This window comes from Rhodanobacter sp. GW835-FHT13D09 (genome assembly GCF_058793995.1).
Genome location: NZ_JBXAGL010000003.1, coordinates 1 through 110,044 on the forward strand (window position 1 = coordinate 1; position 110,044 = coordinate 110,044).

The 110,044-nt window shown below is 68.0% G+C and carries 110 protein-coding genes and 1 tRNA gene (1 of these 111 cut by a window edge); 70 read left to right on the forward strand and 41 right to left on the reverse strand.

From position 1 onward, the window contains the following. Nucleotides 1–177 precede the first annotated feature (177 nt). Nucleotides 178–2,010: a 3'-5' exonuclease gene (locus AC1Q5A_RS05425; RefSeq protein WP_492699691.1), complete on the reverse strand. Its 1,833-nt coding sequence runs from the start codon at nucleotides 2,008–2,010 to the stop codon at nucleotides 178–180. A 118-nt stretch (nucleotides 2,011–2,128) separates the two neighbouring features. Next, nucleotides 2,129–3,052, reverse strand: a complete 924-nt coding sequence (locus AC1Q5A_RS05430) for an oxygenase MpaB family protein (protein WP_492699081.1) — start codon at nucleotides 3,050–3,052, stop codon at nucleotides 2,129–2,131. Nucleotides 3,053–3,286: 234 nt separating this feature from the next. Here AC1Q5A_RS05430 and AC1Q5A_RS05435 point away from each other — a divergent pair, with 234 nt between their 5' ends. Then, entirely contained in the window at nucleotides 3,287–4,381 is a 1,095-nt protein-coding gene (locus AC1Q5A_RS05435; RefSeq protein ID WP_492699083.1) for a 3-deoxy-7-phosphoheptulonate synthase, read from the forward strand. Nucleotide 4,382: 1 nt separating this feature from the next. Here the strand turns inward: AC1Q5A_RS05435 and AC1Q5A_RS05440 are convergent, their stop codons facing one another. Then, nucleotides 4,383–4,808, reverse strand: a complete 426-nt coding sequence (locus AC1Q5A_RS05440) for an OsmC family protein (protein ID WP_492699085.1) — start codon at nucleotides 4,806–4,808, stop codon at nucleotides 4,383–4,385. 149 nt (nucleotides 4,809–4,957) lie between these two features. Between AC1Q5A_RS05440 and AC1Q5A_RS05445 the strand changes: the two genes are divergently transcribed. The 8 genes from AC1Q5A_RS05445 to AC1Q5A_RS05480 all read left to right on the forward strand — a co-directional run bounded on the left by AC1Q5A_RS05445 (nucleotide 4,958) and on the right by AC1Q5A_RS05480 (nucleotide 9,494). Next, entirely contained in the window at nucleotides 4,958–5,233 is a 276-nt protein-coding gene (locus AC1Q5A_RS05445) for a GNAT family N-acetyltransferase (protein ID WP_492699087.1), read from the forward strand. A gap of 21 nt (nucleotides 5,234–5,254) precedes the next feature. Then, a complete protein-coding gene (locus AC1Q5A_RS05450) occupies nucleotides 5,255–5,947 on the forward strand; it encodes a DUF1345 domain-containing protein (RefSeq protein WP_492699089.1) in 693 nt (230 codons plus the stop codon). Between the two features lie 89 nt (nucleotides 5,948–6,036). After that, nucleotides 6,037–6,294 carry a pentapeptide MXKDX repeat protein gene (locus tag AC1Q5A_RS05455; protein ID WP_492699090.1) on the forward strand — a complete coding sequence of 86 codons (258 nt, stop codon included), beginning with the start codon at nucleotides 6,037–6,039 and terminating at the stop codon, nucleotides 6,292–6,294. Between the two features lie 100 nt (nucleotides 6,295–6,394). Continuing rightward, nucleotides 6,395–7,462, forward strand: a complete 1,068-nt coding sequence (locus AC1Q5A_RS05460; protein ID WP_492699091.1) for an NAD(P)H-dependent flavin oxidoreductase — start codon at nucleotides 6,395–6,397, stop codon at nucleotides 7,460–7,462. A gap of 107 nt (nucleotides 7,463–7,569) precedes the next feature. Next, nucleotides 7,570–7,956: a ribosome silencing factor gene (gene rsfS, locus AC1Q5A_RS05465; protein ID WP_082823587.1), complete on the forward strand. Its 387-nt coding sequence runs from the start codon at nucleotides 7,570–7,572 to the stop codon at nucleotides 7,954–7,956. A gap of 14 nt (nucleotides 7,957–7,970) precedes the next feature. Continuing rightward, nucleotides 7,971–8,441 (forward strand): 23S rRNA (pseudouridine(1915)-N(3))-methyltransferase RlmH, encoded by a 471-nt coding sequence (gene rlmH, locus AC1Q5A_RS05470; RefSeq protein WP_492699092.1) that lies wholly within the window; start codon nucleotides 7,971–7,973, stop codon nucleotides 8,439–8,441. A 22-nt stretch (nucleotides 8,442–8,463) separates the two neighbouring features. Then, complete coding sequence (locus tag AC1Q5A_RS05475; RefSeq protein ID WP_492699094.1) at nucleotides 8,464–8,913, forward strand: GNAT family N-acetyltransferase; 450 nt, start codon at nucleotides 8,464–8,466, stop codon at nucleotides 8,911–8,913. A 5-nt stretch (nucleotides 8,914–8,918) separates the two neighbouring features. Then, nucleotides 8,919–9,494 (forward strand): Maf family protein, encoded by a 576-nt coding sequence (locus tag AC1Q5A_RS05480; RefSeq protein WP_492699095.1) that lies wholly within the window; start codon nucleotides 8,919–8,921, stop codon nucleotides 9,492–9,494. Here the strand turns inward: AC1Q5A_RS05480 and AC1Q5A_RS05485 are convergent. Continuing rightward, the gene (locus AC1Q5A_RS05485) at nucleotides 9,478–10,281 is read right to left on the reverse strand and encodes a CPBP family intramembrane glutamic endopeptidase (RefSeq protein ID WP_492699097.1); all 804 of its coding nucleotides are present in this window, start codon (nucleotides 10,279–10,281) and stop codon (nucleotides 9,478–9,480) included. The two genes, AC1Q5A_RS05480 and AC1Q5A_RS05485, sit on opposite strands and share 17 nt — an antisense overlap. A 185-nt stretch (nucleotides 10,282–10,466) precedes the next feature. Further along, a complete protein-coding gene (locus AC1Q5A_RS05490; protein WP_492699099.1) occupies nucleotides 10,467–10,859 on the reverse strand; it encodes an MAPEG family protein in 393 nt (130 codons plus the stop codon). A gap of 122 nt (nucleotides 10,860–10,981) precedes the next feature. On the opposite strand from AC1Q5A_RS05490, the gene ypfJ reads away from it, so the two are divergent. Together ypfJ and AC1Q5A_RS05500 are read left to right on the forward strand one after the other, a co-directional pair. Continuing rightward, entirely contained in the window at nucleotides 10,982–11,842 is an 861-nt protein-coding gene (gene ypfJ / locus AC1Q5A_RS05495; protein ID WP_492699100.1) for a KPN_02809 family neutral zinc metallopeptidase, read from the forward strand. Between the two features lie 163 nt (nucleotides 11,843–12,005). Then, on the forward strand, nucleotides 12,006–12,392 hold the full coding sequence (locus tag AC1Q5A_RS05500) for a YkgJ family cysteine cluster protein (protein WP_492699102.1): 387 nt from the start codon (nucleotides 12,006–12,008) through the stop codon (nucleotides 12,390–12,392). 100 nt (nucleotides 12,393–12,492) lie between these two features. Here AC1Q5A_RS05500 and AC1Q5A_RS05505 read toward each other — a convergent pair whose 3' ends face one another. Together AC1Q5A_RS05505 and AC1Q5A_RS05510 are read right to left on the reverse strand one after the other, a co-directional pair. Continuing rightward, a complete protein-coding gene (locus AC1Q5A_RS05505; RefSeq protein ID WP_492699104.1) occupies nucleotides 12,493–13,275 on the reverse strand; it encodes a dioxygenase family protein in 783 nt (260 codons plus the stop codon). Between the two features lie 258 nt (nucleotides 13,276–13,533). Continuing rightward, entirely contained in the window at nucleotides 13,534–15,375 is a 1,842-nt protein-coding gene (locus AC1Q5A_RS05510) for a DEAD/DEAH box helicase (RefSeq protein WP_492699106.1), read from the reverse strand. Nucleotides 15,376–15,491: 116 nt separating this feature from the next. Between AC1Q5A_RS05510 and AC1Q5A_RS05515 the strand changes: the two genes are divergently transcribed. Continuing rightward, the gene (locus AC1Q5A_RS05515) at nucleotides 15,492–16,241 is read left to right on the forward strand and encodes an SDR family oxidoreductase (protein ID WP_492699108.1); all 750 of its coding nucleotides are present in this window, start codon (nucleotides 15,492–15,494) and stop codon (nucleotides 16,239–16,241) included. Nucleotides 16,242–16,313: 72 nt separating this feature from the next. After that, entirely contained in the window at nucleotides 16,314–17,162 is an 849-nt protein-coding gene (fghA, locus tag AC1Q5A_RS05520) for an S-formylglutathione hydrolase (RefSeq protein ID WP_492699110.1), read from the forward strand. Nucleotides 17,163–17,201: 39 nt separating this feature from the next. On the opposite strand, the gene AC1Q5A_RS05525 is transcribed toward fghA, so the two are convergent. Beyond that, nucleotides 17,202–18,530, reverse strand: coding sequence for a DEAD/DEAH box helicase (locus tag AC1Q5A_RS05525; RefSeq protein WP_492699112.1), 1,329 nt, complete (start codon nucleotides 18,528–18,530; stop codon nucleotides 17,202–17,204). A gap of 319 nt (nucleotides 18,531–18,849) precedes the next feature. On the opposite strand from AC1Q5A_RS05525, the gene AC1Q5A_RS05530 reads away from it, so the two are divergent. Then, the gene (locus tag AC1Q5A_RS05530; protein WP_492699114.1) at nucleotides 18,850–20,085 is read left to right on the forward strand and encodes an MFS transporter; all 1,236 of its coding nucleotides are present in this window, start codon (nucleotides 18,850–18,852) and stop codon (nucleotides 20,083–20,085) included. A gap of 5 nt (nucleotides 20,086–20,090) precedes the next feature. Here the strand turns inward: AC1Q5A_RS05530 and AC1Q5A_RS05535 are convergent, their stop codons facing one another. Beyond that, nucleotides 20,091–20,768 carry a class I SAM-dependent methyltransferase gene (locus AC1Q5A_RS05535; RefSeq protein WP_492699115.1) on the reverse strand — a complete coding sequence of 226 codons (678 nt, stop codon included), beginning with the start codon at nucleotides 20,766–20,768 and terminating at the stop codon, nucleotides 20,091–20,093. Nucleotides 20,769–21,262: 494 nt separating this feature from the next. Between AC1Q5A_RS05535 and AC1Q5A_RS05540 the strand changes: the two genes are divergently transcribed. Beyond that, nucleotides 21,263–21,748: an FKBP-type peptidyl-prolyl cis-trans isomerase gene (locus AC1Q5A_RS05540; RefSeq protein WP_492699117.1), complete on the forward strand. Its 486-nt coding sequence runs from the start codon at nucleotides 21,263–21,265 to the stop codon at nucleotides 21,746–21,748. A gap of 170 nt (nucleotides 21,749–21,918) precedes the next feature. On the opposite strand, the gene AC1Q5A_RS05545 is transcribed toward AC1Q5A_RS05540, so the two are convergent. Further along, entirely contained in the window at nucleotides 21,919–22,452 is a 534-nt protein-coding gene (locus AC1Q5A_RS05545) for a C40 family peptidase (protein WP_492699693.1), read from the reverse strand. 261 nt (nucleotides 22,453–22,713) lie between these two features. After that, entirely contained in the window at nucleotides 22,714–24,060 is a 1,347-nt protein-coding gene (locus AC1Q5A_RS05550) for a hypothetical protein (RefSeq protein ID WP_492699118.1), read from the reverse strand. 199 nt (nucleotides 24,061–24,259) lie between these two features. On the opposite strand from AC1Q5A_RS05550, the gene AC1Q5A_RS05555 reads away from it, so the two are divergent. From AC1Q5A_RS05555 to AC1Q5A_RS05565, 3 genes are all read left to right on the forward strand, one after another. Further along, on the forward strand, nucleotides 24,260–25,519 hold the full coding sequence (locus AC1Q5A_RS05555; RefSeq protein WP_492699120.1) for an NAD(P)/FAD-dependent oxidoreductase: 1,260 nt from the start codon (nucleotides 24,260–24,262) through the stop codon (nucleotides 25,517–25,519). 152 nt (nucleotides 25,520–25,671) lie between these two features. Continuing rightward, on the forward strand, nucleotides 25,672–26,460 hold the full coding sequence (gene hutG / locus AC1Q5A_RS05560) for an N-formylglutamate deformylase (RefSeq protein ID WP_492699695.1): 789 nt from the start codon (nucleotides 25,672–25,674) through the stop codon (nucleotides 26,458–26,460). Between the two features lie 180 nt (nucleotides 26,461–26,640). Continuing rightward, nucleotides 26,641–26,904, forward strand: coding sequence for a hypothetical protein (locus AC1Q5A_RS05565; RefSeq protein ID WP_492699122.1), 264 nt, complete (start codon nucleotides 26,641–26,643; stop codon nucleotides 26,902–26,904). Nucleotides 26,905–26,956: 52 nt separating this feature from the next. Here the strand turns inward: AC1Q5A_RS05565 and AC1Q5A_RS05570 are convergent, their stop codons facing one another. The 7 genes from AC1Q5A_RS05570 to asnS all read right to left on the reverse strand — a co-directional run bounded on the left by AC1Q5A_RS05570 (nucleotide 26,957) and on the right by asnS (nucleotide 33,020). Next, complete coding sequence (locus AC1Q5A_RS05570; protein ID WP_492699124.1) at nucleotides 26,957–27,394, reverse strand: RidA family protein; 438 nt, start codon at nucleotides 27,392–27,394, stop codon at nucleotides 26,957–26,959. After that, nucleotides 27,391–28,056, reverse strand: coding sequence for a carbonate dehydratase (can, locus tag AC1Q5A_RS05575; RefSeq protein WP_492699126.1), 666 nt, complete (start codon nucleotides 28,054–28,056; stop codon nucleotides 27,391–27,393). The genes AC1Q5A_RS05570 and can overlap by 4 nt, the downstream gene beginning before the upstream one ends. Next, complete coding sequence (locus AC1Q5A_RS05580; protein WP_492699128.1) at nucleotides 28,053–29,582, reverse strand: aldehyde dehydrogenase; 1,530 nt, start codon at nucleotides 29,580–29,582, stop codon at nucleotides 28,053–28,055. Before AC1Q5A_RS05580 ends, can begins: the two co-directional genes overlap by 4 nt. A gap of 78 nt (nucleotides 29,583–29,660) precedes the next feature. Then, nucleotides 29,661–30,452, reverse strand: coding sequence for an SDR family oxidoreductase (locus AC1Q5A_RS05585; RefSeq protein ID WP_492699130.1), 792 nt, complete (start codon nucleotides 30,450–30,452; stop codon nucleotides 29,661–29,663). Between the two features lie 20 nt (nucleotides 30,453–30,472). Next, nucleotides 30,473–30,787 (reverse strand): hypothetical protein, encoded by a 315-nt coding sequence (locus AC1Q5A_RS05590; protein ID WP_492699132.1) that lies wholly within the window; start codon nucleotides 30,785–30,787, stop codon nucleotides 30,473–30,475. Further along, on the reverse strand, nucleotides 30,784–31,605 hold the full coding sequence (locus AC1Q5A_RS05595; RefSeq protein ID WP_492699134.1) for a MalM family protein: 822 nt from the start codon (nucleotides 31,603–31,605) through the stop codon (nucleotides 30,784–30,786). Before AC1Q5A_RS05595 ends, AC1Q5A_RS05590 begins: the two co-directional genes overlap by 4 nt. Before the next feature lie 14 nt (nucleotides 31,606–31,619). Continuing rightward, nucleotides 31,620–33,020 (reverse strand): asparagine--tRNA ligase, encoded by a 1,401-nt coding sequence (asnS, locus tag AC1Q5A_RS05600; protein ID WP_492699136.1) that lies wholly within the window; start codon nucleotides 33,018–33,020, stop codon nucleotides 31,620–31,622. 155 nt (nucleotides 33,021–33,175) lie between these two features. Here asnS and AC1Q5A_RS05605 point away from each other — a divergent pair, with 155 nt between their 5' ends. The 6 genes from AC1Q5A_RS05605 to radA all read left to right on the forward strand — a co-directional run bounded on the left by AC1Q5A_RS05605 (nucleotide 33,176) and on the right by radA (nucleotide 38,195). Then, nucleotides 33,176–33,502 (forward strand): HesB/IscA family protein, encoded by a 327-nt coding sequence (locus tag AC1Q5A_RS05605; RefSeq protein WP_492699138.1) that lies wholly within the window; start codon nucleotides 33,176–33,178, stop codon nucleotides 33,500–33,502. 295 nt (nucleotides 33,503–33,797) lie between these two features. Continuing rightward, nucleotides 33,798–34,226 (forward strand): 30S ribosomal protein S6, encoded by a 429-nt coding sequence (gene rpsF, locus AC1Q5A_RS05610; protein WP_492699140.1) that lies wholly within the window; start codon nucleotides 33,798–33,800, stop codon nucleotides 34,224–34,226. A 14-nt stretch (nucleotides 34,227–34,240) separates the two neighbouring features. Further along, entirely contained in the window at nucleotides 34,241–34,471 is a 231-nt protein-coding gene (gene rpsR, locus AC1Q5A_RS05615) for a 30S ribosomal protein S18 (RefSeq protein WP_007081973.1), read from the forward strand. Between the two features lie 142 nt (nucleotides 34,472–34,613). Next, nucleotides 34,614–35,063, forward strand: a complete 450-nt coding sequence (gene rplI / locus AC1Q5A_RS05620) for a 50S ribosomal protein L9 (protein ID WP_492699141.1) — start codon at nucleotides 34,614–34,616, stop codon at nucleotides 35,061–35,063. 235 nt (nucleotides 35,064–35,298) lie between these two features. Next, on the forward strand, nucleotides 35,299–36,693 hold the full coding sequence (locus AC1Q5A_RS05625) for a replicative DNA helicase (RefSeq protein ID WP_492699142.1): 1,395 nt from the start codon (nucleotides 35,299–35,301) through the stop codon (nucleotides 36,691–36,693). Between the two features lie 116 nt (nucleotides 36,694–36,809). Next, nucleotides 36,810–38,195, forward strand: a complete 1,386-nt coding sequence (gene radA / locus AC1Q5A_RS05630; RefSeq protein WP_492699144.1) for a DNA repair protein RadA — start codon at nucleotides 36,810–36,812, stop codon at nucleotides 38,193–38,195. A gap of 35 nt (nucleotides 38,196–38,230) precedes the next feature. Here the strand turns inward: radA and AC1Q5A_RS05635 are convergent, their stop codons facing one another. After that, entirely contained in the window at nucleotides 38,231–39,031 is an 801-nt protein-coding gene (locus tag AC1Q5A_RS05635) for a cytochrome C assembly family protein (RefSeq protein WP_492699146.1), read from the reverse strand. 96 nt (nucleotides 39,032–39,127) lie between these two features. On the opposite strand from AC1Q5A_RS05635, the gene ffh reads away from it, so the two are divergent. From ffh to rplS, 5 genes are all read left to right on the forward strand, one after another. After that, nucleotides 39,128–40,507: a signal recognition particle protein gene (gene ffh / locus AC1Q5A_RS05640; RefSeq protein ID WP_492699148.1), complete on the forward strand. Its 1,380-nt coding sequence runs from the start codon at nucleotides 39,128–39,130 to the stop codon at nucleotides 40,505–40,507. A gap of 144 nt (nucleotides 40,508–40,651) precedes the next feature. Then, nucleotides 40,652–40,906: a 30S ribosomal protein S16 gene (gene rpsP, locus AC1Q5A_RS05645; protein ID WP_108472511.1), complete on the forward strand. Its 255-nt coding sequence runs from the start codon at nucleotides 40,652–40,654 to the stop codon at nucleotides 40,904–40,906. Between the two features lie 2 nt (nucleotides 40,907–40,908). Further along, entirely contained in the window at nucleotides 40,909–41,424 is a 516-nt protein-coding gene (rimM, locus tag AC1Q5A_RS05650) for a ribosome maturation factor RimM (protein ID WP_492699150.1), read from the forward strand. Nucleotides 41,425–41,458: 34 nt separating this feature from the next. Next, a complete protein-coding gene (gene trmD, locus AC1Q5A_RS05655) occupies nucleotides 41,459–42,232 on the forward strand; it encodes a tRNA (guanosine(37)-N1)-methyltransferase TrmD (RefSeq protein ID WP_492699152.1) in 774 nt (257 codons plus the stop codon). Nucleotides 42,233–42,277: 45 nt separating this feature from the next. Continuing rightward, nucleotides 42,278–42,682, forward strand: a complete 405-nt coding sequence (gene rplS, locus AC1Q5A_RS05660; RefSeq protein ID WP_492699154.1) for a 50S ribosomal protein L19 — start codon at nucleotides 42,278–42,280, stop codon at nucleotides 42,680–42,682. Nucleotides 42,683–42,868: 186 nt separating this feature from the next. On the opposite strand, the gene AC1Q5A_RS05665 is transcribed toward rplS, so the two are convergent. Further along, the gene (locus AC1Q5A_RS05665) at nucleotides 42,869–44,911 is read right to left on the reverse strand and encodes an EAL domain-containing response regulator (RefSeq protein ID WP_492699155.1); all 2,043 of its coding nucleotides are present in this window, start codon (nucleotides 44,909–44,911) and stop codon (nucleotides 42,869–42,871) included. A 134-nt stretch (nucleotides 44,912–45,045) separates the two neighbouring features. After that, nucleotides 45,046–46,062, reverse strand: coding sequence for an EF-P beta-lysylation protein EpmB (gene epmB / locus AC1Q5A_RS05670; RefSeq protein ID WP_492699157.1), 1,017 nt, complete (start codon nucleotides 46,060–46,062; stop codon nucleotides 45,046–45,048). A 118-nt stretch (nucleotides 46,063–46,180) separates the two neighbouring features. On the opposite strand from epmB, the gene efp reads away from it, so the two are divergent. From efp to folE2, 7 genes are all read left to right on the forward strand, one after another. After that, nucleotides 46,181–46,747: an elongation factor P gene (gene efp / locus AC1Q5A_RS05675; protein WP_492699158.1), complete on the forward strand. Its 567-nt coding sequence runs from the start codon at nucleotides 46,181–46,183 to the stop codon at nucleotides 46,745–46,747. Between the two features lie 231 nt (nucleotides 46,748–46,978). Then, nucleotides 46,979–48,310, forward strand: a complete 1,332-nt coding sequence (locus AC1Q5A_RS05680; protein ID WP_492699160.1) for a TRZ/ATZ family hydrolase — start codon at nucleotides 46,979–46,981, stop codon at nucleotides 48,308–48,310. A 13-nt stretch (nucleotides 48,311–48,323) separates the two neighbouring features. Next, nucleotides 48,324–48,578 (forward strand): YciI family protein, encoded by a 255-nt coding sequence (locus AC1Q5A_RS05685; protein ID WP_492699162.1) that lies wholly within the window; start codon nucleotides 48,324–48,326, stop codon nucleotides 48,576–48,578. 92 nt (nucleotides 48,579–48,670) lie between these two features. Beyond that, on the forward strand, nucleotides 48,671–49,399 hold the full coding sequence (ubiG, locus tag AC1Q5A_RS05690; RefSeq protein WP_492699164.1) for a bifunctional 2-polyprenyl-6-hydroxyphenol methylase/3-demethylubiquinol 3-O-methyltransferase UbiG: 729 nt from the start codon (nucleotides 48,671–48,673) through the stop codon (nucleotides 49,397–49,399). Further along, nucleotides 49,396–50,076, forward strand: a complete 681-nt coding sequence (gene gph / locus AC1Q5A_RS05695; protein ID WP_492699165.1) for a phosphoglycolate phosphatase — start codon at nucleotides 49,396–49,398, stop codon at nucleotides 50,074–50,076. The genes ubiG and gph overlap by 4 nt, the downstream gene beginning before the upstream one ends. Beyond that, nucleotides 50,073–50,927 (forward strand): isoprenoid biosynthesis enzyme family protein, encoded by an 855-nt coding sequence (locus AC1Q5A_RS05700; RefSeq protein WP_492699167.1) that lies wholly within the window; start codon nucleotides 50,073–50,075, stop codon nucleotides 50,925–50,927. The genes gph and AC1Q5A_RS05700 overlap by 4 nt, the downstream gene beginning before the upstream one ends. Nucleotides 50,928–51,036: 109 nt before the next feature. Then, entirely contained in the window at nucleotides 51,037–51,984 is a 948-nt protein-coding gene (gene folE2 / locus AC1Q5A_RS05705) for a GTP cyclohydrolase FolE2 (RefSeq protein ID WP_492699169.1), read from the forward strand. Between the two features lie 184 nt (nucleotides 51,985–52,168). On the opposite strand, the gene yidD is transcribed toward folE2, so the two are convergent. Further along, nucleotides 52,169–52,411 (reverse strand): membrane protein insertion efficiency factor YidD, encoded by a 243-nt coding sequence (gene yidD / locus AC1Q5A_RS05710; protein WP_492699172.1) that lies wholly within the window; start codon nucleotides 52,409–52,411, stop codon nucleotides 52,169–52,171. Between the two features lie 145 nt (nucleotides 52,412–52,556). Between yidD and dksA the strand changes: the two genes are divergently transcribed. Next, nucleotides 52,557–53,726, forward strand: a complete 1,170-nt coding sequence (dksA, locus tag AC1Q5A_RS05715) for an RNA polymerase-binding protein DksA (RefSeq protein WP_492699174.1) — start codon at nucleotides 52,557–52,559, stop codon at nucleotides 53,724–53,726. A gap of 357 nt (nucleotides 53,727–54,083) precedes the next feature. Here the strand turns inward: dksA and AC1Q5A_RS05720 are convergent, their stop codons facing one another. From AC1Q5A_RS05720 to cysS, 3 genes are all read right to left on the reverse strand, one after another. Further along, complete coding sequence (locus tag AC1Q5A_RS05720; protein WP_492699176.1) at nucleotides 54,084–56,183, reverse strand: TonB-dependent receptor; 2,100 nt, start codon at nucleotides 56,181–56,183, stop codon at nucleotides 54,084–54,086. A gap of 337 nt (nucleotides 56,184–56,520) precedes the next feature. Next, entirely contained in the window at nucleotides 56,521–56,958 is a 438-nt protein-coding gene (locus AC1Q5A_RS05725) for a SufE family protein (protein WP_492699178.1), read from the reverse strand. Nucleotides 56,959–57,033: 75 nt separating this feature from the next. Beyond that, nucleotides 57,034–58,404 carry a cysteine--tRNA ligase gene (gene cysS / locus AC1Q5A_RS05730; RefSeq protein WP_492699179.1) on the reverse strand — a complete coding sequence of 457 codons (1,371 nt, stop codon included), beginning with the start codon at nucleotides 58,402–58,404 and terminating at the stop codon, nucleotides 57,034–57,036. 194 nt (nucleotides 58,405–58,598) lie between these two features. Here cysS and AC1Q5A_RS05735 point away from each other — a divergent pair, with 194 nt between their 5' ends. The 11 genes from AC1Q5A_RS05735 (at nucleotide 58,599) to AC1Q5A_RS05785 (ending at nucleotide 70,282) form a co-directional block, all read left to right on the forward strand. Beyond that, nucleotides 58,599–59,126, forward strand: a complete 528-nt coding sequence (locus tag AC1Q5A_RS05735; protein ID WP_492699181.1) for a glycine zipper 2TM domain-containing protein — start codon at nucleotides 58,599–58,601, stop codon at nucleotides 59,124–59,126. Nucleotides 59,127–59,494: 368 nt separating this feature from the next. After that, the gene (locus tag AC1Q5A_RS05740; protein ID WP_492699183.1) at nucleotides 59,495–60,502 is read left to right on the forward strand and encodes an N-acetylornithine carbamoyltransferase; all 1,008 of its coding nucleotides are present in this window, start codon (nucleotides 59,495–59,497) and stop codon (nucleotides 60,500–60,502) included. A gap of 6 nt (nucleotides 60,503–60,508) precedes the next feature. Continuing rightward, nucleotides 60,509–61,132 (forward strand): FMN-binding negative transcriptional regulator, encoded by a 624-nt coding sequence (locus AC1Q5A_RS05745; RefSeq protein WP_492699185.1) that lies wholly within the window; start codon nucleotides 60,509–60,511, stop codon nucleotides 61,130–61,132. Then, a complete protein-coding gene (locus tag AC1Q5A_RS05750; protein ID WP_492699187.1) occupies nucleotides 61,129–61,602 on the forward strand; it encodes an OsmC family protein in 474 nt (157 codons plus the stop codon). The genes AC1Q5A_RS05745 and AC1Q5A_RS05750 overlap by 4 nt, the downstream gene beginning before the upstream one ends. Nucleotides 61,603–61,630: 28 nt before the next feature. Beyond that, entirely contained in the window at nucleotides 61,631–62,824 is a 1,194-nt protein-coding gene (locus AC1Q5A_RS05755; RefSeq protein ID WP_492699189.1) for an argininosuccinate synthase, read from the forward strand. Then, nucleotides 62,821–63,954, forward strand: a complete 1,134-nt coding sequence (locus AC1Q5A_RS05760; protein WP_492699190.1) for an acetylornithine deacetylase — start codon at nucleotides 62,821–62,823, stop codon at nucleotides 63,952–63,954. The genes AC1Q5A_RS05755 and AC1Q5A_RS05760 overlap by 4 nt, the downstream gene beginning before the upstream one ends. Before the next feature lie 16 nt (nucleotides 63,955–63,970). Further along, the gene (locus AC1Q5A_RS05765; RefSeq protein ID WP_492699191.1) at nucleotides 63,971–65,308 is read left to right on the forward strand and encodes an acetylglutamate kinase; all 1,338 of its coding nucleotides are present in this window, start codon (nucleotides 63,971–63,973) and stop codon (nucleotides 65,306–65,308) included. 145 nt (nucleotides 65,309–65,453) lie between these two features. Then, a complete protein-coding gene (argC, locus tag AC1Q5A_RS05770; protein WP_492699193.1) occupies nucleotides 65,454–66,407 on the forward strand; it encodes an N-acetyl-gamma-glutamyl-phosphate reductase in 954 nt (317 codons plus the stop codon). Nucleotides 66,408–66,519: 112 nt separating this feature from the next. After that, nucleotides 66,520–67,815, forward strand: a complete 1,296-nt coding sequence (locus tag AC1Q5A_RS05775; RefSeq protein WP_492699195.1) for an argininosuccinate lyase — start codon at nucleotides 66,520–66,522, stop codon at nucleotides 67,813–67,815. A gap of 14 nt (nucleotides 67,816–67,829) precedes the next feature. Continuing rightward, on the forward strand, nucleotides 67,830–69,017 hold the full coding sequence (gene proB, locus AC1Q5A_RS05780; RefSeq protein WP_492699197.1) for a glutamate 5-kinase: 1,188 nt from the start codon (nucleotides 67,830–67,832) through the stop codon (nucleotides 69,015–69,017). After that, nucleotides 69,014–70,282 carry a glutamate-5-semialdehyde dehydrogenase gene (locus AC1Q5A_RS05785; RefSeq protein ID WP_492699199.1) on the forward strand — a complete coding sequence of 423 codons (1,269 nt, stop codon included), beginning with the start codon at nucleotides 69,014–69,016 and terminating at the stop codon, nucleotides 70,280–70,282. Before proB ends, AC1Q5A_RS05785 begins: the two co-directional genes overlap by 4 nt. 125 nt (nucleotides 70,283–70,407) lie before the next feature. Here AC1Q5A_RS05785 and AC1Q5A_RS05790 read toward each other — a convergent pair whose 3' ends face one another. Together AC1Q5A_RS05790 and AC1Q5A_RS05795 are read right to left on the reverse strand one after the other, a co-directional pair. Further along, nucleotides 70,408–71,367 carry a DUF2971 domain-containing protein gene (locus AC1Q5A_RS05790; RefSeq protein ID WP_492699201.1) on the reverse strand — a complete coding sequence of 320 codons (960 nt, stop codon included), beginning with the start codon at nucleotides 71,365–71,367 and terminating at the stop codon, nucleotides 70,408–70,410. Nucleotides 71,368–71,571: 204 nt separating this feature from the next. Further along, complete coding sequence (locus tag AC1Q5A_RS05795; RefSeq protein WP_492699203.1) at nucleotides 71,572–71,757, reverse strand: hypothetical protein; 186 nt, start codon at nucleotides 71,755–71,757, stop codon at nucleotides 71,572–71,574. A 118-nt stretch (nucleotides 71,758–71,875) separates the two neighbouring features. On the opposite strand from AC1Q5A_RS05795, the gene AC1Q5A_RS05800 reads away from it, so the two are divergent. The 3 genes from AC1Q5A_RS05800 to AC1Q5A_RS05810 are packed head-to-tail and all read left to right on the forward strand — an operon-like array spanning nucleotide 71,876 to nucleotide 74,726. Next, entirely contained in the window at nucleotides 71,876–72,598 is a 723-nt protein-coding gene (locus AC1Q5A_RS05800; protein WP_492699205.1) for an ABC transporter ATP-binding protein, read from the forward strand. Next, entirely contained in the window at nucleotides 72,598–73,536 is a 939-nt protein-coding gene (locus AC1Q5A_RS05805; RefSeq protein ID WP_492699207.1) for an efflux RND transporter periplasmic adaptor subunit, read from the forward strand. The genes AC1Q5A_RS05800 and AC1Q5A_RS05805 overlap by 1 nt, the downstream gene beginning before the upstream one ends. After that, nucleotides 73,536–74,726, forward strand: a complete 1,191-nt coding sequence (locus AC1Q5A_RS05810; RefSeq protein ID WP_492699209.1) for an ABC transporter permease — start codon at nucleotides 73,536–73,538, stop codon at nucleotides 74,724–74,726. The genes AC1Q5A_RS05805 and AC1Q5A_RS05810 overlap by 1 nt, the downstream gene beginning before the upstream one ends. A 33-nt stretch (nucleotides 74,727–74,759) precedes the next feature. On the opposite strand, the gene kynU is transcribed toward AC1Q5A_RS05810, so the two are convergent. The 6 genes from kynU to AC1Q5A_RS05840 form a co-directional block, all read right to left on the reverse strand. Next, the gene (gene kynU / locus AC1Q5A_RS05815) at nucleotides 74,760–76,040 is read right to left on the reverse strand and encodes a kynureninase (RefSeq protein WP_492699211.1); all 1,281 of its coding nucleotides are present in this window, start codon (nucleotides 76,038–76,040) and stop codon (nucleotides 74,760–74,762) included. Nucleotides 76,041–76,163: 123 nt separating this feature from the next. Continuing rightward, a complete protein-coding gene (locus AC1Q5A_RS05820) occupies nucleotides 76,164–76,682 on the reverse strand; it encodes a hypothetical protein (RefSeq protein WP_492699213.1) in 519 nt (172 codons plus the stop codon). Beyond that, the gene (locus AC1Q5A_RS05825) at nucleotides 76,679–77,713 is read right to left on the reverse strand and encodes an amidohydrolase family protein (RefSeq protein ID WP_492699214.1); all 1,035 of its coding nucleotides are present in this window, start codon (nucleotides 77,711–77,713) and stop codon (nucleotides 76,679–76,681) included. Before AC1Q5A_RS05825 ends, AC1Q5A_RS05820 begins: the two co-directional genes overlap by 4 nt. Nucleotides 77,714–77,810: 97 nt before the next feature. Then, nucleotides 77,811–79,910 carry an FUSC family protein gene (locus tag AC1Q5A_RS05830; RefSeq protein WP_492699215.1) on the reverse strand — a complete coding sequence of 700 codons (2,100 nt, stop codon included), beginning with the start codon at nucleotides 79,908–79,910 and terminating at the stop codon, nucleotides 77,811–77,813. A 171-nt stretch (nucleotides 79,911–80,081) separates the two neighbouring features. Further along, nucleotides 80,082–80,645: an elongation factor P-like protein EfpL gene (gene efpL, locus AC1Q5A_RS05835; protein WP_492699217.1), complete on the reverse strand. Its 564-nt coding sequence runs from the start codon at nucleotides 80,643–80,645 to the stop codon at nucleotides 80,082–80,084. A 119-nt stretch (nucleotides 80,646–80,764) separates the two neighbouring features. Then, nucleotides 80,765–81,532, reverse strand: coding sequence for an SDR family NAD(P)-dependent oxidoreductase (locus AC1Q5A_RS05840; protein WP_492699219.1), 768 nt, complete (start codon nucleotides 81,530–81,532; stop codon nucleotides 80,765–80,767). 211 nt (nucleotides 81,533–81,743) lie between these two features. On the opposite strand from AC1Q5A_RS05840, the gene AC1Q5A_RS05845 reads away from it, so the two are divergent. Next, nucleotides 81,744–82,202, forward strand: a complete 459-nt coding sequence (locus AC1Q5A_RS05845) for an RcnB family protein (protein WP_492699221.1) — start codon at nucleotides 81,744–81,746, stop codon at nucleotides 82,200–82,202. A gap of 170 nt (nucleotides 82,203–82,372) precedes the next feature. On the opposite strand, the gene AC1Q5A_RS05850 is transcribed toward AC1Q5A_RS05845, so the two are convergent. Continuing rightward, complete coding sequence (locus tag AC1Q5A_RS05850) at nucleotides 82,373–82,948, reverse strand: GNAT family N-acetyltransferase (RefSeq protein ID WP_492699223.1); 576 nt, start codon at nucleotides 82,946–82,948, stop codon at nucleotides 82,373–82,375. A gap of 5 nt (nucleotides 82,949–82,953) precedes the next feature. Beyond that, on the reverse strand, nucleotides 82,954–83,442 hold the full coding sequence (locus AC1Q5A_RS05855; RefSeq protein WP_492699224.1) for a GNAT family N-acetyltransferase: 489 nt from the start codon (nucleotides 83,440–83,442) through the stop codon (nucleotides 82,954–82,956). Nucleotides 83,443–83,591: 149 nt separating this feature from the next. On the opposite strand from AC1Q5A_RS05855, the gene AC1Q5A_RS05860 reads away from it, so the two are divergent. Next, entirely contained in the window at nucleotides 83,592–84,068 is a 477-nt protein-coding gene (locus AC1Q5A_RS05860; RefSeq protein ID WP_492699226.1) for an NUDIX hydrolase, read from the forward strand. 21 nt (nucleotides 84,069–84,089) lie between these two features. Here the strand turns inward: AC1Q5A_RS05860 and AC1Q5A_RS05865 are convergent, their stop codons facing one another. The 4 genes from AC1Q5A_RS05865 to AC1Q5A_RS05880 all read right to left on the reverse strand — a co-directional run bounded on the left by AC1Q5A_RS05865 (nucleotide 84,090) and on the right by AC1Q5A_RS05880 (nucleotide 89,418). Continuing rightward, entirely contained in the window at nucleotides 84,090–85,406 is a 1,317-nt protein-coding gene (locus AC1Q5A_RS05865) for a metal-dependent hydrolase family protein (RefSeq protein WP_492699228.1), read from the reverse strand. Between the two features lie 63 nt (nucleotides 85,407–85,469). After that, nucleotides 85,470–86,372, reverse strand: coding sequence for a hydroxymethylglutaryl-CoA lyase (locus AC1Q5A_RS05870; protein ID WP_492699230.1), 903 nt, complete (start codon nucleotides 86,370–86,372; stop codon nucleotides 85,470–85,472). Nucleotides 86,373–86,438: 66 nt separating this feature from the next. Continuing rightward, nucleotides 86,439–88,433 (reverse strand): acetyl/propionyl/methylcrotonyl-CoA carboxylase subunit alpha, encoded by a 1,995-nt coding sequence (locus AC1Q5A_RS05875; RefSeq protein ID WP_492699232.1) that lies wholly within the window; start codon nucleotides 88,431–88,433, stop codon nucleotides 86,439–86,441. A gap of 172 nt (nucleotides 88,434–88,605) precedes the next feature. Beyond that, nucleotides 88,606–89,418 carry an enoyl-CoA hydratase-related protein gene (locus AC1Q5A_RS05880; protein ID WP_492699234.1) on the reverse strand — a complete coding sequence of 271 codons (813 nt, stop codon included), beginning with the start codon at nucleotides 89,416–89,418 and terminating at the stop codon, nucleotides 88,606–88,608. Nucleotides 89,419–89,539: 121 nt separating this feature from the next. Between AC1Q5A_RS05880 and AC1Q5A_RS05885 the strand changes: the two genes are divergently transcribed. Genes AC1Q5A_RS05885 through AC1Q5A_RS05895 form a run of 3 tightly spaced genes read left to right on the forward strand, consistent with a single transcriptional unit; the run spans nucleotide 89,540 to nucleotide 91,916 of the window. Further along, entirely contained in the window at nucleotides 89,540–89,785 is a 246-nt protein-coding gene (locus tag AC1Q5A_RS05885; RefSeq protein ID WP_492699236.1) for a FeoA family protein, read from the forward strand. Beyond that, nucleotides 89,782–91,617: a ferrous iron transporter B gene (gene feoB, locus AC1Q5A_RS05890; protein WP_492699238.1), complete on the forward strand. Its 1,836-nt coding sequence runs from the start codon at nucleotides 89,782–89,784 to the stop codon at nucleotides 91,615–91,617. The genes AC1Q5A_RS05885 and feoB overlap by 4 nt, the downstream gene beginning before the upstream one ends. Beyond that, nucleotides 91,614–91,916 (forward strand): DUF6587 family protein, encoded by a 303-nt coding sequence (locus AC1Q5A_RS05895; RefSeq protein ID WP_492699240.1) that lies wholly within the window; start codon nucleotides 91,614–91,616, stop codon nucleotides 91,914–91,916. Before feoB ends, AC1Q5A_RS05895 begins: the two co-directional genes overlap by 4 nt. A gap of 202 nt (nucleotides 91,917–92,118) precedes the next feature. Here AC1Q5A_RS05895 and rpsT read toward each other — a convergent pair whose 3' ends face one another. After that, complete coding sequence (gene rpsT, locus AC1Q5A_RS05900; protein ID WP_068097791.1) at nucleotides 92,119–92,382, reverse strand: 30S ribosomal protein S20; 264 nt, start codon at nucleotides 92,380–92,382, stop codon at nucleotides 92,119–92,121. Between the two features lie 235 nt (nucleotides 92,383–92,617). Here rpsT and murJ point away from each other — a divergent pair, with 235 nt between their 5' ends. From murJ to ispH, 7 genes are all read left to right on the forward strand, one after another. After that, complete coding sequence (murJ, locus tag AC1Q5A_RS05905; RefSeq protein WP_492699242.1) at nucleotides 92,618–94,228, forward strand: murein biosynthesis integral membrane protein MurJ; 1,611 nt, start codon at nucleotides 92,618–92,620, stop codon at nucleotides 94,226–94,228. 30 nt (nucleotides 94,229–94,258) lie between these two features. Continuing rightward, nucleotides 94,259–95,212: a bifunctional riboflavin kinase/FAD synthetase gene (locus tag AC1Q5A_RS05910; protein WP_492699244.1), complete on the forward strand. Its 954-nt coding sequence runs from the start codon at nucleotides 94,259–94,261 to the stop codon at nucleotides 95,210–95,212. 81 nt (nucleotides 95,213–95,293) lie between these two features. After that, nucleotides 95,294–95,524, forward strand: coding sequence for an AbrB/MazE/SpoVT family DNA-binding domain-containing protein (locus AC1Q5A_RS05915; protein WP_027493004.1), 231 nt, complete (start codon nucleotides 95,294–95,296; stop codon nucleotides 95,522–95,524). Next, nucleotides 95,514–95,924 (forward strand): PIN domain-containing protein, encoded by a 411-nt coding sequence (locus AC1Q5A_RS05920; RefSeq protein WP_492699247.1) that lies wholly within the window; start codon nucleotides 95,514–95,516, stop codon nucleotides 95,922–95,924. Before AC1Q5A_RS05915 ends, AC1Q5A_RS05920 begins: the two co-directional genes overlap by 11 nt. Before the next feature lie 94 nt (nucleotides 95,925–96,018). Continuing rightward, nucleotides 96,019–98,880 (forward strand): isoleucine--tRNA ligase, encoded by a 2,862-nt coding sequence (gene ileS / locus AC1Q5A_RS05925; protein ID WP_492699249.1) that lies wholly within the window; start codon nucleotides 96,019–96,021, stop codon nucleotides 98,878–98,880. Between the two features lie 214 nt (nucleotides 98,881–99,094). Next, complete coding sequence (lspA, locus tag AC1Q5A_RS05930) at nucleotides 99,095–99,595, forward strand: signal peptidase II (protein WP_492699250.1); 501 nt, start codon at nucleotides 99,095–99,097, stop codon at nucleotides 99,593–99,595. A gap of 90 nt (nucleotides 99,596–99,685) precedes the next feature. Next, on the forward strand, nucleotides 99,686–100,648 hold the full coding sequence (ispH, locus tag AC1Q5A_RS05935) for a 4-hydroxy-3-methylbut-2-enyl diphosphate reductase (RefSeq protein ID WP_492699252.1): 963 nt from the start codon (nucleotides 99,686–99,688) through the stop codon (nucleotides 100,646–100,648). A 222-nt stretch (nucleotides 100,649–100,870) separates the two neighbouring features. On the opposite strand, the gene AC1Q5A_RS05940 is transcribed toward ispH, so the two are convergent. After that, a tRNA-Thr gene (locus AC1Q5A_RS05940) sits at nucleotides 100,871–100,946 on the reverse strand. Between the two features lie 294 nt (nucleotides 100,947–101,240). Between AC1Q5A_RS05940 and AC1Q5A_RS05945 the strand changes: the two genes are divergently transcribed. The 7 genes from AC1Q5A_RS05945 to AC1Q5A_RS05975 form a co-directional block, all read left to right on the forward strand. Continuing rightward, nucleotides 101,241–103,082: a diguanylate cyclase gene (locus tag AC1Q5A_RS05945; protein ID WP_492699254.1), complete on the forward strand. Its 1,842-nt coding sequence runs from the start codon at nucleotides 101,241–101,243 to the stop codon at nucleotides 103,080–103,082. Nucleotides 103,083–103,314: 232 nt separating this feature from the next. Continuing rightward, on the forward strand, nucleotides 103,315–103,890 hold the full coding sequence (locus AC1Q5A_RS05950; protein WP_492699256.1) for a GspH/FimT family pseudopilin: 576 nt from the start codon (nucleotides 103,315–103,317) through the stop codon (nucleotides 103,888–103,890). Next, a complete protein-coding gene (gene pilV / locus AC1Q5A_RS05955; RefSeq protein ID WP_492699258.1) occupies nucleotides 103,887–104,417 on the forward strand; it encodes a type IV pilus modification protein PilV in 531 nt (176 codons plus the stop codon). The genes AC1Q5A_RS05950 and pilV overlap by 4 nt, the downstream gene beginning before the upstream one ends. 38 nt (nucleotides 104,418–104,455) lie before the next feature. Continuing rightward, nucleotides 104,456–105,460 (forward strand): PilW family protein, encoded by a 1,005-nt coding sequence (locus AC1Q5A_RS05960; RefSeq protein ID WP_492699260.1) that lies wholly within the window; start codon nucleotides 104,456–104,458, stop codon nucleotides 105,458–105,460. 1 nt (nucleotide 105,461) lies between these two features. Next, nucleotides 105,462–106,094, forward strand: coding sequence for a pilus assembly PilX family protein (locus AC1Q5A_RS05965; RefSeq protein WP_492699262.1), 633 nt, complete (start codon nucleotides 105,462–105,464; stop codon nucleotides 106,092–106,094). A 67-nt stretch (nucleotides 106,095–106,161) separates the two neighbouring features. Further along, complete coding sequence (locus tag AC1Q5A_RS05970; RefSeq protein ID WP_492699264.1) at nucleotides 106,162–109,956, forward strand: pilus assembly protein; 3,795 nt, start codon at nucleotides 106,162–106,164, stop codon at nucleotides 109,954–109,956. A 12-nt stretch (nucleotides 109,957–109,968) separates the two neighbouring features. Then, nucleotides 109,969–110,044, forward strand: partial view of a type IV pilin protein gene (locus tag AC1Q5A_RS05975; protein WP_492699266.1) — the 5' portion only. Its footprint extends 392 nt past the window's final position; only the first 76 of its 468 coding nucleotides appear in the window; the start codon lies at nucleotides 109,969–109,971; its stop codon lies off the right edge, out of view.

Consider the following 110,044-nt stretch of genomic DNA (forward strand, 5'->3'; position numbering starts at 1 on the left):
TCCTTGGCCAAATCGATGGCTATGGCAGTAAGCTTTTTCATGGGCTCGCCCTCGCGTGACTGTGCTGGTAGCACTAGCTCACCACCACTGGCACCTCGATGCCTGAATGCGCGGGGGCGAGTCCACGCGATTACGAAGCTGGCACCGTACCGGACTCCGGTTGCGTAGACACCGGGATCAGGCGCCGGCCAGTTGCGCCTGCACTTCGTTGATCGAATCGCGGATGCGCCTGCTGAAGATCGAATCGTCATGGTGGATCAGCAGCAGGTGTTCGGTGGCGCGGGTCATCGCCACGTAAAGCAGGCGTGCTTCATCGGCCTCGCTCTGGCCTTCCTTGGGCAGGCCGCCGATGCCGGGGACGATCACGAACGGGAATTCCAGGCCCTTGCTGGAATGCATGGTCACCAGCTTCACGCTGTCGCCGACCACGAACAGGGCCTGCTTGCCGGCGTTGTCGGCGAGGCGGCTGGGAATGTCCAGGCGCTGGAGCACCTCGTGCAGTTTTTCGCCCTCCCACTGGTTGCGGTAGATCACCGCCATGTCGGACCAGGGGCGGCCGTGGGCGTGCTCGTCGCGCAGCCGGGCGATCAGCACATCCATCTGCGCACGGGCGGTATCGGTGCGCACCAGCTCGGGCACGGCGCCGCGGCGGCCGGCGCTTTGCGGCTCGACCAGCGGCACGCCATCGCCGTCGGCGTCGTCGCTGCGCGAGGCGAGCAGGTCCTGCGCGAAGGCGCGCGCGACCGAGAGGATTTCCAGCGTGTTGCGATAGTTGAGCTTGAGAATGGTGGTGCGGCCCTGCGCCTGCACGCCGAGGCTTTTCCAGCTGATCCTGCGCCGGTTCGGATTGCCGTAGATGTTCTGCGCGTCGTCGTACAGCACCAGCAGCGAGTTGGTATGCGGATCGATCATCTGCACGATCAGCTTGTACCAGTCCGGCTCGAAGTCGTGACCTTCGTCGACCAGCACGGCGCCGTACTGGGCCCGCGGAATCTGGCCGCGATCCACGCCGGCGATCACCGCCGGCGGCAGCGCGTCGATGAAGGCCTTGCCGCTGCCCGGCGGCAGCGGCTCGTGGTAGGCCACCAGCATCTTGCGGCACCACTTGTGGAAGTTGTAGACCTGCACCTTCTCGCCGAGGCCGCGTTCGCCGATCAGCTGTTCCAGCCGGGCCGCCAGCGTCTTGTTGTAGCAGAGCACCAGGATCGGCTTCGACATTTCGCGCGCCAGCTGCATCGCGCGAAAACCCAGGATCATCGTCTTGCCGGAACCGGCGACGCCGTGGATGATCCGGTGCTCGCCGCCGATCGAGCGCGCCAGCTGCTCCTGCTGCGCGTCCATCACCTTGACCAGGTCGGGAATTTCCAGTGGCCGCACCGCGGCATCGGTGGGCCCGAACAGGCCGAACTGGCCGCTGCCGGCCTCCACCCGCAGCTCGGGGAACAGGTGCCAGCGCACGCGATCGATCTGCGGCAGGGTCAGCGCCACCGGATACACCTGCGGAAACATCGCCCACAGCCGCTGCTGGAACGCCTCGGCCTCGACCGTCTCGTACAGCTCGTCGCGGCAGATCACCAGATGCTCGGGCAGCACTTCGCCCAGGCTGCCCTCGTCGAACTGCTTGCGGGTGATGTTGGCCAGCACCACGCCCCAGCCCCACGGCATGATCAGCTTGCCGGCATAGCGCGAGCTTTCCGGATGACGCAGCGCGGGGTCGCGTTCCAGCACCACGCCGATTTCCAGTGCGTAGGCGCGTGCCTGCAGCAGCGGATTGTTCTCCCTGGCCAGGCCGCGCTCGGTGACCAGGGTGAACTGGGTGCTGTCGGCGTGGCGGATGGTGTCGGCCTTCCAGTCCTTCACCTCCAGCACCAGCAGGCCGCGGCGCGGGTGGAACACCACGAAATCCGGATGGCGCTGTTTCAGCCCGACCGGCACGTCGTACCACAGCAGGTAGTCGTCCTCGAGCTTCTGTTCCAGCCGTTCGGAGACGCGTTTCTCGCCGCCGGTCATGCGCGGCAGACAGCTGTTGCGGGTCGGGATGAGTGTTGCCACAGGCGCCCCTGGCTGACGTTACCGGGTGACGTTAGCCGATAGGGTGACGCTGTCAATGCTGGTTGACGGCGCGCAGCTACGCCCAGCGCGACAACTGCTCCGGCGCCACGTCCATGCGCCGGCAGGCACGGGCGGCGATGCCGTCCTTCAGGGCGGCACGGAATACCGGCGCAATCGACCACAGCGCGTGCGCCGCCAGCTGCGCCTGCCGGTGTTGCCATGGCGTGTGGCCCAGCAGCGCGGCCGCCCAATCTGGCAGCAGGGCGTGGCCGGCGTACAGGAACAGGTCGCGCGACAGCCCGGCCGCCGGCACCGGCAGGTGCACCTGCGCCAGCAGGCCGAGCACCACGCGTGAGCGTGAGGTGTACATCAGCTCGGGCCGGATGCGCCGGAAGTAGTTGGCGACGTCGCGCTCGGATGCGGGTACGTCGCGTGCACCCAGCGCTTCGGCGATCCGCCGCACCTCGCCGTAGTAGCGGTCGCCCGCACCGGCCGGCAGCGCCGCGTGGCCGTAGCGGCGGTAGCCCTGCAGGAAGCAGTAAGCCTCGCTGACGTGCACCCAGGTCAGCAGGTCGGGATCGTCCGCCGCGTAGGGGCGCCCGTCCTCGCCATGCCCGGTGATCTGCAGGTGGATCTGCCGCACGTGCTCGATCAGTGCCTCGGCCTGCGCCCGCGGCGCGTAGGTGGTGCCGCCCACGAACGCGGTGGTACGGCGCAGCCGTCCGACCAGGTCGCCGCGGAAGTTGGAGTGATCCCACACCCCGGCCAGCGCCAGCGGGTGCAGGGTCTGCAGGGTCAGCGCGGCGAGGCCGCCGGCCAGCATGCCGGGGAAATCCGCGTGCACGCGCCAGGTCGCGCTGTGCGGCCCGAACAGGCCGGGGTCGCCGCGCGGATGGTCGTAGTCGGGGCCGCCGTTTTCGGTGCGCGGGAAGGCCTTGAGCACCCAGCGACGGATCGGTTCGCGGGCGGGCCGGGTCAGCAGGTCGAGGGGCGAAGGCATGCCGCCAGTCTAGCGTTCCGCCAGTTGGGAGTTTGATTTGGACGTCCATTGTGTTACAAATGGCGCCATGCACTCCGCCACCACCCGCCTGTATTTCTGGTTTTACGGCTATCCGAAGCCAACGGCGGCGGCGCGGGCGCGATCGTTTTGAACTGATCGACACAACCACACCGAACCGCCACCACCGGCGGTTTTTTTATGGCCGCCACCTGAAAAATCTCCAGGAGAGCCGCCATGCACGCCACCGACGACCTGCGCATCCGCGCCATCACCCGCCTCAGCACGCCGGCCGAGGTCATGCGCGACTGCGCGACCAGCGAAACCGCGATGGCCACCGTGGATGCCTCGCGCCAGGCGCTGCACGGCATCCTCGCCGGCAGCGACGACCGTCTCGCGGTGGTGATCGGACCCTGCTCGATCCACGACACCCGCGCTGCGCTGGAATACGCCGGCCGGCTGGCGCCGCTGCGCCGCGAGCTGGGCGACGCGCTGGAGATCGTGATGCGGGTGTACTTCGAGAAGCCGCGCACCACGGTGGGCTGGAAGGGGCTGATCAACGATCCCGACCTGGACGGCAGCTTCCAGATCGACAAGGGCCTGCGCATCGCCCGCGGCCTGCTGCGTGACATCAACGCATTGGGCGTGCCGGCCGGTTGCGAGTTCCTCGACATGATCACGCCGCAGTACATTGCCGACCTGGTGGCATGGGGCGCGATCGGTGCGCGCACCACCGAGAGCCAGGTGCATCGCGAGCTGGCCTCGGGATTGTCCTGCCCGGTCGGTTTCAAGAACGGCACCGACGGCAACGTGAAGATCGCGGTGGATGCGGTGCAGGCCGCGTCGCAGCCGCACCATTTCATGGCGGTGACCAAGGACGGCCAGGCCGCCATCGCTGCTACCAGCGGCAACGGCGACTGCCACGTGATCCTGCGCGGGGGCAAGGTGCCGAACTACGACGCGGCCAGCGTCGATGCCGCCTGCGCCGTGATCGGCAAGGCCGGCCTGGCCGGGCGGGTGATGATCGACGTCAGCCATGCCAACAGCGGCAAGAAGCCGGAGAACCAGCCGCGGGTGGCCGAAGAGATCGCCGCGCGGATCGCTGTCGGCGAGCGGCGCATCCTCGGCGTGATGGTGGAGAGTCACCTGCTCGGCGGCCGCCAGGAACTGCAGCCGGGCCAGCCGCTGCGCTACGGCCAGAGCATCACCGACGGCTGCATCGACTGGGACAGCTCGGTGCAGATGCTGCAGCAGCTGGCACAGGCGGTGCGCCAGCGCCGGCAGGCCGATGCCGACGCGCCCCTGCCTTCCGCGGAGGAGATCGCCGCCTGAGTCAGCCTTCCAGCCGTGCGTCCAGGGTGATTTCGGCCTTCAGCACCTTGGATACCGGGCAGGCCAGCTTGGTCGCCTGCGCGATGCGGTCGAAGGTGGCTGCGTCGATGCGCGGCACCTTGGCCCGGCAGGCCAGTTCCACCGTGGTGATGCTGAAGCCGTCGCCGTCCTTGAGCAGGGTCACCACCGCGTCGGTGTCGATGCTGACGGGGGTGAAGCCCGCGCTGCCCAGCCCCAGCGACAGCGCCATCGAGTAGCAGCCGGCGTGCGCCGCGCCGATCAGCTCCTCCGGACTGGTGCCGGGGCCGTCGGCGAAGCGTGACTTGAAGCCATAGGGCGCCTCGCGCAGTACACCGGACTGGGACGACATCGTGCCCTGGCCTTCGGTGATGCTGCCGGACCAGTGGGCGGACGAGTATTTCTTCATGGGGTACTCCTGTGCGGTGGCTGGTGGACGGGTGCGCAGCATGCCGGGTGGTCCATGCAGTCCGCGCGAACGAACCGGTACCGGGGCTTCACGCGTGGCCGCCCGCTCTGGCCGTATGCTTGTCCCTCGCCTTTCGACCCGGAGCCCGTATGCCCTTTGCCATCCAGCACGATCGCAACGCCCACCGTTTCCACACTGAGGTGGATGGCGTGCAATCCGTACTCGACTACACGCTGGCGTCCAACGTCATGACGATCGTCCATACTGGCGTACCAGCTGAAGTGGGCGGCCGCGGCATTGCCTCGGCCCTGGTGGAGGCGGCATTGACTGCGGCCCGCGCCGAGGGCTGGAAGGTGGTGCCAGCCTGTTCGTACGTGGCGGCATGGATGCCGCGGCATCCGGCATACCACGACCTGCTCGGCTGAGCCGCTGACGCGGAGACGCGCATGGACAAATCCTCGGCAGTGACGGCATCGGGCGCAACGAAGCCGCGTGGCTGGCGGCCATGGCGTTTCGTGAAGGGCCGGCCATGGATGGTCGCGGCGCTGGCCATCCTCGTCATCAGCATGGTGGCGTTGTCGGGCTTTGGCATGCGCCTGACCACGGCGTTGCTGCTCGGCTTCGACCTGGCCGCGGTGGTCTACCTCGGCAGCCTGGCGCGCCTGTTCAATCGGGCCACGCCGGACCACATGCGCAGCCGGGCGCAGATGCTGGATATCGGGCGCTGGGGCGTGCTGTGGAGTGGCGTGCTGTTGTCCGCGGTGGTGCTGGCCGCGCTGGGCAACGAATTGCATGCGGCCAAGGGTGGCGGCATGCCGGCGCTGGCGATCGGCGTGTTCAGCGTGGTCCTCAGCTGGCTGTTCCTCAACATGATGTTCGCGCTGCACTATGCGCATGGCTACTACGGCGATCTCGGCGGCAAGCATGCCGGTCTGGAATTTCCCGATACACCCAGGCCCGACTACTGGGATTTCGCCTACTTCTCGATCGTGATCGGCATGACCTTCCAGGTCTCCGACGTGCAGATCACCAGCAAGTACCTGCGCCGCGTGGTGCTGCTGCACAGCGTGATCTCGTTCTTCTTCAACGTGTTCATCATCGCGATCACGGTGAACATCGTGGCCGGGCAGGGCGGTTGAGCTGCGGCAGGTAACCGGCGACCGGCTGGCGGCGAAGGAAGCGAGGGGCGGCGTGGCCGTTTCCTTTTCCTTCTCCCGAGGAGCTACCGATGAACGCACGACTTGCCGCTCTCCTCGCCGCCGCCATCGCCTGCGGCCTTGCCACTGCGTCCGCGTTCGCGCAGGACGCGATGGCTGCCAGTTCCAGCACGGCGATGGCGCACGACGCCATGCAGAAAACCTCCATGAAGCACGACGGCATGAAGCCTGACGCGATGAAGAAGGGCGCCATGAAACACGACGCCATGAAGCCTGCTGCGATGAAGGGCGACGCCATGAAAGGCGAGGCGATGAAGTCCGGCGGCTGAGCGCCCGCCGCCGGCAGGCGGAGCTGGGAGCTGCCGGCGGCTTTTGCCGCGTGCCACGGTGGCGGATACTTGGCCGGTTTCCGCTGCAGGTCGCCACGCCATGGATACGTCATTCGCCAGCCGGCTCGGCATCGAGCATCCGCTGATCCAGGCTCCGATGTCCGGTTCGACGCCGCCGGCGCTGGTGGCTGCCGTATCGAACGCGGGTGCGCTGGGTGCGCTTGGCGCCGGCTACCTCGAGCCGCAGGCGATCCTTGACCAGGCAGCGCAGATCCGCATGCTCGGCGACCGGCCCTATGCGATCGGCCTGTTCGTGCTGCCGGACGAGTTCGAGGCCGACATGGCCGCGGTGGCGAAGGCGCGCGGGCAGCTCGATGCGCTGATGGCGCGCGAAGGCCTCGACGTGCGTACCAGCCTGCCGTCGCGGTGGGCGCCGCGTTTCTCCGAGCAGTTCGCCGCGCTGAGCGAGGCGCGTCCGGCGGTGGCGATATTCGCGTTCGGGGTGATCAGCCCGACGCAACTACGCGAGCTGCGCCGGCGCGACATCCAGGTCATCGGCACCGCCACCACGGTGGCCGAGGCGCGCGCCTGGGCCGACGCCGGCGCCGACGCGGTGTCCATGCAGGGCGCCGAGGCCGGCGGCCATCGCGGCAGCTTCCTGCACGAGGCCGAGGACGCGATGATCGGCCTGTTCGCGTTGCTGCCGCTGGCCGTGCGCGCGGTCGACATTCCGGTGATCGCCGCCGGCGGCATCATGGATGGCCGTGGCATGCTGGCGGCGGAAGTGCTTGGCGCGGCGGCCAGCCAGCTCGGCACCGCCTTCCTCACCTGCCCGGAGTGTTCGGCCGCCGAGGCATGGAAGCGGGACCTGCCGCGCACGGAGGAACACCGGGTCGTCACCATCCGCGGCTTTTCCGGCCGCGCCGCCCGCGGCCTGCGCAACCGCTTCGTCGAGGCGATGCCCGCGGCGGCGCAGGACCTGCCGTATCCGGTGCTGAATGCGCTCACCGCGCCGCTGCGGCGCGCCGCAGCGGCGGCGGGCCGGGGCGACCTGCTGTCCGAATGGTGCGGCCAGGCCGCCGCCCTGGTGCGTCCGCAACCGGCCGCCGAACTGGTGGCGCGGTTGATGCACGAGTACCGGCTGGCCAGGCGCGCGCTGGCGCATTGAACGAGCATGCCCGGGGCCGGCCGGCGTCTTGACGTGCCGTTGCGGTGGGCCGGTTATACTGCAGCCGCGCCATTTTGCGCTGCGATCCCGCATCGAGGCCCGCCCTCTTGAGCACAGCCCGTAGCAACAAGGCCGTCACCACGGCCACCCTGCGCAAGTCGGTCATCGACGCGCTCGAAGAACTGAAGGCCAAGGACGTGCGCGAGATCGACGTCCGCGGCAAGACCTCCATCGCCGACCTGCTGGTGATCGCCTCCGGCACCTCGGCTCGCCACGTCAAATCCATCGCCGACGAAGTGGGCAAGTTCGCCAAGAAGGCGGGCGTGATGCCGCTGGGCGTGGAAGGCGAGACGGAGGGCGAGTGGGTGCTGGTCGACCTGGGCGACGTGATCGTCCACGTGATGCTGCCGCGCATCCGCGAGTTCTATGGCCTGGAGCGGCTGTGGACGGTGGGTGACCACGGGCACGAAATCGACGCTGCGCAAGCCGGCTGAGTCGAACCCACGGGATGCGTGCGCGCCTGATCGCGGTCGGTGAACGCATGCCCGGCTGGGTGGCGGAAGGCTTTGCCGAATACCGCAAGCGGCTGTCGCACGAGCTGCCGCTGGAACTGATCGAGCTGAAACCCGGCAACCGCGGCAAGGGCCGCGACGATGCGCGGGCGATCCAGGACGAGGGTGCGGCGATTCTCGCGGCGCTGCCGCACGACATCCATGTCGTCGCACTCGATGGCCGGGGCAAGAGCTGGTCCAGCGAGGAACTGGCCGAACAACTGACGAAGTGGCGCATGGCCGGGCGCGACCTGGCGTTCCTTGTCGGTGGCCCGGACGGCCACGCCCCCGAGGTGCTGGCGCGTGCCGACCAGCGCTGGTCGCTGGGCCCGCTGACCCTGCCGCACATGCTGGTGCGGCTGGTGCTGGCCGAGCAGCTGTATCGCGCCACCACGATCGTGGCTGGCCATCCCTATCATCGTGCCTGACTTCCCACGGAGCCCATCCGCCATGTCCTTCCAGATCCGGCAAGCCACCCTTCTCGACCTCGACACGCTGGCACCGCTGTTCGACGGTTATCGCCAGTTCTACGGCCAGCCGGCGGACCTGGCGCGGGCGCGGGATTTCCTGGCGGAGCGCTTCCACCACCGCGAGTCACTGATCCTGCTGGCGTTGGACGGGCACGGCGCGGGGCTCGGCTTCACCCAGCTGTATCCGCTGTTCTCCTCGGTGCGCACCGTGCGCACCTGGCTGCTCAACGATTTGTTCGTGGCCGCGACGGCGCGGCGGCAAGGCGTGGCGGCGGCGTTGTTGAAGGCGGCGGCGGCGCATGCGCATGCGCTGGGCGCGGCCAGCCTGTCGCTGTCCACCGCGCTGGACAACGCGCCGGCGCAGGCGCTGTACGAGTCGCTGGGCTGGCAGCGTGACCGCCAGTTCTGCGAATACAGCCTGACCTTGTGACGGCAGTGTTCCATCTCGCCTCGCAATCGCCGCGCCGGCGCCAGTTGCTGGAACAGCTCGGCGTGGATTTCGCCGTGCTCGACGTCGACGTGCCCGAGCAGCGCGCGCCCGGCGAATCGCCGCGGGACTACGTGAGCCGGGTGGCGCGCGACAAGGCACGCGCCGGCCTCGCTGCGCTGGCGCACGCGGGCGACGCGCGGGTGCTCGGCGCGGACACCGAGGTGGTGCTGGACGACGAGGTGTTCGGCAAGCCGCGCGACGCCGCCGACGCGGCGGCGATGCTGCGCCGGCTGTCCGGCCGCACGCATGCGGTGATCTCGGCGGTGTGGCTGGTCGGCGCCGGCGGCGAACAGTGCGAGGTCTGCGTGTCGCAGGTGCGCTTCGCCGCGCTGGACGAGCCGGCCATCGCCGCCTACGTCGCTACCGGCGAGCCGTTCGGCAAGGCGGGCGCGTATGCGATCCAGGGCCGCGGCGCGGCGATGGTCGCGCACCTCGACGGCAGCTACTCAGGGGTGATGGGCTTGCCGTTGTTCGAGACCGCGCGGCTGCTGCGCCGCGGCGGGATCAGCCCGGCGGGTTGATCGCCACGAACCAGGCGGTGACGGCCAGCAGGTTGTTGACGCCATGCGCCAGCATCGCCGGCCAGATCGAGCCCGAACGCAGCCGCAACCCGGCCAGCAGAACCGCCAGCAGGATCAGGTTCGGCAGCGCGTACCACTGGTATTCCAGCCCCGGCAGATGGACCAGCGCAAACAGCACCGAGCTGCCGCCCACCGCCCAACCGACCGGCCAGCGCCTGATCAGCGCCGACAGCAGCACCCCGCGGAACAGCAGTTCCTCCACCAGCGGCCCCACGCACACCACCACCAGCACCAGCGGCAGGCGCAGGCCCAGCGGGGTATGGCCGCCCAGCTGCTGGATGTCCTGGGTCACCGTGTGACCCTGGGCCAGCCAGCGGGTCAGCCATTCGCCCAGGATCGGTGCGGACAGGCCGAGCGCCACGGCCAGCGCGAAGAACAGTGGGCGGCGTGGCGCGACGAAGCCGAAGCCCGGCGGCTGCGCCAGCGACCACAGCGACGCCCACCGGCGGTGCACCAGCCACAACGTCAGCGATGCGGCCACGCCCAGGGAGAACATCGCCAGCAACGCCTGCAGCGCCGGCTGGCGCAGCACCGAAGCGCTCGCCGCTTCCAGGTCGGCCAGCGCGACATGGCCGGAAACCAATACGTCGCCGGTCGCCAGCGTCAGCAGCGCCAGCGCACCGGCGGTCAACTGCAACGCGAAATAGCCGGCGATCGCCGCGATGCCGGCCCACGGACCGGGTGCGGACGCGTCGGCGGGCGGCGTATCGGTACGGCGGATTTCCATGCGCCTCATGCCTGACGGGTTGCGGAGGAACGGGGGACCGACGCCACGGGCAGCGCGGTTCGCGACCAAGCTAGTGTCTCGCGGGCCGCACGCGCAATCCTGCCGTTCGGCAGGGATGCCGGCCTCGCTTGCGGCGGCGGATCACCCGCCGGCACCCGCGCCCGGACGCCCGCGGGATGGGCGGATCAGCCGGCGAGCATGGCCCGGCCCACGCCGAGGCAGGCCATGACCAGCAGCGCGGCCCAGCCGAGCATGCCGACCAGGTAGCCGGGGCCGCGCGTGGCGGGATCCTTCAGGTAAGCCAGCGCGTACCACACGCGGCCGACGATCCAGACCAGCCCGGCCACGCCGGCCCAGCCGCTGAAGCCGTAGTTCGCCGCCAGCCACAGGGTCGGCAGGAACATCACCGCGCTTTCCATGGTGTTCATCTGCACCCGGTAGGCACGCTCGAACGCCGGATGGCCGCTGGTCGCCGGTGCCTTGATGCCGTACTTGCCGCGGGCGTGACCGACGGTCCACATGACGCCGAACAGCAGCAGCACGGTGAGCAGGGTGACCAGGGCGGGCAGGTGGGTCATGCTGGAATCCTCGTCGATGGATGTCCAACTTTAACCGCAGCAAGTGCGTGGCGCCGCCATGGCCGACGCGTTATCGTCGCCACGCGGCACCGGGGCGCACAGCAGTCAACGAGGGGTTCCTGATGGATTGGCAAAAAGGCGGCAGCAGCAGCAACGTCGAGATCGACAGCGGTGACGGCGGTGGCCCGCGTTTTGGTGGCGGCCGCATGGGCCTGGGCGGACTGGTCATACTGGCGCTGCTGGGCTGGATCTTCTTCAAGAATCCGCTGGCGCTGCTGGACCAGGGCGGTACCCAGCCGGGAAGTCCCGCGCAGACGAGCGGGCAGCCCATCCAGGTCGATCCCCAGCAGCAGGCCTTCGTCAGTGCGGTCCTGCATTCGACCGAGCAGACCTGGGGCGAGATCTTCCAGGCGCACGGGGCGACCTACGCGGATCCCAAGCTGCACCTGTTCAGCGGCGGCGTGAACACGGCCTGCGGCGGCGCCACCACGGCGGTAGGCCCGTTCTACTGCCCGGGCGACCAGAAGGTGTACCTGGACCTGGCGTTCTTCCAGCAGTTGCAGGACGAGTTGCATTCCTCCGGCGACTTCGCCCGCGCCTACGTGATCGCGCACGAGGTCGGCCATCACGTGCAGAAGCTGACCGGCGTGTTCGACAAGGTGGACGAAGCACGCCGCCGCGGTGCGCCGATGGACGGCGCCGACGGCCTCTCGGTGCGGCAGGAACTGCAGGCGGATTGCTACGCCGGCATCTGGGCCAACCACAGCCAGAAGGACCTGAACTGGCTGCAGCCGGGCGACATCGAATCGGCGCTCAACGCCGCCAGCCACATCGGCGACGACGCCTTGCAGCAGCAGGCGCAGGGCCGCGTGCGCCCGGACACGTTCACCCACGGCACCTCGGCGCAGCGGGTGAAATGGTTCAAGGCCGGCTTCGAGGGCGGCGACATCGCCCAGTGCAACACCTTCGCCGGCGAGCCATGAATTCTCAAGCAGGCAGCCGCAAGGCGACTGCCTGCTTTCAAAGCCCCTCCCCTGCCTGCAGGGGAGGGTAGGGAGGGGTAGCTCTTCTTGCCCGCTGCGCAACCGCTGCCCGCTGCCCTAGAATCCGTCTCCTGCGCGCCTCGGGGCGCCCCCGGTCGGTTCGATGGAACATCCCTGCCTGCGTTGCGGTGCCTGCTGCGCGTTCTTTCGCGTGGCGTTTCACTGGTCGGAGGCGGAAGCCTTCCTCGGCGGCAGCGTGCCGCCGGAGCTGACCGAAAAGCTTGATCCGCACCGCCTGGCGATGCGCGGCACCAACGCCGCGCAGCCGCGCTGCGTGGCCTTGCAAGGCACGGTGGGCGAGGCGGCGCATTGCGGCATCTATCCGCAGCGGCCGTCGGTGTGCCGCGAGGTACAACCGTCGTGGGAGTTCGGCACGGCCAGCCCGCAGTGCGACAAGGCGCGCCTCGCGCACGGCCTGCCGGTGCTGACGCCGGAGGACTGGCTCGACCCGTTCGACGCCGGCGAGCCGCCGTTGCCGCAGAGCGCCTGACCGCCGCTGCACGGTAGGGCGGGCACTGCCCGCCGGCTCTTGAACGCGGCTGCCCGGCGGAAATGCGGCGGGCACTGCCCGCCCTGCCGCACCTGTAGGTTCAATCGAAGCGGTAGATGTCCATCGCCAGGAAGCCCATGTCGATGCCGGCGTCGATCCGCCGCGCATGGGCATCCGCGCCGGCAGCGCCGAGCGCCACGAACAGCGGCAGCAGGTGCTCGTCGGTGGGGTGGGCGCGTTCGGCGAACGGTGCCTGGCGGCGGTAGTCGAGCAGGGCGGCGATGTCGCCCGCGGCGAGCTTGTGCTCGATCCACTCGATGAACGGCCGCACGTACGGTGCCTGCCGCTGGGCGCTGTAGCCGGCGGCGAAGTCGTGCAGGTTGTGCGTGATGCTGCCCGAGCCGATCACCAGCACGCCTTCCTCGCGCAGCGGCGCCAGCGCCTGGCCCAGTGCGTACTGGTGGGCGGGGCCGAGCGCGGGCTGGATCGAGACCGGCACCACCGGGATGTCGGCCGCCGGGTACAGCAGGTGCAGCGGCACCCATGCGCCGTGGTCGAGTCCGCGTTCGGAATCGATGAGAGGCGCCACGCCAGCCTGCTCCAGCAGCGCAGCGGTGCGTTCGGCCAGTGCCGGATCGCCGGGCGCCGGATAGCGCATCTGGTACAGCGGTGCGGGGAAGCCGCCGAAGTCGTGGATCGTCTGCGGCTGCGCCGCAGCGCCGACCTGCGGCCGGCGCGACAGCCAGTGTGCGCTGGCCATCACGATGGCACGCGGACGCGGCAGCGCGGCCGCCAGCTCGGCCAGCCGCTGGCCGGTGAGGCCGGGCTGCAGCGCGGTCATCGGCGAACCGTGCGAGATGTACAGGCTGGGCAGGGTGCTCACGGGCGGCGCTCCATGGAATTCCATCCCGCCATGATGGGGCCGTGCCCGGCTGTTTGCAGCCATCGCCGCGAGGAACGCAGCGTTGCGTGCGACGAACACCAACGGGGGGCCTCCTCCTGCAGGCGCTGCACGTTAGCCGGAAGAAGCTTGTCGGGCGGGGGAACCGGACGAGGTTCGATGGCAAGGCCGGACCTGCAGCGGGCCGTTGGCAGGCGATCCGGCCGGTACCACGCCGTTGCTTCGCCGCCATCGCCCGCACTACTTGCGACGTGGCGGCCTGCCGGCGCCGGGCCGCGGCTTGAAGCCGCCGGGCTTCTTGAAACCGCCCGGCCTGTGCGCGGGCGGTGCGCTGGTGCCGGTGTCGCTGCCGTCCCATTCGTGGATGCGCAACTGCTGCTGCACCACCCACACCTTCTTCAGGTGCTCGAACACTTCCTTCGGCATGCCATCGGGCAGGTCGATCAGGCTGTAATGGTCGCGGATGCTGAGGCGGCCGATGAACTGGCTGTCCAGGCCGGCCTCGTTGGCGATCGCGCCGATGATGTTGCCCGGCTTCACGCCGTGCTCGTGGCCGACCTCGATGCGGTAGGTGCGCTTGCCCTGCTCGGTGGCGTGCGCGCGCACCGGGCGGTGGGCGGCTTCGCGCGGCGGCGCATGCTCGTGCGCATGAGGCTTGTGCTCGCGCGGCGTGCGGACTGCGCTGTCGCGTTCGCGCGGCTTGTGCTCGCGCGCCGTCGTTTCGTGCTTCTCGCGCTTCGGTGGCGGCGCCAGCAGCAGCGGCTGGTCGCCCTGCGCGATCCGCGCCAGTGCGGCGGCGATCTCGACGGCCGGCACGTTGTGTTCCTGCTCGTACTGCTCGATCAGCTTCTGGAACTCGCCCAGGTCGCCCTGCGCCAGCATGTCGCTGATGCGCTGCTTGAACTTGCCGATGCGCACGTCGTTGACCACCTCGACCGACGGCAGCTGCATCTGCTCGATCGGTTGCCGGGTGGCGCGCTCGATCGCATGCAGCATGCCGCGCTCGCGCGGGCTGACGAACAGGATCGCCTCGCCGCTGCGCCCGGCGCGGCCGGTGCGGCCGATGCGGTGCACGTAGCTTTCGGTGTCGTACGGGATGTCGTAGTTCAGCACGTGGCTGATCCGCTCCACGTCGAGGCCGCGCGCGGCCACGTCGGTGGCGACCAGGATGTCGAGCTTGCCGTCCTTCAGCTGCTGGATCACCCGCTCGCGTTGCACCTGGGCGATGTCGCCGTTGATCGCCGCGGCGGCCAGGCCGCGCGCCTGCAGCTTGCCGGCCAGTTCCTCGGTGGCCTGCTTGGTGCGCGCGAAGATGATCATCGCGTCGAACGGCTCGGCTTCGAGAATGCGCGTCAGCGCATCGAGCTTGTGCATGCCGCTGACGAACCAGTAGCGCTGGTGGATGTTCGCCGCGGTGGTGGTGGAGGACTTGATGGTGACCTCGACCGGGTCCTTCAGGTGGCGCTGCGCGATCTTGCGGATCGGCGCGGGCATGGTTGCCGAGAACAACGCGACCTGGCGCCCTGGCGGGGTCGCCTGCAGCACCTTCTCGACGTCGTCGATGAAACCCATGCGCAGCATCTCGTCGGCTTCGTCGAGCACCAGGTATTTCAGTCCGGACAGGTCCAGCGTGCCCTTGTCCAGGTGGTCGATCACGCGGCCGGGCGTGCCGACCACGACGTGCACGCCGCGCTTGAGCGAGTGCAGCTGCGGGCCGTAGCTCTGGCCGCCGTAGATCGGCAGTACCTGCAGGCCGGGCAGGCAGCTGGCGTAGCGCTGGAACGCCTCGGCCACCTGGATCGCCAGTTCGCGGGTGGGCGCCAGCACCAGCGCCTGCGGTTTGCCGGGCTTGAGATCCAGCCGCGAAAGGATCGGCAGCGCGAACGCGGCGGTCTTGCCGGTGCCGGTCTGCGCCTGGCCGAGCACGTCGCGGCCTTCCATCAGCGGCGGGATGGTGGCGGCCTGGATCGGCGACGGCGACTCGTAGCCCACGTCGGCCAGCGCGCGCAGCACGTTCGGATCCAGCCCGAGCGCGGTGAAGCCGGCGGCAGCCGGGGCAGAGTCGGAAGACGGGGATGACATCGGGGGGAACCTCGGGATGGCACGCCGGCCGGCGTGCAGGAGAATGAGGGTTATTGTAGCAGTCCGCGGGCACCCGGCCCGCGGCGTAATGCGTTCAAGACACAGGAGATTCGGGCATGGCGAAGCGTCTGGTGGGCAAGGTCGCACTGGTGACGGGTGCATCCTCGGGGATCGGCGAGGCGACCGCGATCGCGCTGGCCGAGGAAGGCGCCCGCGTGGCGGTGACGGCACGCCGCCGGGACCGCCTGGAGGAGCTCGCCGTGCGGCTCGCCGGGCTGAGCGCCGAACCGCTGGTGCTGGAGGCCGACCTGCTCGACGAAACGCAGGCGCAGCGCGTGGTGCACGAGACCGAAGCGCACTTCGGACGTCTGGACGTCCTCGTCAACAACGCCGGCGTGATGTACCTGGAGCCGGTGGCCGAGGCCGACCTCGGTCGCTGGCGGCAGATGCTGGAGCTCAACGTGCTCAGCCTGATCGCCTCGACCCAGGCGGCGCTGGCGGGCATGACGGCGCGCGGCGACGGCCACATCGTCAATATTTCCTCCACCGCCGGGCGCATCGCCAACCCCAACGCGGCCGCCTACTCGGCGACCAAGTTCGGCGTCGTCGCGTTCTCCGAGGCGTTGCGGCGCGAGGTGTACCGGCACGGCATCCGCGTCAGCGTGATCGAGCCGGGCGTGGTGCAGACCGAACTGCGCGACCATATCGGCCATGCTGCGACCAGGGACGCACTCAACGCCTGGGCCGACGGCATGCGCCAGCTGCAATCGCGCGACGTGGCCGAGGCGATCGCGTTCTGCGTGACGCGTCCGCCGCACGTCAACATCAACGAGATCCTGATGCGGCCTACCGACCAGGAGCGCTGAACGTCGCCTCGCGCCGGCGCGCCCGGCCGGGCGGTTTATGATCGGCATTGGCGTTGGTCCGGGCGGGTGGCGATGAACGGCATCGAGATTCTTTCCGAGCAGGTCTGCTTCGGCGGCGTGCAGGGCTTCTATCGGCACGCGTCGATGAGTTGCGCGGGGCCGATGCGCTTCGCCGTGTACCAGCCGCCGCAGGCGGCGCGGCGCGAATGCCCCGTGCTGTACTACCTGGCGGGGCTCACCTGCACCGAGGAAACCGCCACGATCAAGGCCGGCGCGCAGCGGCTGGCCGCCGAGCTGGGCCTGGTGCTGGTGATGCCCGACACCAGCCCGCGCGGCACCGGTATCGACGGCGCCACCGGCGACTGGGAGTTCGGCGAGGGCGCGGGTTTCTATGTCGATGCCACCGCGACGCCGTGGTCGGCGCGCTTCCGCATGCACAGTTACGTGGCGGAGGAACTGCCCGCGCTGATCGGCGCACGGTTCCCGGTGGACACCACCCGCAGCGGCCTGTGCGGCCACTCGATGGGCGGGCACGGCGCACTGACCATCGCGCTTAAGCATCCCGCGCGCTACCGCTCGGTGTCGGCGTTCGCGCCGATCGTGGCGCCCAGCCAGGTGCCATGGGGCCGCAAGGCACTGCCGCGCTATCTCGGCGACGATCCGGCGGCGTGGGCCGGCTACGACGCCTGCGAGCTGGTGCGGCGGCAGACCTTTCCCGGCACCATCCTGATCGACCAGGGCGAGGCCGACCGGTTCCTCGAAGCGCAGCTGAAACCCGAGCTGTTCGACCAGGCCTGCGCCGAAGCAGGGCAGCCGCTGCTGCTGCGCCGGCAGGCCGGCTACGACCACAGCTACTGGTTCATCGCCAGCTTCATCGACGACCACTTGCGCCATCACGCGGCGGCACTGGGCCTGCCGTAGCCGCCGCGAAAGGCTGCCCCGTTTTGTCGGGTACCTGGATCAGGCCTTGGCGGCCGGGCGGCGGTTCGAGCGGCGGCGCTGGTTGCCGGCGGCGTGTTCGCCACGGCCCTGCGGCGCGTAGCCGTTCGGCCGTGCCGCGCCGGCGGGCTTGCCCTGTCGAGGCGCCCGCTGCTGCTGGCGCTGGCCGCCACCGCCCTGCTTCGGACGCGGCGCGCCGGCGTCCAGCCGCAGCGGGGCCGACGGCTCGTAACCGGCGACCGGCGTGATCGCGATGTCCTGCTTCAGCAGCTTGCGGATGTCGAACAGCAGGCCGCTTTCGTCGTGGCTGACCAGCGACAGCGCCAGACCTTCCATGCCGGCACGGCCGGTGCGGCCGATCCGGTGCACGTAATCCTCGGCTACCGAGGGCAGGTCGAAGTTGATCACGATCGGCAGCTGCTCGATGTCGATGCCGCGGGCGGCGATGTCGGTGGCGACCAGCACGGTGACGCGGCCGGACTTGAAATCGCCGAGCGCACGGGTGCGCGCGTTCTGGCTCTTGTTGCCGTGGATCGCGGCAGCGCGCAGGCCGGAGGCGTTGAGGAAAGTGACCAGCTTGTCGGCGCCGTGCTTGGTGCGGCTGAACACCAGGGTCTGGCGGCGGCTGTCCTGCGACAGCACGTGCAGCAGCAGGTCGCGCTTGCGCGAGGCGTCCACCGGGTGCACCTGGTGGCTGACCAGGGTGGTGACGGTGTTCGGCGCCGAGACCGAGATCTCGCGCGGGTTGTGCATGAAGTCAAGCGCCAGGGCCTTGATCGCCGGCGCAAAGGTGGCCGAGAACAGCAGGGTCTGACGCTTCTTCGGTACCGACTGCAGGATGCGCTTCAGCGCCGGCAGGAAGCCCATGTCGAGCATGCGGTCGGCCTCGTCCAGCACCAGCGTCTCCACCGCGGACAGATCCAGCGTGCGCTGCTGCATGTGGTCGATCAGCCGGCCGGGGGTGGCGATGACGACGTCCACGCCGCGGCGCAGCGCATTGATCTGCGGGCCCATGCCGACGCCGCCGAAGATGGTGGTGGCGCTGACGTGGATGTGCTTGCCGTAGTCGCGCATGTTCTCGTGGACCTGCGCGGCCAGCTCGCGGGTGGGGGTGAGGATCAGCGCGCGCGGGCGGCGGGTCATGGTCTGGCCGCTGGTCGCGAGCTTCTGCAGCAGCGGCAGTGCGAACGCGGCGGTCTTGCCGGTACCGGTTTGCGCGGCGGCGAGCAGGTCGTGGCCCTCCAGCGCGGACGGGATCGCAGCGGCCTGGATCGGGGTGGGCTGGGTGTAACCGTAATCGGCAAGCGCACGCAGCAACGCGGGCGCAAGGCCCAGCGAATCGAAGGACATGTAACACTCCTGAGCAACCCGGAGTGTTCATACCGTGTTGCAGATCAAGGGGAAGGGGGCGACGGTGTGTCGCAGCAGCCAAGGTGATGACTGCGCCGGCAAGTATAGCCGATTTGCCGGCGAACCGTGCGATGTCGCGGCATCGGGCTGAACGGTGCGCGGATATCGATCCGGTGAGGCAGCCGCGTCACGACCGGACCGGCGTCGAAACGATGCGGATCCACCGGAGCCGCCAGTCGGCGTCGGCAGTCCGCACCTTCGGCACGGTACCATCGTCGCCGGCACCCCGCTGCGCGACGTACCGTTCGAGGAGAGACCGATGTCCCTGCTTGCACCCCTGCGTGAACTCGATGCCACCCAGCGGCACACGGTACTGGCGAGTTTCCTGGGCTGGACGCTGGATGCGTTCGACTATTTCCTGCTGACCTTCGTCATTGTCACCGTGGCGAAGGAGTTCGACGTGGGTACGGCCAGGATCACCTACGCGCTGTTCCTGACCCTGGCGGCGCGGCCGCTGGGTGCGCTGCTGTTCGGCCGGCTGGCCGATCGCTTCGGGCGACGGCCGATCCTGATGCTCGACGTGGTCCTGTTCTCGCTGTTCGAGCTCGCCACGGCGTTTGCCTCGTCGCTGACTGCCTTGCTGGTGCTGCGCTTCCTGTTCGGCGTCGCGATGGGCGGCGAGTGGGGCATCGGCGCGTCGCTGGCGATGGAGTCGATACCGGCGAAGGCCCGCGGAGCGGTGTCGGGCCTGCTGCAGAGCGGCTACCCGTGCGGCTTCTTCCTCGCTGCCCTGGCGAACTGGCTGCTGATCGACCACATCGGCTGGCGCGGCCTGTTCGTGGTCGGTGCGCTGCCGGCCCTGCTGGTGCTGTATATCCGTCGCAAGGTGCCGGAATCGGCGATATGGAAGGAAGGCGCGCAGGCGGCGAAGCGGCCTCGCCTGCTGGAGGCGATGCGCGGGCACTGGAAGCTGGCGATCTATCTGATGCTGCTGATGATGGCGTTCAACATGTTCAGCCACGGCTCGCAGGACATGTACCACACCTTCGAGGAGGTGAACCTGCACCTGCCCACCGGCTCGGCCACGGCCTTCGTGCTGGTGGCGCTGCTGAATCTCGGCGCGCTGGCGGGTGGCCTGTATTTCGGGGCGCTGTCGGAGCGGATCGGCCGGCGCCGGGCGATGATGATCGCCGCCTTGCTGGCGATACCGGTGATTCCGTTGTGGATGTACGGTGGCTCGCTGATCCTGCTGGGGCTGGGCGCCTTCCTGATCCAGGTGATGGTGCAGGGTGCCTGGGGCGTGGTGCCGACCCATCTGAACGAGCTGTCGCCGGAAGCGGTGCGCGGCACCCTGCCGGGGTTTGCCTACCAGATGGGCAACCTGCTGGCGGCGGTCACCGCCACCGCGCAGGCCTGGCTGGCGCAGCGCCACGGCGGCGACCTGGCGTTCGCGATGGCATCGTGGATGGTACTGGTGGCGTTGTTGCTGGCGGTACTGCTGTGGCTGGGACCGGAGGCACGCGGCGTGGGCTTCGGCCAGCGCAGCGCCGGCTGAGCGGATCACGGCGGAAGTCCATCGTCGGAGTCCATCGCCTGCGCCACGATCAGGTAACTGTTGAACGGGGTGTGTCCGCGCAGCGGTTCGATACGCACGTCGAGCCCGGCGTCGCCAAGCGGTGCGCATACTTCGTCGGCCGTCGGATAGTGCTGGGCGCCGCCGGGAATCCAGCCGGAGCTGGACAGGAAGAACTCCTCGACCCGGGTGGCGTGGAAGTGCCAGTTGTCCTCGCGCAGCACGTTGCGGATGACCAGGCGGCCACCGGTCGCGAGGTGCCGGGTAGCGGCCTGCAGCAGTTCGCGCTGGCGTCCGGCCGGCAGGTAGTGCAGCACGTCGAGCAGCGCGACGTGGCCGCACGTCGGCGGCAGCTCCGCCACGTCGGCGTGGAGCAGGCTCATCGTCTTGGCCAGCCCGGCACGTTGCACGGCACGCTGGCCGGCCGCGATCTTGCGCGGGTCGTGGTCGACTCCGAGATAGGGCACGGTATGTCCGTGCGCGTGCAGATACTGTCCGAGCAGGCCGATGCCGCAACCGATGTCGAGCAGCGGCAACGCGCTACACGCTACGAGCGCGGTGGCGGCGGCATAGACCGGATCGCTGGCCAGCTTGCTCCGGACATAGCATCGTTGCAGGCGGCTGTCGTACAGGTTGACGATGCGCTGGCGGGCAAGATGGTTCATCCGGCTCCGGTCTCCTGCGCTGACGCTCCCGGATCTCCGGCCGGGTGCTTCCCGTGGTGCTGCCACGGCAGGAGGCCGATCCGTCGCGCCATCGCGGCTGCATTACGCGTGCAGTGTCATCGAGGCGGCCGGCGTTGTCGAACTTCCGTCTGCACGAGAGACGAGGGCCAGCCCGGCGGGCCGGCCCTCGCGGGTTGCTGCCGCTCCGGTTACTGGCAGGTTACGCCGACGGCGTTGAAGGCTGCCGCCACATCGGCGCGCGAGTAGCCGTAGTCGCCGGCGGCGCTGGCCACGCCGCAGGCGCCGGAGTTGAACGTCGAGGGCGCAGTCCAGGACAGCGCGTTGGCACAATGGAGTCGTCGATGTACCGGGCCGCAAGAAAATACGGGGCGAGGGGTGATTAGCGAATGTTGCGTTGCAATGACTTGCGACACCCATTCGGGAGGGCCGCCGGCTGCTAGAATTCAGCGTTTGATTCCCCGACGAGACAGGCAATGAAGGCTGGCAAGGACAAGGTCATCGCGATCCATTACACGTTGACGGTGGATGGCGAGAAGGTGGAGAGCTCGCATGACCGCGACGAGCAACTGTGGATACTGCTCGGCCACGGCCAGCTGATTCCCGGGCTGGAGACAGCGTTGGACGGCCACGAGGCCGGTGAGTCGCTGAGCGTGGATGTGGCGCCGGCCGATGGTTACGGCGAGCGTCAGGAAGGCCAGATCCAGCGCATGTCGAAGAAATATTTTACGCAGGCCGGCCGCCTCAGGCCTGGCATGACCACCGTGCTGCAGATGAAGAACGGCGGGCAGCGCGCGGTGACCGTGCACAAGGTCGGCATGAGCGCGATCGACGTGGACCTGAATCACCCGATGGCCGGCAAGACGCTGCATTTCGACGTTGCCCTCGGCGAGGTGCGCGAGGCCACCGAGGAAGAGATCCAGCACGGCCACGCCCACGCGCCGGGTGCCGAGGCGCACTGAACCGCGCCTTCATGAGGCAAAACCACAACGGCGCCCTCGGGCGCCGTTGTTCGTTTGCGGCTCTCCCCGGGGGAGGGCAGTGATCGCAGGGAATCCCCATTGGGGAAGCTGAGGTTCGCCTCACGCTTCGCTCCCCTCATCAGGTTACGCAGAGCGACCGGAAGCCATCCTCAATCCAGCACTCGCTTGCCGTAGGCGAAGTGGCTTCCCCAGTATGGCCCGTCGATATCGTCCAGCCGCACCGTACCGCCGCTGTTTGGCGCATGCACGAAGCGACCCTTGCCGACGTAAACCCCCACGTGGCTGATCGTCCCGCCAATGGCGAAGAACACCAGGTCGCCGCTGGCCAGCTGGGTCATCTGGCGCACCTTGCGGCCGTCCATCGTGGCCATGTCGGAGGAAGTGCGCGGCAACATGATGCCGGCGGCGGTGCGGTAGATGTAGTCGACCAGGCCGCTGCAGTCGAAGCCGCCGGAGGGGGTGTTGCCGCCCCAGCGGTATGGCGTGCCGACCAGGCCGATCGCGCGGAACAGGATGTCGTTCGCCTCGCCGGCGCTGGCGGCGGAGGGCGCGCGTGGTGGCAGGTCGGCCAACGCCGAATGCGAGGTTCCAGCACCAGGCTGGCGCCGGTGCGGACTGCCGGCGCAGGCGGACAGCAAGGCGATCGCCGTGAGCAGCCACGCCGCGTACGCGAGCCGTGGCAGCGACTGGACGAATCGGACGACGGGCTGCGGGCTCACAAGATAGCCTCGGCGTGGAATGTGCCGAGGTTATCAATTCAATAATTCACATGCAAATCAATTTGTTTTTGTGTTTTTTGAATTCAATTCATCAACTTTCCCCGTCGGCCCGGTCTGCAAGGGTGTCAGTTGAATTGCACCGTCACGCGCGCATCGCCGTCGTGGATCGAAACCGTCCGGATATTTTGGCCGCGGGGATTCCAGAGGCTGCATCTAGAGACGGCCTCAGCGCTTGTCGATGGTGATGGCCTGCCGGGACAAGGTCCTGCCACGGATGTCCCGCGCGCGCAGGCGATAGCTGCCAGGGCGCAGATACAGCCGGCTGGTCGCATCGCCCTGCATGAACGCGTAGCGGTCGGCGGCGATGGCCTCGTCGGGCTCGTTGCCGTAGTGGGCGTCGACGACGCAGGGGAAGGTCGTCCTGCATAGCGTGGTGCCGATCGCATAAGGGACGCGTTCGCCATGCAGCGTGAGCCAGGCGGGGCGCAGCTTGTCGAGGCGGCGCGCCAGCTGGAGCTGGTCGCGGTCGGCGTCGTGCACGGTGGTCAGGGGCTGGATGAAGCCGCTCTGGACGCCGCCGGTGGCGGCCGGGGGCAGCAACACGTTGACGTCGTACAGGCCGGGCTGGGCGCTCCAGGGCTGGCCGGTGCTGCGGCTGAGCAGCACGATGGGTCCGTCGGACGGGAAGTCCGTGACCAGTTGCCGGTAGGCGTCCTGCTCCGTGGGGATCTGCTCGCGAAACTGGGTCTGGTCGATCGACAACGGCTCGATGCCGCTCAGCCGCTGCAGGTACGTGGCCATCGGCTGGGCCTTGCCGAGACGCCCCCTCGCCTTGTCGATGTGCGCGTAGCCGGCATGCACGAAGAGTTTGGCGTGAGGATCCCTGGCGAACACTTCCCGATAGAGATTGTTCGCCTGTGCAGCCTCGCGGTCCTGCGTCGCGCCCGCGTCCGCATCGTAGGCGACCAGGGTGAAGCCCAGCTTGATCGCGGTCCGCACGATCTCGCCGTAGACGGGTTCGTGCAGGTACATGGTGCCGCTATCCTCGACCGGATAGCCGCGTTGCATCAGCCGGTCGTCCTTGCCCGAGAGCGCTTCGACGGCAAAGTAGTCGAAGCCGAGCGCGCGCAGGCGGGGCAGCAGGGCCAACGTCAGCAGTCGGGTGTGGGCGTCGTGGTGCGCCTCGTTGACCATGACCAGCCGGCGGTCCGAGGCCAGCCGGGCGATGACCTCGGCGGCATCGGCGGCCTTCCATTCGGCCGGCGTCGGCAGGGTGGTGTCCGGCCTGACGCGGCTCTTCAGCGGGAAGTCGTGAAGAGCCTCGTTGTAGAGCCCGAGTTCGTTCTCGACCGAGGCGAACATCTGCATCGCCAGTTGCTGGTCGTTGACCGGAAGTCCCGGTATCGCGCCAAACAGGTAGTCGTAGCGGGCCAGGTCGCTGGGCTGATGCTTCAGGCCACGGAACATGTCGACCGCGGCCGGGCTGTAATCCTGTGCGTGCACGGTGCCGATCGCCGCCGCCGCGAGGCACATCGCAATGAATGCCAGCGGGAGGAGCATCTGGTTCGACATGGCCAAGCCTCGGGATGGTCCGTGGCCAGCCTGCACCCCGGACCCACCGCTGGCAAGTACCGGATCGGGCGCACGCGGCGAAGCAGCGGCCGGACCCGGGGCGCGCGCACGCGGCAGCGGGACTGATGCGTCCGCGATTCGCCAGTCGGGCGAGCCTGCGGAAGCAGGCTGTGCCGGCCCGGCTGGCTACAATGGCGGCATGAATACTTTGCGCAGCGACGTGTTGATCCTCGGCGGCGGCGTCATCGGCCTGGCAAGTGCGCTGTTCCTGCTGAAGGCAGGCGCCCAGGTACGGGTGCTGGAACAGGGCACGCCCGGTTGCGGCAGTTCGCACGGCAATTGCGGCACGATCACCCCCAGCCATGCGGCACCGCTGACGATGCCGGGAGTGGTCGGCATGGCGCTGCGTTCGATGCTGAGCGCGGATGCTCCGTTGTATCTCAACCCCCGCTTCGACGGGCCGCGGCTGCGCTGGCTGCTGGGTTTCGCGCGGCACTGCAACTGGCGCGACTTCGCCGCCGCGGCCACCGCGCGGGCGGCGATCCTGCAACGCTCGCGCCGCCTGCTGGCCGAGCTGGTCCGCGAGGAAGGGCTCGATTGCGAGTTCGCCGAGGAAGGTGAGTTGTACGTCTACCGCACCGCGCGGAAACTGGCGGCGGACGAACGCGAGCATGTCGCCGTGCTGGAACGCTGCGGCATCGAGGTGCAGCGCCTGCGCGGCGGGCAGGTCGAGGCGATGGAGCCGGCGCTGAAGCCGGGCGTGGCCGGCGGCCTGTACCACCCCGGCGATGCGCGGTTGCGGCCGGACCGCTATGCGGCCGAGCTGGCGCGGCGGGTGGTCGAGCTGGGCGGCGTGATCGAAAGCGGCGCACGGATCGAGCGGTTCGACACCGGCGATGGCCGCGTCGACACGGTACACAGCAGCCGCGGCGCGTTCCAGGGCGAGCGGGTGGTGCTGGCGCTGGGCGCATGGTCGCCGCTGCTGGCGAAGCAACTGGACCTGCGCCTGCCGATGCAGCCGGGCAAGGGTTATTCGCTGACCTACACGCGGCCGGCCCGCGCGCCGCGGCACGCGCTGGTCTTGCGCGAGGCGTCGGTCTGCGTCACCACCTGGCGCAACGGCTACCGGCTGGGCAGCACGATGGAGTTCTCCGGTTACGCCGAAGGCCTCAACCGCACCCGGCTCGATGCCTTGCGGCGTGGCGCGGCCACCGGCCTGCACGAGCCGGAGGGGCCCGAACTGCAGGAGGAGTGGTGGGGCTGGCGGCCGATGAGCGTGGACGAGATTCCGATCATCGGGCCCAGCACGCGCTGGTCGAACCTGCTGCTGGCCACTGCGCACGGCATGCTCGGCGTCAGCATGTCGGCGGCGACCGGCGAGCTGGTCGCGGCGATGCTCGCCGGCGCGCCGGCCGCCATCGACGCAACGCCGTATGCGCCGGCGCGCTTCCGCCTGTAGCGGTTTTGCGCTGCCAGCCGGATCCTCTCGCTGCCGCACGAAGCTTCCGGGAAGGCCGCGTGGTCGCGATCCGTCCGATCCCGGATGAAGAAGCTAGCGCTGATCGGTCGGGTGAGTCCGGGGAGCGAATTCCCTGCGGCTACAATGAGCCGATGGATACCTTCTCCTTGCAGCGCGGCCGCGTGCCGTTGTTGATCAGCCTGCCGCACGACGGCAGCTTCATTCCCGACGACATTGCGGTACGGATGCACCCGGCGGCACGCCGCTCGCCCGACACCGACTGGCATGTGGGCCGATTGTACGAGCCGCTGGCGCAGTCGCTGGGCGCCAGCGTGCTGAGGCCGAGGGCCTCGCGCTACGTGGTCGACCTGAATCGCCCTGCCGACGGCCATGCGCTGTACCCGGGGCAGCGCGAAACCGGCCTGGTGCCAGCGATCGGCTTCGATGGCGAGCCGCTGTACCTGGAAGGGCGTGAGCCGGACAGGGCGGAAGTTGAACGGCGGATAAACGACTTCTGGCAACCCTATCACCAGGCTATATCGCAAGAACTTGCGATATTGTGCGCCGAGCATGGCCATGCAGTGCTGTGGGAAGGGCATTCGATCCGCAGCCGGGTGCCGATGCTGTTCGATGGCCGCCTGCCGGATTTCAATCTGGGCACGGCGGCCGGGGAGAGCTGCGGCACGCTTCTGCAGCAGCGGTTGCAGGCGTGCCTGGAAGCGCAGTCGCGCTTCACTGTTGCCGTCAATGGCCGCTTCAAGGGCGGCTATATCACGCGCCACTATGGCCGTCCGTCCGTCGGGGTGCAGGCCGTGCAACTGGAGCTGGCGCAGCTCAATTACATGGACGAGGACAGCTTCGCCTATGACGAGGCGAAGGCGTCGGAGGTGCAGGCGTTGGTCGGCCAGTTGCTGCAGGTCTGCCTGGTTTTTCGCAAATAATTACGCCATGGGCCGAGCGAAACGAAAGTCAAGATCCTGCGCGACCGTCGCACGGCGCATCCCGCAACCCGTTCAGTTTCAGTATCCCGTAAGCGTCGCATCGTCGGTCTCGTCGCGCCACCCGAGTTGCCGGGTTCCGGCCGGGTCCGCGATAACTCATTAAGTCCGAGGCTCGACATCATGATGCGTAAAGTTCTGTTTGCTTCCCTGCTGGTGGCTGGCGTGGCGCTTTCCGGTTCCGTGTTGGCCCAGGCCGCCGCGGCCCCCGCGCAGCAGGCGGCCCCGGCCTCCACCGAAGCTCCGGCCGCCGCACCGGCTGCCACCGAGGCCCCCAAAGCTGATGCGCCGAAGGCCACGCATCACAAGAAGTCGCACCACAAGCATCACAGCCACAAGAAGGCTGCCACCGAGGCCGCTCCGGCCCCGGCGTCGACGGCTGGCTGATTGACCGGATCGCGCTGAATCGAAACCCTGCCGGCGTGAGCCGGCGGGGTGTCTATCTTTGCGGATCGCGCGCGGGGATCATGGCGACGCATTTCAGTTCGATCGCGATCGGCGTGGGCAGGGCGCTGATGCCCACGGTGGTGCGGCAGGCGTCGATGCCGGCGAAATACTCGCTGTAGAGGCGGTTGTAGACGGCGAAATCGCGCTGCATGTCGGTGAGGAAGACGGTGACGTCGACCAGATCCTCCCAGCGCGCGCCGCTGGCCTCGAGCACCGCCCGCACGTTGGCAAATACCTGCCGGCATTGCGCCTCGATGTCGTGGCCGATCAGTCGGCCATCCGCGTCGTGGACGTTGCCGGGGACCGTGTTGCTGCCCGGCTGGCGCGGACCGACGCCGGACAGGAACAGCAGGTCGCCGGCGCGTCGCGCGTGCGGATAGGCGCCGACCGGCGTGGGGGCGGCGTCGGTGCGGATGCTGCCGCTGCTCACGCTGCGCCTTCCCAGCGACGGGTGAGCTGGGTTATCGCCTGGTGGTAGGCCTCGGGCAATTGCTCGCGGCTGCGCACGTCCAGGCCCAGGTCATGGATGTGGCCATCGTCCAGCCCGTAGATCCATGCGTGCACCGCCAGCTGCTGGCCGCGCTCCCACGCCTCGCGCACCACCGTGGTGTGGCACACGTTGAGCGCCTGCTCCAGCGCGTTCAGTTCGCACAGGTGGGCATGGCGTATCGCGAACGACTGTGCCGGGTCGAGCTTGTCGGCGTGCTTCATGGCGATGTCGGTGATGTGGCGCAGCCAGTTGTCGATCAGGCCCAGGCGGCTTTCCTTCAGCACCGCGCCGACGCCGCCGCAGCCGTAGTGGCCCACCACCAGGATGTGCTTCACCTGCAGCACGTCGACTGCGAACTGGATGGTGCTGAGCGCGTTGAGGTCGGTGTGCACCACCACGTTGGCGACGTTGCGGTGCACGAAGATCTCGCCCGGCGGCAGGTCGACGATCTGGGTGGCCGGCACGCGCGAGTCCGAGCAGCCGATCCACAGGTAGCGCGGCGCCTGCTGCTGCGAGAGCTGCTCGAAAAAAGTCGGGTCCTGCGCGGTGACCTGCGCGGCCCAGCGGCGGTTGTTGGCAAGCAGGTCTTTCAGTGAGTTCATCGGGATTCCGGGTGTTCGGGCTCGCGCACTCGCGCGCCCGGTGAATGTACGGACGACGCGCCGTAGGCGATGCAGACGTTTTTCGGCTCGGTGAAGAAGTGCAGTGCCTCGTTGCCGCCTTCGCGGCCGAGCCCGGATTGTCTGGTGCCGCCGAACGGCGTGCGCAGGTCGCGCAGCAGCCAGCAGTTGACCCACACGATGCCGAATTCGAGCGAGCCGGCGAGCCGGTGCGCGCGGGAGACGTCCTGCGTCCACAGCGAGGCGGCCAGCCCGTAGCGACTGTCGTTGGCGATCGCCAGCGCCTCGTCTTCGTCCTCGAACGGGATCAGGCTGACCACGGGACCGAAGATCTCCTGCTGGTTGGTCTGCGTCGCGGATGGCAGGCCTTCGATCACGGTCGGGGCGATGAACCAGCCGTCGGCGCAGCGGCCGGGCAAGGTGATCGCTTCGCCGCCGCACAGGACGTGGCCGCCTTCGGCACGGGCCTGTTCGATGCAGCCGAGCACCTTGTCGCAGTGCGCCCGCGAGACCATCGCGCCGAGGTCGCTGTCGGCGTGGTGCGGGTCGCCCACGCGCAGCGCCTGCACGCGCGCCAGGTAGCGCTGGCGGAAGGCGTCGTAGATCGACCGCTGCACCAGCAGGCGCGAGCCGCACAGGCAGATCTCGCCCTGGTTGGCGAAGCCCGAGCGCACGATGGAGTCCAGGTTCGCCTCGGACAGATCGGCATCGGCGAACACGATGGCCGGGTTCTTGCCGCCCATCTCCAGCGACACCTTCTTGAACTGCGCGGCGGCGGTGGCGGCAATCCGTGCACCGGTGGCGGTGCTGCCGGTGAAGGAGACCGCCTTGACCTCGGGATGTTCGACGATCGCCTGACCCACGACGGGTCCGCGGCCCTGTACGATGTTCAGCACGCCGGGCGGAAAGCCCGCCTCGATGCTCAGCTCGCCGAGCAGGGCGGCAGTGCATGGCGTCACCTCCGACGGCTTGGCCACCACCGCGTTGCCGGTGGCCAGCGCCGGCGCGATCTTCCAGGTGAACAGGTACAGCGGCAGGTTCCACGGGCTGATGCAGCCGACCACGCCGAGCGGTTGGCGCAGGGTGTAGTTGATCGCGCCGGTGCCGCTGGGGCCGCCTTCCATCGCGTGCGACTCGCTGCCCCAGCCGACGATCGCCGCGGCGAAGTAGCGCAGGTTGCTGACTGCGCGCGGGATGTCGAGGCGGCGTGCAAGGCCTACCGGCTTGCCGCTGTCGCGCGATTCCAGCGCGGCGAATTCCTCCAGCCGCGCCTCGACCAGGTCGGCCAGCCTGTGCAGCAGGCGTGCGCGATGCTCGACCGGCGTGCCGGCCCAGCCCGGCGCGGCGTGGCTGGCGGCAGCGACCGCAGCGGCGACGTCCGATGCGTCGGAATCGGGGCAATATGCGAATGGCGACCCGGTGGCCGGCTCATGCACGTCCAGCCATGCGTCGCGCTGCGGCGCCTGCAGGCGGCCGTCGATCAGATTGGCTAGGCGCGGAGTAGGCATCCGTGCAAGCTTAAAACCAGCGTGCCGCAATTGCACCGGACGCCGGCGTATGCGTGGCGACAGGAGTGGGACGAGCGACTAGCTCAACGCGCGGGTGCGGCCGCCATCCACCGCGATGCTGACGCCGTTGACGTAGGCGGCGGCGGGCGTGCACAGGAACGCGATCACCGCAGCCACTTCACCGGCTTCGCCGAAGCGGCGGGCCGGCACCGAGGCGAGCATGGCCTGCGCTATCGCGTTCTCGTTGCCCCCGCTGGCGGCCGCCTGTGCAGCGAGCAAGCCGTCGAGGCGCTGGGTGCGGGTGTAGCCGGGCAGCACGTTGTTGACCGTGATGCCGTCGGCGGCCAGTTCCTCGGACAGGGTCTTGGCCCAGCCGGCCACCGCGGCACGCACCGTGTTGGACACGCCCAGCCCGGGGAGCGGTTCCTTCACCGAGGTGGAGATCACGTTGACGAGGCGGCCGTAACCGCCGGCGCGCATGCCGGGCAGTACGGCCTGCAGCAGCACCTGGCCGGCCACCAGATGCTGGCGGAAGGCGGTTTCGTACGCTTCCGGTTCCGCGCTGTACGCGGGGCCGCCCGGCGGGCCGCCGGTGTTGTTGATCAGGATATGTACTGCAGCATTGGCGGCGATCTCAGCCGCGATTGCCTGCAGGCGGGCGGTGTCGAGCATGTCGACGCTGCGCCAGTTGTGCCGCTGGGCGGCATGGGTTCGCGGCAGGCTTTCGGCGACGGCCTCGAGCGTGTCGCTCGAACGCGCCAGCAGGCTGACGCTGGCGCCAAGCCCGGCCAGCTCGATCGCGCTGGCGCGGCCGATGCCTTGCGAGGCGCCGCAGACCAGCGCGTGGCGACCCGTCAGATCGAGTTGCATGGTCAGATCTCCCGGCTACGTCAGCGCAGCCACAGGCGCATCGCCAGCGCACCGAGCCAGCATAGCCAGCCCAGCCACTGGCTGTAGCGCCATACGCCACGCCAGCGATCGATGGCCGCGTCATCCAGGGCCGGCAGCGCCGGCGAGCGCAACACCTGTTGCATGCGGGCCCAGATGCGGAAACCCGAGAGCCCGCCGTGCTCCGGCGGAGCAATGATCTGCCAGTGTTCCGGGTAGCGCCGGCGCAGCAGCGTGGCGACCCGGAACGGCGCGACGTACGACAGCACGAACAGGCCGACGCCGCTCGCCAGCAGGGCGAGATAGAGGGCGATCATGGCGAGCTGTGATGATTGGGCTTGCCGTTGTCGCCGCTCCACGGCAGCGGCAGGGCAGTGCGCAGGGTGTTCAGCAGGCCGTCGCCCTTGGCGGCCTTCTTGCAGATCGCATTGGCAAGAGCATTTTCGTAGGTCTTGTTCATCTTGCCGACCCACAACGTGCCATCGGGGCCATGCGGGATGCTGAAGCTGCCGGCGGAATTCATCTGCAGCGACGCCGCGCTGGAGGTGGAGATCGAGGCGGGCGACTGTTCCCAGTAGGTCTTGCCCGCCTGCTGTTCGGCCGAGCTGTAGACCAGCAGGTAGCGCGCCTGCTTGTTGTCGATCTTGAAGCTGCCGAACGCGCCGGAACTCTCGTCGCTCCAGCCCATGTGTTCGCACAGGCCGATGTCCTCGGAGCGGATCGGCTGGAAGCCTTCGTCCAGCAGCACGATGGTGGGCGCGAACAGGTAGCTGGCGTGCAGCCAGCGCCCGCTGAGTTCCGATTTCAGGGCAATGTCGTACGGCAGTTTCGCGTCGGCCGGCAGGCGGAAGGCGAGGAAGTAGCTTTGCGTGCCGTTTAGGTTCGCCACCATGCTGCCGCTGCCCAGCACGAACTTCTGCGGCTGCCACGGCAGCATGTTGCGATAGGAGAAGTCGGCGAAGCTGCTGCAGCACGGCGAGGCCTGCATCAACTGCGACTGGGCCAGCTTCAGCGCGTCGCCGGTGTTCTCCGAGGGCGGCCGCAGGTTCGGCGGCAGCAGCGCCTTGGCGCTATGGCAGCCGCCCAGCAGGACGGCCAGGGCCAGGGCGGCGATGGTGGCGGGGAGTCTGGGCATGGCGGGTGGGTTGCTCAGAATTCGGCCGTTCCGGCGGCACGGGGATAGGGGATGGCGTCGCGGATGTTGGACAGGCCGCAGATGTAGACCAGCAGGCGCTCGAAGCCGAGGCCGAAGCCGGCGTGCGGCACCGTGCCATAACGGCGCAGGTCACGGTACCAGCCATAGCTTGCCGGATCGAGACCGAACTGCAGCATGCGGCGGTCCAGATAGTCCAGTCGCTCCTCGCGCTGGCTGCCGCCGATGATCTCGCCGATGCCCGGCGCCAGCACATCCATCGCCGCCACGGTCTTCTCGTCGTCATTCAAGCGCATGTAGAACGCCTTGATCGCCTCGGGGTAGTTCATTACGACCACGGGGCGGCCGATATGTTTCTCGGCGAGATAGCGCTCGTGTTCGGTCTGCAGGTCGATGCCCCAGGCCACCGGGTACTCGAACTTCTGGCCCGACTTCTGCAGGATCGCGATGGCGTCGGTGTAGTCGATGCGCTCGAACGGCTTGGCGATGAACGCCTCCATCCGGGTGATGGCATCGCTCTGCACGCGTTCGGCGAAGAACGCCATGTCGTCCGGGCGCTCCTCCAGCACGGCCTTGAAGATCGCCTTGAGGAAGGCCTCGGCACAGTCCGCGTCGGCGGCGAGGTCGGCGAAGGCGATCTCCGGCTCGACCATCCAGAACTCGGCCAGGTGGCGCGGCGTGTTGGAGTTCTCGGCACGGAAGGTGGGGCCGAACGTGTAGACCTTGCTCATCGCCAGGCAATACGCCTCGACGTTGAGCTGGCCGGACACGGTGAGGAACGCCTCGCGGCCGAAGAAATCCCTGCGGAAGTCGATCTTGCCGTCGGGCAGCCGCGGCAGGTTGGCCAGGTCCAGCGTGGACAGGCGGAACATGTCGCCGGCACCCTCGGCGTCGGAGGTGGTGATGATCGGCGTGTTGATCCAGAAGAAGCCCTGTTCGGTGAGATGGCGGTGGATCGCCGTCATCATGGTGTGGCGCACCCGGGTCACCGCGCCGAACAGGTTGGTGCGCGGGCGCAGGTGGGCGACTTCGCGCAGGAACTCCATCGAGTGCTGCTTGGGCTGGATCGGGTAGGTTTCCGGATCGTCGACGAAGCCGGTGACGGTTACCTCGCTGGCCTGGATCTCGAAGGCCTGGCCCTTGCCCTGCGATGGCACCAGCGTGCCGCTGACGATGACGCCGGCGCCGGCGGTGAGGTGCTTCACCTCGCCCTCGTAGTTGGCCAGGGTGGACGGCACCACCGCCTGGATCGGGTCGAAGCAGGAGCCGTCGGTGACGCTGACGAAGGACAGCCCGGCCTTGGAATCGCGGCGGGTACGCACCCACCCGCGCACAGTCACCGCGCTGCTGGCGTCGAACTTGCCGGAAAGAGCCTGCTTCACACTGACCACGGCCATCGGTTGAAACTCCTGCTGAAGCGCTGCATGTCGGCGCGCAATGATGATGAACGGCGCATGCGCGGCAGCGCGCAGGGCCAAACCCGCATGATAATGTAGCGGTTGCCCGCGTCGCGACCTTTCCGGGCATCCGTCACGCGCTGGATCCGATAGCCATGAGCATCACCATCACCCCTGCCGCCAACGAACGCATGCGCCACTTCCTGGCCGGTACGCCGACCGCGGCCGGCGTGCGTTTCGGGGTGCGGCGCAGCGGCTGTTCCGGCTTCGCCTATGTGGTCGACCTGGCCGACGCGGTCGGCGAGGGCGAGCGGCTGGTCGAGGTGGACGGGCTGCCGCTGATCGTCGACGACAGGAGCCTGGCCCTGGTCGACGGCACGGTGATCGACTTCCAGCGGCAGGGCCTCAACGCCAGTTTCGTGTTCCACAACCCGAACGCCACCGGCGAGTGCGGCTGCGGCGAGAGCTTCACGGTGGGCTGAGGGCGGTGGCACTGGTGCGCTCATCCGTGAGCGCGAAAGTCAAAAGGCGGCCATCCATCCGTGGCCGCACGTGGGAAGTTCTTTGCGATCGTCCCTGATCGCGAAAGTCAAACGGGCGGCCATCCGTGGCCGCACTCTTCAATATTGATATTCAACCACTTGCGTGGATTCCCGCGGTTCACGTACAATTCCGCTTCTGTCCACGCCCCAACAGGCGCGGGCGGGACACTTGCCTCACCGCACCGGCGGGAGGCTGCGAGGCCGCAAGGCCGCATCCACAAGGAGTCAAACCACAATGACCCTGCGTCATTACGAAGTCGTGTTCATGGTCCATCCGGACCAGAGCGAGCAGGTCCCGGCGATGATCGAGCGCTACAAGGCGCTGATCGAGACCGACGGCGGCAAGATCCACCGCCTGGAAGACTGGGGCCGCCGCCAGCTGGCCTACCCGATCGTCAACCTGGCCAAGGCACATTACGTGCTGCTCAACATCGAAGTGAGCCAGAGCGCGCTGAGCGAGCTGGAGTCGGGCTTCCGCTTCAACGACGCCGTGCTGCGTCACCTGGTGATCCGTCGCGACGAGGCCGATACCGAGCCGTCCTTCATCCTGAAGTCGAAGGAAAAGGATGACGCCAAGTCCACCCGTCGCCGTGACGACGAGGGCGACGGCGAAAGCCGCGGCCGCGGCGACGACCGCGACAACGATCGCGACAGCGACGACTGATCAGGAGCACAGACATGTCCAAGTTTTTCCGCCGCCGCAAGTTCTGCCGCTTCACTGCCGAGGACGTGAAGGAGATCGACTACAAGGATCTCAACACCCTGCGCCAGTACGTCACCGAGAACGGCAAGATCGTGCCGAGCCGCATCACCGGCACCAAGGCCCGCTACCAGCGTCAGCTGGCCACCGCGATCAAGCGCGCGCGCTTCCTCTCGCTGCTGCCGTACACCGACAACCACGACGTCTGATCGAAAAGCAGGGAATAGGGAGAGGGAATAGGGAGTCGCAGCGTCAACTGCTCTCCTGTTTCCCATTCCCTATTCTCCGTCCTTCGGACAACCGCCTCTGGCTGCGTCGGGCTTCGCCGGCGCTAACGAATAGGAATACATCATGGAACTCATCCTCCTGCAGAAAGTCCGCAACCTCGGCAACCTTGGCGACAAGGTCACCGTGAAGCCGGGCTACGGCCGCAACTACCTGCTGCCGCAGGGCAAGGCCGTGCGCGTCAATGCCGCCAACCTGGCCGCGTTCGAACAGCGTCGCGCCGAATACGAAGCCAAGGCCAACACCCTGCTGTCCGACGCCGAGGCCCGCAAGCTCCGTCTGGCCGAGGTGTCGGTGACGATCGCCGCGCACGCCAGCGCCGAAGGCAAGCTGTTCGGCTCGGTCGGTCCGCGCGACATCGCCGAGGCGCTGGTCGCCGCAGGCCACGAAGTGCACAAGAACGAAGTGATCCTGGGCGAAGGCCCGCTGCGCAACGTCGGCGAGTACGACGTGGTGGTGAGCCTGCACGCCGACGTGCAGACCACGGTCAAGGTGGTCGTGGTCGGCGACAAGTAAGCCGTCCGCCATCGTTGATGCGACGAACGGGCGCCGTGAGGCGCCTGTTTGTTTTTCGGGGTTCGGGATTCGTCGTGGCGGGTGGCCGTGTTATCCCCAGCAATCCCCAGCTTGTCCACAGACTTGTTGTCTCGACGGGTGAGACATCGCCGCGCATGATGCTGCAGGTGCAAGCGCCCGCGGGATGTCGGCACATGGCGTGTCGGTTGTCGGGTCATTCTGCAGAGGTAAGTCGATGTCCTTCGTGCCCGAACGCAAGCCCACCTCGCCCGCCATCGAGGCACTCCGCGTGCCGCCGCACTCGATCGATGCCGAACAGGCGGTGCTGGGCGGCCTGATGCTGGCGCCCGATGCGCTGGACAAGGTGGCCGACCGGCTCGGCGAGGACGATTTCTACCGCAAGGACCACCGGCTGATCTGGCGGGCGATCAACGAGCTGGCGAACAAGGGCATGCCGTGCGACGCGGTGACCCTGGGCGACTGGTTCGAGAGCAACGGCATGGCCGAGATGGTCGGCGGCGCCGGCTACCTGATCGAGCTGGCCAACAGCACGCCCAGCGCCGCCAATATCACCGCCTACGCCGAGATCGTGCGCGAGAAATCGGTGCTGCGCCAGCTGATCGACGCCGGCACCTCGATCACCGAGGACGGCTACCGGCCCGAGGGCAAGAGCGTGCACGAGGTGCTGGAAAGCGCCGAGCAGCGCGTGTTCCACATCGCCGAATCCGGTGCGCGCGGCAAGAAGGACTCCGTCTCGATGCGCGAGGCGGTGAAGGACGCGTTCCGCCTGCTCACTGAGCGCTACGAGAACCGCGGCCAGCTTACCGGCGTCAGCACCGGTTTCACCGACCTGGATGCGCTCACTTCCGGCCTGCAGCCGTCGGACCTGATCATCGTGGCGGCGCGCCCGTCGATGGGCAAGACCGCCTTCGCGCTGAACATCGCCGAGGCTGCCGCGCTGGGCGGCAAGAAGGCGGTGGTGGTGTTCTCGATGGAGATGTCCTCCTCGCAGCTGGCGTTCCGCCTGATCTCCTCGGTCGGTCGCATCCACCAGCAGCACCTTCGCAACGGCACTCTCGAAGAAGAGGACTGGCCGCGCGTCTCCAACGCGATCGCGCTGCTGTCCGACGCGAAGATCTTCATCGACGACACGCCCAGCCTGTCGCCGGTGGAACTGCGTTCGCGCGCACGCCGGCTGCACCGCGAACATGGCGGGCTGGGCCTGATCGTGATCGACTACCTGCAGCTGATGCAGGTGCCCGGCAACAAGGAGAACCGCGCCACCGAGATTTCGGAAATCTCGCGTTCGCTGAAAGGGCTGGCCAAGGAACTGAACGTGCCGGTGATCGCCCTGTCGCAGCTCAACCGCTCGCTGGAACAGCGCGCCGACAAGCGCCCGATGATGTCCGACCTGCGCGAGTCCGGCGCGATCGAGCAGGACGCCGACGTGATCATGTTCATCTACCGCGACGAGTACTACAACAAGGAATCGCCCGACAAGGGCGTCGCCGAGATCATCATCGGCAAGCAGCGCAACGGCCCCACCGACACCTGCAAGCTGACCTTCCTCGGCCACTACACCCAGTTCGTCAACTATGCGTCGGATTCGTTCGTCGGGTCGTTCGACTGATCGCCGGGAGCCGCGCTGGCGGCGAAGGCTGACAACTTTCTGCGCCGAGGCGTCTCGCCGCCTGCGATGACCGCGGGCTAAGCTCGCTTCCTCCACGTATCCAGCCGGGAACCCGCATGGCCAAGGCCAAGACCGCCTATGTCTGCACCGATTGCGGTGCCGAACATCCGAAGTGGCAGGGTTCATGCGCCGAGTGCGGCGCATGGAACACGCTCAGCGAGATCGTGCTGGCGCCGGCTTCGGCGGCGAAGCCGTCGGTGGGCGCGCAGCGTTCCAGTTACGCCGGCGCCGCCGCGGGCGCGCCGCGTATCACGCCGCTGACCGCGGTGGCGATGACCACCGAGGCCCGCACGCTGACCGGCATCGGCGAGCTGGACCGCGTGCTCGGCGGCGGCTTGGTCGAGGGCTCGGTAGTGCTGATCGGCGGCGATCCCGGCATCGGCAAGTCGACCCTGCTGCTGCAGATGCTGGGCACGCTGGGCGGGCAGCTGCCCAGCGTCTACGTCACCGGCGAGGAGTCGCTGGCGCAGGTGGCCGCGCGCGCGCAGCGGCTAGGCTTGCCACTGGAACCGCTGCAGGCGCTGGCCGAGACCTGCATCGAGCGGGTCCTCGAACAGGCAGCGGCGAGCCGGCCCCGGGTGCTGGTGATCGATTCGATCCAGACCATCTGGACCGAACTGCTCACCGCCGCGCCGGGTTCGGTGTCGCAGGTGCGCGAGTCGGCGGCCAAGCTGACCCGCTTTGCCAAGGAGACCGGCACCTCGGTATTCCTGGTCGGCCACGTCACGAAAGAGGGCGGCATCGCCGGCCCTCACGTGCTCGAGCATATGGTCGACGCGGTGCTCTACTTCGAGGGCGAATCCGGCAGCCGCTTCCGCGTGCTGCGCGCGTTCAAGAACCGCTTCGGCGCGGTCAACGAACTGGGCGTGTTCGCGATGGGCGACAAGGGCCTGCGCGAAGTGCCGAACCCGTCGGCGATCTTCCTGTCCACGCACGCGGGGCCGACTTCGGGCAGCGCGGTGATGGTCACCCGCGAGGGCACCCGGCCGCTGCTGGTCGAGGTGCAGGCGCTGGTCGACCAGTCCTCGCTGGGCAACCCGCGGCGGGTCACCCTGGGCCTGGAGCAAAACCGCCTCGCCATGCTGCTGGCGGTGCTGCATCGGCACGGCGGCGTGGCGGCGTACGACCAGGACGTGTTCGTCAACGTGGTCGGCGGCATCCGCGTGCAGGAGACGGCCGCCGACCTGCCGGTGCTGCTGGCGGTGTTGTCGTCGCTGCGTGACCGGCCGCTGCCGGAGCACACCATCGCCTTCGGCGAGGTCGGCCTGTCCGGCGAGATCCGGCCGGTGCCGAATGGCGAGGAACGCCTGAAGGAGGCCGCCCACCACGGTTTCCGCCGCGCCATCGTGCCGAAGGCGAACGCGCCCAAGAAGGGGCGCGTGGGCGAGATGGAAGTGGTCGGGGTGGAGCGGCTGGGCGAGGCGATCGATGCCTGCCGCTGAGGGGTCTACCGGTTGCTGACCGCCGGCGCGCTTGCTCAGGGCAGCGTGCGGTGCAGGATCAGCTCCAGCACGAATTTCGAGCCGAAGAACGCCAGCACCAGCACCGCCATGCCGATCAGGGTGAGGTTGACCGCGCGGGTGCCGCGCCAGCCGTGCCGCCAGCGGCCGTACAGCAGCACGCCGAACACCAGCCACGCCACGATCGACAGCACGGTCTTGTGCGCCAGGTGCTGGCCGAACAGGTTGTCGACGAACAGCACGCCGGTCAGCAGGGTCAGCGTGAGCAGCACGAAGCCGGCGCTGATCAGGCGGAACAGCAGGGTTTCGGTCAGGGTCAGCGGGGGCAGCGCGCGCAGCCAGCGGCCGAACTGGCGATGGCGCAACGCGCGCTCCTGGAGCGCCAGCAGGATCGCCAGCACGGCGGCGATCGACAGCACGCCGAACGCGAGCAGGGCCACCGTCACGTGCAGCTTGATCTGCCAGTCCATCGGCTGCGGCAGGGTGGGAGGCGCCAGGAAACCGTCCACCGCGAGCAGCGCGGTGGTCAGCGGGAACACGATCACGCCGAGCGCGGCGACCGGGCGCGAGGCGTTCACCAGCAGGGTCAACGCCGAGACGACGAACGCGACCAGCGACAGCGCCGCGAAGAAGTGCAGGTCCAGCGCGCCCCGATGCATGCCGAGCAGGATGCCGGCGTGGATCAGCACGGCGCTGCCGGCCAGCGCCAATGCCAGCCGGTTCAGCGGTTGCCCGCCGCCCAGCAGCGGGCGCGCCAGCCCGGCGGCGGCGGCGAGATAGAGCACGATGGCGGACAGGGCCAGCACGTGGAGGGTCATAGCCGCACAGTGTCGCACAGGGCCGTGCCGGCATGCATGCGGAGCGGGGCGATCCGTCCGCTATAATCGGATGCTTTCCCGTGTGCCGGTCCCGCCATGTTCGAGTCGCTCAGCCAACGCCTTTCCACCACCGTCAATCGCCTGCGCGGTCGCGGCCGGCTGACTGAGGAGAACATCCGCGAAGCCCTGCGCGAGGTACGCATCGCACTGCTGGAGGCGGACGTCGCGCTGCCGGTGGTGCAGGCGCTGATCCAGCGGATCAAGGTGCGCGCGGTCGGCCAGGACGTGATCAGGAGCCTGTCGCCGGGCCAGGCGCTGGTGAAGGTGGTCAGCGACGAGCTGACCGTGGTGATGGGCACCGCCAACACCGAACTGAACCTGGCCCAGCAGCCGCCGGCGGTGGTGCTGATGGCCGGCCTGCAGGGCGCCGGCAAGACCACCACGGTGGCCAAGCTGGCGCGCCTGCTGACCGAGCGCAAGAAGAAAAAGGTGATGGTGGTCAGCTGCGACGTCTACCGTCCGGCCGCGATCGAGCAGCTGCGCACGCTGGCCGAGCAGGTCGGGGTGAAGTTCTTCCCGTCCGCGACGGGCCAGGATCCGGTACAGATCGCGAAGGACGCCATCGCCGCCGCGCGGCGCGAAGTGGTCGACGTGCTGCTGGTCGACACCGCCGGCCGCCTGCACGTGGACGAGGCGATGATGGCCGAGATCAAGGCCTTGCACGCCGCGATCACGCCGATCGAGACCCTGTTCGTGGTCGACTCGATGACCGGTCAGGATGCCGCCAACACGGCCAAGGCGTTCAACGAGGCGCTGCCGCTGACCGGCGTGATCCTCACCAAGACCGACGGCGACGCCCGCGGCGGCGCGGTGCTGTCGGTGCGCTACGTCACCGGCAAGCCGATCAAGTTCCTCGGCGCCGGCGAGAAGAGCGATGCGCTGGAGCCGTTCCACCCCGACCGGCTGGCCCAGCGCATCCTCGGCATGGGCGACGTGCTGTCGCTGGTCGAGGAGGTCGAGCGCAAGGTCGACCAGGACAAGGCGCAGAAGCTGGCCCAGAAGGTGATGAAGGGCAAGCGCTTCGACCTGAACGACATGAAGGACCAGCTGGAGCAGATGGGCAACATGGGCGGACTGGCCGGCCTGATGGACAAGCTGCCCGGCGTGTCCAGCCTGCCGGACAGCGTGAAATCCAAGGTCAACGATGGTGAAATGAAGCGGATGATCGCGATCATCAGCTCGATGACCAAGAAGGAACGCCGCCACCCGGATCTGCTGAACGGCTCGCGCCGCGCCCGCGTGGCGCGCGGTTCGGGTACCCAGCCGGCCGACGTCAATCGCCTGCTGAAACAGTACATGCAGATGGAAAAGATGATGTCCAAGCTGTCCAAGGGCGGCAGCAAGGGCCTGCTACGGCAGATGCGCGGCGCCATGAAGGGCATGGGCGGCATGGGCGGCTTGCCGCCGATGCGTTGAAAAGCGCCTCGCGGGAATGACGCCGGTGCGGGGCTGTCATGTCGCGAAAGCCTTCCCTTTTCCCGAAAATCCGCTAAAATACCCCGTTTCCCGCGCACGACTCTCGTGCGCCTGCCGCTGATTCGGCAATTCTGGAGTTTTACCATGGTCAAGATTCGTCTTTCGCGCGGTGGCGCCAAGGGCCGTCCGTTCTACCACGTCGTCGTGACCGACCAGCGCAACAAGCGCGACGGCCGCAACATCGAGAACGTAGGCTTCTACAACCCGGTCGCGTCGGGCAAGGACAAGCGCCTCGAGCTGAACGTCGCGCGCGTGCAGGAGTGGGTCGGCAAGGGTGCCCAGCTGACCGACAAGGTCGCCGCCCTGGTCAAGGAAGCCGGCAAGCAGCAGGCTGCCTGAGTATGACTGCAGCCGGTCGGCGCGTCCTGATCGGACGCATCGTCGGGCTGTATGGCGTGCAGGGCTGGCTCAAGATCGAATCCTGGGCCGAGCCGCGCATGCGGATCTTCGACTACCAGCCGTGGCTGCTCGGTGCAGCGCCCGGCACGGAGACGCAGGTCAGCGGAGTGAAGGGTCGCATGCAGGGCAAGGGCATGGTGGCCCATCTGCCCGGGGTGGACGACCGGGAGCAGGCAGCGGCGCTGGTCGGTACCGACATCCATGTCGCCCGCGAGCAGCTGCCGCCTCCCGCGGAAGGCGAGTATTACTGGGTCGATCTCGAGGGACTGGAGGTCGTCACCACGGAAGAGGTGAAGCTGGGGCGGGTCAGTCACCTGTTCGCCACCGGCGCCAATGACGTGGTGGTGGTGAGGGACGGCGAACGCGAGCGGCTGATTCCCTTCGTCCAGGGTTTGTATGTGCGTTCGGTGGATCTGTCCGCAGGACGCATGGTGGTGGATTGGGATCCTGAATTCTGACGTCGCCGGGTCGCGGGCCCAAGGGTCAAGGATCATGCGCATCGATGTCGTCACTCTGTTTCCCGACTTCGTGCGCCAGTGCGCCGCGGTCGGTGTGGTGGGACGCGCGCAGCAGCGCGAGCTGCTGCAGGTGGAAACCTGGAACCCGCGCGACTACGCCACCGACAGGCACCGCAGCGTGGACAGCGGCTCGTATGGCGGCGGTCCCGGGATGGTGATGATGATCGAGCCGTTGCGCACGACCCTGGTGGCCATGCGTGCGGCGGCAGCGGAGCCGGTGCACTTGGTTTATCTCAGTCCGCAGGGAGCGCGGCTGACGCAGGGCAGGGTGGAAGCGCTGGCGAAGTTGCCGCGCATCGCCTTGCTCTGCGGGCGTTACGAAGGTGTGGACGAGCGTCTGCTGGCGCACGAGGTCGACGAGGAGCTTTCCATCGGCGATTATGTGCTATCCGGCGGCGAGTTGGCCGCCGCGGTGGTCATCGACGCGGTGGGGCGCTTGCAGGACGGCGCGTTGAACGACGCGCAGTCGGCCGAGCAGGATTCATTCTCGGATGGCCTGCTGGATTGTCCGCACTATGCGAAACCGGTGCACGATGCGCTGGGTTCCGTGCCGGAGGTGCTGCTGTCCGGCGACCATGCGGCCATCGCCCGCTGGCGCCTGAAGCAGTCGCTGGGACGGACCTGGCTGCGCCGGCCCGATTTGTTGTCACAGCGTGGACTGGATGCGGTATCCCGGGCCCTGCTGGATGAATTCCGCCGTGAACATGCCTCGCGAGGGCAGGCACGGCAAGACGATGCGGCCGGGTGACGGTCGCAGCCATTGATATCGCAAACGTGAACCGACAGGTGCGCCATGAACAAGATCATTGAACAGTTCGAATCCGAGCAGATCACCCGCCAGCTGCCGGAATTCGGCCCCGGCGACACCGTGGTGGTCAACGTCAAGGTGAAGGAAGGCAACCGCGAGCGCGTGCAGGCGTTCGAGGGCATCGTCATCGCCAGGCGCAGCCGCGGCCTGCACTCGGCCTTCACCGTGCGCAAGATCTCGCACGGCACCGGCGTGGAGCGCGTGTTCCAGGCGCACAGCCCGGCCATCGACTCGGTGGAAGTGAAGCGCAAGGGCAAGGTGCGCGGCGCCAAGCTGTACTACCTGCGCAACCTGGAAGGCAAGGCCGCGCGCATCAAGGAAGACATCGCCGCCGCCGCTGCCGCCAAGGCGAGCGCCAAGGCCGCCGCTGCAGCTGCTGCTGCCGAGTAATCCACGCGCCAGCAGGGTTGCACGAAACCCCCGTGGAGCGATTCGCGGGGGTTTTTGCTGTGTGGAATTTTTGTAGGACGGGCACTGCCCGCCGCTCCCCATCACGACGCGGGGCAGGAGTTGGCGGGCAGTGCCCGTCCTACATGCTGTGCAATGCTTTGATTCCGGGTGCCGAATGCCGCGTCGTCACTTCAGCCGCTGCGGCTGCTGCAGGAAGTTGCCCTGCACGAAATCCACGCCGCAGGCGAACAGCAGCGAGGTGCTGGTGGCATCCTCGACCCACTCGGCGATGGTCAGGCGCTTCAGTTCGCGCGCCTGCCGGCAGATTTCGGCGATCTTTTTCTGGCTCTCCGGGTGTTGCGGCAGGTCGGCCATGTAGCTGCGGTCGATCTTCAGGTAGTCAGCGTCGACGTGGTTGAGCAGCTGGAACGAGTTGAGGCCCGAGCCGAACTGCTCCAGCGCGAAGCGGCCACCGAGCTTCTTCCAGCCGTTGACGAACTCCTGCGCCGGGCGCAAGAGCGTCATCACCTTGCTCTCGGTCATTTCCAGCACCAGCTGGCCGCGCTTCAGCCGGGCTTGCCTGAGCCGCTCGCCCAGCCACGCCAGCAACTGGTTGTCCTGCAGCGAGGCGGCGGTGAGCTTGATGAAGAAAGTGGTCTGCTGACCCTGGCCCTCGCGCGCCTGCAGCGCCGTGATGGCCTGGTTGAGCACCCAGCGGTCGATCGCACCGGTGAGGCCGTGCTTCTCGGCGATCGGCATGAAGAAGCCCGGCAGCACTTCGCCCTGGGGGCCGTTCAGGCGCATCAGGAGCTCGGAATAGTCGCCTTCGGCGTCTTGCAGGCTGATGGTCTGCTGGTGGTAGAGCACCATGCCTTCCCCGGTGAGCGCCTTGCGCAGCAGGTCCAGCCAGTAGCGCTCGCGTTCCTCGTCGGCCTTTTCGCGTGCGGCCGGGTCGTGCAGTTCGACCTGGCTGCCGCCCAGGCTTTGCGCCGTACGCAGCGCCTGGCTGGCCTGGTTGAGCAGCAGCTCGGTGTTCGCGTTCTTCTCGCCCAGCAGGCTGCCACCGACGCTGGCGGTGACCGTGATCGAACGCGAGCCTGCATCGAAGATCTCGCTGCTGATGCTGTGTTGCAGGCGGGTGATCCATTCCTTGATCGCCTCGTCGGTGCGTGAATCCAGGATCACGCCCAGCGTATGCTCGGCGAGCATGCCGGCGACGTCATCGGCGCTCAGCAGCATGCGGATGCGGTCGGCGAAGCCGGCCAGCAGTCCGTCGGCCTTGCCCAGGCCGATGCCGCCCACCAGCGCGGCCCAGTTGTCCGGCTCGACCAGCAGCAGCGACTGGCCCTTCTTGCCCTTGGCGGCGGCGGTCACGGCGTCGTCGACGCATTCCAGCATGCGGGCGCGGTTGAACAGCCCGGTGACCTGGTCACGCTGCAGCCGTTCGAGCATGCCCGGGTCGACCAGCTGGCGACGGAACACGATCTGCAGGCAGGGCTCGCCCTCGAACGTGGCCTGCGCGAACTCCACCGAGGCGTCGAACTGGCTGCCGTCGGCGCGGCGCGCATGCAGGGTGAGCTGGGAGGGCAGCTTTTCCTGTCGGGCGTGGCTCTTGAGCAGCGTCTTGAACTCCTCCGCACTGGCCGAGTCGATCATGTCCAGCACCGGCAAGCCGAGCACGTCGTCGAAATCGTCGTAGCCGAACGTCTGCAGGTAGGCATGGTTGGCGCGCACGTGCATGCCCTCATGCACGTAGGCGATCGCGTCGGTGGAGGAATCCAGCAGCGCGTCGCAGCGGCGCTCCGATTCGCGCAGGGCGGTTTCCAGCCGACGTACCTGGCGGCGCGTCTGCAGCGACTCGAACTCGCGCTGCAGTACCGCGATCAGCTGCTTCGGCTGGCTGCGCGAGGCGACGCCGCGGGCGCCGTGCACGAACAGATCCGCCACGATCTGGTTGTCGATGTTGTTGACCAGGCCCACCAGCGCGTAGTCGCGACCGTAGGCATCGAGCACTTTGACCGCATCTTCGAGGCTGATGCTGGTGATTGCCGGGTCGAACATCACCACGTCGGGTTCCAGCTCGTTCACCGCGGCCTGTATCTGTTCGACCTTGGTGGCGCGGGCCGGCCGCACGGCAATGCCGGTATTGCGCAGCAGGCTGATGATCTGCTCCGCCTCTTCCAGCGAGCTCTCGATGAAGAGGATCTTGATGACGTAGTCTTTTTTCATGGGGCGTGATGCTGTCCGTTGATCATCGCGAGCGGTGCAGGGCGGTTTCGTCGGTCAGCCGCGACCTGTTGTTTGTAGCGGATTCCGCTACCAGTCGCCAGCAAAAAACCGCGCAACGGTGATCGCTGTCCGGTTCACAGCGGGCGCTTGGAGGCGTCGCCGCCCACTTCGCGCACCAGCCGGGGCACCAGATACCCGGGCAGCCGCGCGCGCAGCGCCTCCATCAATGCCAGGGCGTGGCCGTCGGCGACCTCGAAATGCGCGGCGCCCTGCACGCGATCGAGCTGGTGCAGGTAGTACGGCAGCACGCCGGCGGCGAACAATCGTTCGGAAAGCGCGGCCAGCACGTCGGCGTCGTCATTGACCCCGCGCAACAGCACGGACTGGTTGAGTACGGTGGCACCGGCCGCGCGCAGGCGTGCGCAGGCGGCATCGACGCTGGCGTCCAGCTCGTTGGCATGGTTTGCGTGCAGCACCACCACCTTCTGCAGCGGCAGGCTGGCCAGCCAGGCGACGAAGGCGTCGTCGATCCGCTCGGGCAGTACCACCGGCAGGCGGCTGTGGATGCGCAGGCGGGTGACGTGGGGTAACCCGGTCAAGCCACGGCCCAGTTCCTCCAGTTTGGCGGTGGCCAGCGCCAGCGGGTCGCCGCCGGACAGGATCAGCTCGCTGACAGAGTGGTCCTGCCGCAGGTATTCCAGCGCCTGCCGCCACTGGCCGGCGGCGGCCATCTCCTCGCCGTACGGGAAGTGCCGGCGGAAGCAGTAGCGGCAGTTGATCGCACAGCTGCCGCTGGCGATCAGCAGCGCGCGCCCGTGGTACTTGTGAAGCACGCCGCGCGCCTCGCGCGCCGCCATGTCGCCGACCGCATCGGTGACGAAACCGGGCACCTCATCCAGCTCGACCAGTTGCGGCAACACCTGCAGCAGCAGAGGATCGCGCGGATCGCCGTGGCGCATGCGGGCCACGAAGCCGCGCGGCACGCGCAGCTGGAAACCGGCGTCCGCCGGCGGCAGCTGGCCAGCGAGATGCTGCAGCCCGAGCAGGTCCAGCAGTTCGCCGGCATCGGTGACAGCCTCGCGCCACAGCTGGCGCCAGTCGGCGGCCGGGGCGTCCGGCGTAATGCGTGCGGCGGGGCTTGCGGTTATCATGTGTGGCCTTGTCTGGGCCGGCCGGCCCGTCAAACCAGCTATTTTAGCCGCCGGCAGCGGCGCAGGGGCCCGTTTTCGGGCCCTTGAACATTGAAATTCATATCTCGGAGCTCACTGCATGGCCACCGCCGGTCTCAACGACGTCAAGAAGGGTATGAAGATCCTTCACAACAACGATCCGTGGATCATCACCGAAGCCGACTTCATCAAGCCCGGCAAGGGCCAGGCGTTCACCCGCATCTTCATCCGCAACCTGAAGAACGGACGCACCACCGAGCAGACGATGAAGTCCAGCGATTCGTTCGAGGTGGCGGACGTCACCGACACCGACATGCAGTACCTGTACTCCGACGGCGAGTTCTGGCACTTCATGCACCAGGAATCGTTCGAGCAGCACCAGGCCGGCAAGGCCGGCGTCGGCGACGCAGCGAAGTGGCTGAAGGGCGAGGAGGAGTGCGTGGTCACGCTGTTCAACGGCGAGATCATCGCGGTGCAGGCGCCGAACTTCGTCGAGCTGAAGATCACCGAGACCGACCCGGGCGTACGCGGCGACACCTCCGGCGGCGGCGGCAAGCCGGCCACACTGGAGACCGGTGCGGTGGTGCGCGTGCCGCTGTTCGTGGGCACCGACGAGGTGATCAAGGTGGACACCCGCACCGGCGAGTACGTCAGCCGCGTCAAGTGACGAACCGGCGCGCGGGCTGTGCCCGCGCCTTTGCCGGTTCGTCATCCCGGCGAAGGCCGGGATCCAGTGAAGCACTCGTGCGCAGCACGCAAAACCCTTCACACGGCTGCACGAAAGCCCTGGATTCCGACCTTCGCCGGAATGGCGATGCCGAGATGACGATATTCTGGGGCGGGCGCCGCAAGGCGGGCCGCCCCATCTCGTATCCATTCCTTGCAGAGTGAGTGAGCGATGAGCCACGCCGCCCCACAGCCAGTCGACCTGATGATCGAAGCCCGCTGGGTGGTGCCGGTCGAGCCGCACGCGGTGGTGCTGGAGAACCACGCGGTGGTGGTGCGGGACGAGCGCATCGTGGCGCTGCTGCCGATCGCCGGGGCGCGTGCCGCCTACGCACCGCGCGAGCGCGTCGAACTGGGCGAGCACGCGCTGATCCCCGGCCTGGTCAACAGCCACACGCACAACCCGATGACCCTGCTGCGCGGCCTCGCCGACGACCTGCCGCTGATGGTGTGGCTGCAGCAGCACATCTGGCCGGCCGAGGCGAAGGTGATGGGCACCGAGTTCGTGCGCGACGGCGTCGAGCTGGCGGTGGCCGAGATGCTGCGCGGCGGCACCACTTGCGCCAACGAGAACTATTTCTTCCCCGACGTGATCGGCGCCACCTATCGCAAGCTGGGTTTCCGCGCGGTGGTCGGGCTGCCGGTGATCGAGTTCCCCACCGCGTGGGCGAAGAGCCAGGACGAATACTTCGAACGTGCCGGCGAGGTGCACGACAGCTTCCGCGGCGACCACCTGATCAGCACCGCGTTCGCGCCGCATGCGCCGTATACGGTGTCGGACGGGAGCTTCGAGCGGATCCGCGTGCTGTCCGACCAGCTCGACATCCCGGTGCACCTGCACACGCACGAGACCGCGCACGAGGTCGAGGACGAGAAGGCCAGGAGCGGGCTGCGCCCGTTCCAGCGGCTGCAGAAACTGGGCCTGGTCAATGACCGCCTGATCGCCGTGCACATGACCCAGCTGACTGAGGGCGAGATCGCCGCCTGCGCCGCCGCCGGCGTATCGGTGGTGCATTGCCCGGAATCCAACCTCAAGCTGGCCTCCGGTTTCTGCCCGGCGGAAAAGCTGCGTGCCGCCGGCGTCAACGTGGCGATCGGCACCGATGGCTGCGCCTCCAACAACGACCTGGACATGTTCGGCGAGATGCGCACCGCCGCGCTGCTGGCCAAGGCCGTGGCCGGCGACGCCGCCGCGTTCGACGCGGCGTTCGCGCTGCGCGCGGCCACGCTCAACGGCGCGAAGGCGATCGGGCTGGAGGCGAGGATCGGCTCGATCGAGCTGGGCAAGCAGGCGGACTTCGCCGCCGTGCGATTGAGCGACCTGGAAACCCAGCCGCTGTTCCACGTCATCTCGCAGCTGGTCTATGCCACCGGCCGCCACCAGGTCAGCGACGTGTGGATCGCCGGCAGGCGCAAGCTGGCCGCGCGCGAGCTGGTCGGCATGGACACCGTTGCAATCCTGGAGCGGACGCGTGCCTGGCGCGAACGCATCGCCTCGGCCTGAAGCGGAGCCTTCGATGAACCGTTACCTGGTCCTGCTGATCCGCCGGCCGCACCTCGACCCGGCGGTGGTGCCGCTGCACCGGGCATTTCTGGAGGGCTTGCGCGCAGAAGGCAGGGTGGAACTGTCCGGCGGCTTCAGCGACAGGTCCGGCGGCGCCTACCTGCTTCACGCGGTCGACCTGGCCGAGGCGACCGCGCTCGTATACAACGACCCGGCCCACGTCAGCGGCGGTTGGGATATCACGGTGTACGAGTGGCAGGTGGTTTGATCTTTGCGCTCTTCCATCAGCGCGCGAGTCAAGAGGCAGTCATCCATGGCCGCACTTTCCAATAAACTCATGAGCTCACCGTGGACTCGAACATGACCACCGCCAACGTCAGCCCCGCCGAGATCGCCCGCTTCGACAGCCTGGCGGCGCGCTGGTGGGATCCCGACGGCGAGTCGCGCCCATTGCACGACCTCAATCCGGTGCGCGCCGCCTATGTCGCCGCGCGCGTCGACCTGCGCGGGGCGAAGGTCGCCGACGTCGGTTGCGGCGGCGGCCTGCTCAGCGAGGCGCTGGCGCGTGCCGGCGCGAAGGTCACCGGCATCGACCTGGGTGACAAGGTGATCGACGTCGCGAAGCTGCACCTGCATGAATCCGGCCTCAGTGTCGACTACCGCGTGCAGTCCTCCGCCGAGTTGGCGGCGACCGAGCCGGAAGGTTTCGATGCGGTGTGCTGCATGGAGCTGGTCGAGCACGTCCCCGACCCGGAAGCGCTGGTGAACGACCTGGCCGCGATGCTGAAGCCGGGCGGGCGGCTGTTCATGTCCACCCTCAACCGCACGCCGGCCGCGTTCGGCGCGGCGATTCTGGGCGCGGAATACGTGATGCGCCTGCTGCCGCGCGGCACCCATCACTACGCGCAGTTCCTGAAGCCGTCCGAGCTGGGGCGCCTGCTGCGCCATGCCGGGCTGGAGCTGGAGGACGTTTCCGGGCTGGGCTACAACCCGCTCAGCCGCAAGGCCTGGCTGAGTTCGATCACTGCGGTCAACTACGTGCTCAGCGCACGTCCCACGGGGACTTCCTACGGTCGCAAGCCGGCATGAAGCCCTTGCCCCAAAACATCCAGGGCGTGCTGTTCGACCTGGACGGCACCTTGCTCGACAGCGCTCCCGACCTGTATGCCGCCTTGGTGGCGCAGTGCGCGGAAGAGGACGTGCCGCCGCCGCCCTATGCGCCGGTGCGTGAGGTGGTGTCGCGCGGCGCGCGCGCGGTGCTGCGCTGCGCATTCGCCGCGCGTGGCGAGCCGGCGCTGGAGGCGCTGGTGCCGCGTTACCTGCAGCTGTACCGGGACGTGATGGCGCAGCAGACGCGCGCGTTCGACGGCATCGACGAGCTGCTGGTGCGCATCGAGGCGCACGGTCTGCGCTGGGGCATCGTCACCAACAAGGCGGGTTTCCTCACCGACGAACTGGTTGCCCGCATCGGCTGGGCCGCGCGCGCCGGCGCCGTGGTCTGCGGCGATACCCTGGCGGTGAAGAAGCCCGATCCGGCGCCGGTGCTGCTGGCCTGCGAACGGGCCGGCGTGGCGCCCGCGCACAGCCTGTTCGTCGGCGACGACCGCCGCGACGTGCAGGCCGGGGCGGCTGCCGGCCTGTACACGGTGGCGGTGAGCTGGGGCTATCTCGATGGCGGCGATCCCCGTGGCTGGGGTGCCGACAAGGTGCTGGACCATCCGGCCGAACTGGCCGAACTGCTGCAATTGCAACCGGTAGCGGCATGATCGAGCTGGTCGAACAGAACGCGGTGCTGCAGGGCTTCATCGACAAGTGGCTGGCGGTGCAGCCGCAGCAGCGCGTGGCGCTGGCCTTCGTCGATGGCCGGCGTTACCCCGGCCACATCGCGCTGGCCGCGCTGGAACAGGAACTGCTCGGCGCCGCCTATGGCATCCGCGAGCCGCAGGTGGCCGCCGCCAAGCTCAACTGGTGGGCCGAGGAACTGGCCGGGGCGCCGGCCAGCGGCGGTCGCCATCCGCTGACCCAGGTGCTGTTCGACGAGGAGCGGGCGCACGCCGTCGCCAGCCAGCTGTGGCTGGCGCCGGTGCTCGCCGCGATGGCGCAGCTGGAGCAGGGCACCGCCGCGGATTTTGCCGCGCAGCTGGAGGCGGCAAGGCCATTGCACGGTGCGCTGGCGGCGCTGGAAACCGCCTGGTGGTACGGCGCCGACGCGTCGCCGGCGCAGGCATCGCGCGTCGCCGTGCTGAACCATCTGCTGTATGCCCTGCTGCGGCTGGAACAGGATGCCGAACGCGACCGCCTGCCGCTGCCGATGGCGCGACTGGCCCGGCATGGCCTGAACCGCGCGCAATTGCGCAGTCCCGGCGCAGCGCGGCAACAGGCGGTCAAGGCGCAGCTGGACGACCTGCTGGCCAGTTGGAACGAGTCGGCCACGCTGGCCGGGCCGCTCAGCGTGTTTCGCGCGCTGGAATCGCGCCACGCCAGCCGGCTCGCGCAGCGTGCGGCGCATGCCGGCGATGCGCTGGCGGTATTGCAGGCCGGCCACTCGCGTACCGGGCTGGCCACCCCGCTGCGGGCGTGGCAGGCGGCGCGTGCATGGCGTCGCTACCTGGCGTAAAACGAGCCGGGACGCAGCGTTTCCACCACGCCACTATTGCGCAGCAGCCTGCCTGCCCCAAGATTGTCCGCTTCACGGCGATGCGTTCGCCGATGCCAGGATTCCCGTCATGCCGAACCAGGAAAACACCGCCCGCCTGCTGCCCGACGTTGCCGTGCATGCGCAGCCGCATCTTGCCGGCGCGCTGGACTGGGTCGGCATGGCCGAGATCCAGGTGCCGGTGCTGTTCGACGCCGGCGATGGCCAGGTGCAGCGTTCCAGCGCCCGGGTCGGCGCCTTCGTCAACCTGAGCCGGCCGGACAAGCGCGGCATCCACATGTCGCGTCTGTACCTGCAGGTCGAACAGGCGCTGAGCACGCAGGCGCTGAATGCACAGATGCTGCATGCGCTGCTGCGCGGCTTCCTCGATTCGCACCGGGACCTGTCCGACCGCGCCTGCCTCAGCATCCATTTCGAGCAGCTGGTGCGGCGCCCCGCGCTGAAGAGCGCCAACAGCGGCTGGCGCGCCTATCCGGTATGCATCGAGGCCAGCCTCACTGGCGACGAATTCCTGCTCGAGTTCGGCACCGAGGTGGTCTATTCCTCCACCTGTCCGGCCTCGGCGGCGCTGTCGCGCCAGCTGATCCAGGACCAGTTCGCCAGCGATTTCGATGCCGGCCAGCCGCTTGACCATGCCGCGGTGCTGGCCTGGCTCGGCAGCGAGAAGGGCATCGTCGCCACCCCGCATGCCCAGCGCAGCGTGGCGCGCCTGCGCATCCGCCTGGCGTCCGGCGCCGGTTTCCACCTGATTGGCCTGGTCGACCGCGTCGAGCACGCGCTTGGTACGCCGGTGCAGACCGCGGTGAAGCGCGAGGACGAACAGGCTTTCGCGCTGGCCAACGGCGGCAACCTGATGTTCTGCGAGGACGCCGCCCGGCGCATCCAGAAGGCGCTCGATGCCGACGCCGCGCTGAGCGACTTCCACATCCGCGTCGAGCACCAGGAAAGCCTGCACCCGCACGATGCGGTGGCCTATGCGAGCAAGGGCGTGGAGGGCGGTTACGGCTCCACGCCGTGACAACCGCCTCGTAACGCGGGCACGGCCCGCCGGTTTTTGATTTCGCGAAAACGCGACGGGAATGGCGTGAGTGGCCGCCCGCGAGCGCGGCAGCACGTGCTGGAGCAGCAGCCGGCTGTACCGTACTTCTGCGATTTTTCTTCCAGCAAGTGCGGGGCGCGATCGGCTCGGCTCGATCCGCCGGTCACCCGGTGTCGGTGGTATCTGCCGGGTGACGGCAGCGGGGGAAATGGAAGTGGTCGGGCACCGGGTCCTCGCCACCATCGCACAATGGCTGGCAGCGCAGCACTCGCCAGCCGGCCAGCAGGCTGCCGCGCCACGGGCCGAAGCGGGTGACTGCAATCCGTGCATAATCGGAGCAGTTGGGGTGGAAGCGGCAGCGTGGACCGAGCAGGGGACTGAGCCAGCGCTTGTACAAACGCAGCATCCACAGTATCAATCGGGTCAGGACATTCACGGTGCCGGAGCGGCCAGCGACGGGTAGTGGTACAAGTATTCCAGAAGCAAGCTTGCCGGTGTAGGACACATGGGCTATAACACCCGGCCGCCACGGCCAAAAACGGTGAAGGGATATGGCGAAAACGACGCGTAGTTCGACCGCTGCCAAGGCGCAGAAGGGCAAGGCTTCGACCAAGGCGCGTAATGCCAGGGCCGGCATGGCGAAAGCGGCAGTCAAGGGGCGGGCGGTGAGTGCCAGCAAGGCTTCCGCCAAGGTCAGCCGCAGCGCAGCGAAACCAGCCGGCAAGGCGGTGGCGAAGAAGGTGGCGGCCAGGAAGCCGATGGCCGGCAAGACCGTCGCCAGGTCGCCGGCGAAGAAGGCTGCTCCGGCGAAAAAGCCGGTCGTGAAGAAGCCAGCCGTGAAGAAGGCCCCGGTGAAGAAAGTGGCGGTCAAGAAGGTCGCTGCGAAGAAGCCCGCGCCGAAGAAGGTTGTCGCCAGGAAGGTGGTGGTCAACAAGGCCGTTGCCAAGAACAGCAAACCCAAGGGCAGCGCAGCCAAAAAACCGGTAGCGAAGCCGGCAGCCAAACCCGTTGCCAGGAAAGCGGTTGCCCCTATCAAGCCGGCGGTCAAGCCGGTCGAGGCGGCAGCCAAGCCGGCGCCGGTGGCAGCCGTCAAGAACGTATCCCCGGCACCCGCCAGCACCCTGTTCAAGGGCAAGGTGGCGAGTGCAACCGCCATGGTGACACCGCATGCAGCCTCGGCCGCCGCGGGTCATGCCTCTTCCCACAAAAGCCCGAAAAATTCGTCGTCCTCAATGAATAAATCCGCTGCGAAGAAACTCGACAACGGCATTACCCGCGAAGATGGCCGGTATGCGCTGCCGTCCACCAGCATCATCAACCTGCCCAAGGGATACCACCCCTCGTCCGCCGAGGAGTACATGAACCCGATGCACCTGGCCTACTTCCGCAACAAGCTGCGCGAATGGCGCGATCAGCTGGTGGAAGAGTCGCGCCAGACCATGGACAACCTGCGCGAGGAAGTGCGCGACGTCGGCGACGAAGCCGAGCGTGCCACCCGCGAGACCGAGAACTCGCTGGAGCTGCGCACCCGCGACCGCTACCGCAAGCTGATCTCCAAGATCGACAAGGCGCTGCGCCGGATCGAGGAAGGCAGCTACGGCTTCTGCGAGGAGACCGATGAGGAAATCGGCATCGACCGCCTCGATGCACGCCCGATCGCCACGCTGTCGCTGGATGCGCAGGAGCGTCGCGAGCACCTGCAGAAGCAGATGGGCGACTGATTGCCGCCAACCCTTGCCTGAACCGGGGGTTCGTTCGATCCGCCCATGCCGATCCCCCGGGATCGCCAAAACCCCCGAGCCGGATCTCGGGGGTTTTGTTTTGCTGCATGCCTGTCACGAGGAGTCGCGAGGTTCGATCTTCGCCTGTTGCGGATGGCGTGCAGCTGGATTGCCGCGGAAGTATCAGGACAACCGCAAAAGGACCGCATCAATTCCGGTGTGGTCTGCATGCCCTGAACCGGCAGGCGGAACGCAGGGCGACGGAGCAAGCGCCTGCACGATGCTCCGGGGACGCGACGTGTGGAGGTGCGCGCCGCTCCCTTTGCGGATGGCCGGCCCTGTTCGAAGCGGATGACGCTAGAACTGGTAGCGCAATGTCAGGTTCGCGGCACGCGGTGCGCCCGGCATATTGAGGTTCGGGCTGCTGCCGTGACCCGACACGATGTACCGCGTGTCGAACACGTTGGTCAGGTTGAGTTGCAGCGCGATCGGTCCGGTGCGGTATTGCGCCATGAGATCGGCGGTCACGTAGCCCGGCAGGGTCACCGTGTTGCCGGGATTGGCCTGCCGCGCACCGACCAGGTTCAGGCCTCCGCCCAGTTGCCAGTGCTCCGCGAACGCGCGGGTGACCCACAGGTTGCCGCTGTTCCGGGGCGTGAGGGTGGCACGCTTGCCCTGGATCGGACGACCGGCATCCATGGCGACGGAATGGATGATGCGCGCATCCAGCCAGGCGTAGCCGGCAATCAGGCGCCAGCCGTCCGCCAGGTCCGCGGCGGCGCTGAGCTCGACGCCGCGTGTCCGTTGTGCGCCGATCGGCAGCACCTTCTGGGTGACGGGGTCGGTGGCCTTGATGCCCGTACGCTCCAGTTCGAACGCCGCGGCGTTGAACGTGGCGCGCCCCCCCAGCAGGTCGTATTTGGCCCCGACTTCGGTGTTGTGCGTACGCTCGGGGGCGATGTCCGCATTGTTCGCCGCCAGCGCAAATGCCTCACCCGATGGCTGGAACGAACGACTCCAGGAAACGTAGTAAGCCTGCGTGGCGGACGGCTGCCATACCACGCCCGCGCGAGGACTCAGCGCCTTGTCGGTGCGGGCAAGGTCCCGCTGACCCGGCAGGCGGTTTTCCGTTTCCTGTCGGAAGCGGTCGTAGCGCAAACCAAGCAGGGCCTTCCACTGCGAACCCAGGCTCACCATGTCCTGCAGATAGGCGGCTGCCGTGTCGAAGATGCCGAGGTTGTCGGCGGCAGGGGCGCGGGCCACCCGCAATGGCAGTACCGGCAACACGGGATGGAACAGGTCGACGACGGCCACGCCGCTGGCGCTGCGATTGAGCAGGGACTTGTCCTGCCGTCCAAGCTCCAGGCCGTAGAGCAGGTCATGGCTGACCGTATCGCCGCTCAGGCGCTGATTGAGCTCGGTCTGGTTGAACCAGCCGTGCTCGTGCCGGTACACGTTGGAACGGTTGAGCGAAACGGTCCGCGCCTTCTCGTTGACGCTGCCCGGCAGCGTGTTGTTGCGGTCGAGCGTGTAGTCGTACCAGCGCGAGGCATTGCGCAAGGTCAGGCCCTCGCTGAAGGCATGCGTCAGCGTCGCGGTGGTCGAGGTCACCGTCGACTTACTGGTATCGACGTCGCGCGCGTTGGCGGCGCCGTAGTAGGTTCCCACCGGCACATCGACCGGGCGGCCTCGATAGGCCGGAATGCCGAAATCGGTGACGCGGCGATCCTCCAGATAATCGGCCTGCAGCAGCAGCGTGGTATTGGCCCCGGGATGCAGCAGCACCGACGGCGCCACGGTGCGGCGCTTGAGGAACTGCGGGTCGCGATAGCCGTTGGCGTCTTCCATGGCGCCGGTGAGGCGCCAGGCGCTGCCGGCATCGCCGAAGCGCCGGCCGACGTCCAGTTCGCCGCGCCGATCGGCCCAGCTGCCGTAGCTGAGGGTGACCTGGCCGCCGTCGACACCGGGTTGCCGGGTGACGCGATTGATCAGGCCGCCGGACGAACCTCGTCCATACAGCACCGAAGCCGGTCCCTTGAGCACCTCGATGCGCTCGATGTTCGACAGGTCGCGGAAATACAGCGCGTCGTCGCGGATGCCGTCGACGAATTGATCCGCGATGGCGGTGAAACCGCGGATGGAGACCTGGTCGCGCTGACCGTCGCCGGTCGAGAAGCCGACGCCGGGCACGTTCTTCAGGGCGTCCTGGATCGACGTCGCATGCTGGTCCCGCAGCACGCTGGCCGGCACCACGTTCACGGTCTGCGGCACGTCGCGCAGGGCGGCATCGATCTTGGTGGCGCTGATGGCGTCCGGCGTGCGGTAGTCATCGGGACGCGTGGCCTGCACGTTGACGCCGGGCAGCAGCTTGGCCTGGTCAGCGGAAGCTTCGTCGGCAAAAGCCCGAGGCGCGCCCAGGGCAGTCAGCAAGGCAATGGAAAGAGGCAGCAAACGCATGGGTGACCCCGGAGGCTGGAATGCGGGCCGCACGCATCCCTCGCGGGGACGCGATGAGTACACAATGGGAGATGGCGCCGGGCCGGCGTGGCGCTGGCTGGCTCAGGCCTCGGCGAACGGGTGGATCGCTTGCATCGTTACCGGCCGGGAGCGGTCGGCAAGATATTGCGAATTATTCTCATTTTCAGGACGAGCGTCAACACCCGTCGAAAGTCCATGCGGTTTTTCTTGGGCAGGGATTGGACTTCGGGACCCGGCTGTTGGAGGGCCGAGCGGCGCCGGACTTGCTGGGCAAGGAACGCGGAGGGAAGCGGAGGATGGCCGGGTGGTTTCGGCCTCAGCTCTTGTCCGTCGCCGCGGCGGCATAGCCCTTGAGCTTCGCCAGCATCGCCGCCAGGCCGTTCGAACGCGTCGGCGAGAGATGCTTGGCCAGGCCGATGGTCGCGATGAAAGCGGGTTCGGTGGCGAGGATTTCCGCCGCCGGGCGGCCGGAGTAGACGCGCAGCACCAGGGCGATCAGGCCGGACACGATCGCCGAATCGCTGGCCGCCTCGAAGTGCATGCGTGCGGCATCGCCGCTCGGCACCAGCCAGACCATCGACTGGCAACCGTGGACGCGGTAGGCCTCGGTCTTGCGTTCTTCCGGGAATGGCGGCAGTTGCCGGCCGAGATCGATCAGGTACTGGTAGCGCTCGGTCCAGTCGCCAAGGAAAGCGAATTCCTCGGCGATCTCTTGCTGCGCCTGTTCGGCGCTGGTGGTGGCGATGGCGTTCATGCGCACATTATCGCGCGGGTGCCGGCGACAAGCGAAATGCCGTCGTCGCCCGTACAGGGTGCGTTGCGGAGGGAGTCAGGCCTTGGCGATGCTCCAGCGCGTGCCCTGGGCGCTGTCCTCGATGACGACGTGCATGGCGGCCAGTTCGTCGCGGATCGCATCGGCGCGTGCGAAGTCGCGGGCGGCGCGGGCGGCCTGGCGCTGTTGCAGCAGGTCCTCGATGCGTGCCGCATCCACCGTGTTCTCGCCGCGCCGGAACCACGCCTGCGGATCCTGCTGCAGGAGGCCGAGCAGGGCGCCGCCGCCGAGCAGGGCGGCTTTCGCCTCGGCGCCGCCGGACTGGCGTGCCGCATCGGCCAGCACGGACAGCTCGGCCAGTGCCTGCGGCGTGTTGAGGTCGTCGCACAGGGCCGCCTCGATGCGTTCCGGCACCGGCAGTTCGCCAGCCGGCAGCTCGACCGCGGCCAGGTCGCGCAGCACGCGGTACCAGCCGTCCAGCGTGCTGGTCGCCTGCGCAATAGCCGCCTCCGACCAGTCCAGCGGCTGCCGGTAGTGACCGCTCAGCAGGCGCAGGCGCAGCGCCTCGGGCGGATGCTGCTTGAGCAGCTCGTGCAGCAGCAGCACGTTGCCCAGCGACTTGGACATCTTGCGGCCGTCGAAGGTGAGCATGCCGTTGTGCATCCACCAGCGAGCGAAGGTCTTGCCGCCGTGCGCGCAGGTGGATTGGGCGATCTCGTTCTCGTGATGCGGAAACAGCAGGTCGATGCCGCCGGCGTGGATGTCGATGGTCTCGCCCAGGTGCGCCGCGCTCATCGCCGAGCACTCGATGTGCCAGCCGGGGCGACCGCGGCCCCACGGGCTGTCCCAGCCGGGCAGCTCCGGCGTGGACGGTTTCCACAGCACGAAGTCGCCGGGGCTGCGCTTGTACGGCGCCACGTCGACGCGCGAGCCGGCGATCAGCTCGTCGGTGTCGCGGCCGGACAGCTCGCCATAGGCCGGGAACGAGCCGACGTCGAACAGCACGTGGCCTTCGGCGGCGTAGGCGTGGCCGCTGTCGAGCAGGCTCTCGATCATCGCGACGATCGGGCCGATGTGGGTGGTGGCAAGCGGCTCGATGTCCGGCGGGGCCACGCCGAGCCCGGCCATGTCCTCGCGGTACGCCTGCGCGAAGCGTTCGGTGATCGTGCCGATCGGCACGCCCTGCTGCTGCGCGGCGGCATTGATCTTGTCGTCGACGTCGGTGATGTTGCGTGCGTACGCCACCTGCGGGTAATGCCGCCGCAGCAGCCGCACCAGCACGTCGAACACCACCGGCCCGCGCGCATTGCCGATATGCACGTAGTTGTAGACGGTGGGGCCGCACAGGTAGATCGTCAGGCGCGCCGGGTCGAGCGGGGCGAACGGTTCGGTGCGGCGGGTGAGGCTGTTGTAGAGCGAAATCGGCATCGGTGGGATCCGCAGCATGGGGTGCGCCGGGCGATGGCAGGGCGCGGCCAGCCCGGCATCTTAACAAGGTGTAAGCAGCCGGGTCGCGCAAGCCCCGCCAAGGCGGATTCTAAGGGTGTATTCAGCGTGAATTTGCTGGAATGCTGCCAGTCCACGCGCAGATGCGCGCCGTTGTTCCGAAACTGGAGGTCGCAATGACCAAGCTGTGGCTTCCCGCATTGGCCCTCGCCCTGATGGCGTCCGGCGTCCATGCACAGGATGGGCGTTACGCCAACGCCGACGACAATGCCCATTACGGCTGGGCCGATGTGCTGCGGGCCGATCCGGTCCAGGCAGTCACCCGCACCGAAGTGCCGCGGCAGGAGTGCTACGAGCAGCCAGTGGTGCGCCACGAGGGCGGCAACAGCACGGCCGGTACGGTGCTTGGTGCCGTGATCGGCGGGGTGCTGGGCAACACCGTGGGCAAGGGCGATGGGCGCAAGGCTGCCACCGTCGTCGGTGCCGTCGCCGGTGGTGCGGTCGGCAACCGGGTGTCCAGCCAGGGCCGTGACTACGAGAGCAGCCAGACCCAGTGCCGCCAGGTCAGCTCGGTCAGCGAGCAGCGCCGGATCGTCGGCTACGACGTGGAATACCGCTACCGCGGTGAGGTCTACACCTCGCGCCTGAACTACGACCCCGGCGAGCGCCTGCGCGTGCGCGTGCAGGTCGAGCCGGCCGACTGATCGGCCCGGTTCCCGCAGGTTGATTTTTTTGTTGCAAGGCAGCGAAATTGCCGCCATCATGGGCGCCAGTCACCTGGGTTCCGCAATGTCCACAGCCGTCTATACCGCCACCGTACTCACCAGCGCCCGCGCGGCCGCTGGCATGACGTCGCGTGCGCGCCGACCGCTGGGCGGGTATTCGGCCGGGTAGGCAGTCGCGCGCGTTTCACGTGCATCGACGATAAACCCGGCCTCCGTGCCGGGTTTTTTGTTGACGCATTTGGCACGGACCCGCCCGCAAAACCAGGCCATTCGGCCAGGCGCGGGTCCATCCACCATACCCCGGCCATCCATGCCGGACTCACAAAAGAAAAGCAGGGCCTGACTTCATGAGCATTCGGCATTTCTTGACCACCCAGGATTACAGTCGCGGCGAGATCGACGCCCTGCTGGAGCAGGCCGCCGCGTTCAAGCGTTCGCCGCGCGGTCAGCAGCTGGCCGGCAAATCCGTCGCCTTGATGTTCTTCAACCCCTCGATGCGCACCCGCACCAGCTTCGAGCTGGGCGCGTTCCATCTCGGCGGCCACGCCATCGTGCTGTCGCCGGGCAAGGACGCGTGGCCGATCGAGTTCGAGGCAGGCAGCGTGATGGACGGCGACACCGAGGAGCACATCGCCGAGGTGGCGCGCGTGCTCAGCCGCTACGTCGACCTGATCGCGGTGCGCGCGTTCCCGAAGTTCCAGGACTGGGCGGTGGATCGCCAGGACAAGGTGATCAAGGCCTTCGCGCAGTACGCCACGGTGCCGGTGATCAACATGGAGACGATCACCCACCCCTGCCAGGAGCTGGCCCATGCGCTGGCGCTGAAGGAACACCTGGGCGACCTGACGAAGAAGAAATACGTGCTCACCTGGACCTATCACCCGAAGCCGCTGAACACCGCGGTGGCGAACTCCGCGCTGCTGATCGCGACGAAGATGGGCATGGACGTGACCCTGCTGTGCCCCACGCCGGACTACGTGCTGGACGAGCGCTACATGCAGTTCGGCTACCAGAACGCGAAGGAAAACGGCGGCTCGCTGAAGGTCAGCCACGATATCAAGGAAGCCTACGCGGGCGCCGACGTGGTCTACGCCAAGAGCTGGGGCGCGCTGCCGTTCTTCGGCAAGTGGGAGCAGGAGAAGCCCGTGCGCGAAGCTAGCAGGCATTTCATCGTGGACGAGGCGAAGATGGCGCTGACCCACCGCGGCCTGTTCAGCCACTGCCTGCCGCTGCGCCGCAACGTCAAGGCCACCGACGCAGTGATGGACGCGCCGTACTGCATCGCCATCGACGAGGCCGAAAACCGCCTGCACGTGCAGAAGGCGGTGATGGCGTCGCTGATCGGCCAGGGCTGAGCGCTCGTGTATACGCCGAAGCATTTTGCGGAAAGCCGCCTGGAAATCCTGCACGGACTGATCCGTGCGTATCCGTTCGCGACCGTGGTGACCCGCACGGCGAACGGGCTGGGCGCGAACCACCTGCCGTTCGAGCTGGTCGGCGAAGTGCTGCACGGCCATGTCGCTCGCGGCAACGAACTGGCGCAGCTGGATGGTGCCGAGGTGCTGCTGGTGTTCCGGGGGCCGGACGGCTACATCAGCCCGAACTGGTACCCGAGCAAGCACGAGACCGGACGTGAGGTGCCGACCTGGAATTACGCCGTGGTGCACGTGCACGGGCGCCTGCGGGTGGTCGACGACGCGGCCTGGCTGCGTCGCCTGCTGGAAACCCTGACCGATCACCATGAGGCCGGCCAGCCGCAGCCGTGGAAGATCACGGACGCACCGGACGACCATATCGAAAAGTCCCTGCGCGCGATCGTCGGCCTCGAAGTCGCGATCGAGCGCATCGAAGGCAAGTTCAAGCTGAGCCAGAACCATCCCGCGCGCAATCGTGCCGGCGTGATCGCCGGCCTGCGCGAGCGCGACGGCGATGGCGACGCGGAACTTGCTGCAATGATGTCCAGCCAGCAGGAGTCGGAACCGTGAACCATCAGCATCACTATCGCGTCGACGTGGAGTGGACCGGCAACCTCGGCACGGGCACGGACGGCTATCGCAACTACAGCCGCGACCATCTGATCCGCATCGCGGGGAAAGCCGAGCTGGCCGGCTCGTCCGATCCGACGTTCCGCGGCGATGCCACCAGGCACAACCCCGAGGACATGCTGGTGACCGCGCTGTCGACCTGCCACATGTTGTCCTACCTGCACATGGCCACCGTGGCCGGCGTGGTGGTGACCGCGTATGTGGACGCCGCCGAAGGCACGATGGTCACCGAAGGCGACGGCGGCCGCTTCGCCGAAGTGGTGCTGCACCCGGTGGTGACGATCAGCGTCGCCAGCGATCCGGCCAAGGCCGAGGCGGCGCACGAAACCGCCCACCATGCCTGCTTCATCGCCAACTCCGTGAATTTCCCGGTGCGCTGCGAGCCGCGCATCGTCGTCGCATCCATCTGACCGTTTTTCTTTTCAGGATCTGCAAGCCATGAGCAAAGACATCGTCCTCGCCTTCTCCGGCGGCCTCGACACCAGTTTCTGCGTGCCTTACCTGCAGGAACGCGGCTGGGCCGTGCATACCGTGTTCGCCGATACCGGCGGTGTCGATGCCGAGGAGCGCACCTTCATCGAGAGCCGCGCGAAGGAACTGGGCGTGGCCAGCCACATCACCGTGGACGGCGGCCCGGCGATCTGGAACGGTTTTGTCAAGCCGTTCGTGTGGGCGGGCGAGGGCTACCAGGGCCAGTACCCGCTGCTGGTGTCCGACCGTTACCTGATCGTCGAAGCCGCGCTGAAGCGCGCCGCCGAACTGGGCACGAAGGCGATCGCGCACGGCTGCACCGGCATGGGCAACGACCAGGTGCGTTTCGACCTGGCGGTGAAGGCGCTGGGCGACTACCAGATCGTGGCGCCGATCCGCGAGATCCAGAAGGAACACACGCAGACGCGCGCCTACGAACAGAAGTTCCTGGAAGAGCGCGGCTTCGGGGTGCGCGCCAAGCAGCAGGCCTACACCATCAACGAGAACCTGCTCGGCCTGACCATGTCCGGCGGCGAGATCGACAAGTGGCAGGCGCCCGGTGCCGGCGCGGTGGGCTGGTGCAAGCCGCGCGCCGAATGGCCGTCCAAACCGCTGCAGGTGAAGATCGGCTTCGTCAACGGCGAGGCGGTGACGCTGGACGGAGAAAAGATCGCCGGACACACGATGCTGGCGAAGTTGAACGGCCTGTTCGCCGCCTATGGCGTGGGCCGCGGCCTCTACACCGGCGACACTACCATCGGCCTGAAGGGCCGCATCATCTTCGAGGCGCCGGGCCTCACCGCGCTGCTCGCCGCGCATCGCGCGCTGGAAGAGGCGGTGCTCAGCAAGCAGCAGAACCGCTTCAAGCCGGAGGTGGCGCGCAAGTGGGTGGAGCTGGTCTACGAGGGCTTCTTCCACGATCCGCTGAAGAGCGACCTGGAAGCGTTTCTGGCATCCAGCCAGTCCACGGTCAATGGCGAAGTGACGCTGCAGACGAACGGCGGCAGTGTCGGCGCGGTGGCGGTGGAGTCGAAGCACATCCTCAACGCCAAGGGCGCCACCTACGCGCAGTCGGCCGACTGGGGCGTCGAGGAAGCCGAAGGCTTCATCAAGCTGTTCGGCATGAGCAGCACGCTGTGGGCCGAGGTCAATCGCGGATGAGCGCCCTGCTTGATGCCACGCTGGAGCACCTGGGGGCGCTGGTCGGTTTCGACACGCGCAATCCGCCGCGTGCGATCGACGCCAGCGGCATCTTCGACTACCTGCGCGCGCAGTTGCCGGGTTTCACGGTGACGGTGACCGATTTCGGCGCCGGCGCGGTGGCGCTGCACGCCGTGCGCGGCGAACCGAAGTACCTGTTCAACGTGCATCTGGACACGGTGCCCGATTCGCCGGCCTGGACGGCCGATCCGCACACGCTGCGGATCAGCGACGATCGCGCGATCGGCCTCGGTGCCTGCGACATCAAGGGCGCGGCGGCCGCGCTGCTGGCGGTGGTGAAGGCCAGCGACGGCCCGCTGGCGCTGCTGTTCACGACCGACGAGGAAGCCAACGATGCGCGCTGCATCGCCGGCTTCCTGCGTGAGCCGAAGTCCTATGAGGCGGTGATCGTGGCCGAGCCCACCAGGGGCGAGGCGGTGCTGGCGCATCGCGGCATCCAGTCGGTGCAGATGCGTTTTGCCGGGCGCGCCGGGCATGCTTCGGGCGAGCAGCAGCCCAGCGACAGCGCGCTGCACCAGGCCGTGCGCTGGGGCAACGCCGCGCTGGATTTCGCGGTGGCGCAGTCGCACGAACGTTTCGGCGGGCTCACCGGTCTGCGTTTCAACATCGGCCGCATCGAAGGCGGCATCAAGGCGAACATGATCGCGCCCACGGCGGAAGTGCGCTTCGGCTTTCGCGCGTTGCCCACGATGAATCCGGATCACCTGCTGATCCGTTTCCGCAATCTGGTGGAACCGCAGCCGGTGGAGTTCGCCGAGACTTTTCGTGGCGCCTCGCTGCCGGCCGGCGATACCGCCAACGCCGAGGCTAACCGGCTGGCCGCGCGCGACCTCGCCGACGAGCTGTGCATCCCGGTCGGCAACGCGGTGGACTTCTGGACCGAGGCAGCGCTGTTCTCCGCCGCCGGCTACACCGCCTTCGTCTACGGCCCCGGCGACATCGCCCAGGCGCACAGCGCCGACGAGTGGGTCGCGCTGGATCAACTCGAACACTATGCGCAAACGGTTTATCGAATCGTTGAGAAGTCCGGCCAGGGACGGCCGGTTTTTGACCCCCGCGATCATGGATGAGCGCAAGGAACAGACAATGGACACGGCTAAGCACAACACCCGCAAGACCATCGTGCGCCTGCTCTCCAGCATGGGCAGCGCGAAGGAAATCCAGCAGTACCTGAAGCGCTTTTCCGAGGTGGACGCCAAGCGCTTCGCCGTGGTGAAGGTTGGCGGTGCCGTGCTGCGCGACGAGCTGGCCGACCTGGCCTCGTCGCTGACCTTCCTGCAGCAGGTGGGGCTGACCCCGATCGTGCTGCACGGCGCCGGCCCGCAGCTCGACGAGGAGCTGGCCGCCGCCGGCATCGTGAAGCAGACGGTGGGCGGCCTGCGCGTGACCTCGCCGAAATCGCTGGGCATCGTGCGGCGCGTGTTCATGCAGCAGAACCTGAAGCTGGTGGAGGCGCTGCAGTCGATGGATACCCGCGCCACCGCGGTACCGTCGGGCGTGTTCATGGCCAGCTACCTCGACCGCGAGACCCTGGGACTGGTCGGCAAGGTGGAGAGCATCAATCTGGCGCCGATCGAGGCCAGCCTGCGCGCGAATTCGATCCCGGTGATCGCCAGCCTTGGCGAGACCGACGAGGGGCAGATCCTCAACGTCAATGCCGACGTCGCAGCGAACGAACTGGTGCGCGCGCTGCAACCGTACAAGATCGTGTTCCTCACCGGCACCGGTGGCCTGCTCGATGGCCAGGGCAAGGTGATCGACTCGATCAACCTCAGTACCGAGTTCGAGCACCTGATGGAGCAGCCGTGGATCAACGGCGGCATGCGGCTGAAGATCGAGCAGATCGCCGACCTGCTGGCCGACCTGCCGCTGACCTCGTCGGTGTCGATCACCCGGCCGTCCGAGCTGGCCAAGGAACTCTTCACCCACAAGGGTTCGGGCACCCTGGTGCGGCGTGGCGAGAAGGTGCTGCGCTTCGACTCCTGGGAAGGCGTGGACCGCGAGCGCATGCGCGGGCTGATCGAGTCCAGCTTCGGCCGCACCCTGGTGCCGGATTATTTCGAGCGCACGCGGCCGTTCCGCATCTACGCCAGCGAGAACTATCGCGCCGCGATGATCCTCACTATGGAAGATGTCGGCAACAGGCAGGGCCTGCCGTACCTGGACAAGTTCGCCGTGCTCGACGACGCGCAGGGCGAAGGCCTGGGCCGTGCGGTGTGGCAGGTGATGCGCGAGGAAAACCCGCAGCTATTCTGGCGCTCGCGTCACCATAACCAGGTCAACATCTTCTACTACGCCGAGTCCGACGGCTGCCTCAAGCAGTCGCGCTGGAAGGTGTTCTGGTACGGCCTGGACGGCAATTTCGACACCATCGCCGGCTGCGTGGCGCATTGCGCGCAACGCCAGCCGACGCTGGTGGATTGAGCGGTACAACCTCCCTCCCCTGCAAAGCAGGGGAGGGCTGGGGTGGGGCCGCTCTTGATCTCGATGGAAGATCAAAAGCCTACCCCCTCCCGACCTCCCCCTGCGGTGCAGGGGGAGGAGAAAATGGCATCGCAGGAGTGAATCGGTGACACACGACAAGAAAAACATCGGCATCGTCGGCGCGCGCGGCCATACCGGCATGGAGCTGATTCGCCTGATCGCGGCGCATCCCTCGCTGGAGCTGGTTTTCGTTTCATCGCGTGAACTGGATGGCCAGCGCGTGGCCGACCAGGTCGACGGCTTCGCCGGCGAGCTGCGCTATGCCAGCCTGGATCCGGCTGGGGTGGCGGCGCAGGGCGCCGACGTGGTGATCCTGGCGCTGCCGAACGGCAAGGCGGCGCCGTACGTGGCGGCGATCGACGCGGCGAAGCCGGACACGCTGATCCTCGATCTTTCCGCCGATTACCGTTTCGATCCGTCGTGGTACTACGGCCTGCCCGAGCTCACCCGCGAACGGTGGCGTGGCGGGAATAGGATCAGCAACCCCGGCTGCTACGCCACCGCGATGCAGCTGTCGATCGCGCCGCTGAAGGACCTGCTGGCTGCGCCACCGGTGTGCTTCGGCGTCTCCGGCTATTCCGGCGCCGGCACCACACCGTCGGACAAGAACGACCCGGACAAGCTGCGCGACAACCTGATGCCGTACGCGCTCACCGGCCACATGCACGAAAAGGAAGCCTCGTTCCAGCTTGGCCTGCCGGTGGAGTTCATGCCGCATGTGGCACCGCACTTCCGCGGGCTCACCATCACCAGCAACCTGTACCTCGCGCGGTCGCTGAAGCGCGAGGAGGTGTTGCAGCGATTCCGGCATGCCTACGGCAGCGAGAAACTGGTATCGGTGCTGGACGAGGCGCCGTGGGTCAGCCGCATCGCCCACAAGCACCACACCGAGATCGGCGGTTTCGCGCTGTCGGCCGATGGCAAGCGCGTGGTGGTGGTGGCCACGCTGGACAACCTGCTCAAGGGCGCCGCCACCCAGGCGATGCAGAACATCAACCGCGCGCTGGGGCTCGACGAATACACCGCAATCCCGCAATGAATCGTCATTCCGGCGAAAGCCGGAATCCACGGCCTTTCGTGAGCAAAGGCTCTGGATCCCAGCGTACGCTGGGATGACGGGCAGTCTCCGACGGCAGCTTTGAGATCACACCATGACCCAACCCCTCTGGCAGAAATCCAACATCAAGATCGACGCGAAGATCATGCGGTTCCTCGCCGGCGACGACGTGCTGCTGGACCGCGAGTTCTTCCTGCACGACATCACCGCCAGCAAGGCGCACGTGGAGGGGCTGGCCAACATCGGCGTGGTCGGCGCCGACGAAGCGGCCGCGCTGAAGCGCGAGCTGGATGCGCTGGCCGACGATTTCACCAGCGGCGCGTTCGTGCTGGACGAGCGCCACGAGGACGGCCATTCGGCGATCGAGGCGCGGCTTACCGAGCGCCTCGGCGACGCCGGCCGCCGCGTGCACACCGGGCGCAGCCGCAACGACCAGATCCTGGTCGCCACCCGGTTGTGGCTGAAGGACAAGCTGGGTGCGCTGGAAGCGCATTGCCGCGCCATCGCCCAGGCCTGCCTCGACCGTGCGGCGCAGCCGGCATTGCCATTGCCGGGCTATACGCACCTGCAGCGTGCCGTGGTGTCGTCCACCGCGATGTGGTTCGCCGGTTTCGCCGAGGGCTTCATCGACAACGCGTTGCGCGCCCGCCAGACGATGGCGCTGATCGACGCCAACCCGCTCGGCACGGCCGCCGGCTACGGCGTGAACCTGAAGCTGGACCGCGGACACACCACCCAGGCACTCGGCTTCGCGCGCATGCAGCTCAGCCCGATCTACGCGCAGCTGTCGCGCGGCAAGTTCGAGATGGCCGTGCTGGAGGCGATCGGCGGCGCGCTGCTCGATCTGCGCCGGCTGGCCTGGGACCTGTCGCTGTTCACCACCGCCGAGTTCGACTTCGTCAAGCTCCCGGCTGAGTACACCACCGGCAGCTCGATCATGCCGAACAAGCGCAACCCCGACGTGATCGAACTGCTGCGCGCCAGCTATGCCAGCGTGGCCGCTGCGCGTACCGAGATCGAGCAGCTGCTGTCGCTGCCGTCCGGCTACCAGCGCGACCTGCAGTTCTCCAAGGGCTCGATCTTCCATGGCGTGCGCCATGGCCTGATGGCGCTGGAGCTGGTGCCCGACCTGCTGGTGCGGTTCGGGTGGAACGAGGGTGCGATGCGCGCCGCGATTGAGCCGGCGATGTACGCCACCGACGTGGCGATCGAGCAGGCCGCCGCCGGCGTGCCGTTCCGCGACGCCTACCGTGCCGCGGCGGAAACCGCGGCGTCCGCGGGGCAGGGGCGCACGCCGGAAGGCAGCCTCGCCGCCCGCGTGTCGCCGGGCGCCGGCAACGACCTGCGGCTGGATGAACTGCACGCGCGCTTGCGCGCACTCGACGACTGAAGCGGAGACACGGCATGGCGGCGATCGATACGGGGAACACGCACATCCACCTGCCCGCGCAGGCGCTGCCGCCCTGGCGTCGCGCCGTACTGAAGGTGGGCAGCAACCTGCTCGCCGCCGACGGTGGCGGCCTCACGCCGCGCTATGCCGAAGCGCTGGCCGCCTTCATTGCCGCCAGCCAAGCGGAGGGCCGCCATATCGTGCTGGTGTCTTCCGGCGCGGTGGCGGCGGGGCGCGCGCTGCTGCGCCAGCATGCGAGCGACAGTGGCGGCCTCGCCGCGCGGCAGGCCCTGGCCGCGCTGGGCCAGGCGCCGATGATCGCGCTGTGGCAGTCGCTGTCCGCGCGTCCGGTGGCGCAGGTGCTGCTGACCCACGACGACCTGCGCAACCGCCGCCGCTACCTCAACGCGCGCGCCACCCTGCGCGAGCTGCTGCAGCTCGACGTGCTGCCGGTGGTCAACGAGAACGACACCGTCTCGGTGGACGAGCTGAAGCTCGGCGACAACGACAATCTCGCCGCCATCGTCGCCGCGCTGGTCGATGCCGACCTGCTGCTGATCGCGTCCGACGTCGAGGCGCTGTACAGCGCCGACCCACGGCACGATCCAGCGGCCACGCCGATCGCACATGTCGCTGCCCTGACGCCGGAGATCGTGGCGATGGCAGGCGGCAGCGGCAGCGCCGCCGGCACCGGCGGCATGCGCACCAAGCTGCAGGCGGCGGCGAAGGCCGCGGCGGCTGGCATTCCCACTACCTTGTTCAGCGGCCGCGAGGCGGCCACCGTGCAGGCGCTGCAACGCGGGCAGCTGCGCGGCACCCTGATCGCCGCGGCCTCCACGCGCCTGCAGGCGCGCAAGTACTGGCTGCGGCATGCACCCGCCGCGCCGGGCCGCATCCGCATCGACGCCGGTGCCGCGAAGGCGCTGGCCGGCGGGCGCGTCTCGCTGCTGCCGGGCGGCGTGCTCGGCGCCGACGGCGAGTTCCACCGCGGCGACCTGGTCGAGATCGTCGACATGGACGGCGCCGCCGTCGCGCGCGGACTCAGCCAGTACGGCGCCGCCGAGGTGCGTCGGCTGGCTGGCCGGCACAGCCGCGAGATCGACGGCGTGCTCGGCTACAGCTACGGCGACGAGGTGGTGCATCGCGACGACCTCGTTACCATGAACCGTCCGGTGGCATCCGGGCAGGAGATCGGCGCATGAGCACGATCAGGGAACAGGCACTCGCCTGCCGTGACGCGGCGCGGGTGGTCGCGGCGCTCGACACCGGGACGAAGCGTGCGCTGCTGCGCGATATGGCCGCGGAACTGGAGGCGCAGTCCGCCGTGGTGCTGGCGGCCAACGCCGCGGACATGCGTCAGGCTGCGGCGAAAGGCGTGCAGGGTGCCATGCTCGACCGCCTGCGGCTGGACGAGGCGCGCGTGGCGGGCATTGCCGGCGCGCTGCGCGAAGTGGCCGAACTGCCCGATCCGGTCGGCGTGACGACCCGCCGCGAGACGCGGCCGAATGGCCTGTCGATCGAACGCGTGCGCATCCCGCTCGGCGTGATCGCGATGATCTACGAGGCGCGCCCCAACGTCACCGCCGACGCCGCTGCGCTGTGCCTCAAGGCCGGCAACGCGGTGATCCTGCGCGGCGGTTCCGAGGCGATCCATTCCAACCTCGCCATCGCCACCGCGCTGCACGCCGCGCTGCGCGCGCATGGCGTGCCCGAGGCCGCCGTCACCGTGCTCGACGACCTGAGCCGCGAGGCGATGGTCGAACTGCTGCAGCTCGGCGACCTCATCGACCTCGCCATCCCGCGCGGCGGCGAGGGGTTGATCCGCTTCGTCGCCGAACACGCACGCGTGCCGGTGATCAAGCACTACAAGGGCGTGTGCCACCTGTACGTGGACCGCGCCGCCGATCTCGAGCTGGCGCTGGGCCTGCTGATCGACGGCAAGACCTCGCGCCCCGGCGTGTGCAACGCGCTGGAAACCCTGCTGGTGCATCGCGACGTCGCCGAAGCGTTCCTGCCGCGCGCCGCCGCGGCCTTGCGCGAGCGCGGCGTCGAGCTGCGCGGCGACGACACCAGCCGTGCGCTGGTGCCCGCCATGCATGCCGCCACGGAGGACGACTATGCCGCCGAATTCCTCGACCTGATCCTCGCCGTGCGCGTGGTGGACAGCCTGGACGAAGCCATCGCCCACATCTACCGCCACGGCTCCGACCACACCGAAGTCATCGCCACCGCCGACCAAGCCGCCGCGCAACGCTTCGTACGGGCGATCCGCTCCGCCGTGGTGATGGTCAACGCCTCCTCCCGCTTCAGCGACGGCGGCGAACTCGGCCTCGGCGCCGAGATCGGCATCTCCACCACGCGCCTGCATGCCTACGGCCCGATGGGCGCCGAGTCGCTCACCATCGAGCGCTTCGTGGTACGCGGGAAAGGGCAGGTGCGGCATCCGCAGGGCCACACGCAGTGTTGAATGTCCGCTATCGGCCAGATGCAGTCATTCAACAAACAGCCTGAAGCGGACCGTCAAAAAGCTCACTCTGATCCAGGTACGCTCGCCGCGACCAAATTGGAGTCGAGACAAGCCGCAAATGGCAGTCACCTGCGGAAAGGTATGCCTGAGGCTTTGACGCGCGCGGCCAGCACTGGTCGGTTGAGAAAATGTAGCATTCGGCTCACAGATGCAACTGAAAGGCTAGAGGAGGCAGTTGGCCCAAGCAGAATGCCTTTCACTAGATCATCAGTGGTAACTGATGATCCCCGCTCGGGTAATCCGGAGAGAGGAAGACGAAACTTTGGTTCGACTCCTCGTTCTCCATTTAGGTACCATAGTCGGGCGCTAAATTCTCGCTTTCGATCCAAATAGGACAGGTAAACAGCGCGCCACTCCTTTTCTTCACTAAATCCTTGGTGCTTGGAAAAAAGTGCCATTAAGACGAATCGATTGAAGAGCATGTCCGCTACGTGAGGGAGGTGCTCAGCAATGGCATTTGGACTCGTGACAAGTTGGCAGAATTCATCGATTTTTCTGACAATGTAGGCCTTACGATCCGCGGAAGTACCGTAACGGACACGTCCAAGCAGAATCGACGATTGTTCCTCTGGAGGGACAAGTACCGAAGTATCAATCAGAATGGCGGCGCCACTACCATTCCCGCCGTAGCCACGCCACATTGATAAAAGACCGTCTTGATTCTCAATGTCGTGCTCCGACAATGAGGCGACGTAGGTATCGAATGCGTGGAATCCATTAAATGTTTCAAACGCTTTGTAGAAATTCTGGACCAAGGCTCGGTGCATTGCCGTCCCGAGGGTATTCTCAAGAACCTTATGATCTTCAAGAGCATTCTTGGCCTCTATTAAGCCCCAGGCCAGTTCCTCGGTATCGTTCATAAGCAAGGGGTTCGACATCCATATTTCCCCCGACTTAAAGATTGCCTCGAGGGTCTGGATTGACGTGTAATGCGCAAGTAAGGGGCGCTTTGCCGGGTAGTCGTGTTCAGTGTTGGCGTCACCCCACAGGGGCGCAAATAGCTTAACTAATTCTGCTTCGGTCATCGTGGCATCCATCTTCTCTGACAAGGCCTCTACACAAGCTGTATGCCTGCACTTTACAGCTATGCAACCGGCAGAAATGGGTCGATAGCGGGCATAGGCAATCAACGTGTCGGGTGGGTCAGCCCCGACCCCTCGCTCGCACCGCCTCCGCAAACGCCAGACAATCCGCAAATCGGTTGTACAGCGAAGCGGGCGAGAGGCGGATCACGGCGGGTTGCGCCACTCATTCATGATGCCGTCGCCCATCAGGCAGTCGAACAGGACGCAGCCGCGCTCGTGGCCAGCGCTCACACGGATGAGCTGAAGAAGTTTTTTGCGCAGTTGCGCCATACCTGCATGGTAGATGATCCGCAGCGCCATGCGCAGTGGCGCCAGTGCAGGGATCGGCATGCTGGAGAGTCGCCGGCCGCTGGTGGCTGCGCGATTTCTTGCGCAGCGTCCATGCCTTCCGCGTTCATGGTCGCGGGCTACAATCCGGCCTTGATACTCCTGAAGGCAGCGGCGATCGATGACAGGCGCAGACCAGCAACCCGCCGTGCGCTGCCGCGGCCTGACCAAGCACTACGGTTCGGGCAACGAGCGCGTGGATGCGCTGCGCGGCGTCGATCTCGATGTGCGCAGCGGGGAATTGCTGATGCTGGTGGGGCCGTCGGGTTGCGGCAAGACCACGCTGATCTCGATCATCACCACGATCCTCGACCAGGATGACGGCAGCTGCGAGGTGCTGGGCCACGATATCGGCCGCATGACGGAAGGCGAGCGCACGCGATTTCGCGGCGAGAGCGTCGGTTTCGTCTTCCAGGCCTTCAACCTGTTGCCTGCGCTCACGGCGCTGGAGAACGTGTCGGTGCCGCTGCTGGTGGCCGGCGTGGCGCGGGCAGTGGCCGAGCGGCGCGCCAGGACCGTGCTGGAAGAAGTCGGTCTGGGCGCGCGTGCCGATGCGCTGCCGCGCAAGCTCAGCGGCGGGCAGCAGCAGCGCGTCGCCATCGGGCGCGCGCTGGTACACGATCCGAAACTGGTGGTGTGCGACGAACCGACCAGCAATCTGGATGCGAAGACGGGACACGAGATGATGGACATCCTGCGCGGCGTGGCCCGCGCATCCGACCGGGCGCTCATCGTGGTAACGCACGACAACCGGACCTTCGATTACGCCGACCGCATGGCGCGCATGGAGGACGGGCGGATCGTCGAGGTCAGCGAGGGCGGGCGGCAGGGGGAGAAGTCGTGATGGCGCCATTCGAGAAGCGGATCTACCTGCTGGCCGGCCTGGCGCTGGCCGGCGCCATCATCGCGGTGGCGGTGGTCTTCCGCTCCGGCGATTCGGCCGTGGTGACGACCGCGGCCGCGCCGATGGAGCAGGTGCCCTTCGCCGACTATGTGGTCGGTACCGGCATCACCGAAACCGGCCTGGGCAACGTGTCGGTCGGCACCGCTGTGCCGGGCGTGGTGAGCGCGATCGCCGTGCGGCCGGGCGACGAGGTCGAAGCCGGCGCTCCGCTCTTCAGCATCGACGACCGCGACCTGCAGGCGCGCCTGGGCGTGGCCAAGGCCGATGTCCGGCTGGCCCGGGCGGCGCTGGCGAAGCCCGCGCACCGGCTGGATTACCTCACCCACCTGCAGCGCCTCGACAAGGCTGCCCTCAGCGTCGAGGCGCTGACCAACGCGAAGGACGACATGGAGGCGGCTGCCTCTGCGGTGGAGACGGCCGCGGCGACCGAGCAGCAGATCGAGGTCGATATCGCGCGCGCGGTGGTCCATGCCCCCATCGCCGGACGCATCCTGCAGGTCAACGTGCGGGTGGGCGAGTTCGCGCCGGCGGGCGAGGTGGCCAAGCCGCTGGTGCTGATCGGCGACGACCAGCGCATGTACCTGCGCGTGGACATCGACGAGAACGACGCATGGCGCGTCCGTCCGCACACGCAGGCGCGCGCGTTCGTGCGCGGCAATCCGCGCCTGTCCATCCCGCTGCGCTTCGAGTACATCGAGCCGTACGTCACTCCCAAGACGTCGCTGACCGGGCTGAGCACGGAGCGCACCGATGTGCGCGTGCTGCAGGTGATCTACAGCTTCGAGCGCGGCACGCTGCCGGTCTACCTCGGGCAGCAGATGGATGCCTTCATCGAGGTGCCGCCCGCGCCTGGCAAGCCGGCGGGCGGACAGCGCTGATGTTCCGCATCGCGCTGAAGATGCTGGCGGCGGATCGCGCGAAGTTCGTGGGGCTGCTGTTCGGGATCGCCTTCACCTCCTTCCTGGTCACCTTCGCCGCCTCGTATTTCTGCGGCTTCATGACCAACGGCTTCGCGCTGATCTCCGAGAACGGCGCCACCGACGTGTGGGTGATGGACCCGGCGGTGCAGTCGGTGGAGCAGACCATCAACATGCCGGCCTCCGCGCTGGACCGGGTACGCAGCGTCGAGGGCGTCAGCCGCGCGGTGCCGCTGGCGCTGGGCAACGCGGACGTGCGCTTCCCCAATGGGCAGTTCCAGACCTTCCAGGTGATCGGCGTGGACGACGCCTCGCTGGCCGGCGCGCCGGTGGTGCCCGGGCGCAACTCCGACGAGCTGCGCGCGCGCGATGCGGTGATCGTCGACGCGGGCGGCACCAGCGGCAAGCTGGAGACGCCGACGCTCGCGCGGGACCAGTGGCCGCACGACGGCGCGCACCTGGATGCGCCGACGCGCGACCTGCGCGGCGGCGACGAGCTGCTGGTCAACGAGCACCTGGTGCGCGTGCTGGGCCAGTCCTCGACCGTGCCGCGCTACCCGCCGCGGCCGCTGCTCTACACCACGCTGTCCAACGCGTTGCGCATCCTGCCGGTGGAGCCGCATACGCTGACCTTCGTGATGGCGCGGACCGTGGCGGGCGCCTCGCCGCGCGAGGTGGCCAGGCGCATCGAGCAGCGCACGGGTCTGCGCGCGCGCAGTACGGCGGATTTCAAGTCCGACACGGTGCGCTGGTTCCTGGTCAACTCCGAGGATGTCGGCGACATCGCGGCGATGCTCACGCTGGCGATGACCATGGGTTTCGGCGTCACCGGGGTCATGCTCTACATGTTCACCTACGAGCACCAGAGCCAGTACGCCGTGCTCAAGGCACTGGGCACGCCGTCGGGAACGCTGACCGCGATGGTGCTGGCGCAGGCCGCGATGTGCGCCCTGCTGGGCACCGGCATGGGCCTGGGGCTGTGCGGCATCGCCGGCGAGGTCGTCGTCCGGCTGGGATTCCCGTTCCGCATGATGTGGTTCACCCCGCTGGCGGGGCTGCTGGGCGTCGTCCTGGTGAGCGTGGCGGCCGCGCTGATCAGCGTGCGCCCGGTGGTGAAGCTGCAGCCGGCGGTGGTGTTTGCCGGGCGGTGAGCCGGCGGCGGCAGGCGCCGCGCCACCGTCGGCTCAGTGGCCGCCGGCCCACTCCCGTACGGCCTCCGCAAACGCCAGACAATCCGCGAACCGGTTGTACAGGGGCGCGGGCGAGATGCGGATCACATCCGGTTCGCGCCAGTCGCCGATGATGCCGTGGTCCATCAGGTATTCGAACAGGGCACGGCCGCGCTCGCGGCCGCCGGTCACGCGGATGGAGAGCTGGGCGCCGCGGCGCTGCGGTTCGGCGGGGGTCAGTACCTGCAGCACGTCGGCTAGCTGTGTCTGCACCAGCCATTCCAGGTAGCCGGTGAGTTGCAGCGATTTTTCGCGCAGGCGATCCATGCCGGCGCGGCGGAAGATCTGCAGCGACACGCGCAGCGGCGCCAGCGCGAGGATCGGCGGGTTGGACAGCTGCCAGCCGTCGGCGCCTGCCGTTGGCACGAATTCGGGGCCCATCTGGAAGCGGGTGGTCTTGTCGTGGCCCCACCAGCCGGCGAAGCGCGGCAGCACGGCTTGCGCATGGCGTTCGTGCACGAACGCGCCGCCGATCGCGCCGGGGCCGCTGTTGAGGTACTTGTAGCTGCACCAGATCGCGAAGTCGGCGCCGCTGTCGTGCAGTTGCAGCGGCAGGTTGCCGACGGCGTGGGCGAGGTCGAAGCCGACGGTGCAGCCGTGCTGGTGGCCGAGTGCGGTGATCGCCTTGAGGTCGAAGGCCTGGCCCGTGCGGTACTGCACGCCGGGCAGCAGCACCAGCGCGATGCGCGAGCCATGTTCGGCCAGCGCTCGTTCGATCGCGGCGGGCGAGGTGGTGCCGTTCGGTTCGTCGCTCTGCAGCTCGATCAGCGCGGTGGCGGGGTCGAAGCCGTGGAAGCGGACCTGCGATTCCACCGCGTAGCGGTCGGTGGGGAACGCGCCGGCCTCGATCAGGATCGCCGGACGTTCGGCGCTGGGGCGGTAGAAGCTCACCATCATCAGGTGCAGGTTTACCCCGAGGGTATTCATCGCGACGACTTCGGTGGGCTGCGCACCGACCAGCGCGGCGAGGTCGTCGCGGACGAACTCGTGGTAGTCCATCCACGGCAGGCGGCCCTTGAAGTGGCCTTCCACGCCCAGTTCGCCCCAGTAGTCCAGCTCCGCGTTCACCGCCTCGCGCACCGCGCGCGGCTGCAGGCCCAGTGAATTGCCGCAGAAGTACGTACTGTCGCGGTCTTCGTGCGGCGGGATCAGGAACTCGTCGCGGAACGAGCGCAGCGGGTCGGCGGCATCGCGGGCGTTCGCCCAGTCGCGGGTGGCTTCGAAACTTGCGGGCATGGGGAATCTCTTGGTGGCAAATCCCGCGCCTGTTTCGGGGAAGGGCGCGGAGGGGGTGAAGATCAAGAGCCAACCCCTCCCAGGCTCTCCCCTGCGGGGCAGGGGAGGGAGCAAGTCGGTTGACTATTTCAGTTGCGCGGCGATCGCGTCGCAGCCTTTGTCGAAGGCGGCCTTCCAGTCGGCACCGGCCTGGGTCTGGCTGGGGCGCATGCAGCGCAGCTGGATCGCGTGGCCGTTCTTGAACCAGTAGTGCTCGGTGTAGCTGAAGGCGGCGGCGTTTTCCTGCGCGGTGTAGACGTTGCTGTTCGGGCCCGGCGGCACCGCGGCGGCCTTGTAGCCGGGCAACGCCATGGCTTTCGCGGTGGCGTCGCTGCGGTACTGGTTGAAACCGTTGAGGTCGGCCACCTGCTTCACCGTGACGGTGACGCGGGCGAGGCTGTTCCTGCCGGTGGGCGAGGGATCGGGCACCTGGAATACGCGGGCTTCGGGGTCGCCCTGGGTTTCCATGATGCCGAGCCAGTTGTCCGGCGTGCTGAAGTGGACGCTGCCATCGGCCATGCTGACGTCGGCGGCGCGTGCACTGCCGGCCAGCAGGGCGCCGGCGACGGCAATCGCGAGGGTGGTGCTGCGCAGGAGGCTCATGCGGGTTCCTTCGGGATGGGATCGGGAGCGAAGCGGTGGCGGGGCAGACCCAGCCATTCCAGCGCGGTACCGTGGAACAGGCGCGCGCGGTCGGCTTCGTCCAGGCCCAGCGCCTCGATGCCGCTGCCGGGTTCCTGCTCCCCCAGCGGGAAAGGATAGTCGGTGCCGAGCATCACCTGGCGGGCGCCCGTCACATCCAGCAGATAGCGCAGCGCCTGGTCGTCGTGCACGCAGGAGTCGAAATAGAAGCGCTTGAGGTACTCGCGCGGGTTGCGTGGATTGTCGGTGGCGACCAGGTCCGGGCGCATCCTGAAGCCGTGCTCGATGCGGCCGATCGTCGAGGGGAAGCTGCCGCCGCCGTGGGCCAGCATCACGCGCAGCTTCGGCAGCCGCTCCAGCACGCCGCCGAAGACCAGGCAGCAGGCGGCGCGCGATTGCTCGGCGGGCATGCCGACCAGCCACGGCATCCAGTATTTCGGCATGCTGGCCATGCCCATCATGTCCCAGGGGTGCACCAGCACCGCGGCGCCGAGATCGGCAGCAGCCTCGAAGAACGGGAACAGCTCCGGCGCATCCAGGTTCCAGTCGCTGCAGTGCGAACCGATCTGCACGCCCTGCAGGCCCAGCTCGTCGATGCAGCGTTCCAGCTCGCGTACGGCCAGCTGCGGCGCCTGCAGCGGCACGGTGCCGATGCCGGCGTAGTGGCGTGGGAAGTCGCGGCAGATGCCGGCCATGTGCTCGTTGAGGTGGCGATGCAGCTCCAGCGCCTGGTAGCCCGGCGCCCAGTACGAGAACAGCACCGGCACGGTGGAGATCACCTGCACGTCGACACCGAAGCGGGCGTAGTCGTCGATGCGCGTCTGCGGGTCGAACGCCGAATCCCACACCTCGCGGAAGAAGCGGCTGTCCTTGTAGATGCGGTGGTGCCCGTCGGTGTGCGTCATCACCGGGAAGCGGTCGTCGCCGTACTTGGCTGCGAGGTTCGGCCAGTCGCGGGGCAGGATGTGCGCGTGCGTGTCGATCTTCAGCATCCGCGCAGTGTAAAACCTCTGCGCGGCGGCGTCCCGTTTGCTAGGGCGGGCACCGCCCGACGGCCCTTGAAGCAAACGGTGGCGGGCGGTGCCCGCCCTACCGGACGGGGGCTTCGGTGGCGGTGGGAGAACCCGGCCGGGTGCGGTTCGTCACGTGGGCCAGCGTGTTGATGTTGTCGACCAGGCGGTCGCTGATCCGCGCCAGCAACTCGGCGGCAACGGGGGCGCCGCCTTCCTGCATCGTGGCGACCAAGTGGCGCTGCATCGAGCGCAGGTCGGGCAGCGGGGCGGCCGGACGCCGCTCACGCAAGGCGGCAGCAATCGTCCGCACGGCGCCGGCTGCCTGCTCGACGAAGCGGGAGGTGCCTGCCGGTTCGGCCAGCGTGGCGAGATCGTCGAGGGTGGCTTCCAGCGTCATCGCGGTACGGGCGAGGCGGTTGCCGTTGGCGAACAGCGCGCGTGCCAGCGCCAGCAGCTCCGGCGGCGTGGCCGGCTCGGTGCGCATGCGGTCGATCGAGGCCTGCGCATTGGTGCGCGCGGTGCGCGCCGCGGTACGCATGTCGTTGTGGATGGCGGTCTGCCCGGGCTGCGCCAGCGCGTGCAGGTAGCTGGCGTAGGCGTCCAGCATCTCGGCCAGCGCGGCGCGCGCGCGGCCGCGCTCCCAGGTCGGCCAGGCCACGTAGGCGAGCAGGGCCATGCCGCAGCCGAGTGCCGTGTTGAGTACGCGGTCGCTCACTGCCAGGCCGGGGTTCACGCCGTCGAACGAGAGCAGGATCACCACCGTGCCGGTCAGTGCCGCCACCGCCATGCCGTAGTGCGCGCCGGCCAGGTAGCGGAACGCCATGCACAGCACCGCCATCAGCGCCAGGTGCGCCCACGGTTCGTCCGGCGTGACGTGCAGCAGCACGGTGGTGAGCACCAGCCCGAGCACGGTGCCGAGCACGCGCAGCAGGCCGAAGTTGAAGGTGGCGGCGAAGTCCGGACGCAGCACGATCGCTGCGGTCATCGGCAGCCAATAGCCGTGCGGCAGTTGCAGCAGGCGCGAGATCCACAGGGCGGCGCTGAGGCAGGCCGCCATGCGCACGGCGTGGCGGAACGCCACCGAACGCGGGGTGAGGCTGGCGCGCAGGGTGGCCCAGGGGGAACTGCTGCGCAGCGACGTGGGCAGCCGGATTTCCGCGGCACTGGCGCGCAGTTCGCCGCTGCTGCCGGCCCAGTCGGCGTTACGCACCGCGGCGGCCAACTGGCCGGCCAGTGCGTGGATATGCGCGGCCAGGCCGTCGGCGTCGCCGCCGCTGTCGAGCAGGGCGTGCTCGCTGGCGCGCAGGGTCTGCAACGCGTGGTCGGCCTGTTCGGGCGAGTCGCCGCGTTCCAGCGCCTCGGCGATCGTTGCCAGCACGCGGGCGGCATCGCCGCGGAACAGTGCATGGATGGCGGGGGCGGCGTGCAACGCGCTCATCGCGGTGAGTTCCAGCCGGATCCGCTCGGCCAGTTCCAGCAGCACGCCGAACGCTTCCATCGCGCGGCCATGCGCCCGGTCGCGGCCGAGCAGGGTGTGCTGCAGCGTGGTCATCGCCTCGGTCAATGCGGGCACCTCGGCCTCGTCGTGCGACGGCTGCCGGGCCAGTTCCGCCAGGCCGGCGTACACGTTGGCCAGCGCCATGCGCTCTGGCCAGTAACGCTGCAGCGGCCACGCCGCCAGCGAGAACACCATCAGCAGCAAGCCGCCGGCGAAAATCAGTGCCGCGCCGCCCACTGCGTGAGCGAGCGAGGTCGGTGTCGACGCGGTGATCACCAGCAGGATCATGCTGGTCATGCCGACCCGCGCGGTATCCGTGCCGAACACCACCAGCAGGCCGCCGAAGAAGCCGCAGGCGGCGGTGGCGAGCAGGATCGGCAGCAACTGGCCGCCAATCAGGAAACCCACCAGGGCGGCGATGCCGGCGGCCAGCGATGCCAGCAGCAGCTGCCGCAGGCGCTGGCGGTACGGCCCGGGCTGGTCGGAGAACATCGTGTCCAGCGCACCGGCGGCCACGCCCAGGCCGATCTGCGGGTGGCCGGTTGCCATGCCGGCGGCCAGCGGCAGCACCACCGCCGCGGTATTGCGCAGCACCACCCGCCACGGCACGTCCGGCCGCTTGATCGCGGTCAGGCTCTCGATCGCATGCGCGCGTAGCGAATAGCCGGTGGTAGACATGGGTGAGCGAGGAGTGAGTAAAGAGAAGTGAGAAGTGAGAGAGGTGCCGTGGCCCGGGCAAGGTTACCGTGCCACCCGATCCAATGCTCCGTGCCCTGTACGGGACGGGAAACGTGGTGATCTTGAATCGCCTTTCTCTCGTTTCTCACTCCTCTTTTTTCACTCCTGCTCTCAGGCTCTGCCGGCGAACTCGCCGGTCAGCGTGTTCACCCACACCTTTTCGTCGTTGCTGATGTACTCGGGCACCTGGATCTCGATGCCGGTGTCGAGCTTGGCCGGCTTGGTGCGCTTGGTGGCGCTGGCGCCCTTCATTTCGGGCGCGGTGTCGACCACGGTCAGCACCACGCTGGTAGGCACCTGCAGGCCGACCGGTGCGTCGTCGATCAGTTGCACGTAGTAGCCCTCGACCCCCTCGACGATGTAGCCGGCGTTGTCGCCGACCAGTTCCGGCGACAGCGGGTACTGGGTGTAATCCTCGGCATCCATGAAGACGAACGCCCCGTCGTCCATGTAGGAGAAGTTGGCGGCGCGGCGCACCAGATCCATTTCTTTCAGGTCGTCGTCGGCGCGCAGGCTGAGGTCGAACTTGCGTGCGCCCGGGATCGAATACATGGTGAAGCGGAAGGTGACATTGCCGCCGCGCGCGGTGGGCGCGCTGCGCTCGATGTCGCGCACCTGGTAGACGGTGCCGTCGTGTTCGACCACGTTGCCTTTCTTGACGTCGGAAGCTTTCATGGGTTGTAACCGGGTGATGTGAGTTTTATGGTCGTCATCCCTGCGAATGCAGGGATCCAGCGGCTTCGGCCCCTGAAGATCAAAGGCGCTGGCTTCCGGCTTGCGCCGGAATGACGGATTTATTTCGGCTGCAAGCGCACCGCGCCGTCAAGGCGGATCGTCTCGCCGTTGATGTAGCGGTTGCCGAGGATGAAGGCGACGGTCTGCGCGAATTCTTCTGGTTTGCCCAGCCGCGAGGGGAACGGGATCGAGGCGGACAGCGACTGCTGCACGGACTCGGGCATGCCATCCACCATCGGGGTCCAGAAGATGCCCGGCGCGATGGTCGCCACGCGGATGCCGAAGCGCGCCAGCTCGCGCGCCATCGGCAGGGTCATGCCGACCACGCCGCCCTTGGAGGCGGAGTAGGCGGCCTGGCCGATCTGGCCTTCGTAGGCGGCGACGCTGGCGGTGTTGACGATCACGCCACGCTCGCCGTCCTCGCCCGCCGGGTTGCCCTGCATCAGCGCCGCGCCAGCCTTGGCCACGTTGAAGCTGCCGACCAGGTTCACCATCACGGTGCTGGCGAAGGTGGAGAGCGGCATCGCGCCTTCCTTGCCCAGCACACGGCCGGCGCCGAGGATGCCGGCGCAGTTCATGACCACGTTGAGTCCGCCCATCGCATGGTGTGCGGCGGCCACGTTGGTGGCCACGCCCTCCTCGGAGGTGACGTCGGTGCGGAAGAAGCGCGCGGCCTGGCCCAGTTCCCGCGCAGCGGCCTGGCCCTTGTCCTCGTTGACGTCGAACAGCGCGACCTGGCCGCCGTGGGCGACGAGGTGCTGCGCCACCGCGTGGCCGAGACCGGAGGCGCCGCCGGTGATGATCGCCTTGACCTGATTGAGCTGCATGGGAAATCCCCGAAACGGATGCCGAAAGCCCCCAATAGTAGCCGAGCGGCGCCGGTTGCTGCAGGCTGAACGCGAAGCCGGCCGGGGCCGAGTGGTTCATGCCGGGTTGGGCTGGCCGGGGCAAGCTTTGTGCCGGGCCGCACAGCGGTGCCGGGCGATTGCCGGTACGATGCGGGCGGCCCCATGGCCCATATGAAGTGGAGATCGACACATGAAGAAGCTGCTTGGTCTGTCCGTCGTGTGCGGTGCGATGCTGATGCTGGCCAGCGGCTCCGTGCTGGCGCAGGGTCACGGCCACGGTCGTGGCCATGGTCACGGCAATGACGGATATGAGCAGGATGACGGTGATCGCGGTCGCGGCTACGACGAGGATGGCGGTCGTTACGTGCGCTACGATGATGACGGCGACCAGGGACCGGGTCACGGCCATGGCCACGCCTACGGCCACTACAAGAACTGGCACGACCGCGGCCGCCACGAGGGCTGGTACAAGCGCGGCGGCTACCTGCCGGTGGAATACCGCAGCACCCGCTACGTGGTGTACGACTGGCGCGACGCTGACCTGCGCGAACCGCCGCGCGGCTATCGTTGGGTGCGCAGCGACAACGGCGACTACCTGCTGGTGGCGATCGCCACCGGCGTGATCGTCGACCTGCTGCTCAGCCACTAAGTCGGCTTGCAGGCATGACGGCGCGTCCGCATCGCGGGCGCGCCGTTTTTCATGGGGCTCCTTGCGCAGGGCGGACACCAGTCGCAGGGCGGGCACCGCCCGCCGGCTCTGGCTCTTCGGCGTCGTGAGGAAGAGCGGCGGGCCGTGCCCGCCCTACGTGCGTTGGGAATTCAGTGCTGGCGTTCCAGCAGTGATTGCAGCTGCGCGGGCGGCAGCTGGGGAAACGGGGTGATGGCTGCGGGTGGATTCGCGGCGACCTGCAGCTCCTTCTGCCAGACGCCCACGTCCCACCACTGCGCCAGCTTGTAACCGCACTGGCGCCACACTCCCGCCGGGGTGAAACCCATCGCCTCGTGCATCGCCACGCTGACGGTACCGGGCAGGGTGATCACGCCGACCGCCTGGGTAATGCCCTGCAGCCGCATTACGTCGAGCAGCCCGCCGTACAGCCGGCGCGCGATGCCGCGTCGGTGCGCGTCAACGCGCACGTAGATCGAGGTCTCCGCGATCCAGTCGTAGGCGGCACGCTCGCGGAAGCGCCCGGCGTACGCATACGCCAGCACCTCACCGGCTTCTTCCCACACCAGCCACGGGTAGTGTTGCAGGCGGGCACGCAGGCGCTCGCGCATGGCCTCCACGCCGGGCAACCCGGTTTCGAAGGTAGCCACGCCGTCGAGGACCGATGGCGCGTAGATCGCGTGGATGGCGGCGGCGTCTTCGTCGCGGGCGATGCGGATGGCGGTCATGGTGGTCACAGTTCGCGGATGAACCAGCGGTCGCAGCCGTGGTGGCCGGTGCCGCCCATCGGCGTGCAGATCGGTGCGAAACCGCTGCGCTTGTACAACGCCTGGGCCGCGTCCATGCCGGTCAGCGTTTCCAGGTAGCAGCGGCGGAAGCCGTGGGCGCGCGCCGCGTCGAGGCAGCGTTGCATCATCGCGCGGCCGGCGCCGATGCCGCGCGCGGCGGGCAGGAAGTACATCTTGCGCAGCTCGCACACGTCCTGCTCGCCGCCGGCCAGCGGCGCCACGCCACCGCCGCCGAGCACGGCGCCGTCGCGCTCGACCACGAAATAGCTGCAGCGCGGTTGCGCATAGACCTGGTACATGGTGTCCACCTCGGCGTCGTGGATCGCGAAGCCGGGGCCGTCGGCGCCGAACTCGGGCATCACGGCGCGGATGATCGCGGCCATGGCCGCGTTGTCGGAAGGCTCGATCGGGCGGATCAGGTAGTCGTTGGTCATGGAAGCGAGTGCGGGGAAAGGAGAGGGTGTAGTGTGCCCGAGCTGGTGCCGCCTGGGAGTCGTGCCGTGCTGATCTACGATGCCATAAGCCCTGCGCCGCGTTGCCTGCGCATGTTCGTGCTGGAAAAACGCCAGCAGCTGGCGTCGCCATGAGCTACGCACCGGGCCTGCCGCTGCGTTGCCGCATGGTATCTGCGTTGGTGCTGCGTGGTACGGGCAACGATACCCGGATGCTGCTGGTGCGCCGTGCTGGTGCCTACCTGCACGGTGTGTGGAGCTATGTCGCCGGCCATGTCGAGGCCGGCGAAACCGGCTGGCAGGCTGCGCTGCGCGAGTTGCGCGAAGAAACCGGCCTGCTGCCCGTGACGCTGCACGCGACCAGTTTCTGCGAACAGTTCTATGCCGCGCAGGACGACGGCATCGAATTGGTGCCCGCCTTCGTGGCGCGTGTGGCCGACGACATCGCGGTGCGTTTGAATGGCGAGCACTCCGCGTTCCGCTGGGCGACGCTCGACGAGGCGTCCGGGCTGCTGCCGTTCGGCAGCCAGCGCGACCTGCTCGCGCATGTGCGCCGTGAATTCGTGGAGCGCGAGCCGTCGCCGTTCCTGCGTATCGCGCTGGACTGAGCGGTACGCGCCGCGCTTGGGTTAGGGGCGGCGGTAGACGCTGCCATCCTTCATTACGAACACCGGGTGGTGCAGGGCGTCGATGTGCATGGCGGGATCGCCCGCAAAGGCGGCGAGGTCGGCGGCCAGGCCCGGTGCGATGCGGCCGAGGCGCTGCGGCTGGCGCAGGATCTTCGCCGCCACGTCGGTGGCGGCGTGCAGCGCCTGCGCCGGCGTCATGCCATCGGCGACCATCGCGGCCGGTTCGCGCCAGTTCTCGCCGTGCGCGAACACGCCCACGTCGCTGCCGTTGCCGATGGTGACGCCCAGCTTCAGCGCGGTGCGGAACGCGCGGGCCGCTTCCTGCATGGCTGGCGTGGGCGCCGACTGCCCGGGCACGTAGTGCTGGAAATACTCGGAGGTGGCTTCCACCGCGGTGAGCGTGGGCTCGTAGGCGATACCCTTCTGCTTCAGCAGGCGGAAGGTGGCCTCGCTGGCGCCATAGCCGTGTTCGATGGTGTCCACGCCCGCCTCCGCCGCGTTGCGCACGCCGGCCTCGCTGGCCGCATGCGCGGCGACCGGACGGCCGATCTGGTGGGCCGCCTCCACAATCGCTCTGATCTCGGCCGGGGACAGCGTGGGCATGGTCTGGCCGTGTTCGCCCACACGGTAGTCGGCGTACAGCTTGATCCAGTCCGCGCCGCGCGCGGCCTGCTCGCGCACAGCCGCCACGGCAGCATCCACGCCGGTCACCGGCTGGGCGCCCTGCGGCAGGTCCAGGTCGGGACGGAAGCCGCGCGGTCCCGGCCCATAGCTGGCGGTGGCGACGATGGCGCGGGTGGCGACGAACACGCGCGGGCCGGGAATCAGCCCTTCCTCGATCGCGCGCTTGATCGACACGTCGGCGTAGCCGGCGCCCTCGGTGCCGAGGTCGCGCAAAGTGGTGAAGCCGGCGAGCAGGGTGTCGCGCGCGTGTCTGGCGGCTTCGAGCGTGCGGTAGTCCTGCGGCTCGGTGAGCACCTGGTCGTTCCACAGCGTCTCGTTGTACGGATGCAGGAACAGGTGCGAGTGCAGGTCGATCAGGCCGGGAGTGAGCGTGGCGCCGGGCAGTTCGATGCGCTGGGCGCCGGCAGGGGCCTGGATGCTCTCGCGCGGGCCAACCGCGGCGATCGTGCCGTCGTGTACCAGCACCGCCCAGCCGGTGTGCGCGGCGTCGCCGTCGGCGGTCCACACCCGTTCGGGCAGCAGCAGCCAGTCGCCCTTGGATGCGCTGCCGGTCGCCGCCACGGGCGCGAGCACGGCGCACAGCAGGAGCAGCAGGAGTGCCGTCGTTCGCTGGACCATCGGGCTTGCGCGCATCGTTTCCTTCCCCTCGCCGATCGAGGTTTCGATCATAACGAGTCACGCAGGGACCGCGGCGACTCAGCCGACGGCGGTGCGCGCGCGGGTGACCCGGCTGGCGGTTTCCTTGTGCAGCTGCGCGGCCAGCCAGGCGCCGGTGGCGACCAGCAGGTCGAGGTCGATGCCGGTTTCCAGCCCCAGGCCGTGCAGCATGTAGACCACGTCCTCGCTGGCCACGTTGCCGGTGGCGCCCTTCGCGTAGGGGCAGCCGCCGGTGCCGGAGACTGCGCTGTCGACCACGCGCACGCCTTCCTCCAGGCAGGCGAGGATGTTCGCCAGCGCCTGGCCGTAGGTGTCGTGGAAATGCACGGCGAGCGCGTCGATCGGCACCTCCTGCGCCACCGCATGCAGCATCGCGCGCGCCCTGGCCGGAGTGCCCACGCCGATGGTGTCGCCCAGCGAGATTTCGTCGCAGCCCAGCTCGTACATGCGCCGCGCCACGCGTACCACGTCGGCCACCGGCACCTCGCCCTGGTAAGGGCAGCCGAGCACGGTGGAGACGTAGCCGCGCACCGTCACCTCGTCGGCCTGGGCCTGTTCCATCACCGGGACGAAGCGCTCGATCGACTCGTCGATCGAGGCGTTGATGTTCCTGCGGTTGAACGCTTCCGACGCGGCGGTGAACACCGCGACGTCCGTGGCGCCGGCTTCGCGCGCGCGCTGGTAGCCCTGCAGGTTGGGTACCAGTACCGGGTAGCGCACGCCCGGCACCTTGCGGATGCCGCGAAACACCTCGGCCGCGTCGGCCAGCTGCGGTACCCACTTCGGGCTGACGAAGCTGGTCGCCTCGATCGTCTGCAGGCCGGTGGCGGAGAGCCGGTCGATCAACGCGATCTTCACCTCGGCCGGCAGCAGGGTCTTCTCGTTCTGCAGGCCGTCGCGGGCGCCGACCTCGACGATGCGGACGTGGTTGGATGGAGTCATGAGGAAGCTCCGGTAGGAAGTAATGTTGCCACTCGCCGGCGTGGCGTAGGGCGGGCAGTGCCCGCCCTACGAAGCCGGGGCGAAGCGCACCAGCACGGCATCGGCTTCGACGAACTCACCTTGCGTGGCGTTCACGCTCTCGATGGTGCCGGCGCGCGGCGCCTTCAAGGCCAACTCCATCTTCATCGCCTCCATCACCAGCAGTTCCTGGCCCTGTTCGACCGCGTCGCCGGCCTTCGCCTTCACCAGCACGATGCGGCCGGGCATCGGCGCGATCACCTGGTTGCCGCCGGTCGCGTCCTTCGATTCCCACGCGAACGCCGCGGCGCGGCTGAAACTGTAGCGCTGGCCGTTGGCGTCGTGCAGCAGCACGCGGGCGGCGTCGCTGCGCAGCGGCACGCGGTGCGATTCACCGTTGAAGCGGGCGCTGAGGCTGTCGTCTTGCAGGCGCCCGCCGCGCACCTCGCAGCCCGCTTCGGCGTGGCGCAGTTGATAGTTGCCGTCGTGGCCGTGGGCCTCGATCTCGAAACGCCGTTCGCGAGAGGTCAGTGCCACGATGCGTTTGCCGGCATGGCCGATGCGCCAGGCGTCGGCGCGCGCCCAGGGCGAGTGCGGATCGCTCGCGGCGGCCCCGACATGCCGTTCGTCATGCAGCAGCGCGGCGGTGGCAGCGGCGAACAGCACGCCATCGCTTGGCGCCGCGTCGCCGACCAGGAATTCGTCGAGGTGGCGATCCAGATAACCGGTGTCGATGCGCCCTTCGATCACCGCCGGGTGCCGCGCCAGCCGTTCGAGGAAGCCGATGTTCGATTTCGGGCCGACGATCTCGCACGCGGCCAGCGCCTCGCGCAGCCGCTGCAGGGCCTGCGGACGGTCCTGGTCGAACACGATCAGCTTGGCGATCATCGGGTCGTAGAAGATCGTCACCGTGTCGCCTTCGATCACGCCGCCGTCGAGGCGCACATGGGCCGACGGCGCGGGCAGGCGCAGCGTCTGCAGCTTGCCGGAGCCGGGCAGGAAGTTCTGGTCGGGATCTTCCGCGTACAGACGCACCTCGATCGCGTGGCCGCGGGCGTGCACCTGGTCCTGCGTCAACGGCAGCGGTTCGCCCGCGGCCACGCGCAGTTGCCATTCGACCAGGTCCAGGCCCAGGGTCAGTTCGGTGACCGGGTGCTCGACCTGCAGGCGCGTGTTCATTTCCATGAAGAAGAACTCGCCGTCCTGCGCCACGATGAACTCCACCGTCCCGGCGCCCACGTAGTCGACCGCTTTCGCGGCGGCCACCGCGGCTTCGCCCATCGCCTGGCGGCGCGCGGCGTCGAGGAAGAGCGAGGGGGTTTCCTCCAGCACCTTCTGGTAGCGGCGCTGGGCCGAGCATTCGCGCTCGTTGAGGTGGATCACGTGGCTGTGGCGGTCGCCGAACACCTGGAACTCGATGTGCCGCGGCTGCTCGATGTAGCGCTCCAGCAGCATGCTGGCGTCGCCGAACGCGGCCTTGGCCACGCGCTGCGCGGTTTCCAGCGCCTCGGGGAACTCCGCGTCCGAGCGCACGATCTGCATGCCTTTGCCGCCGCCGCCGGCCGAGGGCTTGATGATCAGCGGGTAGCCGATGGCGTGCGCCTGTTCGGCAAGGTACGCATTGTCCTGCTCGTCGCCGTCGTAGCCGGGCACCAGCGGCACGGCGTGCTTCGCCATCAGGTGCTTGGCGGCGGCCTTGGAGCCCATCGCCTCGATGCTCTGCGGGTCGGGTCCGATGAACACGATGCCGGCGTCCTGGCAGGCGCGCGAGAAGGCGGTGTTCTCGGACAGGAAACCGTAGCCGGGGTGGATAGCCTGGGCGCCGCTGTTCTTCGCGGCTTCGAGGATCGCGTCGATCCGCAGGTAGGACTCGGCCGGCAGCGGGCCGCCGATCGGCCACGCCTCGTCGGCCAGCCGCACGTGCTGCGCGTCGCGGTCGGCTTCCGAATACACCGCGATGGTGTGGATGCCGAGCCGGCGGCAGGTGCGGATCACGCGGCAGGCGATCTCGCCGCGGTTGGCAATCAGTACGCGCTCGAACATGCGAATCCCTGGAACCGTTTGGGACGAAACAAAGTCGTTGAAGTTAGCAGATTGCGGAATGTCTGCCGACGCCGATGCCGATTCGCCGTCGTAGGGCGGGCACTGCCCGCCGGCTCTGTGTTTTGTACTTCGAGGCGCCGAGTGGCGGGCAGTGCCCGCCCTACCGGAGCGGTCATGCCCCGTTTTCCTGCTGCGTGGCAGCGACCCATGCCGGCGCGCGTTTGTCGAGGAAGGCGCCCAGCCCGTGCTGGCCCTCCGGCGACACGCGCAGGCGGGCGATCAGCTCGGCATTGGCGGCATCGATGCGCTCGGCCTGCGCCGGGTCGGCACCGCCGATGCGCAGCGCCAGCTGCTTCGCCTCGCGCTGGGCCAGCGGCCCGGCCTTGGCCAGCAGGTACAGCTGGCGTTCGATCGCCTCGTCCAGCCCGGTGCCCGCCACCACCGCGTGCAGCAGGCCGATGCGCTGCGCATCAAAGGCGTCGAACACCTCGCCGGTGACGAACAGCCGGCGCGCCTCGCGCAGGCCGATCGCGGCGACCACGTAGGGCGAGATCACCGCAGGCACCAGGCCCAGCTTCACTTCCGACAGCGCGAACTTGGCGCTGTCCACGCCAATCGCGATGTCGCAGCAGGCGACCAGGCCCACGCCGCCGCCGTAGGCGGCGCCGTTGACGCGCGCGACGGTGGGCTTGGACAGGAACTGCAGGGTGCGCATCAGCCGAGCCAGGCGCAGCGAGTCCTCGCGGTTCTCCTGCTCGCTGGCGGCGGCCATGCCGCGCATCCAGTGGAGGTCGGCGCCGGCGGAGAAGCAGCTGCCGTTGCCGGAGAGCACCACCGCGCGCACGGCGGGATCGGCATCGGCCTGCAGCAGCGCCTCGGTGAGCGCGGCGATCAGCGCGTCGTCGAACGCGTTGTGGATCTGCGGGCGGTTCAGGGTGAGCCAGGCGGCCGAGTCGCGGCGTTCGCTGAGGATGGAGTCGATCATCGCGGATCCCGGGTTGCAAATAACGCGATGATAAACGCAGCCGGGGTGCGGCAATCGGCGTGGTGCAGCGGGACGGGCCAGGGTCTACAATGCGAATTATTCTTATTTGAGAATCCAGCCCGTGCGTCTGTCCGATTTGCCCAAGGGTGCTCCCGCCGTGGTCGACCGCGTGGACGACGCGCATACGTCCGATCCGATCGCGCAACGCCTGCGCGACCTGGGCTTCGTCGACGGCGAGCCGGTGCGCGTGGTGGCGGTGGGGCCGATGGGCGGCGATCCGCTGCTGATCCAGATCGGCTTCACCCGGTTCGCCTTGCGTCGCGCCGAGGCGGACCGGGTCAGCGTGCGCACCGGTGTGGCGGCATGAGCGCGTCGACCCTGCGCATTGCCCTGGTCGGCAACCCGAACTGCGGCAAGACGGCGCTGTTCAACCTGCTCACCGGTGGCCGCCAGAAGGTGGCGAACTACGCCGGCGTCACGGTGGAGCGCAAGGAGGGCCGCTTCACCGCGCCGTCCGGTCGCGTGCTGCAGATCCTCGACCTGCCCGGCGCCTACAGCTTCGATGCCAACAGCCCGGACGAGCAGATCACCCGCGACGTCTGCGCCGGCAACTACCCGGGCGAAACGCCGCCGGACCTGATCGTCTGCGTGGCCGACGCCACCAACCTGCGCCTGCACCTGCGCTTCGTGCTGGAGGTGAAGCGGCTGGGCCGTCCGGTGGTGCTGGCGTTGAACATGATGGACACCGCGCGCTCGCGCGGCATCGCGATCGACGTGCCGGAACTGCAGCGGCGGCTGGACCTGCCGGTGGTGGAGACGGTGGCGGTGAGGCGCGGCGGCGCGCGGGCGCTGATCGAGCGGGTCGACGGTGAGGTGCCGCCGGCGGCGCCGCTGCAGGCGGACGACGCGGCCAGCCGCGCCGATCTGCACGCGCAGGTGCGCGAGCTGCTGGCGGCGACCGTGCGCATGCCGCGGGTCACCGCCGAGCTCGACGACGCACTCGACCGCTGGACCCTGCATCCGGTGTTCGGCCTCGCCATCCTGGCGGTAGTGATGTTCCTGGTGTTCCAGGCGGTCTATGCGGCCGGCAAGCCGATGAGCGACCTGATCGGCGACGGCTTCGGCTGGATGGGCGAGCACGTCGCCGCGCTGATGCCGGACGGCCCGCTGCGCAGCCTGGTGGTCGACGGCCTGTTCGGCGGCATCGGTACCGTGCTGGGCTTCCTGCCGGTGATCCTGGTGCTGTTCTTCTTCATCCTCACGCTGGAGGAATCCGGCTACCTGCCGCGCGCGGCTTTCCTGCTCGACCGCCTGATGCTGTCGGTGGGGCTGACCGGGCGCTCGTTCATCCCGCTCCTGTCCAGCTTCGCCTGCGCTATCCCCGGCATCATGGGCACGCGCAGCATCCAGGACCCGCGCGACCGCATCACCACCATCCTGATCGCGCCGCTGATGACCTGCTCGGCGCGGCTGCCGGTGTACGCGCTGCTGATCGGCGCGTTCATTCCGGTCCGCTACGTGTTCGGCGTATTCAACCTGCAGGGCGTGGTGCTGTTCGCGCTGTACCTGGCCGGCATCCTCGGCGCGATGCTGGTGGGCTGGGTGATGAAGCACCTGCGCCGCGACAAGAGCGAGCACGCGCTGCTGATGGAGCTGCCTTCGTACCGCCTGCCGAAGGCGCGCGACGTGGCGATCGGGCTGTACGAGCGCGGCATGATCTTCCTGAAGCGGCTGACCGGGGTGATCCTCGGCCTGACCGTGCTGATGTGGTTCCTCTCCACCTTCCCGGGCGCGCCGGAAGGCGCAACCCTGCCGGCGATCGACTACAGCTTCGCCGGCTACATCGGTCGTGGCCTGCAGTACGTGTTCGCGCCGATCGGTTTCAACTGGCAGGTCAGCCTGGCGTTGATCCCGGCGTTTGCCGCACGCGAGACCGCGGTGGCGGCGCTGGCCACCGTCTACCTGGTGGGCGGCGAGGGCGCGGGGCTGGGGCAGGCACTGGCGGGGCAGATCCCGCTGGCCAGTGCGCTGTCGCTGCTGGTGTGGTTCGCGTACGCGCCGCAGTGCATGTCCACGCTGGCGATCATCAAGCGTGAGACCGATTCCTGGCGCAATGTGGCGATTTCGTTCGGCTACATGTTCGTGATGGCCTACGCCGCGTCGTTCCTGGTGTACCAGGTGGCCAGGGTGCTGACGTGAGCACCGGCCTGCTGGCGCAGTACGTGGTGGTCGGGCTGGTGGTGCTGGCCAGCGTGCTGATCGTGCTGCGCAAGCTGGCGCCGAAGCTCACCAACCGCTGGCTGGCGGCGTCGTCGATCCGCCTGGGGCGGTCCGGCCGTTCGCGCGCGGCCCGCGCGTTGGGTCGCTTCCTGCAGCCGCGGGAAGCCACCGGCAATTGCGCCGACGGCTGCAGCACCTGCGGCGCCTGCGGCCCCAAGCCGCCGGCCGCGGCGCGGCCCGGCGAGCCGATGCCGCTGGAATTCCGTCCGCGGCGATGAGGGTTCCGTTTTGGCTCCTCCCCCTGCTTGCAGGGGGAGGCTGGGGGGGTGCTTTTGATCTGCGGCGAAGAGCGACCCCACCCCAACCCTCCCCTGCGACCGAAGGAAGTCCCTTTGGGACAAGCAGGGGAGGGGCAAAACCCGGGCATGAAAAAGCCGGCTTGCGCCGGCTTTTTGCGTGCCACGCGGGTCGCGCTCCGGCTTACGCCAGTTCGCGGATCTTCGCGTTGAGGCGGCTCTTGTGGCGGGCGGCCTTGTTCTTGTGGATCAGGCCGCGGGCGGCGTAACGATCCATCACCGGCTGGGCGGCGGTGAAAGCGGCGACGGCGCCGGCCTTGTCCTTGGCCTCGATGGCCTTGACGACCTTCTTCAGGGCGGTGCGGACCATGGAGCGGGCGCTGATGTTGCGCAGACGGCGCTGTTCGGACTGGCGCGCGCGCTTCTTCGCGGACTTGATGTTGGCCAAGGTAGAACTCCGGGATGCAGTGTTGCGGTTGGGTGGAAAAAGACGGCAATTATGCGGTCGATTCGCCTGCGCGTCAATCATTTAGACGGGCAGGCAAGGCCCACGGACGGGTATCGTCCGGCCCGGCGGCCCGCGCTGCCGGCATTTTGCCACAGGACGGGCTGTCATCCTGCCGGTCGCGGCTGTCACACTACGCGCCCCGTGCGCCCGGTCCGCAAAGGTTGAAGACAGCCCCATGAAGTCCCCCAGCATGCTCCGCGGACTGCTCTCGTTCAGCAGCATGACGATGGTTTCGCGGGTGCTCGGCCTGGTGCGCGACATGTCGATCAACGCCGCGTTCGGCGCCAACGGCGCCACCGATGCGTTCTGGGTGGCGTTTCGCATTCCCAACTTCATGCGCCGGCTGTTCGCCGAGGGCTCGTTCTCGACTGCCTTCGTGCCGGTTTTCACGGAAGTGAAGGAAAAGGGCACGCACGCGCAGCTGAAGGAGCTGGTGGCGCGGGTATCGGGCACCCTGGGCGGCGTGCTGCTGCTGATCACCGCGCTGGGCATCATCTTCGCGCCGCAGGTGACCGTGCTGTTCTCGCCCGGCGCGATCGACGAGCCGCGCAAGTTCGAGCTGACCGTCGAGCTGCTGCGGCTGACCTTCCCGTTCCTGCTGTTCGTGTCGCTGACCGCATTGTCCGGCGGCGCGCTGAACAGTTTCCACCGCTTCGGGCTGCCGGCGCTGACCCCGGTGATCCTCAACCTGTGCATGATCGCCGGCGCGCTGTGGCTGTCGAAGCGGCTGCAGACGCCGATCATGGCGATGGGCTGGGCGATCCTGGCGGCCGGCGTCCTGCAGTTGCTGTTCCAGCTGCCGGCATTGCGCGGGCTGGACCTGCTGACCCTGCCGCGCTGGGGCTGGAGCCACCCGGAGGTGCGGAAGATCATGCGGCTGATGGTGCCGACCCTGTTCGGCTCTTCCGTGGCGCAGATCAACCTGCTGTTCGACACGGTGATCGCCTCGCTGCTGGTGGTCGGCTCGCAGAGCTGGCTGTCGCAGGCGGACCGTTTCCTGGAACTGCCGCTGGGCGTGTTCGGCGTGGCGCTGGGTACGGTGATCCTGCCGTCGCTGTCGCGCCATCATGTCAGTACCGACACGGCCGGCTTCTCGCGCGCGCTGGACTGGGGCCTGCGCGTCACCCTGCTGATCGCGGTGCCGGCGATGTTCGCGCTGATGCTGCTGGCCGGGCCGCTGGTCGCCACGCTGTTCCAGCACGGCCACTGGAGCGCGCGCGACACGCACATGGCGACGCTGTCGATCACCGCGCTGAGTTTCGGGTTGCCCGCGTTCGCGCTGGTGAAGGTGCTGCTGCCGGCGTTCTATGCGCGCCAGGACACGCGTACCCCGGTGCGTGCGGCGGTGGCTTCGCTGCTCAGCAATATGCTGTTGAACGTGGTGTTCCTGGCGCTGCTGTTCGAACTGTGGGCGCCGCACGAACTGAAGCAGTTGCCCTGGCTGGACGGCCTGGCACGCTTGCCGGGCCTGCACATGGCGCTGGGCCTGGCCAGCGCGGTGGCCGCCTATGTGAACCTGGGGCTGTTGTGGCACTGGCTGAGGAAGGCCGGCGTGTATCGGCGCCAGCCGGGCTGGGCGCGGCACCTGCTGCGGCTGGCAGCGGCCTGCGTGGTGATGGTGGCGGTGCTGTTGCTGGGCCGCTGGCTGTGGCCGGACTGGGTCCACGGCGTGCCGGTGCTGACCCGGCTGTGGCATCTGGCCGTGCTGGTGCTGGCCGGCGGTGCCAGTTACGTGGCCATGCTGTTTGCCGGGGGCTTCCGCCTGCGCGACCTGCGCGGTGCGTGAACCCTTTCGCCTCGCCGTTATACTCACGCGATGATGAGACTTTCCCGGGATCTCGCAGGCCCCTGCCTGGCGCCGCGCGGCAGCGTGGTCGCGGTCGGTGCGTTCGACGGCCTGCACCGCGGCCACCAGGCGTTGCTGGCGCAGGTGCGCGAGCGCGCGCAGGCGCTCGGCTGCAGCCCGGTGGTGGTGAGCTTCGAGCCGCTGCCGCGGGCGTTCTTCTCGCCGGAGCCGGTGCCGCGGCTGTCCAGCGTGCGCGAGAAACTGCGCGGCTTCGCCGCCGCTGACATGGAGCGCACCCTGTTGCTGCGCTTTAACCGCACGCTGACCGCGATGCCGGCCGAGGATTTCGTGCGGCGGGTGCTGGTCCAGCGGCTCGCCGCGCGCGAGGTCTGGGTGGGCGGCGATTTCCGCTTTGGCCACAGGCGCGTGGGCGACGTGGCGCTGCTGGAACGGATGGGCGTCGAACTCGGCTTCCGGGCCTGCACCATGCCGGCGGTGCAGCTCGACGGCGCCCGCGTCTCGGCGAGCCGGGTGCGCGCCTTGCTGGCGGCCGGCGAGTTCGCCGGGGCCGAGCCGTTGCTGGGCCGGCCGTTCGTGATCGACGGCAGGGTGGAGTACGGCAACCAGCTCGGACGCACACTGGGCTATCCCACCGCGAACATCCACCTGCAGCAGCGGGTCAGCCCGATCCAGGGCATCTTCGCGGTGCGCGTGGGGCTGGGCGAGGGCGAGTGCAGCTGGCCGGGCGTGGCCAGCCTCGGCGTGCGCCCCACCGTGAACGAGGTCGCCGAGCCGCTGCTGGAAGTGCACCTGTTCGACTTCGACGGCGATCTGTACGGCCAGCGCATGGCGGTGCAGTTCGTCGCCAAGCTGCGCGACGAGCAGAAGTTCGACGGGCTGGAACCGCTGAAGGCGCAGATGGCGCTGGACTCGCGCCAGGCGCGCGAGCTGCTGGGCATGAACCCGCGCCTGGTCGAGGCGTGAAGCCCGTTTTTCGCGTTGACTTCAGGCAGGCCGGCTTCTAGGATATACATGGATTTTTGTATATCCATGCGGAGACGCGCCATGCAGGTTTCGAAGTGGGGCAACAGTCTGGCGATTCGCCTGCCCGCCGCGGTGGTCGATGCGCTGCAACTGCGCGATGGCGACGACATCGAGGTTCGCGTTGCCGGCGCGCGCGTGTTCGAGGTGAAAAAGGAGCCCGGCCGGCAGGAACTGCTGCAGCGGTTGCGCAAGTTCCGCGGACGGCTTCCCGCAGGTTTCGTGTTCGAGCGTGATGGCGCGCATGAGCGCTAAGGCGTTCATCGACAGCAATATCGTGCTGTACCTGTTGTCGGCGGACGCCGGCAAGGCCGATCGCGCCGAGGCCGTGATCGCGGCTGGTGGCGTGGTCAGCGTGCAGGTGTTGAACGAAGTGACCAGCGTCGCCCGGCGCAAACTGGGCATGAGCTGGAGCGAGACCGCCGAAGTGCTCGCCGGGTTGCGCGCCGTCTGCCCGGTGGAGTCATTGACCGCCGAGACCCATGACACCGGGCGGCGGCTGGCGGAGCGGTACGGCTTGTCGGTGTACGACGCGATGATTGCCTCGTCGGCGCTGCTGGCCGGCTGCAACCGGCTTTATTCCGAGGACATGCAGCACGGATTGCTGATCGATCGGCAATTGCGCGTATGCAATCCGTTCATTCGACCGTCCTGATCGGCTATTTTGCAGGGCCTTCCCGCCAATTCGCACTGCACGGCCTGTCCGGCCGGCGCTGCCGCCCACGTAACGTCCGAAGATTTCCACGCCCATGACCCACGATTACAAGAGCACGATCAACCTGCCGCAGACGGATTTCCCGATGCGCGGCGATTTGCCGAAGCGCGAGCCGGGCTGGCTGGCGAAGTGGGAGCAGGCCGGCCGCTATGCGCAGATCCAGCGGAAGACCGCGCACCGCGACAGCGTGTTCGTGCTGCACGACGGTCCGCCGTACGCGAACGGATCGATCCACATCGGCCACGCCGTCAACAAGATCCTCAAGGACATGGTGGTCAAGTCCAAGCTGCTGGCCGGCCAGCGCGCGCCCTACGTGCCGGGCTGGGACTGCCATGGCCTGCCGATCGAGATCGCGGTGGAGAAGAAGTACGGCAAGCCGGGCGAGAAGCTCGACGCCGCCCAGTTCCGCCAGAAGTGCCGCGAGTACGCCCAGCAGCAGATCGATGACCAGCGCGCGGGCTTCAGGCGGCTCGGCGTACTCGGCGACTGGGAGCATCCGTACCGCACGATGGATTTCAGGTACGAGGCCGACATGCTGCGCGCGCTGGCGCGCATCGTTTCCAACGGCCACGTGGTGCGCGGCGCCAAGCCGGTGTACTGGTGCTTCGACTGCGCCTCGGCGCTGGCCGAGGCGGAGATCGAATACGGCGACAAGATCTCGCCCGCAGTCGACGTGGCGTATGACGCGGTCGGGCCGAAAGCGCTGGCGGCGAAGTTCGGCGTGGATCCCGGCGACGCCATCGTCGCCATCCCGATCTGGACCACCACGCCGTGGACCTTGCCGGAAAGCCAGGCGGTGTCGCTGGGCGGCGCTCTCGAATACGCGCTGATCGAAGGCCCGTCGCGCGATGGCCGGCGCACGCTGCTGGTGGTCGCCAGCGCGCTGGTCGACAAGGCGGCGCAGCGCTACGGCCTGGCCCAGGCCGTAGCGCTGGGTCATGCCGAGGGCAAGGCGCTGGAAGGCTTGAAGCTGCACCACCCGTTCTACCCGCGTGAAGTGCCGGTGATCCTGGGCGAGCACGTCAGCGCCGAGGACGGTACCGGTGCGGTGCACACCTCGCCCGACCACGGCGTCGAGGATTTCGTGGTGGCGCGCGAGTACGGCATCGGCCTGCTCAACTACATCGGGTCGCGCGGCAGCTACCGCGCCGACACGCCGGCGGCCAACGGCCTCGAACTGGCCGGCATGCACATCTGGAAGGCCAACGACGCGATCGTCGAACTGCTGCGCCGGCGCGGTGTGCTGCTGGCGTTCGCGAAGATCGAGCACAGCTACCCGAACTGCTGGCGGCACAAGACGCCGGTGATCTACCGCACCACCCCGCAGTGGTTCATCTCGATGGAGCAGGCGCAGCTGCGCGAGACGGCACTTACCTCGATCAGGAGCGTGCGCTGGGTGCCGGGCTGGGGCGAGGAGCGCATCGCCGGCATGGTCGCCGGGCGCCCGGACTGGTGCATCTCGCGCCAGCGCACCTGGGGCGTGCCGATCGCGCTGTTCGTGCACAAGGCCACGCAGGAACCGCACCCGGATTCCGTCGCGCTGCTGGAGCAGGTCGCGAAGAAAGTGGAGCAGGGCGGCATCGACGCGTGGTTCGCGCTGGACGCGGCCGAACTGCTCGGCGACCAGGCGAGCGACTACGAGAAAGTCACCGACGTGCTGGACGTCTGGTTCGATTCCGGCGTCACCCATTTCGCGGTGATCGGCCAGCGCCCGGAACTGCAGCAGGGCAGGGCGTCGCACTACAAGGTGATGTACCTGGAAGGCTCCGACCAGCATCGCGGCTGGTTCCAGTCGTCGCTGCTGACCTCGGCGGCGATCCACGGCCGCGCGCCGTACAACGAGGTACTCACCCACGGTTTCGCGGTGGACGCGAACGGCCGCAAGATGTCCAAGTCACTGGGCAACGTGGTGGCGCCGCAGAAGGTGATGGACACGCTGGGCGCCGACGTGCTGCGCCTGTGGGTGGCTTCGGCCGACTACCGCAACGAGATGACCGTTTCCGACGAGATCCTCAAGCGCGTCTCCGATGCGTACCGCCGCATCCGCAACACCGCGCGCTTCCTGCTCGGCAACCTCGACGGCTTCGACCCGGCGAAACACCTGCTGCCGGTGGAAGGCAGCGTGCTGCTCGACCAGTGGGCGGTGCAGCAGGCGTACGACGTGCAGCAGGCGGTGACCGCCGCGTACGAGCGCTACGACTATCCCGAGGTGGTGTCGCGCATCCAGAACTTCTGTACCAACGAACTGGGCGCGCTGTACCTGGACATCACCAAGGACCGGCTCTACACCATGCCGACCGACAGTCGCGGCCGGCGCAGCGCGCAGAGCGCGATGTACCGCATCACCGAGGCGCTGGTGCGCTGGCTGGCGCCGATCCTCAGCTTCACCGCCGAGGAGATCTGGCAGGCGTTGCCGGGCGAGCGCGGCGACAGCGTGCTGTTCGAGATCTGGTACGACGGTCTCGCCGCCACCCAGGCCTCGCCGGAGCAGCGGCGCTGGTGGTCCGACCTGCTGGCGATCCGCGACACCGCCGCGCGCGTGCTCGAAGGCATGCGCAAGGCCGAACAGATCGGCGCCGCGCTGGAGGCGAAGCTGGCGGTCCACGCCGACGAAGCCACCGTGGCGCGTTACGCAGCGGCGGCGAGCGAGCTGCGCTTCTTCTTCATCACCGCCGACGTGCGCCTGGACCTGGCGGGTGGCCAGCCGGACAGCGCCGTGCTGACCGAGCTGGAAGGCGCCGACGCATGGGTCTCCGCCACGGTCAGTGACGCCGCCAAGTGCGTGCGCTGCTGGCACCGCCGCGACGACGTGGGCAGCCACGCCGACCACCCCGAGCTGTGCGGCCGCTGCATCGGCAACATCGAAGGTCCCGGCGAGGACCGCCGCTGGTTCTGAGCTGCACCGTGCTCCCACGCCGCACTCCCTTGCTGCGCAGCATGGAAGGAGCGCACGACCAGGCTGTACTCCCTCCCCTGCGCAGCAGGGGAGGGTTGGGGAGGGGTAGGCTCTTGATCTGATCCCCAGGGTCAAAAGCGAACCCCCTCCCAGCCGCCCCCTGCGATGCAGGGGGCGGAGTCAATATTCGCCACATGATCGAGTCCCCGAATCCATGCCACCGAAACCCAACGCACTCTCCTGGCTCTGGCTCTCCGCCGCCGTCATCGCGCTCGACCAGCTCAGCAAGTGGTGGGCGTTGTCGGTGCTGCAGCCCGCCGGCGTGCCGCATCCGGTGATCCCGGGTTTCCTGAACTGGACGCTGGCGTTCAATGCCGGCGCTGCATTCAGCTTCCTGGCCGACGGCGCCGGCTGGCAGCGCTGGTTCTTCGTGCTGCTGGCGCTGGTGATCGGCGCGGTGCTGGTGGTATGGCTGGCGCGTACGCCGCGGCGCGACTGGCGCACCGCGCTGCCGCTGGCGCTGATCGTGGGCGGCGCGGTCGGCAACCTGATCGACCGCCTGCATGCGGCTCAGGTCACCGATTTCATCCACGTGCATTTCCGCCAGTGGAACTACCCGGTGTTCAACCTGGCCGACTGCGGCATCACCGTCGGCGCCGTGATGCTGATCGTGTTCGGCCTGTTCGCCGGCAAGTCCGGGGGCGGCGTGCGATAATCCGCTGTCGCAGTCTTTCGCGCCTGTGAAGGCGCGCCCCCTCCATCTCCCCCCTGCAGGCAGGGGGAGGGACAAGGCCACGAGTTTTCCATGGACATCCTGCTCGCCAATCCCCGCGGTTTCTGTGCCGGCGTCGATCGCGCCATCGCCATCGTCGAGCGCGCGCTGGAATCCTATGGTGCGCCGATCTACGTGCGGCACGAGGTGGTGCACAACCGCTACGTGGTCGACAAGCTGCGTGCCGACGGCGCGGTGTTCGTGGAGGAATTGCGCGAAGTGCCCGATGGCGCCACCGTGATCTTCAGCGCCCACGGCGTATCGCAGGCGGTGCGCGAGGAAGCCGAGCAGCGGCACCTGAAGGTGTTCGACGCGACCTGCCCGCTGGTCACCAAGGTGCACATGGAAGTGGCGCGGCTGGGTCGGGTGGGTCGCAGCGTGGTGCTGATCGGCCATGCCGGGCATCCCGAGGTCGAGGGCACCATGGGCCAGTGGAACCGGGCCAATACCGGCGAGATCCTGCTGGTGGAGTCGGTGGAGAACGTCGCCGCCCTGACGCCGAAATTCCCGCACGAGCTGTCCTACGTCACCCAGACCACGCTGTCGGTGGACGACACCAAGGCGATCATCGCGGCGCTGCGCGCGAAATTCCCGGAGATCGATGGGCCGCGCAAGGACGACATCTGCTACGCCACGCAGAACCGCCAGGATGCCGTGCGCCGACTGGCCGAGGCGGTCGACCTGATGCTGGTGGTCGGCTCGGTCAACAGTTCCAACTCCAACCGTCTGCGCGAGCTGGCCGAGAAGCAGGGCGTGCGCTCGTTCCTGATCGACAGCGCGGAGCATATCGAGCGCAGCTGGCTTGACGGCGTCGAGCGGATCGGACTCACCGCCGGCGCCTCGGCCCCGGAGAAGCTGGTGCGCGACGTGATCGTCCGCTTGCAGTCATGGGGCGTCGGCGAGGTGCGCGAGCTGGACGGTGAACCGGAGGACATTACCTTCGCCCTGCCGAAAGAATTGCGCCTGGTCGGCGGCAACAGCTTCGCCAGCCTGTAATCCCGCCATCGCGAGCCTCCGGCGGCGCAACGACGGCGCTGCTGCGGGTTCGTTGCGCGGCGTACTTGCCGGTTGCCGTGCCGAGGGAGCATCCTTCGGCCGTAGGGCTGCGAAAGACGTCGGGAACCGGGGGGGGGGGGGACGCCTGCATTGCCGCATGCCATCAGATGCAACCAAGGCCTCGGGAGGCGTGGCTTCCCGGGGCCTTGGTTGTGCCTGGACTGGTGCCGGAAATAGGAATCGAACCTACGACCTACGCATTACGAATGCGCCGCTCTACCAACTGAGCTATTCCGGCAAAGAGCCGAGAATATTACGGGCCGCGCTGCAATGGTGCAAGCGACGATTGCGCCACCGGCGGGGTCTGGCGGCCATCGAGTGGTGGTCCCGACCGGTCGTCAGGTTGCTGTGGGGCCGCGGTCGCGGCGGCCGGATCATGCGTACTCAGGTTTTCCAAAGCGCGGCCGATAACGAGTCGACGGCCCGCGCTGTCCGGACTGGGAGAGTCTGAATCGACTTCCTTGGGGGCGTATTGTCCGGACTATTTCGAACTTTACCGGGTTTGTTGTTGCTGCTGATGGCGACGTGCTGCGTGCACGCGGGATCGGCAACGCAGGCATCGGTACGCGATACGGCGGCGTTCGACCAGCTCATGCGGCAGCTGGACAATGGCGAGGTGATCCTCAACACCCGCGCCGCGATCGACCAGACGCTCGGGCGCCTGCGTACCCTGTTGCCGCCCGATGACGCCTACCGGCAACGCCGGTACGCATACATCTACTGCTTCCTGGCGTTCGACAACGACGCCGACGGCGGTTACGTCTATGCCGGCCATGGCATCGAGCAGGCCCATCAGGCGGGCGATCTGGAGGCGGAGGCCAACTTCCAGATATGCCGTGGCCGGTACCAGGGCCGGGTCACCACGGAGCGCGACGCGCTGCCGGCCTACGAGGCCGGCATCCGGATTGCCCGGCATCTGGAGAACAACCGCCTGATCGCCGACGGACTGACCTGGCGCGGCGGCGCCCTGTCGCTGCTCGGCGAGCAGGCCAGAGCACTGTTTGATTTCCTGGAGGCGCAGCACCTCTACGAAGCCGCGGGCAATACGACGGCCGCCCAGTCCAACCTCATCAGCATCGCCACCATCTATCGCCGACTGGGTGAGTACGACAAGGCCGCCGACTACCTGCAGCAGTCGATGGCCTTTGCGCGGCGCAAGCAGGACCGGCAGGAAGAGAGGGCGGTAGACATGGAGCTGGGGTTCCTGGCGATCGACCGGGGCGATGCCGCGGCCGCCGTGGCGCCGCTGCAGCGGGCACTGGCGATCTCGCGCGAGACCGGCTCGCGGCAAAGCGTGGGATCCGCGCTGCTGGCATTGGCAGAGAGCAGCAATGCACGGCACCAGTACACCGAGGCGCTGCAGCAGCTGGCGCTCGCCGGCAACGAGTTCCAGGTCGTTTCGGACAAATCCAGCAGCGGCATGCTGGCGCTGCAGTCGGCCAAGGCCCACGCGGGCCTCGACCAGCACGAACTGGCCGAGCGCGAGTTCGACATCGCCGAGACCGACGTGAGGCAGGGCGACAACATGCGCTACCTGGCCGAGCTGTACGAGGCGCGGTCGAGGAACCAGGAGGCGCTGGGCAATTCCGCGGCCGCACTGGCTTACCTGAAGCTCAAGATGAAGGCCGATGCCGCGCTGGCGCGCATGGCCAAAACCCAGATCACCACGCTGATGAGCTACCAGTTCGATACCGAACGGCGCGAACTGGAGAACCGCAAGCTTGCCGCCGACAAGGCGCTCAAGGAGCAGCAGCTGGCCGCACTGGAGCGCGTTCGCGGCTGGCAGAGTCTGGCGATCCTGCTCGCCGGCGCGCTGCTGTTGTTGATGTTCTGGCTGGCGCGGCGGCAATTGCGCCGGAGCCGCAGCCTGCACCGGCTGGCACTCACCGATGCGCTGACCGGCATTTCCAACCGGCGCCACATCGAGCATACGCTGCACATGGCCGTCGACAAGGCTCGCCGCAAACATCACGGATTGGCCGTGATCATGTTCGACATCGACCACTTCAAGCAGGTCAATGACAGCCATGGCCATCAGATCGGCGATCAGGTGCTGGAGCAGATCGTCCATGCCTGCCAGGGCGCACTGCGCCAATTCGACCGGCTCGGTCGCCTGGGCGGCGAGGAGTTCCTGGTCGTGCTGCCTGATACCGACCTCGAGGGCGGCCTGCAGGTGGCCGAACGCCTGCGCGCCGCCGTGGCTGCGGCGAGGCCGACGGTTGCCGGCGTCGGACTGCAGCTCTCGATCAGCCTCGGCGTTGCCCAGCTGCGGTCGGCCGAGTCGGGAGTGACTTCGCTGGTGCGGCGCGCCGACGCGGCGCTGTATCACGCCAAGGACAACGGCAGGAACCGGGTCGAGGCGGCGCCGCTGTAGCGACCTGGGGATGGCCCTGGCCAGCCGCTTCGCCGGTTCTCCGGCGGCCCGCCTGTGACCCCGATCACCTTCGCGGCGCTCCTGCCGGCCGCTTGTCGGGCAATTGCTACCACTCGTCGGCTGCGGGCTGGCCGGAACCGGCGCGTCGATACAGAGTGGGCGCAGGGGTATCAGGGAGAACGCCATGCGGGTCTTGTCGCGTCAGCGGAGCGCTTCGCTGGTCGGAGTGCGGATGTCGGGCATTGCCGGTGATGTCCCGCCATGGCGTGCCATGGCGCGGCGGCGCGAGCGCGGTTTCACCCTGATCGAGCTGATGATCACACTCGCCGTCGCGATCGTGCTGCTGGTGATCGCCGTGCCGAGCTTCAGGTTGCTGACCCTTTCCAACAAGCTCACCACCGCCGCCAACGACGTGGTCAACTCGATCAACGTGGCGCGGATGGAAGCCATCAAGCGCAATGCGAATACGCAGCTGTGCAGCAACTCGGCCAGCGTCAACAGCGCCGACGTCCTCGGTACGGCGTGCAGCACCCAGACCGGCGCGGTCTACGCAATGGCCGGTGCCGGCGCCAACCCGGTGCTGGCTGGCACGGTCGGCATCGGCACGAGCGTGCAGCTGTCGGGCGATGTGGTGGCGATCCGTTTCGGCGGGCAGGGGCTGGGGCAGGCCGTCGGCGCCACCAGCCCCTACACCGGCACGGTCGCGGACATCTGCACCAGCCAGATGAGCAGCGACAACCACCGCGTGATCACGATGACGACCGGATCGATTCTCGTGGTCGCCACCAGCTCGGGAGCCTGCCCATGACGAATCGCCCCACTCCGGCCATGCGCCCCGTGCGCCTGCCCGGGCAGCGGAGCGCGCGCCAGCGTGCCGGCCAGTCCGGTGTCGGCCTGATCGAGGTGCTGGTGGCCGTGCTGGTGCTTTCCATCGCCTTCCTCGGCATCGCGGCGTTGCAGGCCATGTCGCTTTCCACCAACAACAGCGCGATGGCGCGCAGCGTGGCCACGGTCGCCAGCTACTCGATCCTGGATGCGATGCGCGCGGACATCGGTGGCGCCCGCAACGGCGGCTACAACACGACCACGCCGATCGCGGCCAACGCCTGCCCCGCGCCGGGCAGTACCCTGGCCAGCGTCCAGATCAGCCAGTGGTGCAGCGTGGGGCTCGGCAACAGGAGCCTCGGTGCGACCGCCAGCACCACCGGCGCCATCGCCTGCACCGCGGTCGGCACCGCCAGCGCCGACTGCACCATCACCATCACGTTCGACGACAGCCGGACCGGCGCGGGCGGTTCCAGCGCGCAGCAAGTCGCCATCCGGGCCATGCTGTGAGCGGCCGTCCGATGCCCTGCCGTCGCGTACCCGGGCCGATGAAGCCGCCGGCCGGTTTCACCCTGATCGAGCTGATGGTCGCGATGCTGCTCGGCCTCATCGTCATCGCCGGGGTGACCAGCGTGTTCCTGGCCAACCAGCGCACCTACCGCACCAACCAGGCACTTGGCGACGTGCAGGACGGCTCGCGCATCGCGTTCGAGCTGCTGGCGCGCGATATCCGCAATGCCGGGCTCAATCCGTGCAACAACGGCGACCGCATGGGCAACCTGCTCAACAACAGCGGCACGGACTGGTGGGCCAGCTGGAGCAACGCCGTGCACGGCTACAGCGGCAGCCAGGGCGACCCGGCGACCGGAGGCGTGTTCGGCACCGGCGTCGGCCAGCGGGTCGCCGGCACCGATTCGGTGCAGGTTCTCGGCGCGGTCGAAGGCGGCATGAGCGTGGCCACCGACAACGAGCCGGCGGCGAATTTCAAGCTGAACGACAAGACCACCAACCTGCAATCCGGCGACATCGTCATCGTCTGCGATCCCGATCACGCAGTGATGGTGCAGATCAGCAACTACAACAACAGCAACGTCACCTTCGTGCACAACACCGGCAACGCGGTCAATCCGGGCAACTGCTCGAAAGGCCTGGGCTACCCCAGCGACTGCAGCAGCACCAACGGCAACCTGTACCAGTTCGGCGCCAACTCGCAGATAGCAAAACTGGGTGCCGCCGACTGGTATGTCGGCAACAACCCGGTCGGCGGGCGCTCCCTGTATCGGGTGGCGCTGGCAGCCCCCGACGCCAAGGAGAACGTGTTCCTCGGGGCGCCGCAGGAAATGGTGCGTAACGTCAGCGGCATGGTCATCAACTATCACGCGCGGGGCGGTATCGCGTTCGTGACCGCCAGCTCGATCGGCAACTGGGCCGTGGTCGACGCTGCGCAGATCACCTTCACGCTGCAGAGCGCCGACCAGCGCGCCGGTACCGACACCAAGCCGCTGGTGCGCGCTTTCACCGCCACCACCACCGTGCGCAACCGGGTGAACTGACATGATCCACGTTTGTACGTTCAGGCCCTCGTCCGCCTCCGCGGTGCCGTCACGGCGGCGCGGTGGCTCGTCGTCGTCGCACCGGGCCGGCCAGCGCGGCGTGGCGCTGGTGGTGTCGCTGATCCTGCTGGTGGTGATCACCCTGGTCGGGCTGGCCGCCGTGCGCGGCACCATCATGCAGCAGAAGATGGCGAGCAACCTGTACGACCGGCAGATCGCCTTTCAGGGGGCCGAGGCGGCCATGCGGGCCGCGGCGGGGCTGGTCGGCAGCAATCCCGGCATCATCGCCCGCAACTGCCAGGCCAGCAGCGTGGTGTGCCTGACCAATCCGTTCAACGATCCGGGCCTGCCGAGCGGAAGCATCCATACCGTGGCCACGGGAACGGCGGCAGGGCAGTTCACGGTCGCCGGAGTCGCCTCCGGCCAGCCCCAGTACGTGGTGGAAAACATGGGCAACTGGGTCGACACCAGTTCCAGCACCGGCTTCAACCAGAGCGCCAACGCGCAGAACTACGGCGCGCAGGGAACTTCCACTACCGCGGTGTACTACCGGATCACCGCGCGCAGCGGCGATCCGGCGGTGGTCGGCGACCGCGCCGTGGTGATGTTGCAGGCGATGGTCAAGCAGCGCTGACCGCCAGGCATACGCAAGCAGACAGACTGCATGGGGCCTCCCATGCTGCACCAGGAGCGGAACCGTCATGAACCTCATCTCCCGCCTGCATCGCAAGCCAGGACGCGGCCTCGGCAGAGTGCTGTCGGCCGGCCTGTTCGTATGGCTGCTGGGTGTCGCCTGTGCGCCCGCGCTGGCTGCCGTCCCGGTCGACCAGACGCCGTTGATCATCCAGGAATCGCTGCCGCCGAACATCACGCTGATGCTGGATGATTCAGGGTCGATGGCATGGAATTTCATGCCCGACTGGAGTTATCTCAAGAACAACACCAATAACGCCGCGGTGATCAACTCCAGCAACAACGGCGTCTATTACAACCCGGCAGTTACCTACCTGCCGCCGCCCAAGGCGAACGGCACCAGTTCCTATCCTGCCGCGAATGGTCTGACCAGCGCCGGGGTCAATGGATTTTCCGGCACTTTGACACCCGTCGACCTGACCAATTACGACGGAAGGTATGAGTATTACGATTGCGGCGGTGTCTGTTCCGGCAGCGCCATCCAATTCTCGGCATCGAACACGGTAGCCACGCCCACATCCGTGACCTATCAAAACGTCACGCAAAACCAGTGCGACTATTACTACTACAACCAGGCTGGCGCCACCGGCGAGAGTTTTACCCCGAGCAGCAAGTACTCCACGACGGGTACTTGCTCAATCGCCTACAACCGGAGCACGACGTACAACTATTTCCAGTATTCGACGGGGCCGGCGGCAGGCCCTTATACCGTCAGCTACGTGGCGGCGTCGGACTGCGGCGGAAAATCCGGTTGCGTGCTGGCGTCCGATACTTCCGGTGTGGCTGCGCCCGCCGGCGTGGCGGCCGGGCAGAACATCGCCAACTGGTTCGCCTACTACCATACGCGCATCCTGATGGCCAAGAGCGGCCTGATGAATTCGTTCGTCGGCATTGATCCGGGGTTCCGGGTCGGCTTCGGCTCGATCGACGGTGGCGGCAGCGGCAACAGCAATTACCAGAACCTCCCCGCCTCCCGCTACAGCTACAGCGACGCGTACAACGGCGGCACCAACTACATCGCGCAGGTCACCCCCTTTGGCGACGGATCGAGTGCCGGCGACCAGAAAAATGCCCTGTGGAACTGGGTAAGCGCCGCCAGGGCCAGTGGCGGTACGCCGTTGCGCCAGGCGCTGGATGCGGTTGGCCGGTATTACCAGTCGTCGCAGCCTTGGCAGGTGATGTCGTCCGATCCGGTCCCCGCGGGAACCACTACCGAACTTGCCTGCCGCCAGTCGTACACCATCCTCACCACGGACGGATTCTGGAACGACAGTTTCACGGGGCCCGGCAATGCGGACGGCAGCAACGGCACGACGGTGACCGGAGCCAACGGTCAGAAATACACCTATACGGTGGCGGCGCCCTATGCGGATTCCTACAGCAACACGCTGGCCGACGTGGCCATGAAGTACTGGGAAACCGACCTGCGTACGGGCACTCCCAACGAAGTGCCGACCAGCAGCGAGGACCCCGCGTTCTGGCAGCACATGACTACCTTCACCCTCGGACTGGGCTTTACGCCGAGCGGCATTTCGCCCTCGGGCACCACCATTCCCCAGATCTTCAACTGGGCCAACGGCGGCGCGGCGGTCAGCAATTTCAGCTGGCCGCAACCGTCGTCCAATTCCCTCAACAACATCGCCGACCTGGCCCATGCCGCGGTCAACGGCCATGGCGGCTTCTATTCCGCCACCAGTCCCGAAGCATTCGCCAGCGGCATGAAGGATGCGTTGAAGCGCGCCGCCGAGCGGGTCGGCACGGGCGCCAGCCTCGCGGCCAACTCCACCCAGTTGAAGACCGGCACGGTGGCGTACCAGGCCAACTACTACACCGCCAAGTGGAAGGGCGACCTGAAGGCGCTGGCGGTGAATCCCAACACCGGCGCGATCGCGGCGACGCCGAGCTGGACCGCCGCAGGCTCGCTGCCGGCGGCGGCCAGCCGGAACATCTGGACCTACAACCCCGCGACGGGCGGGAAGACCGCCGCTTATGTGGCGTTCCAGGACAGCAGCGCCAGTACGCCGCCTGCGCTGTCTGCCGCGCAACTGAGTGCGCTGGGCAGCAGCGCCGCTGCCCAGGCGAACATGGTCAACTACCTGCGCGGCGATGCCACGCTGGAGCAGAAGAACCGCGGCAGCTTCCGCAATCGCGACACGCCGCTGGGCGACATCGTCGATTCGCAGCCGGTCTATGTCGGGGCGCCGGACCCGAACCTGTTCGCCAACGAGACGTTCACCGGGTCGTCGACGTATCTGGCCTACGCCAGCGGCACGACCAACAACCAGGGGAATTTCACGCCCAGCGTCGTGGCTTCGCGCGCCGGGCTGCTCTACGTGGCTGCCAACGACGGCATGCTGCACGGCTTCGACGCCACCACCGGCGTGGAGAAGTTCGCCTACATCCCTGGCGCCGTGCTCACCACCGGCAGCGCCGGCGGTCTGGTCGGCCTCAGCCAGCTGTCCAGCCCCGACTACGGCACCACCACCAGCGCGCCGCACCAGTATTTCAACGACGGCGAGCTCACGGTGGCGGATGTCTACATGGGCAGCGCGTGGAAGAGCGTGCTGGTGGGCACCAGCGGCCGCGGCCTGGCCAAGGCGGTGTATGCCTTCGACATCACCGATCCGACGGCGATCAAGTTCCTGTGGGAACGCTCTGCCGGCGATGGCAACAGCGACGGCAACAGCAAATACATCGGCCAGATGTCCGGCAAGCCGGTGATCGCGCAGACCGCGGACGGCGTCTGGTCGGTGCTGCTTGGCAACGGCTACAACAGTGCGGCGGGCGTGTCGGCACTGTTGCAGTTCGACCTTGCCACGGGCTCGCTCAGCGTGCACACGACCACCGACACCACCGCCGACAACGGCCTGGCGGCTCCGGGCGTATGGATGGGGCTGGCGAACAATGGCGTGAGCACCGTGGCCTATGCCGGCGACCTCCGCGGCAATGTATGGTCGTTCACGCTCAATACCGGCAGCAGCACGAGCACCAGCACGCCGGGCAGCACCGGCAGCCTGCTGTTCGTGGCCAGGGACGGCAGCAACAACCTGCAGCCCATCACTGGCGGCGTGCTGGTGGGCAAGGATCCGGCCAACGGCAACACCTGGGTGTTCTTCGGCACCGGCCTGTATCTGAGCACGATCGACCTCACCAATACGGCCACCCAGAGCTGGTACGGCCTGATCGTGCAGACCACCAACGCCACCAACAGCCCGGCGATCGCCTCCAGCATGACCCGCGCCGCCAACCTCGTGCAGCGATCCGTCGTGGCGGAGACCGCCGGCAACCCCGGCGCAACGCCGCCGGTATTGCCGGCGCGGGCAGTGACACCCACGCCGACCTCGTCCGACATGACCGGCATGTCGGGCTGGTACATGGACCTGCTGTCGCCGACCGGGACGGGCGGCGCCAACGTCGCCCAGGGCGAGCGGATGGTGACCTCCAACCAGTTCCAGGGCAACCTGCTGCTCGGTACGACGCGGATTCCCCAGGCTTCGGACGTGTGCAATCCCTCCGGCGGCGGCTGGATCATGGCGATCAACCCGTTCACCGGCACCAATCCGTCCGGCAACTTCTTCGACCTCAACGGTGACGGCCTGGTGAATGCGTCGGACACGGTCACGGTGAACGGCAAGAGCTATGCGGCCGCCGGCATCGGCTTCAATTCGCTGCCCAACAACCCGATCTTCGTGGGCGGCAGCATGCTGGTCAGTTTCGACAACGGCTCGAACAGCAGCATCACCACGGCGGGTTCGACCGGCATGATGCAGCGGGTGTCGTGGCGCGAACTGGTCAATCCGTAAAGGAACGGAACGATGAAAATATTCCCGTCGGTCGAACGCGGCGCGGTGCCGGCCATGCGCGTGCGCCGCAGCGCCGGTTTCACCCTGA

Bases quoted from the DNA above. Each gene is read 5' to 3' on its own strand.
- rplS (WP_492699154.1), top strand. From the start codon at position 42,278: ATGAACAAGATCATTGAACAGTTCGAATCCGAGCAGATCACCCGCCAG.
- AC1Q5A_RS05625 (WP_492699142.1), top strand. From the start codon at position 35,299: ATGTCCTTCGTGCCCGAACGCAAGCCCACCTCGCCCGCCATCGAGGCA.
- AC1Q5A_RS05790 (WP_492699201.1), bottom strand. From the start codon at position 71,367: ATGACCGAAGCAGAATTAGTTAAGCTATTTGCGCCCCTGTGGGGTGAC.
- AC1Q5A_RS05820 (WP_492699213.1), bottom strand. From the start codon at position 76,682: ATGAGCCTCCTGCGCAGCACCACCCTCGCGATTGCCGTCGCCGGCGCC.
- AC1Q5A_RS05535 (WP_492699115.1), bottom strand. From the start codon at position 20,768: ATGAACCATCTTGCCCGCCAGCGCATCGTCAACCTGTACGACAGCCGC.
- AC1Q5A_RS05510 (WP_492699106.1), bottom strand. From the start codon at position 15,375: ATGTCATCCCCGTCTTCCGACTCTGCCCCGGCTGCCGCCGGCTTCACC.
- ubiG (WP_492699164.1), top strand. From the start codon at position 48,671: ATGACCACCGCCAACGTCAGCCCCGCCGAGATCGCCCGCTTCGACAGC.
- AC1Q5A_RS05875 (WP_492699232.1), bottom strand. From the start codon at position 88,433: ATGTTCGAGCGCGTACTGATTGCCAACCGCGGCGAGATCGCCTGCCGC.
- AC1Q5A_RS05785 (WP_492699199.1), top strand. From the start codon at position 69,014: ATGAGCACGATCAGGGAACAGGCACTCGCCTGCCGTGACGCGGCGCGG.
- AC1Q5A_RS05605 (WP_492699138.1), top strand. From the start codon at position 33,176: ATGAGCATCACCATCACCCCTGCCGCCAACGAACGCATGCGCCACTTC.
- gph (WP_492699165.1), top strand. From the start codon at position 49,396: ATGAAGCCCTTGCCCCAAAACATCCAGGGCGTGCTGTTCGACCTGGAC.
- AC1Q5A_RS05515 (WP_492699108.1), top strand. From the start codon at position 15,492: ATGGCGAAGCGTCTGGTGGGCAAGGTCGCACTGGTGACGGGTGCATCC.
- AC1Q5A_RS05685 (WP_492699162.1), top strand. From the start codon at position 48,324: ATGAACCGTTACCTGGTCCTGCTGATCCGCCGGCCGCACCTCGACCCG.
- AC1Q5A_RS05840 (WP_492699219.1), bottom strand. From the start codon at position 81,532: ATGCAGCTCAATCAGGTCAAGGCGATCATCACCGGCGGCGCCTCCGGT.
- AC1Q5A_RS05455 (WP_492699090.1), top strand. From the start codon at position 6,037: ATGAACGCACGACTTGCCGCTCTCCTCGCCGCCGCCATCGCCTGCGGC.
- AC1Q5A_RS05440 (WP_492699085.1), bottom strand. From the start codon at position 4,808: ATGAAGAAATACTCGTCCGCCCACTGGTCCGGCAGCATCACCGAAGGC.
- AC1Q5A_RS05860 (WP_492699226.1), top strand. From the start codon at position 83,592: ATGAGCTACGCACCGGGCCTGCCGCTGCGTTGCCGCATGGTATCTGCG.
- AC1Q5A_RS05760 (WP_492699190.1), top strand. From the start codon at position 62,821: ATGAGCGCCCTGCTTGATGCCACGCTGGAGCACCTGGGGGCGCTGGTC.
- can (WP_492699126.1), bottom strand. From the start codon at position 28,056: ATGAACTCACTGAAAGACCTGCTTGCCAACAACCGCCGCTGGGCCGCG.
- AC1Q5A_RS05800 (WP_492699205.1), top strand. From the start codon at position 71,876: ATGACAGGCGCAGACCAGCAACCCGCCGTGCGCTGCCGCGGCCTGACC.
- ispH (WP_492699252.1), top strand. From the start codon at position 99,686: ATGGACATCCTGCTCGCCAATCCCCGCGGTTTCTGTGCCGGCGTCGAT.
- AC1Q5A_RS05680 (WP_492699160.1), top strand. From the start codon at position 46,979: ATGAGCCACGCCGCCCCACAGCCAGTCGACCTGATGATCGAAGCCCGC.
- AC1Q5A_RS05530 (WP_492699114.1), top strand. From the start codon at position 18,850: ATGTCCCTGCTTGCACCCCTGCGTGAACTCGATGCCACCCAGCGGCAC.
- rlmH (WP_492699092.1), top strand. From the start codon at position 7,971: ATGCGTGCGCGCCTGATCGCGGTCGGTGAACGCATGCCCGGCTGGGTG.
- cysS (WP_492699179.1), bottom strand. From the start codon at position 58,404: ATGCCGATTTCGCTCTACAACAGCCTCACCCGCCGCACCGAACCGTTC.
- AC1Q5A_RS05725 (WP_492699178.1), bottom strand. From the start codon at position 56,958: ATGAACGCCATCGCCACCACCAGCGCCGAACAGGCGCAGCAAGAGATC.
- AC1Q5A_RS05845 (WP_492699221.1), top strand. From the start codon at position 81,744: ATGAAGAAGCTGCTTGGTCTGTCCGTCGTGTGCGGTGCGATGCTGATG.
- AC1Q5A_RS05445 (WP_492699087.1), top strand. From the start codon at position 4,958: ATGCCCTTTGCCATCCAGCACGATCGCAACGCCCACCGTTTCCACACT.
- rplI (WP_492699141.1), top strand. From the start codon at position 34,614: ATGGAACTCATCCTCCTGCAGAAAGTCCGCAACCTCGGCAACCTTGGC.
- AC1Q5A_RS05425 (WP_492699691.1), bottom strand. From the start codon at position 2,010: ATGACCGGCGGCGAGAAACGCGTCTCCGAACGGCTGGAACAGAAGCTC.
- AC1Q5A_RS05880 (WP_492699234.1), bottom strand. From the start codon at position 89,418: ATGATCGACTCCATCCTCAGCGAACGCCGCGACTCGGCCGCCTGGCTC.
- proB (WP_492699197.1), top strand. From the start codon at position 67,830: ATGGCGGCGATCGATACGGGGAACACGCACATCCACCTGCCCGCGCAG.
- fghA (WP_492699110.1), top strand. From the start codon at position 16,314: ATGAACGGCATCGAGATTCTTTCCGAGCAGGTCTGCTTCGGCGGCGTG.
- AC1Q5A_RS05850 (WP_492699223.1), bottom strand. From the start codon at position 82,948: ATGACCGCCATCCGCATCGCCCGCGACGAAGACGCCGCCGCCATCCAC.
- kynU (WP_492699211.1), bottom strand. From the start codon at position 76,040: ATGCCCGCAAGTTTCGAAGCCACCCGCGACTGGGCGAACGCCCGCGAT.
- AC1Q5A_RS05500 (WP_492699102.1), top strand. From the start codon at position 12,006: ATGGAACATCCCTGCCTGCGTTGCGGTGCCTGCTGCGCGTTCTTTCGC.
- hutG (WP_492699695.1), top strand. From the start codon at position 25,672: ATGGATACCTTCTCCTTGCAGCGCGGCCGCGTGCCGTTGTTGATCAGC.
- ypfJ (WP_492699100.1), top strand. From the start codon at position 10,982: ATGGATTGGCAAAAAGGCGGCAGCAGCAGCAACGTCGAGATCGACAGC.
- AC1Q5A_RS05915 (WP_027493004.1), top strand. From the start codon at position 95,294: ATGCAGGTTTCGAAGTGGGGCAACAGTCTGGCGATTCGCCTGCCCGCC.
- efp (WP_492699158.1), top strand. From the start codon at position 46,181: ATGGCCACCGCCGGTCTCAACGACGTCAAGAAGGGTATGAAGATCCTT.
- AC1Q5A_RS05855 (WP_492699224.1), bottom strand. From the start codon at position 83,442: ATGACCAACGACTACCTGATCCGCCCGATCGAGCCTTCCGACAACGCG.
- yidD (WP_492699172.1), bottom strand. From the start codon at position 52,411: ATGCTGCGTTTGTACAAGCGCTGGCTCAGTCCCCTGCTCGGTCCACGC.
- ileS (WP_492699249.1), top strand. From the start codon at position 96,019: ATGACCCACGATTACAAGAGCACGATCAACCTGCCGCAGACGGATTTC.
- AC1Q5A_RS05765 (WP_492699191.1), top strand. From the start codon at position 63,971: ATGGACACGGCTAAGCACAACACCCGCAAGACCATCGTGCGCCTGCTC.
- murJ (WP_492699242.1), top strand. From the start codon at position 92,618: ATGAAGTCCCCCAGCATGCTCCGCGGACTGCTCTCGTTCAGCAGCATG.
- epmB (WP_492699157.1), bottom strand. From the start codon at position 46,062: ATGATAACCGCAAGCCCCGCCGCACGCATTACGCCGGACGCCCCGGCC.
- AC1Q5A_RS05775 (WP_492699195.1), top strand. From the start codon at position 66,520: ATGACCCAACCCCTCTGGCAGAAATCCAACATCAAGATCGACGCGAAG.
- AC1Q5A_RS05865 (WP_492699228.1), bottom strand. From the start codon at position 85,406: ATGCGCGCAAGCCCGATGGTCCAGCGAACGACGGCACTCCTGCTGCTC.
- AC1Q5A_RS05795 (WP_492699203.1), bottom strand. From the start codon at position 71,757: ATGCCGATCCCTGCACTGGCGCCACTGCGCATGGCGCTGCGGATCATC.
- trmD (WP_492699152.1), top strand. From the start codon at position 41,459: ATGCGCATCGATGTCGTCACTCTGTTTCCCGACTTCGTGCGCCAGTGC.
- AC1Q5A_RS05755 (WP_492699189.1), top strand. From the start codon at position 61,631: ATGAGCAAAGACATCGTCCTCGCCTTCTCCGGCGGCCTCGACACCAGT.
- AC1Q5A_RS05700 (WP_492699167.1), top strand. From the start codon at position 50,073: ATGATCGAGCTGGTCGAACAGAACGCGGTGCTGCAGGGCTTCATCGAC.
- AC1Q5A_RS05475 (WP_492699094.1), top strand. From the start codon at position 8,464: ATGTCCTTCCAGATCCGGCAAGCCACCCTTCTCGACCTCGACACGCTG.
- AC1Q5A_RS05810 (WP_492699209.1), top strand. From the start codon at position 73,536: ATGTTCCGCATCGCGCTGAAGATGCTGGCGGCGGATCGCGCGAAGTTC.
- AC1Q5A_RS05485 (WP_492699097.1), bottom strand. From the start codon at position 10,281: ATGGAAATCCGCCGTACCGATACGCCGCCCGCCGACGCGTCCGCACCC.
- AC1Q5A_RS05805 (WP_492699207.1), top strand. From the start codon at position 72,598: ATGGCGCCATTCGAGAAGCGGATCTACCTGCTGGCCGGCCTGGCGCTG.
- asnS (WP_492699136.1), bottom strand. From the start codon at position 33,020: ATGGCCGTGGTCAGTGTGAAGCAGGCTCTTTCCGGCAAGTTCGACGCC.
- AC1Q5A_RS05550 (WP_492699118.1), bottom strand. From the start codon at position 24,060: ATGTCGAACCAGATGCTCCTCCCGCTGGCATTCATTGCGATGTGCCTC.
- AC1Q5A_RS05595 (WP_492699134.1), bottom strand. From the start codon at position 31,605: ATGCCCAGACTCCCCGCCACCATCGCCGCCCTGGCCCTGGCCGTCCTG.
- AC1Q5A_RS05450 (WP_492699089.1), top strand. From the start codon at position 5,255: ATGGACAAATCCTCGGCAGTGACGGCATCGGGCGCAACGAAGCCGCGT.
- AC1Q5A_RS05830 (WP_492699215.1), bottom strand. From the start codon at position 79,910: ATGTCTACCACCGGCTATTCGCTACGCGCGCATGCGATCGAGAGCCTG.
- rimM (WP_492699150.1), top strand. From the start codon at position 40,909: ATGACTGCAGCCGGTCGGCGCGTCCTGATCGGACGCATCGTCGGGCTG.
- radA (WP_492699144.1), top strand. From the start codon at position 36,810: ATGGCCAAGGCCAAGACCGCCTATGTCTGCACCGATTGCGGTGCCGAA.
- AC1Q5A_RS05635 (WP_492699146.1), bottom strand. From the start codon at position 39,031: ATGACCCTCCACGTGCTGGCCCTGTCCGCCATCGTGCTCTATCTCGCC.
- ffh (WP_492699148.1), top strand. From the start codon at position 39,128: ATGTTCGAGTCGCTCAGCCAACGCCTTTCCACCACCGTCAATCGCCTG.
- AC1Q5A_RS05665 (WP_492699155.1), bottom strand. From the start codon at position 44,911: ATGAAAAAAGACTACGTCATCAAGATCCTCTTCATCGAGAGCTCGCTG.
- AC1Q5A_RS05525 (WP_492699112.1), bottom strand. From the start codon at position 18,530: ATGTCCTTCGATTCGCTGGGCCTTGCGCCCGCGTTGCTGCGTGCGCTT.
- AC1Q5A_RS05920 (WP_492699247.1), top strand. From the start codon at position 95,514: ATGAGCGCTAAGGCGTTCATCGACAGCAATATCGTGCTGTACCTGTTG.
- AC1Q5A_RS05460 (WP_492699091.1), top strand. From the start codon at position 6,395: ATGGATACGTCATTCGCCAGCCGGCTCGGCATCGAGCATCCGCTGATC.
- AC1Q5A_RS05565 (WP_492699122.1), top strand. From the start codon at position 26,641: ATGATGCGTAAAGTTCTGTTTGCTTCCCTGCTGGTGGCTGGCGTGGCG.
- AC1Q5A_RS05825 (WP_492699214.1), bottom strand. From the start codon at position 77,713: ATGCTGAAGATCGACACGCACGCGCACATCCTGCCCCGCGACTGGCCG.
- rpsP (WP_108472511.1), top strand. From the start codon at position 40,652: ATGGTCAAGATTCGTCTTTCGCGCGGTGGCGCCAAGGGCCGTCCGTTC.
- AC1Q5A_RS05740 (WP_492699183.1), top strand. From the start codon at position 59,495: ATGAGCATTCGGCATTTCTTGACCACCCAGGATTACAGTCGCGGCGAG.
- AC1Q5A_RS05960 (WP_492699260.1), top strand. From the start codon at position 104,456: ATGAAGCCGCCGGCCGGTTTCACCCTGATCGAGCTGATGGTCGCGATG.
- AC1Q5A_RS05540 (WP_492699117.1), top strand. From the start codon at position 21,263: ATGAAGGCTGGCAAGGACAAGGTCATCGCGATCCATTACACGTTGACG.
- AC1Q5A_RS05735 (WP_492699181.1), top strand. From the start codon at position 58,599: ATGACCAAGCTGTGGCTTCCCGCATTGGCCCTCGCCCTGATGGCGTCC.
- AC1Q5A_RS05590 (WP_492699132.1), bottom strand. From the start codon at position 30,787: ATGATCGCCCTCTATCTCGCCCTGCTGGCGAGCGGCGTCGGCCTGTTC.
- AC1Q5A_RS05430 (WP_492699081.1), bottom strand. From the start codon at position 3,052: ATGCCTTCGCCCCTCGACCTGCTGACCCGGCCCGCCCGCGAACCGATC.
- dksA (WP_492699174.1), top strand. From the start codon at position 52,557: ATGGCGAAAACGACGCGTAGTTCGACCGCTGCCAAGGCGCAGAAGGGC.
- lspA (WP_492699250.1), top strand. From the start codon at position 99,095: ATGCCACCGAAACCCAACGCACTCTCCTGGCTCTGGCTCTCCGCCGCC.
- rpsF (WP_492699140.1), top strand. From the start codon at position 33,798: ATGACCCTGCGTCATTACGAAGTCGTGTTCATGGTCCATCCGGACCAG.
- AC1Q5A_RS05720 (WP_492699176.1), bottom strand. From the start codon at position 56,183: ATGCGTTTGCTGCCTCTTTCCATTGCCTTGCTGACTGCCCTGGGCGCG.
- AC1Q5A_RS05585 (WP_492699130.1), bottom strand. From the start codon at position 30,452: ATGCAACTCGATCTGACGGGTCGCCACGCGCTGGTCTGCGGCGCCTCG.
- pilV (WP_492699258.1), top strand. From the start codon at position 103,887: ATGACGAATCGCCCCACTCCGGCCATGCGCCCCGTGCGCCTGCCCGGG.
- AC1Q5A_RS05910 (WP_492699244.1), top strand. From the start codon at position 94,259: ATGATGAGACTTTCCCGGGATCTCGCAGGCCCCTGCCTGGCGCCGCGC.
- AC1Q5A_RS05435 (WP_492699083.1), top strand. From the start codon at position 3,287: ATGCACGCCACCGACGACCTGCGCATCCGCGCCATCACCCGCCTCAGC.
- efpL (WP_492699217.1), bottom strand. From the start codon at position 80,645: ATGAAAGCTTCCGACGTCAAGAAAGGCAACGTGGTCGAACACGACGGC.
- AC1Q5A_RS05970 (WP_492699264.1), top strand. From the start codon at position 106,162: ATGAACCTCATCTCCCGCCTGCATCGCAAGCCAGGACGCGGCCTCGGC.
- feoB (WP_492699238.1), top strand. From the start codon at position 89,782: ATGAGCGCGTCGACCCTGCGCATTGCCCTGGTCGGCAACCCGAACTGC.
- rpsR (WP_007081973.1), top strand. From the start codon at position 34,241: ATGTCCAAGTTTTTCCGCCGCCGCAAGTTCTGCCGCTTCACTGCCGAG.
- AC1Q5A_RS05965 (WP_492699262.1), top strand. From the start codon at position 105,462: ATGATCCACGTTTGTACGTTCAGGCCCTCGTCCGCCTCCGCGGTGCCG.
- AC1Q5A_RS05490 (WP_492699099.1), bottom strand. From the start codon at position 10,859: ATGACCCACCTGCCCGCCCTGGTCACCCTGCTCACCGTGCTGCTGCTG.
- AC1Q5A_RS05870 (WP_492699230.1), bottom strand. From the start codon at position 86,372: ATGACTCCATCCAACCACGTCCGCATCGTCGAGGTCGGCGCCCGCGAC.
- AC1Q5A_RS05555 (WP_492699120.1), top strand. From the start codon at position 24,260: ATGAATACTTTGCGCAGCGACGTGTTGATCCTCGGCGGCGGCGTCATC.
- AC1Q5A_RS05950 (WP_492699256.1), top strand. From the start codon at position 103,315: ATGTCGGGCATTGCCGGTGATGTCCCGCCATGGCGTGCCATGGCGCGG.
- folE2 (WP_492699169.1), top strand. From the start codon at position 51,037: ATGCCGAACCAGGAAAACACCGCCCGCCTGCTGCCCGACGTTGCCGTG.
- AC1Q5A_RS05580 (WP_492699128.1), bottom strand. From the start codon at position 29,582: ATGCCTACTCCGCGCCTAGCCAATCTGATCGACGGCCGCCTGCAGGCG.